The 115,343-nt window shown below is 72.4% G+C and carries 100 protein-coding genes, 3 tRNA genes and 3 pseudogenes (2 of these 106 only partly in view); 49 read left to right on the top strand and 57 right to left on the bottom strand.

Translation table 11 applies throughout. The annotated features are described in order from the left end of the window. The 4 genes from AC1VM9_RS12340 to AC1VM9_RS12325 all read left to right on the top strand — a co-directional run. Positions 1-219, top strand: partial view of an aspartate aminotransferase type Ic gene (locus tag AC1VM9_RS12340; RefSeq protein WP_483122867.1) — the final stretch only. Its footprint begins 1,128 nt before the window's first position; only the last 219 of its 1,347 coding nucleotides appear in the window; the start codon falls outside the window, past its left edge; its stop codon occupies positions 217-219. Next, positions 216-737 carry a DUF5709 domain-containing protein gene (locus AC1VM9_RS12335; protein ID WP_481347423.1) on the top strand — a complete coding sequence of 174 codons (522 nt, stop codon included), beginning with the start codon at positions 216-218 and terminating at the stop codon, positions 735-737. The genes AC1VM9_RS12340 and AC1VM9_RS12335 overlap by 4 nt, the downstream gene beginning before the upstream one ends. A 229-nt stretch (positions 738-966) precedes the next feature. Then, positions 967-1,995, top strand: coding sequence for an adenosine deaminase (locus AC1VM9_RS12330; protein WP_483122865.1), 1,029 nt, complete (start codon positions 967-969; stop codon positions 1,993-1,995). 200 nt (positions 1,996-2,195) lie between these two features. Further along, entirely contained in the window at positions 2,196-2,876 is a 681-nt protein-coding gene (locus tag AC1VM9_RS12325) for a hypothetical protein (RefSeq protein ID WP_483122864.1), read from the top strand. 75 nt (positions 2,877-2,951) lie between these two features. Here AC1VM9_RS12325 and AC1VM9_RS12320 read toward each other — a convergent pair whose 3' ends face one another. The 7 genes from AC1VM9_RS12320 to AC1VM9_RS12290 form a co-directional block, all read right to left on the bottom strand. Beyond that, positions 2,952-4,025: a UDP-N-acetylmuramate dehydrogenase gene (locus tag AC1VM9_RS12320; protein ID WP_483122863.1), complete on the bottom strand. Its 1,074-nt coding sequence runs from the start codon at positions 4,023-4,025 to the stop codon at positions 2,952-2,954. A 5-nt stretch (positions 4,026-4,030) separates the two neighbouring features. Next, positions 4,031-4,474 carry a MaoC/PaaZ C-terminal domain-containing protein gene (locus AC1VM9_RS12315; protein WP_481341431.1) on the bottom strand — a complete coding sequence of 148 codons (444 nt, stop codon included), beginning with the start codon at positions 4,472-4,474 and terminating at the stop codon, positions 4,031-4,033. Further along, complete coding sequence (locus AC1VM9_RS12310) at positions 4,474-4,920, bottom strand: FAS1-like dehydratase domain-containing protein (protein WP_481341430.1); 447 nt, start codon at positions 4,918-4,920, stop codon at positions 4,474-4,476. The genes AC1VM9_RS12315 and AC1VM9_RS12310 overlap by 1 nt, the downstream gene beginning before the upstream one ends. A gap of 93 nt (positions 4,921-5,013) precedes the next feature. Then, positions 5,014-5,184 (bottom strand): 50S ribosomal protein L33, encoded by a 171-nt coding sequence (gene rpmG, locus AC1VM9_RS12305; RefSeq protein WP_076262121.1) that lies wholly within the window; start codon positions 5,182-5,184, stop codon positions 5,014-5,016. Positions 5,185-5,348: 164 nt separating this feature from the next. After that, positions 5,349-5,425 (bottom strand) — tRNA-Met (locus AC1VM9_RS12300). Positions 5,426-5,481: 56 nt separating this feature from the next. Beyond that, positions 5,482-5,554 (bottom strand) — tRNA-Thr (locus AC1VM9_RS12295). 137 nt (positions 5,555-5,691) lie between these two features. Beyond that, complete coding sequence (locus AC1VM9_RS12290; RefSeq protein ID WP_483122861.1) at positions 5,692-6,582, bottom strand: hypothetical protein; 891 nt, start codon at positions 6,580-6,582, stop codon at positions 5,692-5,694. 59 nt (positions 6,583-6,641) lie between these two features. On the opposite strand from AC1VM9_RS12290, the gene AC1VM9_RS12285 reads away from it, so the two are divergent. The 3 genes from AC1VM9_RS12285 to AC1VM9_RS12275 all read left to right on the top strand — a co-directional run bounded on the left by AC1VM9_RS12285 (position 6,642) and on the right by AC1VM9_RS12275 (position 9,101). Further along, positions 6,642-7,463 carry an MBL fold metallo-hydrolase gene (locus AC1VM9_RS12285; protein ID WP_483122860.1) on the top strand — a complete coding sequence of 274 codons (822 nt, stop codon included), beginning with the start codon at positions 6,642-6,644 and terminating at the stop codon, positions 7,461-7,463. A gap of 131 nt (positions 7,464-7,594) precedes the next feature. Further along, on the top strand, positions 7,595-7,828 hold the full coding sequence (locus tag AC1VM9_RS12280; protein WP_481341427.1) for a BatC protein: 234 nt from the start codon (positions 7,595-7,597) through the stop codon (positions 7,826-7,828). 28 nt (positions 7,829-7,856) lie between these two features. Beyond that, a complete protein-coding gene (locus tag AC1VM9_RS12275; protein WP_483122859.1) occupies positions 7,857-9,101 on the top strand; it encodes a cupin domain-containing protein in 1,245 nt (414 codons plus the stop codon). A 20-nt stretch (positions 9,102-9,121) separates the two neighbouring features. On the opposite strand, the gene AC1VM9_RS12270 is transcribed toward AC1VM9_RS12275, so the two are convergent. Together AC1VM9_RS12270 and icmF are read right to left on the bottom strand one after the other, a co-directional pair. Then, positions 9,122-9,883 (bottom strand): helical backbone metal receptor, encoded by a 762-nt coding sequence (locus AC1VM9_RS12270; RefSeq protein ID WP_483124008.1) that lies wholly within the window; start codon positions 9,881-9,883, stop codon positions 9,122-9,124. Positions 9,884-9,905: 22 nt separating this feature from the next. After that, positions 9,906-13,169 (bottom strand): fused isobutyryl-CoA mutase/GTPase IcmF, encoded by a 3,264-nt coding sequence (icmF, locus tag AC1VM9_RS12265; protein ID WP_483122857.1) that lies wholly within the window; start codon positions 13,167-13,169, stop codon positions 9,906-9,908. Between the two features lie 88 nt (positions 13,170-13,257). Here icmF and AC1VM9_RS12260 point away from each other — a divergent pair, with 88 nt between their 5' ends. Further along, positions 13,258-13,803: a MarR family winged helix-turn-helix transcriptional regulator gene (locus AC1VM9_RS12260; RefSeq protein WP_481341423.1), complete on the top strand. Its 546-nt coding sequence runs from the start codon at positions 13,258-13,260 to the stop codon at positions 13,801-13,803. 34 nt (positions 13,804-13,837) lie between these two features. Here the strand turns inward: AC1VM9_RS12260 and AC1VM9_RS12255 are convergent, their stop codons facing one another. The 12 genes from AC1VM9_RS12255 to AC1VM9_RS12200 all read right to left on the bottom strand — a co-directional run bounded on the left by AC1VM9_RS12255 (position 13,838) and on the right by AC1VM9_RS12200 (position 29,486). Beyond that, positions 13,838-15,088 carry a D-arabinono-1,4-lactone oxidase gene (locus tag AC1VM9_RS12255; RefSeq protein WP_483122856.1) on the bottom strand — a complete coding sequence of 417 codons (1,251 nt, stop codon included), beginning with the start codon at positions 15,086-15,088 and terminating at the stop codon, positions 13,838-13,840. A 4-nt stretch (positions 15,089-15,092) separates the two neighbouring features. Further along, positions 15,093-16,598, bottom strand: coding sequence for a multiple monosaccharide ABC transporter permease (mmsB, locus tag AC1VM9_RS12250; protein ID WP_483122854.1), 1,506 nt, complete (start codon positions 16,596-16,598; stop codon positions 15,093-15,095). A gap of 1 nt (position 16,599) precedes the next feature. Beyond that, complete coding sequence (gene mmsA, locus AC1VM9_RS12245; protein WP_483124007.1) at positions 16,600-18,135, bottom strand: multiple monosaccharide ABC transporter ATP-binding protein; 1,536 nt, start codon at positions 18,133-18,135, stop codon at positions 16,600-16,602. Between the two features lie 86 nt (positions 18,136-18,221). Further along, complete coding sequence (gene chvE / locus AC1VM9_RS12240) at positions 18,222-19,187, bottom strand: multiple monosaccharide ABC transporter substrate-binding protein (protein ID WP_481341420.1); 966 nt, start codon at positions 19,185-19,187, stop codon at positions 18,222-18,224. Positions 19,188-19,468: 281 nt separating this feature from the next. Continuing rightward, positions 19,469-21,007 (bottom strand): L-arabinose isomerase, encoded by a 1,539-nt coding sequence (gene araA / locus AC1VM9_RS12235; protein ID WP_481346610.1) that lies wholly within the window; start codon positions 21,005-21,007, stop codon positions 19,469-19,471. Positions 21,008-21,075: 68 nt separating this feature from the next. Beyond that, entirely contained in the window at positions 21,076-21,735 is a 660-nt protein-coding gene (locus tag AC1VM9_RS12230) for an L-ribulose-5-phosphate 4-epimerase (protein ID WP_483122853.1), read from the bottom strand. Between the two features lie 14 nt (positions 21,736-21,749). Further along, positions 21,750-23,504, bottom strand: a complete 1,755-nt coding sequence (araB, locus tag AC1VM9_RS12225; RefSeq protein WP_483122851.1) for a ribulokinase — start codon at positions 23,502-23,504, stop codon at positions 21,750-21,752. Then, positions 23,501-24,541 carry a LacI family DNA-binding transcriptional regulator gene (locus AC1VM9_RS12220; protein WP_483122850.1) on the bottom strand — a complete coding sequence of 347 codons (1,041 nt, stop codon included), beginning with the start codon at positions 24,539-24,541 and terminating at the stop codon, positions 23,501-23,503. The genes araB and AC1VM9_RS12220 overlap by 4 nt, the downstream gene beginning before the upstream one ends. Beyond that, the gene (gene yjfF / locus AC1VM9_RS12215; RefSeq protein ID WP_483122849.1) at positions 24,538-25,542 is read right to left on the bottom strand and encodes a galactofuranose ABC transporter, permease protein YjfF; all 1,005 of its coding nucleotides are present in this window, start codon (positions 25,540-25,542) and stop codon (positions 24,538-24,540) included. Before yjfF ends, AC1VM9_RS12220 begins: the two co-directional genes overlap by 4 nt. Beyond that, positions 25,539-26,717, bottom strand: a complete 1,179-nt coding sequence (locus AC1VM9_RS12210; RefSeq protein ID WP_481341414.1) for an ABC transporter permease — start codon at positions 26,715-26,717, stop codon at positions 25,539-25,541. Before AC1VM9_RS12210 ends, yjfF begins: the two co-directional genes overlap by 4 nt. Beyond that, positions 26,714-28,312: a sugar ABC transporter ATP-binding protein gene (locus tag AC1VM9_RS12205; protein ID WP_481341413.1), complete on the bottom strand. Its 1,599-nt coding sequence runs from the start codon at positions 28,310-28,312 to the stop codon at positions 26,714-26,716. The genes AC1VM9_RS12210 and AC1VM9_RS12205 overlap by 4 nt, the downstream gene beginning before the upstream one ends. 181 nt (positions 28,313-28,493) lie before the next feature. Beyond that, on the bottom strand, positions 28,494-29,486 hold the full coding sequence (locus AC1VM9_RS12200; protein WP_481341412.1) for an ABC transporter substrate-binding protein: 993 nt from the start codon (positions 29,484-29,486) through the stop codon (positions 28,494-28,496). Between the two features lie 282 nt (positions 29,487-29,768). On the opposite strand from AC1VM9_RS12200, the gene AC1VM9_RS12195 reads away from it, so the two are divergent. The 3 genes from AC1VM9_RS12195 (at position 29,769) to AC1VM9_RS12185 (ending at position 34,887) form a co-directional block, all read left to right on the top strand. Then, positions 29,769-32,312, top strand: coding sequence for an alpha-L-arabinofuranosidase C-terminal domain-containing protein (locus AC1VM9_RS12195; protein WP_483122847.1), 2,544 nt, complete (start codon positions 29,769-29,771; stop codon positions 32,310-32,312). 8 nt (positions 32,313-32,320) lie between these two features. After that, positions 32,321-33,820, top strand: a complete 1,500-nt coding sequence (locus AC1VM9_RS12190) for a family 43 glycosylhydrolase (protein ID WP_483122846.1) — start codon at positions 32,321-32,323, stop codon at positions 33,818-33,820. Between the two features lie 68 nt (positions 33,821-33,888). Beyond that, the gene (locus tag AC1VM9_RS12185) at positions 33,889-34,887 is read left to right on the top strand and encodes an aldose epimerase family protein (protein ID WP_483122845.1); all 999 of its coding nucleotides are present in this window, start codon (positions 33,889-33,891) and stop codon (positions 34,885-34,887) included. A gap of 105 nt (positions 34,888-34,992) precedes the next feature. On the opposite strand, the gene AC1VM9_RS12180 is transcribed toward AC1VM9_RS12185, so the two are convergent. The 4 genes from AC1VM9_RS12180 to AC1VM9_RS12165 form a co-directional block, all read right to left on the bottom strand. Further along, on the bottom strand, positions 34,993-35,307 hold the full coding sequence (locus tag AC1VM9_RS12180) for a hypothetical protein (RefSeq protein ID WP_481343968.1): 315 nt from the start codon (positions 35,305-35,307) through the stop codon (positions 34,993-34,995). 151 nt (positions 35,308-35,458) lie between these two features. Continuing rightward, positions 35,459-35,962: an NADPH-dependent FMN reductase gene (locus AC1VM9_RS12175; RefSeq protein WP_483122844.1), complete on the bottom strand. Its 504-nt coding sequence runs from the start codon at positions 35,960-35,962 to the stop codon at positions 35,459-35,461. Between the two features lie 578 nt (positions 35,963-36,540). After that, positions 36,541-36,831, bottom strand: a complete 291-nt coding sequence (locus AC1VM9_RS12170; protein ID WP_481344831.1) for an ANTAR domain-containing protein — start codon at positions 36,829-36,831, stop codon at positions 36,541-36,543. A gap of 587 nt (positions 36,832-37,418) precedes the next feature. Next, a complete protein-coding gene (locus AC1VM9_RS12165; RefSeq protein WP_483122842.1) occupies positions 37,419-37,982 on the bottom strand; it encodes a histidine phosphatase family protein in 564 nt (187 codons plus the stop codon). Between the two features lie 420 nt (positions 37,983-38,402). On the opposite strand from AC1VM9_RS12165, the gene AC1VM9_RS12160 reads away from it, so the two are divergent. Then, positions 38,403-39,155, top strand: a complete 753-nt coding sequence (locus AC1VM9_RS12160) for a class I SAM-dependent methyltransferase (RefSeq protein WP_483122841.1) — start codon at positions 38,403-38,405, stop codon at positions 39,153-39,155. A 212-nt stretch (positions 39,156-39,367) separates the two neighbouring features. On the opposite strand, the gene AC1VM9_RS12155 is transcribed toward AC1VM9_RS12160, so the two are convergent. Beyond that, on the bottom strand, positions 39,368-40,084 hold the full coding sequence (locus AC1VM9_RS12155; protein ID WP_483122839.1) for a histidine phosphatase family protein: 717 nt from the start codon (positions 40,082-40,084) through the stop codon (positions 39,368-39,370). Between the two features lie 60 nt (positions 40,085-40,144). Here AC1VM9_RS12155 and AC1VM9_RS12150 point away from each other — a divergent pair, with 60 nt between their 5' ends. From AC1VM9_RS12150 to AC1VM9_RS12130, 5 genes are all read left to right on the top strand, one after another. Then, the gene (locus AC1VM9_RS12150) at positions 40,145-40,651 is read left to right on the top strand and encodes an AAA family ATPase (RefSeq protein ID WP_483122838.1); all 507 of its coding nucleotides are present in this window, start codon (positions 40,145-40,147) and stop codon (positions 40,649-40,651) included. A 225-nt stretch (positions 40,652-40,876) separates the two neighbouring features. Next, positions 40,877-41,233: a GNAT family N-acetyltransferase gene (locus tag AC1VM9_RS12145; RefSeq protein WP_483122837.1), complete on the top strand. Its 357-nt coding sequence runs from the start codon at positions 40,877-40,879 to the stop codon at positions 41,231-41,233. Between the two features lie 146 nt (positions 41,234-41,379). Beyond that, the gene (locus AC1VM9_RS12140; RefSeq protein WP_483122835.1) at positions 41,380-42,072 is read left to right on the top strand and encodes a class I SAM-dependent methyltransferase; all 693 of its coding nucleotides are present in this window, start codon (positions 41,380-41,382) and stop codon (positions 42,070-42,072) included. A 206-nt stretch (positions 42,073-42,278) separates the two neighbouring features. After that, positions 42,279-42,815 carry an AAA family ATPase gene (locus AC1VM9_RS12135; protein WP_483122834.1) on the top strand — a complete coding sequence of 179 codons (537 nt, stop codon included), beginning with the start codon at positions 42,279-42,281 and terminating at the stop codon, positions 42,813-42,815. Positions 42,816-44,716: 1,901 nt separating this feature from the next. Continuing rightward, on the top strand, positions 44,717-45,049 hold the full coding sequence (locus tag AC1VM9_RS12130; protein ID WP_483122833.1) for a hypothetical protein: 333 nt from the start codon (positions 44,717-44,719) through the stop codon (positions 45,047-45,049). Positions 45,050-45,306: 257 nt separating this feature from the next. Here AC1VM9_RS12130 and AC1VM9_RS12125 read toward each other — a convergent pair whose 3' ends face one another. Beyond that, positions 45,307-46,350 carry a phosphotransferase enzyme family protein gene (locus AC1VM9_RS12125; protein WP_483122832.1) on the bottom strand — a complete coding sequence of 348 codons (1,044 nt, stop codon included), beginning with the start codon at positions 46,348-46,350 and terminating at the stop codon, positions 45,307-45,309. 198 nt (positions 46,351-46,548) lie between these two features. Here AC1VM9_RS12125 and AC1VM9_RS12120 point away from each other — a divergent pair, with 198 nt between their 5' ends. Next, complete coding sequence (locus tag AC1VM9_RS12120; protein WP_483122830.1) at positions 46,549-46,989, top strand: SDR family oxidoreductase; 441 nt, start codon at positions 46,549-46,551, stop codon at positions 46,987-46,989. Next, positions 46,911-47,297 carry an SDR family oxidoreductase gene (locus tag AC1VM9_RS12115; protein ID WP_483122829.1) on the top strand — a complete coding sequence of 129 codons (387 nt, stop codon included), beginning with the start codon at positions 46,911-46,913 and terminating at the stop codon, positions 47,295-47,297. Before AC1VM9_RS12120 ends, AC1VM9_RS12115 begins: the two co-directional genes overlap by 79 nt. A 279-nt stretch (positions 47,298-47,576) precedes the next feature. On the opposite strand, the gene AC1VM9_RS12110 is transcribed toward AC1VM9_RS12115, so the two are convergent. From AC1VM9_RS12110 to AC1VM9_RS12075, 8 genes and pseudogenes are all read right to left on the bottom strand, one after another. Continuing rightward, positions 47,577-47,653, bottom strand: a tRNA-Thr gene (locus AC1VM9_RS12110). 109 nt (positions 47,654-47,762) lie between these two features. After that, positions 47,763-49,412 carry an alpha/beta hydrolase gene (locus AC1VM9_RS12105; RefSeq protein WP_483122828.1) on the bottom strand — a complete coding sequence of 550 codons (1,650 nt, stop codon included), beginning with the start codon at positions 49,410-49,412 and terminating at the stop codon, positions 47,763-47,765. Positions 49,413-49,456: 44 nt separating this feature from the next. Next, positions 49,457-51,292, bottom strand: coding sequence for an alpha/beta hydrolase (locus AC1VM9_RS12100; RefSeq protein ID WP_483122826.1), 1,836 nt, complete (start codon positions 51,290-51,292; stop codon positions 49,457-49,459). Beyond that, the gene (locus AC1VM9_RS12095) at positions 51,286-52,842 is read right to left on the bottom strand and encodes an alpha/beta hydrolase (protein WP_483122825.1); all 1,557 of its coding nucleotides are present in this window, start codon (positions 52,840-52,842) and stop codon (positions 51,286-51,288) included. Before AC1VM9_RS12095 ends, AC1VM9_RS12100 begins: the two co-directional genes overlap by 7 nt. Positions 52,843-52,929: 87 nt before the next feature. Beyond that, a complete protein-coding gene (locus AC1VM9_RS12090) occupies positions 52,930-54,090 on the bottom strand; it encodes a DNA polymerase III subunit delta' (RefSeq protein WP_481341552.1) in 1,161 nt (386 codons plus the stop codon). Beyond that, on the bottom strand, positions 54,087-54,773 hold the full coding sequence (gene tmk, locus AC1VM9_RS12085; protein WP_481341553.1) for a dTMP kinase: 687 nt from the start codon (positions 54,771-54,773) through the stop codon (positions 54,087-54,089). Before tmk ends, AC1VM9_RS12090 begins: the two co-directional genes overlap by 4 nt. A gap of 62 nt (positions 54,774-54,835) precedes the next feature. Further along, positions 54,836-55,829 (bottom strand): annotated as a pseudogene (locus AC1VM9_RS12080) (aspartate-semialdehyde dehydrogenase). Between the two features lie 98 nt (positions 55,830-55,927). After that, a complete protein-coding gene (locus AC1VM9_RS12075; protein WP_483122823.1) occupies positions 55,928-56,710 on the bottom strand; it encodes a MerR family transcriptional regulator in 783 nt (260 codons plus the stop codon). An 83-nt stretch (positions 56,711-56,793) separates the two neighbouring features. Between AC1VM9_RS12075 and AC1VM9_RS12070 the strand changes: the two genes are divergently transcribed. The 3 genes from AC1VM9_RS12070 to AC1VM9_RS12060 all read left to right on the top strand — a co-directional run bounded on the left by AC1VM9_RS12070 (position 56,794) and on the right by AC1VM9_RS12060 (position 59,952). Then, entirely contained in the window at positions 56,794-57,762 is a 969-nt protein-coding gene (locus AC1VM9_RS12070; RefSeq protein ID WP_481341556.1) for a LysR substrate-binding domain-containing protein, read from the top strand. Positions 57,763-57,771: 9 nt separating this feature from the next. Then, complete coding sequence (ddaH, locus tag AC1VM9_RS12065) at positions 57,772-58,542, top strand: dimethylargininase (RefSeq protein WP_481341557.1); 771 nt, start codon at positions 57,772-57,774, stop codon at positions 58,540-58,542. Between the two features lie 159 nt (positions 58,543-58,701). Next, on the top strand, positions 58,702-59,952 hold the full coding sequence (locus AC1VM9_RS12060) for an NAD(P)/FAD-dependent oxidoreductase (RefSeq protein WP_483122822.1): 1,251 nt from the start codon (positions 58,702-58,704) through the stop codon (positions 59,950-59,952). 51 nt (positions 59,953-60,003) lie between these two features. On the opposite strand, the gene AC1VM9_RS12055 is transcribed toward AC1VM9_RS12060, so the two are convergent. Further along, positions 60,004-60,528, bottom strand: coding sequence for a MarR family winged helix-turn-helix transcriptional regulator (locus tag AC1VM9_RS12055; RefSeq protein WP_483122821.1), 525 nt, complete (start codon positions 60,526-60,528; stop codon positions 60,004-60,006). 57 nt (positions 60,529-60,585) lie between these two features. Here AC1VM9_RS12055 and AC1VM9_RS12050 point away from each other — a divergent pair, with 57 nt between their 5' ends. Continuing rightward, entirely contained in the window at positions 60,586-62,667 is a 2,082-nt protein-coding gene (locus AC1VM9_RS12050) for an MMPL family transporter (RefSeq protein WP_483122819.1), read from the top strand. A gap of 37 nt (positions 62,668-62,704) precedes the next feature. Beyond that, positions 62,705-63,010 (top strand): hypothetical protein, encoded by a 306-nt coding sequence (locus AC1VM9_RS12045; protein WP_483122818.1) that lies wholly within the window; start codon positions 62,705-62,707, stop codon positions 63,008-63,010. Between the two features lie 165 nt (positions 63,011-63,175). Here AC1VM9_RS12045 and AC1VM9_RS12040 read toward each other — a convergent pair whose 3' ends face one another. Continuing rightward, a complete protein-coding gene (locus AC1VM9_RS12040) occupies positions 63,176-63,943 on the bottom strand; it encodes a TetR/AcrR family transcriptional regulator (protein WP_481344849.1) in 768 nt (255 codons plus the stop codon). Positions 63,944-64,078: 135 nt separating this feature from the next. Here AC1VM9_RS12040 and AC1VM9_RS12035 point away from each other — a divergent pair, with 135 nt between their 5' ends. Beyond that, positions 64,079-65,572 (top strand): MFS transporter, encoded by a 1,494-nt coding sequence (locus tag AC1VM9_RS12035; protein ID WP_483122817.1) that lies wholly within the window; start codon positions 64,079-64,081, stop codon positions 65,570-65,572. A gap of 69 nt (positions 65,573-65,641) precedes the next feature. Here AC1VM9_RS12035 and AC1VM9_RS12030 read toward each other — a convergent pair whose 3' ends face one another. Continuing rightward, entirely contained in the window at positions 65,642-66,307 is a 666-nt protein-coding gene (locus AC1VM9_RS12030; RefSeq protein ID WP_483122815.1) for a GNAT family N-acetyltransferase, read from the bottom strand. Further along, on the bottom strand, positions 66,307-67,701 hold the full coding sequence (locus AC1VM9_RS12025; RefSeq protein WP_483122814.1) for a serine hydrolase domain-containing protein: 1,395 nt from the start codon (positions 67,699-67,701) through the stop codon (positions 66,307-66,309). The genes AC1VM9_RS12030 and AC1VM9_RS12025 overlap by 1 nt, the downstream gene beginning before the upstream one ends. 394 nt (positions 67,702-68,095) lie before the next feature. Between AC1VM9_RS12025 and AC1VM9_RS12020 the strand changes: the two genes are divergently transcribed. Next, the gene (locus AC1VM9_RS12020; RefSeq protein WP_483122813.1) at positions 68,096-70,330 is read left to right on the top strand and encodes an NADP-dependent isocitrate dehydrogenase; all 2,235 of its coding nucleotides are present in this window, start codon (positions 68,096-68,098) and stop codon (positions 70,328-70,330) included. A gap of 86 nt (positions 70,331-70,416) precedes the next feature. Here AC1VM9_RS12020 and AC1VM9_RS12015 read toward each other — a convergent pair whose 3' ends face one another. Continuing rightward, entirely contained in the window at positions 70,417-71,121 is a 705-nt protein-coding gene (locus AC1VM9_RS12015; protein ID WP_483122811.1) for a FadR/GntR family transcriptional regulator, read from the bottom strand. Positions 71,122-71,278: 157 nt separating this feature from the next. Here AC1VM9_RS12015 and AC1VM9_RS12010 point away from each other — a divergent pair, with 157 nt between their 5' ends. Continuing rightward, the gene (locus tag AC1VM9_RS12010; RefSeq protein ID WP_483122810.1) at positions 71,279-71,809 is read left to right on the top strand and encodes a gluconokinase; all 531 of its coding nucleotides are present in this window, start codon (positions 71,279-71,281) and stop codon (positions 71,807-71,809) included. Beyond that, a complete protein-coding gene (locus tag AC1VM9_RS12005) occupies positions 71,806-73,200 on the top strand; it encodes a GntP family permease (RefSeq protein ID WP_483122809.1) in 1,395 nt (464 codons plus the stop codon). The genes AC1VM9_RS12010 and AC1VM9_RS12005 overlap by 4 nt, the downstream gene beginning before the upstream one ends. A gap of 72 nt (positions 73,201-73,272) precedes the next feature. On the opposite strand, the gene AC1VM9_RS12000 is transcribed toward AC1VM9_RS12005, so the two are convergent. From AC1VM9_RS12000 to topA, 4 genes are read right to left on the bottom strand one after another with little or no spacing between them, the layout of a single operon-like run. Then, positions 73,273-73,740: an SCP2 sterol-binding domain-containing protein gene (locus AC1VM9_RS12000; protein ID WP_481346990.1), complete on the bottom strand. Its 468-nt coding sequence runs from the start codon at positions 73,738-73,740 to the stop codon at positions 73,273-73,275. Positions 73,741-73,785: 45 nt separating this feature from the next. Further along, positions 73,786-74,589 (bottom strand): PIG-L deacetylase family protein, encoded by an 804-nt coding sequence (locus AC1VM9_RS11995; protein ID WP_481346991.1) that lies wholly within the window; start codon positions 74,587-74,589, stop codon positions 73,786-73,788. A 12-nt stretch (positions 74,590-74,601) separates the two neighbouring features. Then, complete coding sequence (locus AC1VM9_RS11990; RefSeq protein ID WP_481341572.1) at positions 74,602-75,066, bottom strand: N-acetyltransferase family protein; 465 nt, start codon at positions 75,064-75,066, stop codon at positions 74,602-74,604. Positions 75,067-75,097: 31 nt separating this feature from the next. Next, positions 75,098-77,857 (bottom strand): type I DNA topoisomerase, encoded by a 2,760-nt coding sequence (gene topA, locus AC1VM9_RS11985; protein WP_483122807.1) that lies wholly within the window; start codon positions 77,855-77,857, stop codon positions 75,098-75,100. A gap of 207 nt (positions 77,858-78,064) precedes the next feature. Here topA and AC1VM9_RS11980 point away from each other — a divergent pair. The 13 genes and pseudogenes from AC1VM9_RS11980 to soxR all read left to right on the top strand — a co-directional run bounded on the left by AC1VM9_RS11980 (position 78,065) and on the right by soxR (position 93,659). Further along, a pseudogene (locus AC1VM9_RS11980) lies at positions 78,065-78,845 on the top strand (dioxygenase family protein). A gap of 432 nt (positions 78,846-79,277) precedes the next feature. Then, a complete protein-coding gene (locus tag AC1VM9_RS11975) occupies positions 79,278-80,555 on the top strand; it encodes a toxic anion resistance protein (protein ID WP_483122806.1) in 1,278 nt (425 codons plus the stop codon). 80 nt (positions 80,556-80,635) lie between these two features. After that, on the top strand, positions 80,636-81,253 hold the full coding sequence (locus AC1VM9_RS11970) for a hypothetical protein (RefSeq protein ID WP_483122805.1): 618 nt from the start codon (positions 80,636-80,638) through the stop codon (positions 81,251-81,253). Between the two features lie 3 nt (positions 81,254-81,256). Then, positions 81,257-82,915, top strand: a complete 1,659-nt coding sequence (locus AC1VM9_RS11965; protein ID WP_483122803.1) for an AAA family ATPase — start codon at positions 81,257-81,259, stop codon at positions 82,913-82,915. Then, on the top strand, positions 82,912-84,261 hold the full coding sequence (locus AC1VM9_RS11960) for a hypothetical protein (protein WP_483122802.1): 1,350 nt from the start codon (positions 82,912-82,914) through the stop codon (positions 84,259-84,261). Before AC1VM9_RS11965 ends, AC1VM9_RS11960 begins: the two co-directional genes overlap by 4 nt. Further along, positions 84,258-85,238 carry a glutamate ABC transporter substrate-binding protein gene (locus AC1VM9_RS11955; protein WP_483122801.1) on the top strand — a complete coding sequence of 327 codons (981 nt, stop codon included), beginning with the start codon at positions 84,258-84,260 and terminating at the stop codon, positions 85,236-85,238. The genes AC1VM9_RS11960 and AC1VM9_RS11955 overlap by 4 nt, the downstream gene beginning before the upstream one ends. Then, entirely contained in the window at positions 85,235-86,539 is a 1,305-nt protein-coding gene (locus AC1VM9_RS11950; protein WP_483122799.1) for a hypothetical protein, read from the top strand. Before AC1VM9_RS11955 ends, AC1VM9_RS11950 begins: the two co-directional genes overlap by 4 nt. Next, entirely contained in the window at positions 86,536-89,025 is a 2,490-nt protein-coding gene (locus tag AC1VM9_RS11945) for a serine/threonine-protein kinase (RefSeq protein ID WP_481346797.1), read from the top strand. Before AC1VM9_RS11950 ends, AC1VM9_RS11945 begins: the two co-directional genes overlap by 4 nt. Continuing rightward, complete coding sequence (locus AC1VM9_RS11940; protein WP_483122798.1) at positions 89,022-90,356, top strand: protein phosphatase 2C domain-containing protein; 1,335 nt, start codon at positions 89,022-89,024, stop codon at positions 90,354-90,356. Before AC1VM9_RS11945 ends, AC1VM9_RS11940 begins: the two co-directional genes overlap by 4 nt. Next, positions 90,349-91,635: a VWA domain-containing protein gene (locus AC1VM9_RS11935; RefSeq protein ID WP_483122797.1), complete on the top strand. Its 1,287-nt coding sequence runs from the start codon at positions 90,349-90,351 to the stop codon at positions 91,633-91,635. Before AC1VM9_RS11940 ends, AC1VM9_RS11935 begins: the two co-directional genes overlap by 8 nt. Next, positions 91,632-92,537 carry an FHA domain-containing protein gene (locus AC1VM9_RS11930; protein ID WP_483122795.1) on the top strand — a complete coding sequence of 302 codons (906 nt, stop codon included), beginning with the start codon at positions 91,632-91,634 and terminating at the stop codon, positions 92,535-92,537. The genes AC1VM9_RS11935 and AC1VM9_RS11930 overlap by 4 nt, the downstream gene beginning before the upstream one ends. A gap of 122 nt (positions 92,538-92,659) precedes the next feature. Then, positions 92,660-93,226, top strand: a complete 567-nt coding sequence (locus AC1VM9_RS11925; RefSeq protein ID WP_483122794.1) for an AAA family ATPase — start codon at positions 92,660-92,662, stop codon at positions 93,224-93,226. 1 nt (position 93,227) lies between these two features. Further along, positions 93,228-93,659: a redox-sensitive transcriptional activator SoxR gene (gene soxR / locus AC1VM9_RS11920; RefSeq protein ID WP_481342156.1), complete on the top strand. Its 432-nt coding sequence runs from the start codon at positions 93,228-93,230 to the stop codon at positions 93,657-93,659. Between the two features lie 136 nt (positions 93,660-93,795). Here soxR and AC1VM9_RS11915 read toward each other — a convergent pair whose 3' ends face one another. From AC1VM9_RS11915 to AC1VM9_RS11895, 5 genes are all read right to left on the bottom strand, one after another. Further along, on the bottom strand, positions 93,796-95,919 hold the full coding sequence (locus AC1VM9_RS11915) for an ABC transporter ATP-binding protein (protein WP_483122792.1): 2,124 nt from the start codon (positions 95,917-95,919) through the stop codon (positions 93,796-93,798). Beyond that, positions 95,919-97,652: an ABC transporter ATP-binding protein gene (locus tag AC1VM9_RS11910; RefSeq protein WP_481345150.1), complete on the bottom strand. Its 1,734-nt coding sequence runs from the start codon at positions 97,650-97,652 to the stop codon at positions 95,919-95,921. The genes AC1VM9_RS11915 and AC1VM9_RS11910 overlap by 1 nt, the downstream gene beginning before the upstream one ends. Positions 97,653-97,845: 193 nt before the next feature. Next, entirely contained in the window at positions 97,846-98,583 is a 738-nt protein-coding gene (locus tag AC1VM9_RS11905) for a TetR/AcrR family transcriptional regulator (protein ID WP_481345149.1), read from the bottom strand. 293 nt (positions 98,584-98,876) lie between these two features. After that, positions 98,877-100,544 (bottom strand): DUF7059 domain-containing protein, encoded by a 1,668-nt coding sequence (locus tag AC1VM9_RS11900; protein WP_481345148.1) that lies wholly within the window; start codon positions 100,542-100,544, stop codon positions 98,877-98,879. A 17-nt stretch (positions 100,545-100,561) separates the two neighbouring features. Further along, entirely contained in the window at positions 100,562-100,927 is a 366-nt protein-coding gene (locus tag AC1VM9_RS11895) for an anti-sigma factor antagonist (RefSeq protein WP_481342161.1), read from the bottom strand. Between the two features lie 219 nt (positions 100,928-101,146). Between AC1VM9_RS11895 and AC1VM9_RS11890 the strand changes: the two are divergent. From AC1VM9_RS11890 to AC1VM9_RS11860, 7 genes and pseudogenes are all read left to right on the top strand, one after another. Then, positions 101,147-103,418: pseudogene (locus tag AC1VM9_RS11890) on the top strand (DEAD/DEAH box helicase). Between the two features lie 104 nt (positions 103,419-103,522). Next, on the top strand, positions 103,523-103,831 hold the full coding sequence (locus tag AC1VM9_RS11885; RefSeq protein ID WP_483122790.1) for a hypothetical protein: 309 nt from the start codon (positions 103,523-103,525) through the stop codon (positions 103,829-103,831). Positions 103,832-104,024: 193 nt separating this feature from the next. Then, entirely contained in the window at positions 104,025-105,059 is a 1,035-nt protein-coding gene (locus AC1VM9_RS11880; protein ID WP_481345145.1) for a sulfate ABC transporter substrate-binding protein, read from the top strand. Beyond that, on the top strand, positions 105,056-105,970 hold the full coding sequence (gene cysT / locus AC1VM9_RS11875; RefSeq protein WP_483122789.1) for a sulfate ABC transporter permease subunit CysT: 915 nt from the start codon (positions 105,056-105,058) through the stop codon (positions 105,968-105,970). The genes AC1VM9_RS11880 and cysT overlap by 4 nt, the downstream gene beginning before the upstream one ends. Further along, the gene (gene cysW, locus AC1VM9_RS11870; protein WP_481342375.1) at positions 105,967-106,773 is read left to right on the top strand and encodes a sulfate ABC transporter permease subunit CysW; all 807 of its coding nucleotides are present in this window, start codon (positions 105,967-105,969) and stop codon (positions 106,771-106,773) included. The genes cysT and cysW overlap by 4 nt, the downstream gene beginning before the upstream one ends. Then, positions 106,770-107,780 (top strand): sulfate/molybdate ABC transporter ATP-binding protein, encoded by a 1,011-nt coding sequence (locus AC1VM9_RS11865; RefSeq protein ID WP_481342374.1) that lies wholly within the window; start codon positions 106,770-106,772, stop codon positions 107,778-107,780. Before cysW ends, AC1VM9_RS11865 begins: the two co-directional genes overlap by 4 nt. A 157-nt stretch (positions 107,781-107,937) precedes the next feature. Then, the gene (locus AC1VM9_RS11860; protein ID WP_483122787.1) at positions 107,938-108,402 is read left to right on the top strand and encodes an RrF2 family transcriptional regulator; all 465 of its coding nucleotides are present in this window, start codon (positions 107,938-107,940) and stop codon (positions 108,400-108,402) included. A 103-nt stretch (positions 108,403-108,505) separates the two neighbouring features. Here the strand turns inward: AC1VM9_RS11860 and AC1VM9_RS11855 are convergent, their stop codons facing one another. The 8 genes from AC1VM9_RS11855 to AC1VM9_RS11820 form a co-directional block, all read right to left on the bottom strand. Further along, positions 108,506-108,916: an Rv3654c family TadE-like protein gene (locus AC1VM9_RS11855; protein WP_483122786.1), complete on the bottom strand. Its 411-nt coding sequence runs from the start codon at positions 108,914-108,916 to the stop codon at positions 108,506-108,508. After that, positions 108,913-109,248 carry a TadE family type IV pilus minor pilin gene (locus tag AC1VM9_RS11850; protein WP_483122785.1) on the bottom strand — a complete coding sequence of 112 codons (336 nt, stop codon included), beginning with the start codon at positions 109,246-109,248 and terminating at the stop codon, positions 108,913-108,915. Before AC1VM9_RS11850 ends, AC1VM9_RS11855 begins: the two co-directional genes overlap by 4 nt. A 95-nt stretch (positions 109,249-109,343) precedes the next feature. Next, on the bottom strand, positions 109,344-109,553 hold the full coding sequence (locus tag AC1VM9_RS11845) for a DUF4244 domain-containing protein (protein WP_481342369.1): 210 nt from the start codon (positions 109,551-109,553) through the stop codon (positions 109,344-109,346). A gap of 49 nt (positions 109,554-109,602) precedes the next feature. After that, positions 109,603-110,313, bottom strand: coding sequence for a type II secretion system F family protein (locus tag AC1VM9_RS11840; protein WP_483122784.1), 711 nt, complete (start codon positions 110,311-110,313; stop codon positions 109,603-109,605). Further along, positions 110,310-111,284 (bottom strand): type II secretion system F family protein, encoded by a 975-nt coding sequence (locus tag AC1VM9_RS11835; protein ID WP_483122782.1) that lies wholly within the window; start codon positions 111,282-111,284, stop codon positions 110,310-110,312. The genes AC1VM9_RS11840 and AC1VM9_RS11835 overlap by 4 nt, the downstream gene beginning before the upstream one ends. Then, positions 111,281-112,546, bottom strand: a complete 1,266-nt coding sequence (locus AC1VM9_RS11830; RefSeq protein WP_483122781.1) for a TadA family conjugal transfer-associated ATPase — start codon at positions 112,544-112,546, stop codon at positions 111,281-111,283. Before AC1VM9_RS11830 ends, AC1VM9_RS11835 begins: the two co-directional genes overlap by 4 nt. Beyond that, positions 112,543-113,319: a CpaE-like family protein gene (locus AC1VM9_RS11825; protein ID WP_483122780.1), complete on the bottom strand. Its 777-nt coding sequence runs from the start codon at positions 113,317-113,319 to the stop codon at positions 112,543-112,545. The genes AC1VM9_RS11830 and AC1VM9_RS11825 overlap by 4 nt, the downstream gene beginning before the upstream one ends. A 735-nt stretch (positions 113,320-114,054) precedes the next feature. After that, positions 114,055-114,936, bottom strand: coding sequence for a Fic family protein (locus tag AC1VM9_RS11820; RefSeq protein ID WP_483122778.1), 882 nt, complete (start codon positions 114,934-114,936; stop codon positions 114,055-114,057). A gap of 135 nt (positions 114,937-115,071) precedes the next feature. Here AC1VM9_RS11820 and AC1VM9_RS11815 point away from each other — a divergent pair, with 135 nt between their 5' ends. Then, positions 115,072-115,343 carry the beginning of an acyltransferase family protein gene (locus AC1VM9_RS11815; protein ID WP_483122777.1) on the top strand. It continues 841 nt past the right edge of the window, so the window shows 272 of its 1,113 coding nt (coding positions 1-272); the start codon lies at positions 115,072-115,074; its stop codon lies off the right edge, out of view.

Here is a 115,343-nt window from a genome sequence, read left to right as displayed (position 1 = left end):
ACCCCGGCGGGGGCCTCGTTCCCGCACGGTCAGGACCCGCGCGACCGCAACATCCGCCTCGCCCCGACCTTCCCGACCCTCGAGGAGGTCCGCACCGCCATGGCGGGCGTCGCGACGTGCGTGGCCCTCGCCGCCGCCGAGAAGGTGACACGGGAGCGTGCAGCCGGGGTAGGGACCTCGCAGAGCACCGCCCCCGCCGCGGAAGGAGCGACACGGTGAGCGACACCGGGCCCGACGAGAGCATCAGCGACGACCTGACGACCTACAGCGTCGACGACGAGGACCAGCCCTCGAACATCGAGGACCTGGACGACGAGGACGTCGACGACCCGCTGGACCGGGGCTACTCCCCGCCCGAGACCGAGCGAGGCACCGACGCGTTCGGGACGACCGCCTACGAGCAGTCCCTCGACGAGACGATCGACCAGCGCATCCTGCAGGAGGAGCCCGACCCCGCCTCGGCGTACGGGCGGCCCGAGAACGAGAGCGGCCTCGACGAGGACCGCCTCGGCGGTGACGACCCCGACTCCATCGCGGCCGAGGACGACTGGCTCGGTGACAACGAGGTCGGCGACCAGCGCGCCGGTCGCCTCGTCGCCGACGACGAGGGGGCGCACGAGGACGCCGAGAAGCAGGTGTGGGCCACCGACGTCGGGATCGACGGGGCTGCCGCGTCCGCCGAGGAGGCCGCGGTGCACGTCGTCGACGAGATCGCGGACGAGCCCGAGGACCGCTGACCCCGGACGCAACGCACGACGCGGCCGCGTCGGCGCGCGAATCCAGGTTCCGGCGCGCGACATTTCCCGCGCTCCGACCACGTTTCGCGCGCTCCGTCCAGAAGCGCGCGAATCCAGGTTCGGGCGCGCGACATTTCCCGCGCACCGACCGGCTTTCGCGCGCTCCGTTCAGAAGCGCGCGAAACGCCGGTCCTCGGGCTGCGGCCGGCGCGGTGCCATGCTGTCGGCCATGACGCGCGACGTGCGGGCCCTGCCCAAGGCCCACCTGCACCTGCACTTCACCGGGTCGATGCGCGTCGCGACGGTGCGCGAGCTCGCCGAGACGCACGGGATGCGGCTGCCGGACGCGCTCCTCGGTGCGTGGCCGCCCCGCCTGGCGCGGGCCACCGACGAGCGGGGCTGGTTCCGCTTCCAGCGCCTCTACGACGCCGCCCGCAGCTGCGTGCGCGGTGAGGCGGACATGCGCCGCATCGTGCGGGAGGCCGCCGAGGACGACGCCGCCGAGGGGTCGCGCTGGCTCGAGATCCAGGTCGACCCGACGTCGTACGCGCCGTTCGTCGGCGGCCTGACGCCCGCGCTCGAGGTCGTCCTCGACGAGGCACGGTCCGTCTCGGCATCGGGCCGCATCGGCGTCGGCGTCGTCGTGGCGGCCAGCCGCATGCGCCATCCCCTCGAGGCCCGCACGCTCGCGAGGCTCGCGGCGAGGTATGCCGGCGACGAGCCGGGCCACGTCGTCGGGTTCGGCCTGAGCAACGACGAACGGCGCGGGAGCACCGCCGAGTTCGCGCACGCCTTCGAGATCGCCCGACGGGCGGGCCTCGTGCTCGTGCCGCACGGCGGCGAGCTGCTCGGCGCCCAGGCCGTCATGGAGACGCTGGAGGCACTCTCCCCGAACCGCATCGGCCACGGGGTGCGCTGTGTCGAGGACCCGCAGGTGCTCGACGCCGTCGCCGAGGCGGGCGTCACCCTCGAGGTGTGCCCGGGCAGCAACGTCGCGCTCGGCGTGTACGCCGATCCGGCCGACGTGCCGCTGCGGCAGATCGTCGACGCCGGGGTGCGGGTCGCCCTCGGGGCCGACGACCCCCTGCTGTTCGGGTCGCGGCTCGCCGCCCAGTACGCCGCGGCCCGCGACCTCGGGTTCGACGACGCGGGCCTGGCCGCGCTGGCCAGGGGCTCGCTGGAGGCCAGCCTCGCACCGGAACGGGTGCGCAAGCAGGCGCTCGAGGACGTGGCCGCCTGGCTCGACGCCGGGGCGTGAGCCCGTCGGCCCCACCCATCCGCACGACCCGCCACCGACCCGCCACGGACGCGCCACGGACCCGCCCCACACCCGCCCCGGACACGGACAGACCGGGACGCTCCGGACCGTCCGCGGGCCGGCCCGGCGACGGCCGGACGGGTCCGCGGGGCGGCGCGAGTTTGCCCGAGGCTGGGGCGCGCGGTCATGCTGTCGGGAAGATGAAGACGCAGACCCCCATCCCCGCACGTCCCCCGACCGCCCTGCGTGCCCGGCTGCGACGCCTCGCCGTCGTCGGTCTGGCCGCTCCCCTCCTCGCCCTCGCCGCGTGCAGCGGCGAGGCCCCCGTGACGTCCGAGCCCACCCAGGGCGCACCCGCCGGCACGTCGGCCCCGAGCACGTCCACGACGACGCCCGAGGCGACGACCTCGACGACGAGCGCAGCGCCGACGACCCCTCCGGCCTTCTCCACCAAGGACCTCAAGGCCGTCATCAAGGACCCCGACCTCGGCCACACCATCACCGCGCTCAAGATCTCGCGCAACCTGCCGTTCCCGGCCAACCAGCCGGTCGGGGCCGAGGCCTTCGAGATCGTCGGGGTCAAGGTGCAGCTCGACGCGGGCTCGCGGTACTCCGCGACGCTCAGCCCGACGATGATCTCGCTCGTGGCCACGAGCCCCCCTCAGACCGTGGCCGCGACGGCCGAGTTCGGCAAGGCCTACCACGCGATCCCCCTGGGCGCCGCGAAGCGCGGCCAGACCGAGCGCGGCTGGCTCTTCTTCAAGGTCGACCGCGGCACGTCGACGTCGCTGCGGCTCCAGTACAACCGTCCGCCGTACAAGGTCAGCACGACCGACAAGACCATCAAGGCGCGGATGTTCTGGGTGCAGCTGACCCGCTGACCCGGTGCTGGGCTCGTCCGCGGCCCCGGACTCCTACGGGAGCCGGGCCGCCCGCGTCCCCGGGTGGCGCGCGGTCTAGAGACGCTCACCCACGAGCACCGGCTCGTTGACGAGCGTCACGCCGAAGGCCTCGTGGACGCCGTCGCGCACCCGTCGCGCGAGGGCGAGCACGTCGGCGGCCCTCGCCCCGCCGCGGTTGGTCACCGCGAGCGTGTGCTTCGTGGACAACGACGCCGGTCCGGGGAGCCCGTAGCCCTTGCCGAACCCGGCCTGGTCGATGAGCCAGGCGGCGCTGGTCTTGACGCGCCCGTCGGGCTCGGGGAACCGCGGCGGCGTCGGGCCCTCGTAGCCGAGCCGTTCACCGACGCGCTCGACGAGGTCGTCGAACTCGCGCCGGCTCAGGACCGGGTTGGTGAAGAACGAGCCGCACGACCACGTGTCGGGGTCGTCGCCGTCGAGGACCATGCCGCGGCGGCGGCGTTGCTCCAGGACCGCGGCACGGGCGTCGGCGAGCGGCACGCGGGTGCCCAGCTCGACGCCGAGGCCCTCGGCGAGCGCCGCGTAGGCGACGGGCCGCGAGAGGTCGGCCACCTCGAGCTGGAAGACGACGTCGAGGACGACGTAGCGGCTCGTGCCCTTGAAGAGGGAGTGCCGGTAGGTGAAGGCGCAGTCGGCGTTGGCGAAGGTGCGCACGACCTGGTCACGCCGGTCCCACGTGCGCACCTGGTAGACGGTCTGCGACACGTCCTGGCCGTAGGCGCCGACGTTCTGGACCGGGGTCGCGCCCGTGAGCCCGGGGATCCCGCTCAGCGCCTCGACGCCCGCCCAGCCCTCACCGACGAACCGGTCGACGACGCCGTCCCAGTCCTCACCCGCGGCCACGCGCACGACGGCCCCGCCGCACCAGTCGGCCGACTCCGGAGCGATGCCGGAGGTCGCGACGCGCACGACGGTGCCGGCGAAGCCGTCGTCGGCCACGACGAGGTTGGAGCCGCCCGACAGCAGCAGCAGCGGCTCGTCGGCGTCGTCGACCTCGCGGACGGCGTCGACGAGCTCGTCGGTGGTCGTCACGGTGACGAGACGCGCGGCAGGGCCGCCGACCCGCATCGTCGTCAGCCCGGCGAGCGGGACGCCGTGTTGCTCGCGCACGAGGCTCAGTCGAGGCGGGCGACGGCGAGCGCGCGGCCGAGCACCTTCTCGCCGCCGCACGTCGCGGTCAGCTCGACGGTGACGCGGCCCGTCTCGGCGTCGACGGCCTTGACGACGCCCGAGACGTCGATGTCGGCACCGGTGTCGTAGGGCACGACGACGGGCTTGGTGAACCGGACGCCGTACTCGACGACGCGGCCGGCGTCGCCGACCCAGTCGGTGACGACGGTGACCGCCGAGCCCATGGTGAACATCCCGTGAGCGATGACGTCGGGCAGCCCGACCTCCTTGGCGAACCGCTCGTCCCAGTGGATCCGGTTGCGGTCGAGGGACGCGCCGGCGTACTGCACGAGGCGAGGGCGGTCGACGTGCACCGTGCGCGGCGGCAGGGCGTCGCCGACCGACACGGAGGCCAGGGCGCGCACGCCGGTGGTGGTGTCGCTGCTCATCACTCGCCTCCTCGGATGACGATGGTGGACGTGGCCGTGCACACGGCCTCGCCGTCCTCGGTGGCCAGCTCGGTGCGCGTCGTGACCATGGCGTGGCCACCGGCCTCGCGGACCGTGTCGACGTGCAGGGTGCCGACGACGGCGTCGCCGGCGGTCAGCGGCCGGTGGTGGGTGAAGCGCTGCTCGCCGTGGACGACCCGGGAGAAGTCGATGCCGGCCTCCGGGTCGCGGATCAGCTGGGCGTCGCACTGCTGGGCGATGAGGACCGCGAAGGTCGGCGGCGCGATGACGTCGGCGTAGCCGCGGGCCCGCGCGACGTCGACGTCGACGTGGACCGGGTCGGTGGATCCGACGGCCTCGGCGAACTCGCGGATCTTGGCCGCACTGACGCGGTAGGTGTCGGTGGGCGGGTACACCCGGCCCTGGAAGTCTTCGTTCACCGGCATGCGGGCAGCCTATCGACCGGTGGACGACGACCGCTCCCCCGGCCGGGTGGCCGAGGGAGCGGTCGTGTGGTGACGCGTGAAGAGCAGTCCGCGTCAGCGGGTCTCGCGGTGCTCCGTGTGCTTGCCGCACTTCGGGCAGAACTTGTTGAAGGAGAGACGGTCGGGGTTGTTCCGACGGTTCTTCTTCGTGATGTAGTTGCGGTCCTTGCAGTCCACACACGCCATCGTGATCTTCGGACGGACGTCGCTGCTCTTGCTGGCCACGGCAACCTGCTCTTTCGGGAACGTGCTGGGATGTATCGGGTCGTCCTGCGACGGGCTGTCGCGCGCGTGCCCGGGGGTGACCCCACGCCTCGGCACGAGGACGCGACGTACAAGGTTACGTGACGGCCCGGCGAATCGAGAAATCCGTGGACCGTCGCGCTCCGTGGTAGCGGGAGCGGGGCTCGATCCCGCGACCTCACGATTATGAGTCGTGCGCTCTAACCAGCTGAGCTACCCCGCCATGGGCTGCCGGCACCGGACCCGCTCGCGCGGGCTGCCCGGGGACCGACCGACCAGAGCCCCAATAGGGAATCGAACCCTAGACCTTTTCCTTACCATGGAAACGCTCTGCCGACTGAGCTATTGGGGCACGGCCGAACGATCGGAACCCGCGGCGCGGGGCCCAGTTCGACCTGCTGTGCGTCGGTGAGACTACACGGTCCGAGGCGCGGATACGAAATCGGCGGGGCGGCCACGGGAGGGGTGCCCACCCGGCCCGTGGGAGGCTCAGCCGGCGGCGTCGTGGTCCTCGAGCGCCCGGCGGGCCGCGGCCTCGGCGGTCTCGCGGGCGTCCCGCTCGGCCGTCGCCTCGGCGAGCTCCGCGCCGACCTTGGCCAGCCGCTCGCGTGCCGTCGCGAGACGGCGCTCGAGGTCGGCGATGCCCTCGGTGACCTCCTCCTCGCGAGCCGTCAGGACGGCGACGTGCCGGTCGGCGGAGCGCAGCGCCTCACGAGCCGACTCCAGCGCGGACGACAGACGCTCGCGTTCGGCGGTGCGCCGGGCCCGACGGCGCTCCTCGAGGTCGACGGCGTCACCGCCACCGCCGTCGAGGACGGACAGGCTCGGGCGCCCGGCGGCTCCGGCGGCCCCGGCGGCGTCGGCCGACAGGTCGTCGAGGGCCACGGCGTCCGCGAGGTCGACGGAGCCGAAGCCCGAGTAGCTGAGCGCCTTGACGAGGGCCCCGGTGAGCACCGTGGCCTCGGCGTCCTCGTCGGCGATGAGTGCGGTGAGGGTGTCGCGCACCTCGGCCGCCACGCTCGCGCCCATCCGCTGGCCGGCGGCCGCGGCCTCCTGCGCGACGCGTTCGGCGACGGCGTCGACGCGCCGGGACCGCTCGCGGCCCAGCAGGCGCAGCTGGTCGGCGTCGAGGGTGCGCTGGGCCTCGCGGAGCAGCTCGGCGAACGAACGCAGCTCGTCGAGCTCGTCGCGGCACGTGCGGACGAAGTGGTTGACCGCCCATGCGGCGACCGTCGGTTTGCGCAGTGCGGTGACCGCTGCGGCGAGGTCCTTGTCACCGGCCTCCTTGGCCTGCGCCGCCAGCTCGGACCGGCGCGCCGTGAACCGCGCGGGGCTCTCGGCGTACAGCTCCTCGACGGCGGCGCGCAGGTGCAGGATCACCCGTGCATCCTCCCGCAAACCGGGTGGTGCGGCGCGGCAGCGACGGGCAGGCTGGGCCGGTGACCTGGATCTGTGTGACGTGCGCCGTCGAGACCGACGACCTGCCCGAACCGCCCGAGACGTGCGCCATCTGCGAGGACGAGCGCCAGTGGGTGCCCTCCGACGGCCAGCGGTGGACGACCCTGGACCAGCTGTGCCGGGCCGGCACCCGCATCAGCGTCGCCGAGGTCGAGCCCGGCCTCTGGGGCCTGCGTGCCGAGCCGGAGGTGGGGATCGGGCAGCAGACCATGGTCGTGCGGGTCCCCGAGGGCGTGCTCCTGTTCGACTGCGTCGGCTACGTCGACGACGCGGCGCTGGAGCAGGTCCGCGCCATCGGCCCGGTGCTCGCGGTCGCCGCGAGCCACCCGCACATGTACGGCGTGCAGACCGAGTGGGCCAGGCGGCTCGGCGGCGTGCCGGTGCTCGTCAACGAGCGCGACGCCGAGTGGGTCCGACGCCGCGACCCGCTCCTCGAGCTGTGGGGCGAGAGCCGCCAGGTGGCCCCCGGGCTGACGCTGCACCGCGTCGGTGGGCACTTCCGCGGCCAGGCCGTCGTGCAATGGTCCACGGGCAACGACGGCCGCGGCGTCCTGCTCGCCGGTGACGCCGTCTTCCCCAACCCGGACGGGCGGACGGTCAGCTTCATGCGCAGCTACCCGAACCGGATCCCCTTGTCCGGCGCCGTGGTCCAGCGCATCGCCGCTCAGCTCGAGGGCCTGCACTTCGACCGGCTGTACAACAACTTCGGCGCCGTCGTCGGCGCCCACGCCAAGGAGGTGCTGCGCGTCTCGGCCGACCGGCACGCGGCCTGGACGCGTGGGGACTTCGACCACCTGACCTGACACCTGACCTCACGCGCCGGGCCCGCGTTCGGCCGCGTTCGGCCGCGTTCGGCCGCGTGCGGTCGGGCCCTGGAACGGGTAGGTGGCTCGTGACGGCGTCGTCCGGCGCCGCACCAGTGGAGGAGGACGCCATGACCGACATGCCACTCTCGTCCGAGGACCCCACCACGGAGGGCCCCGCTGACGGTGGCGCCGACGTGACCAGCCAGGACGGCGGTGCCGACGGCGGCGCCGAGGGTCCCGCTGACGGCGGCGCCGACACCGGGACGCAGGACGGCGGTGCCGACGGCGGCGCCGAGGGTCCGGCCGACGGTGGCGCCGACACCGGCACGAGCGACGGCGGGGCCGACGGCAGCGCCGAGTGACCGCGTCACCACGGGCGGCCGGGTCGCGATGACCCTCGACACCACCAGCCGGGTGCCCCTGCAGTCGCGCGGGCACTCGGCTCTCGCCTGCCTGGTCCCCCTCTCCCGGGCTGCGTTCGCCCGCGAGCACTGGGCCCGGCGACCCCTCGTGTCGCGCGCCGAGCAGCTTCCCGACGGGGCGGCGGACCTGCTCCGCCTCGGCGACGTCGACGAGCTGGTGTCCCGGCGTGGGCTGCGTACGCCGTTCGTCCGGGTCGCGCGCGAGGGCCGCACCCTCGGTGACCGCGAGTTCACCGCCGGAGGCGGCGTCGGGGCAGGCATCGCCGACCAGGTCAGCGACGACAGGCTGCTCGGCCTCTTCGCCTCGGGGGCCACCATCGTCCTGCAGGGCCTGCACCGCACGTGGGGGCCCGTCATCGACTTCTCCCAGCAGCTGGCCGACGACCTGGGGCACCCGGTACAGGCCAACGCCTACGTCACCCCCCGCCAGAGCCGCGGCTTCGACGACCACTACGACGTGCACGACGTGTTCGTCATCCAGACCTCGGGCGAGAAGCGGTGGCGGCTGCGCCCGCCCGTGCGACCCGCTCCCCTGCGCGACGACCCCTGGACCGACCACCGCGCCGACGTCGAGGAGGCGGCCCGGCACGAGCCGCTGCACGAGACCACCCTGCGGCCCGGCGACGTGCTCTACCTCCCGCGCGGGTGGATCCACTCGGCCACCGCCCTCGGTGGGGTGAGCGCGCACCTCACCCTGGGCATCCACGTGTGGACGCGACGGCACCTCGCCGACGAGCTGCTGACCCTCGCGCTCGAGCGGGCGAGCGACGCCGAGCGGGTCCGGGCCAGCCTCCCGCCGTCACCGGGCGGACCGGACGCGGCAGCCCTCACAGACGACATCGAGGTGGCCCGCGAAGCGCTCGTCGACGCGCTCCGAGCCGTCCCGGCCGGGGAGGTCGTCACCGCCCTGCAGCGCCGCTCGTGCCAGGCCCAGCGCGCGGCACCGCTGGGGCCGCTCGCGCAGGTCGCGGCCGCCGAGTCGCTCCACGGCGGGTCGGCCCTGCGGCTGCGACCGCACCTCGGGGCCCGGCTGCACGCCGAGCCGGACGGTGGGGCGCGCCTGACCAGCCGGCTGCCTGACCTCAGCGTCGGCCGGCACGACGTGGGAACGCTCGTCGCACTCCTCGACGACGGCGTGCTGCGGGCCGACATGGTGGGGCTGGACCTGGCCCGCCGCCTGCTCCTGGCCGGTGTCGTCGTCCTCGACGACTGAACCGGTCTCGGCGTCCTGGCTCAGGAGGCGCGGGCCACCGCGTCGAGGAGGGGGCGGCGGGCGCCGACGAGGGACGGGCCGTACCACGTGAGCAACCGGCCGCTCACGAGCGCCGTGCGGGTGCGCCGGAACGCCTCGGGGCCGTCCGCGTCCGTGAACACGTACGGCTCGTCCGGCAGCAGGACGACGTCCACGCCTTCGCGGTCGAGGTCCTCGAGGTCCACGTGCGGGTACCGGTCCTCGTGCTCGGACAGGACGTTGTGCCAGCCGAGCCGGGCCACGACGTCGCCGGTGAAGGTGTCGCGTCCGACGGCCATCCACGGGTCCCGCCAGACCGCCACCGCCACCTCGAGCGCCGGCTCGGGCACGGGACCGCACCACTCGTCCCGAGCCGCGCGCAGCCAGCCGGGTGCGGGGACGCCGAGAGCCTCGGCGAACAGCCGCTCGAGCGAGTCGAGCGCGCCCGGGACCGTCTCGACGTCGGTGACCCACACCGTGAGCCCGGCCTCGCGCATCCGCTGGACGTCCAGCCGCCGGTTCTCCTCCTTGTTGGCCACGACGAGGTCGGGGCCCAGCGCCGAGACGGCACGCAGGTCGGGGTTCTTGGTCCCCCGGACCCGCTGCACCGCAAGGCCCGCCGGGTGCGTGCACCAGTCGGTGGCACCGACGAGCACGTGCGGGAGCGTCGCCGCGAGGGCCTCGGTGATCGAGGGGACGAGCGACACGACGCGGCGGGCGGGAGCCGCGAGCGGCACCGGCGCCCCGAGGTCGTCGACGAGCATCACGGCTTGGCCTCCGCTGGGGTCAGACGTTGCGGCGGTACTGGCCGCCGACCTCGAAGAACGCCTCGGTCACCTGCTGCAGGGAGCACACCCGCGCCGCGCGCATCAGGACGTCGAAGACGTTGCCGCCCTCGATGGCGACGCGGCGCAGCTCGTCGAGGGCCACGCGCGCCTCCTCCTCGTGGTCGGCCCGGAACGCGCGGACCCGCGCGAGCTGGCCCTGCTTCTCCTCCTCGGTGCCGCGGGCGAGGACCACCTTGCGCGGCACCTCGCCCTCGTGCGGGTTGCGGAAGGTGTTGACGCCGATGATCGGCAGGCTGCCGTCGTGCTTGCGGTGCTCGTAGAGCATCGACTCGTCCTGGATGCGACCGCGCTGGTATCCGGTCTCCATCGCCCCGAGGACGCCACCGCGCTCGGTGATGCGGTCGAACTCCTTGAGCACCGCCTCCTCCACGAGGTCGGTCAGCTCGTCGATGACGTACGAGCCCTGGAGCGGGTTCTCGTTCATCGCCAGGCCCCACTCGCGGTTGATGATGAGCTGGATCGCGAGCGCCCGGCGGACCGACTCCTCCGACGGCGTCGTGACGGCCTCGTCGTAGGCGTTGGTGTGCAGGCTGTTGGCGTTGTCGTAGATGGCGATGAGCGCCTGGAGCGTCGTCCGGATGTCGTTGAAGTCCATCTCCTGCGCGTGCAGGCTGCGGCCGGACGTCTGCACGTGGTACTTCAGCTTCTGGCTGCGCTCCCCCGCTCCGTACCTCTCCTTCATCGCCACGGCCCAGACGCGTCGGGCGACCCGGCCCAGCACCGAGTACTCGGGGTCCATGCCGTTGCTGAAGAAGAAGGACAGGTTCGGGGCGAAGTCGTCGATCGCCATGCCACGCGCGAGGTAGCTCTCCACGTAGGTGAACCCGTTGGCGAGGGTGAACGCGAGCTGGCTGATGGGGTTGGCCCCCGCCTCGGCGATGTGGTAGCCGGAGATGCTCACCGAGTAGAAGTTGCGCACCTGGTGCTCGATGAACCACTCCTGGATGTCGGCCATCATCCGCAGGGAGAACTCGGTGCTGAAGATGCAGGTGTTCTGACCCTGGTCCTCCTTGAGGATGTCGGCCTGCACCGTGCCGCGGACGTTGGCGAGGGCGTAGGCGGCCAGCTGCTCGCGCTCGTCGTCGGAGGGCTCCCGGCCCTCGCGGTCGCGGAACGCGTCGACCTGCTGGTCGATGGCGGTGTTGAGGAAGAACGCGAGGATCGTCGGCGCCGGACCGTTGATCGTCATCGACACCGACGTCGTCGGCGAGACGAGGTCGAAGCCGCTGTAGAGCACCTTCATGTCCTCGAGGGTGGCGACGGAGACGCCCGACGTGCCGACCTTGCCGTAGACGTCGGGACGCGGGTCGGGGTCGCGGCCGTAGAGGGTCACCGAGTCGAACGCCGTGGACAGGCGGGTGGCCGGCTGACCCTCCGACAGCAGCTTGAACCGCCGGTTGGTGCGGAACGGGTCGCCCTCGCCCGCGAACATGCGGGCCGGGTCCTCGTTGTCGCGCTTGAACGGGAACACCCCCGCGGTGAAGGGGAAGAAGCCGGGCAGGTTCTCGCGACGCAGGAACGACACGAGCTCACCGTGGTCGGTGTAGCGCGGCAGCACCACGCGCCGGATCTTGTTGCCGGACAAGGACTCCCGCATCAGCTTGGTGACGATCTCGCGGTCACGCACCTTGACGACCTGTTCGTCGCCCGAGTAGGCCTCGACGACCGAGGGCCAGGCTGTGAGCGCGTCGGCGACCGCTTGCGGCACGTCGGTGCGCGCAGCCCCGAGCAGAGCGTCGACCCCCGAGGCGTCGGACCCGGCGTCGACGAGCTCGCCCCGGACGAGGTCGAGGCGCTGCACCCGGGCCGCGGCGGCAGCGAACCGCGCGGTGTCGGCGTGGTAGCGGCGGACGGTCTCGCTGATCTCGGCGAGGTAGCGGACGCGGGAGGCCGGCACGACGGTGGAGATGCGCGTGGACTGCTTCGTCGAGACGTGCGGCAGGATGCCCTCCTGGACCGGCATCCCCTTGTCGGACAGGAGCGTTCGCAGCTCCTGGTAGAGCGCGGTGACGCCGTCGTCGTTGAAGGTGGCCGCGCTCGTGCCGTACACCGGCATGTCGGCCGGGCTCTTGCCGAACGCCTCGCGGTTGCGGACCATCTGGCGGCCGACGTCGCGCAGGGCGTCCTCGGCGCCGCGGCGCTCGAACTTGTTGATGGCGACGACGTCGGCCATGTCGAGCATGTCGATCTTCTCGAGCTGGCTGCTCGCACCGAACTCGGGCGTCATGACGTAGAGCGAGACGTCGGAGTGCTCGACGATCGCGGCGTCGCCCTGGCCGATGCCGGGGGTCTCGAGGACGACGAGGTCGAAGCCCGCGGCCTTGACGACGGCGAGGATGTCGTCGAGACGCCCGGGCACCTGGCTCTTGCCGCGCGTGGCGAGGCTGCGGAAGAAGACGCGGTCGCCGTCGAGCGAGCTCATCCGGATGCGGTCGCCGAGGAGGGCGCCGCCTCCGCGGCTGCGCGTGGGGTCGACGGCGAGGACGGCGACGCGCAGCTTGTCCTGCTGGTCGAGGCGCAGCCGGCGGACGAGCTCGTCGGTGAGGCTGGACTTGCCGGAGCCGCCAGTGCCGGTGATGCCGAGGACGGGGACGTGCCGCCGGGTGGCGGCCTCGCGGACGCCGGCGAGCAGGGCGTCGTCCAGCTGGCCCTCCTGCGCGCCGGTGACGGCGCGCGCGACCGCGGCACGGTCACCGGCGAGGACGGCCTCGAGGGTGGGAACGCCGACCTCCCACGGGTCGAAGTCGCAGTCGGCGACGACGCCGTTGACCATGCCGACGAGCCCGAGCCGCTGGCCGTCCTCGGGACTGAAGATCGTGACCCCGGACTCGCGCAGCCGGGCGATCTCCTCCGGCACGATGACGCCGCCGCCGCCGCCGACGACGCGGACGTGACCGGCGCCGTTCTCGCGCAGCAGCTGCACGAGGTACTCGAAGTACTCGACGTGCCCGCCCTGGTAGGAGCTGACCGCGACGCCCTGCGCGTCCTCCTCGATCGCGGCGTCGACGACCTCCTGGACGGAGCGGTTGTGGCCGAGGTGGATGACCTCGGCCCCCTGGCTCTGCATGATCCGCCGCATGATGTTGATCGACGCGTCGTGCCCGTCGAAGAGGCTGCTCGCCGTGACGATCCGGACGTGGTGGCTCGGGTGGTGCAGGGCGGGCTGGGCGGGCTGGTGCTGCTGGGACGACTGCGCGGTCACGACTGGCCTCCGGGGTGCGACGCTGACCCAAAAATACTAGGACTTCCTACTAATGGACGTCAACGCGTCCTCGTCCTACGATGGCGCCATGAGCGCGGAGACCAACGGCACCGCTGTCACGGGCGCACTCGCCGCCGGGTCGGGCCTCGGCTTCGACCCGATCGCCCGCGCTCGCGAGCAGTGGGTCGAGCAGGGCTGGGAGACGGCGGCCGACGGGATGGCGGCGATCACCTCCCTCATGCGCGCGCACCAGATCGTCCTCGCGCGCGTCGAGGCCACCCTGCGCCCGCTGGGCGTGACGTTCGCCCGCTATGAGGTGCTCATGCTGCTGTGGTTCAGCAAGCGCGGCTCGCTGCCGATGAAGGTCATCGGCTCCCGTCTGCAGGTGCACCCGACGAGCGTGACGAATGCCGTGGACCGCCTGCAGGACGCCGGCCTCGTCACGCGCTCCACCCATCCCGAGGACCGGCGGGCGATGCTCGTGGCCCTCACCCCTGCCGGTCGTGAGCTGGCCGAGCGGGCCACCAAGGCGCTCAACACCGAGGTCTTCGAGCAGCCGGTCCTCTCCCAGCGCGACGTGCGCACGCTGCTCGACATCCTCACCCGGCTGCGCCGCTCCTCGGGCGACTTCTGACGGTCGCGTCCTGACGGACGCCGCGTGGTGCAGGTCAGCCGATGACGCGGTCGAGGAAGGCGTTGCCGAACGTGCGCCCGGGGTCGACCCGGTCGCGCAGGGCACGGAAGTCGGCGAGGCGGGGGTAGAGGGGCGCGAGCTCGGCGGCCCGCGCGACGAAGCACTTGCCCCAGTGCGGCCGGGCCCCGAGGGGAAGCAGCGCCTGCTCGATGGCAGGCAGGAGGGCATACACGCGCTCGACGTCGCGCAGCCACGTGAAGTGCACCCCGAGGACGTCGTGGCCGAACGCGCTGCTGAGCCAGTGCTGGTCGGCCGCGACGGTGCGCAGCTCGCACACCTGCAGCACGGGCGCCATCCGCTGCCCCAGGGAGCGCAGCCGCTCGATGGCGGCCGGTGCGTGCTCGCGCGGCAGGAGGTACTCGCTCTGCAGCTCCTCCCCGCGGCTGGGTGTGAACTCCATGCGGAAGTGCGGCAGCCGGTCCAGCCACGGGCCGGGCACACCGCCCTGCTGGGTCACCGACTCGGTCACCCCGCCCTCGAGCATGTGCATCGTCGTCGTGGCCGCCAGGGCACCGAAGAGCTCGGTGGGCGCCGTGTCGGCACGGCTCTTGAGCCAGACCTGCTCCACCCCCGCGTCGGTCCAGCGGGTGAAGAGGCTGACGCTGTAGGCGCTGCTCGTGATCGTCTCGAGCTCGGCCGCCAGGGCCTCCCACGTCAAGCCGGTGTAGACGTCCTGGCGCACGTCGTAGGTGGGCTCGACGTCGAGCGTCAGGGCGGTGACGACCCCGAGCGCGCCGAGCGCGACGACGCTGCCCTCGAAGTCCGCGTCCCCACGGCTGGTGGTGCGCAGCTCCCCGTCGGGCCCGACGATGTCCAACGACGCGACCGCCGTTGCGAGCGAACCGTTCTCGACGCCGGAGCCGTGCGTCCCGGTCGCGACGGCACCGGCGACCGAGATGTGCGGCAGCGACGCGAGGTTGCCCAGCGCCCACCCGGCGGCGTGCAGCCGGGTCGCCACCTCGCCGTAGGCCGCTCGGCCGGTCACGCGGGCCGTGCGGGTCCGCTCGTCGACCTCCACGGTGGTCGGCAGGTCGACGAGCGAGACGAGCACGCCGGCGTCGGTGTCGGTGATGTCGGTGAGGTCGGTGAATGAGTGCCGGGAGCCGAGCGCGCGCACGCGCGGGGCGCGCGCGACGACCTCCTGGAGCTCGTCGACCGACCGGGGCCGTTCGATGCGAGCCCGGTAGGCGTGGTTGCCGGCCCAGTTCGTCTCCACCGTCTGCATCGCCCTACTCTGGCGCACCCGCGGTGGAGCCCGCCGTCGAGCCCGCCGTCGAGCCGGCCGTCGAGCCGGCCGTCGAGTCCGCCGTCGAGTCCGCCGTCCCGCCTGTCGTCGCCGTCGGGACCGCTGCTCGCTCGAGCCCCTCGGGCAGGTCGTCGCGGTGCGTGCGGGCGACGTGGACGACCCCGCCCGGGGTCGTGGCCTCGTCGGCCCGCACCGGCGTCGGGTCGGCCGGGCCGGCGGGCGCGGCACGTCCGCGTGTCAGGCCGGCGATGATCATGCCGATGAAGCTGGGCCGCCCCTGGCTCTTGGACAGGACGTCGAGCGCGACGGCCCCGAGCAGGACGAGACCCTTGATGATCTGGACGTAGTTGGAGTCGACGCTGAGGTTGGCGAGCCCGAGGTTGAGCACGCCCATGACGAGGCCACCGATCATCGACCCGGTCACGGTGCCGACGCCGCCGGCGACGGCGGCTCCGCCGATGAACACGGCCGCGATCGCGTCGAGCTCGAAGCCCACGCCGTCCTTGGGGTTGGCCGCGTTGAGGTAGGCGGTGAACACCATGCCGGCGACGCCGGCGAGGAAGCCCATGTTGACCATGGCGAACAGGTCGATGCGCCGGGTGTCGACACCGGAGAGGCGGGCGGCGTTGGCGTTGCCGCCCACCGCGTAGATCTGCCGCCCGAGCACGGTTCGCTGGGTGACGTAGGTGTAGATGACGACGAGGGCGCCGAGGATGAGGCCGACGACCGGGACCCCCTTGTACGAGGCGAGCAGCAGGCCGAGCACGAGCATGAGCCCGCAGACGACGGTGAGCTTGAGGACGGTCAGGGCCATCCGGGGCACCGGCATCCCGTAGCTGCGCAGGTCGGCGCGCCGGCGCAGGTCGAGGTAGACGATGACGGCGATCGCGAGGAGCGTCAGCACGAGCGTCGGGTTGTGGTACCCGGTCACCGGTCCCATCTCGGGGAGGTAGCCGTTGGCGATCTTCTGGAAGCTCTCGGGCACCGGGATCGACTCGGCGTTGAGGATGATGAGGTCGAGGCCGCGGAACAGCAGCATGCCGGCCAGCGTGACGATGAAGGCCGGGATGCCGACGTAGGCGACCCAGAAGCCCTGCCAGATGCCGACGAGGATCCCGAGCGCCAGCCCCAGCAGGATGGCCGCCGGCCACGGCAGGTCGAACTTCGCCATCGCCAGTGCGACGGTCGCACCGACGAAGGCACACACCGAGCCGACCGACAGGTCGATGTGGCCGGCGATGATCACCATGACCATGCCGATCGCGAGGATGAGGACGTAGCCGTTCTGCACGAGCAGCGACGTGACGTTGCGCGGCTCGAGGAAGAGCCCGTCGGTGAGGATCTGGAACATCGCCACGAGCAGCAGCAGGGCGATCATCATGCCGTACTGGCGGATGTTGCCACCGAGCGCCTTGCGGATGTCGCGGACGAGGGACGTGCCGGCGCGGGCGGCGTCGCTGGTCGGGGCGGGTGCGGTGTCGATGGCCATCTCAGTCGGCCTTTCGCTGGGTCATGTGTCGCATGAGCACTTCCTGGTTTGCCTGTTCCCGCGGAACCTCCGCGGTGATGACCCCTGCACTGAGGGTGTAGATGCGGTCGCAGAGCCCGAGCAGCTCGGGCAGCTCCGAGGAGATGACGAGGACGCCGCGTCCGCTGTCGGCGAGACGGTTGACGATCTCGTAGATCTCGTACTTCGCGCCGACGTCGATGCCGCGCGTCGGCTCGTCGAGGATGAGCAGGTCGGGCTCGGTGAACATCCACTTGCCGAGGACGACCTTCTGCTGGTTGCCCCCGGAGAGCTTGGCGACCCCCGTCTCGATGGAGGGCGTCTTGATGTTCATGTCGCGGCGGTAGCGCTCGGCCGCGAGCACCTCCTGCCGCTGGTCGACGGCACCGGCGCGGCCGCGGATGTTCCGGAGGCCGGCCGCAGTGATGGAGACCCGGATGGAGTCGAGCAGGTTGAGCCCGAGGCTCTTCCGGTCCTCGGTGACGTAGGCCAGCCCGGCGTCGATGGCGCGCCGGACGGTGTTGGCGCGGAGCACCTTCCCGTCCTTGACCAGCTCGCCGCTGATCTTGTGCCCGTAGGACTCACCGAAGACGCTGCGGGCCAGCTCCGTGCGACCGGCGCCCATGAGGCCCGCGAGCCCGACGATCTCGCCGCGGCGGATCCTCATGCTGGCGCCCTTGACGACGAGCCGTGACGAGTCCTGCGGGTGGGCCACGGTCCAGTCACGGATCTCGAGCAGCAGCTCGCCGACCGTCGGTTCGTGCGGGGGGAACCGGTGGTCGAGGTCACGGCCCACCATCCCGCGGATGATCCGGTCCTCGTTGACCTCGCCGCGCCGCACGTCGAGGGTCTCGATGGTGCGCCCGTCGCGGATGATGGTGATCGAGTCGGACACCTCCTCGATCTCGGCGAGCTTGTGGCTGATCATGATCGAGGTGATGCCCTTGGCCTTGAGGCCGAGGAGCAGGTCGAGCAGGTGGCGGGAGTCCGTGTCGTTGAGGGCCGAGGTCGGCTCGTCGAGGATGAGGAGCTTGACGTCCTTGGCCAGGGCCTTGGCGATCTCGACGAGCTGCTGCTTGCCGATGCCGATGTTCTTGATCTGCGTGTCGGGGTCCTCGTCCAGTCCCACCCGTGCGAAGAGCTCGAGCGCGCGCTGCCGCGCGGCGAGCCAGTTGATCCGCCCCGCGGAGGCCTGCTCGTTGCCGAGGAAGAGGTTCTCCAGGATCGACAGCTCCGGGACGAGCGCCAGCTCCTGGTGGATGATGACGATGCCCGCCGCTTCGCTCTCGCGGATTCCCTTGAACTCGCACAGCCGCCCGTCGAAATGGATCTCGCCGGTGTACGTCCCGTGGGGATAGACCCCCGAGAGCACCTTCATCAGGGTGGACTTGCCGGCGCCGTTCTCGCCGCAGATGGAATGGATCTCGCCGCGCTGCACCTCGAGGTTGACGTCGGACAGCGCCTTCACCCCCGGGAACTCCTTGGTGATGGAGCGCATCGACAGCATCGTCGTGTTCATGGTCACTCGCGTCTCTCTCTCGACCCGAGCCGGGCCCCTGGTGCGGCGGGGTGCGCCGCCAGCCGCACCAAGGGCCCACGGCTCGGCTACTTCAGCTGGTCGGCGGTGTAGTACTTCGCGCTGATCAGCACGTCCGTGGCGTTGCTCTTGTCGACGGCGACCGGCTGCAGCAGCATCGTCGGGACGTTCTTGATGCCGTTGTTGTACGACGTCGTGTCGTTGACGGTGACCGTCTTCTTCGTGTCGATCTCCTGGATCATCTTCACCGTGGCCTGCGCGAGGTCGCGGGTGTTCTTGAAGACCGTCGAGTACTGCTCGCCGGCGAGGATCGACTTGACCGACTCGAGCTCGGCGTCCTGTCCGGTCACGACCGGGAGCTGCTTGCCCCCGCTGCCGTACCCACTGCCCTTGAGCGCGGCGATGATGCCGCGCGACAGGCCGTCGTAGGGCGAGAGCACGCCGTTGACGTCCTTCGTCGAGTACGCCTTGGTCAGCAGGTTCTCCATCCGCTTCTTCGCGACGGCGGCGTCCCAGCGCAGGGTCGCGACGGTCTTGAAGTCGGTCTCCCCCGAGCCGATGACGATGTCGCCGGAGTTGATCTTCGGCTTGAGGACCTCCATGGCGCCGTTGAAGAAGAAGGTGGCGTTGTTGTCGTCGGGCGACCCGGCGAACAGCTCGACGTTCCACGGCTTCGGGGCGCCGCTCGCCTCGAGGCCCTTGAGGAGCGACTCGGCCTGCAGCTTGCCGACCTTGAGGTTGTCGAAGGTCGTGTAGTAGTCGACCGCGTTCGTGTCGCGCAGGAGCCGGTCGTAGGCGATGACGGGGATGCCGGCGTCCTTGGCCTCCTGGAGCGCACCCTTGAGGGCGGTGCCGTCGATCGAGGCCACGACGAGGATCTTGTTGTTCTTGGTCACCATGTCGTTGACCTGGCTGACCTGGGTCGGGATGTCGTCGTTGGCGTACTGGAGGTTGACCTTGTACCCCGCGGCCTCGAGCTGCTGCTTGATGTAGTCGCCGTCCTTGATCCACCGCTCGGAGGTCTTGGTCGGCATCGCGACGCCGATCGTCCCCTTCCCCGCGGGGGCGGCGCCGGCCCCCGCCGACTCGGTCTGCCGACCACAGGCGCTGAGGCTCACGGCCACGGCACCAACGGCGATCGCCGCAACAGTCCTGCGAATCACTGTGTGCTCCATTCTTCGGGTGTCAGCCGGCACTGGCCGGCCGGCTGGGTCATGCTGTCGGTGCACTGCTCGGAACTGCCGTTCGGCGCAGGTGCGGTGACCTGGTGGCGGCGAGGACGCTGCGCTCCCCACCACCAGGGGTCTGGGTGTCGTCAGAGCCGGGCGGCGAGGCGGTGGTAGGCCGCGCTCCAGCGCAGCTGCTGGCGCAGGCTCTCGGGGGTCGTGTCGGCGTCGATGACGACGAGCTCGGTCGAGACCATCTCGGCGAGGTCGCGGAACTCCTCGGTGCCGACGGCGGTCGACAGGACGGTGTGGTGCGGCGCGCCCGCCAGCAACCACGACTCGGCCGACGTCGACAGGTTCGGGCGCGGCTCCCACACCGCGCACGCCACCGGCAGCCGCGGCAGGTCCTCGTCCGGCTCGACGACGTCGATCTCGTTGAGGGTGAGGCGGAACCGGCCGCCGAGGTCACTCATGCCCACGACGACACCGGCACCGGGGGCGGCCGTGAACTTCAGGCGCACCGGGTCCTCCCGACCACCGATGCCCAACGGGTGGATCTCCAGGCTCGGCTGCCGGCCCGCGATGCTCGGGCACACCTCCAGCATGTGCGCCCCGAGGATCTTCTCCTCGCCGGGGACCAGGTGGTACGTGTAGTCCTCCATGAAGGACGTGCCGCCCGGCAGTCCCTGCGCCATGGCCTTCGTCGTGCGCAGCAGCACCGAGGTCTTCCAGTCGCCCTCGCCACCGAACCCGTACCCGTCGGCCATGAGCCGCTGCACCGCCAGACCGGGCAGCTGGCGCAGACCGCCGAGGTCCTCGAAGTTCGTCGTGAACGCGGTGAACCCGCCGTCGGTCAGGAACGCGCGCAGACCCGCCTCGATCCGCGCGCCGTAGCGCAGCGACTCGTGCCGCGCCCCGCCCCGCCGCAGCTCGGGCACGACGGCGTACGTCTGCTCGTACTCCGCGACGAGCGCGTCGACCTCGGCGTCGGCCACCGCGTCGACGACCTGCACGAGGTCGTTGACGCCGTAGGTGTTGACCGAGACGCCGAACCGCAGCTGCGCCTCGACCTTGTCACCCTCGGTCACCGCCACGTCGCGCATGTTGTCGCCGAACCGGGCCAGCCGCATCGAACGCAGCTCGGCCACGCCGGCCGCCGCCCGACCCCACGCGCCGATCCGCTCCAGGACGGCCGGGTTGCTGACGTGGCCGGCGACGACCTTGCGGGCCACCCCGAGCCGGGCCCCGACGAAGCCGAACTCGCGGTCACCGTGCGCGGCCTGGTTGAGGTTCATGAAGTCCATGTCGATGCTCGACCACGGCAGCTCCGCCCCCGCCTGCGTGTGCAGGTGCAGCATCGGCTTGCGCAGCGCGTCCAGGCCGGTGATCCACATCTTCGCCGGCGAGAACGTGTGCATCCAGGTGATCACCCCGATGCAGCCCGGCGCCGCGTTGGCCTCGAGCACCGCGGTGTGGATCGCGGCCGAGTCGGCCAGGATCGGCTTCCACACGACCCGCGCCGGCAGCACCCCGCCGGCGTCGATCTCCTTCGCGATCGCCTGCGACTGCTCGGCCACCTGTCGCAAGGTCTCCTCGCCGTAGAGGTGCTGGCTGCCGGTGAGGAACCAGACCTCGCGCGCAGGGGCGGCGGAGCCGGCCGACGCGGCGGGAGTGGTGGTGGCGGTCATGGTGGGTCTCCTTCGTGGGATCCGTCGTGGTGCGACGGGCGTGCACCGGGGCGCACCCCGGGCGCCGGTCAGCGCTGGCCGTAGACGTTCTGGTAGCGGTCGTACAGGGAGTCGACGTCGGCCTGGTCGATGGCGATCGGGGTGCCGAGCTGGCGGGCGATGTGGACGGTGCGCGCGACGTCCTCGCACATCACGGCCGCCTTGACGGCCGAGCGGGCGTCCTTGCCGATGGTGAAGACACCGTGGTTGCGCATGAGCACCGCCGCCGACCGGCTGCTCGTCAGGGTCTCGACGATGCCCCGCCCGATCGAGTCGTCCCCGATGAGGGCGAACGGGCCCACCGGGATCTCGCCGCCGAACTCGTCGGCCATCATCGTCAGCGCGCACGGGATCGACTCGCCCCGTGAGGCCCAGGCCGTCGCGTACGTCGAGTGCGTGTGCACGACGCCGCCGACGTGTGGCATCTCGCGGTAGACGTAGGCCTGAGCGTCGGTGTCGCTGGACGGGGCGAGGTCGCCGTCGACGACACGGCCGTGCAGGTCGCAGACGACCATGTTCTCCGGCGTGAGGTCGTCGTAGGAGACACCGCTCGGCTTGATGACCATGAGGTCGCGCCCGGGGACCCGGGCGGAGACGTTGCCGGCGGTCCAGATGACGAGCTGGTAGCGCGTCAGCTCGGCGTGCAGGGCACACACCTCGCGACGGAGCGACGCGATGGTTGCGTTCACATCCGTGGCCACGCTCACGCAGCCTCACCTCCTGCGCTGGCCTCCTGGGCTGAGGCGGCGGGCGCGGCGCCGGCCGGTGCGCCCGCGCGCGCGGCGATCGCGGTGCGCCGCAAGGCCTTGAGGCGCTTCATGACGTCGTTGCCGCCGCGGCCGAAGTGGTCGTGCAGCGCCACGTACTCGGCGAAGAGCGCGTCGTACGCGTCGGCGGCCGTGTCGTCGGGCACGTAGACGGAGCGGCGCACCTTGCCCATCGCCTCGGCCGCCGCGGCGACGTCCGGGTGGACGCCCGCGGCGACGGCCGCGTGGATCGCCGAGCCCAGTGCCGGCCCCTGCTCCGAGCCGATGACCGACAGCGGCAGCCGCGTGACGTCGGCGTACACCTGCATGAGGAGCGGGTTCTTCGCCAGCCCGCCGGCGATGACGAGCTCGGACACCGGGACGCCGCTGTCGCGGAAGGCCTCGAGGATGACCCGCGTGCCAAAGGCGGTGGCCTCGATGAGCGCCCGGTAGACGTCCTCGGGCCGGGTCGCGAGGGTCTGGCCGACGAGGAGCCCGGACAGCTCGTGGTCGACGAGGACGGAGCGGTTGCCGCTGTGCCAGTCGAGAGCGATCAGCCCGTGCTCGCCGACCGCCTGACGTGCCGCCAGCCTGGTCAGGTACTCGTGCACCGACTCACCGGACTCCGCTGCGGCGGAGACGTACTCGGCCGGGACGCTGGTGCGCGTGAACCAGCCGAAGATGTCGCCGACGCCGGACTGCCCGGCCTCGTAGCCGTAGAGGCCCTCGATGATGCCGCCGTCGACGACACCGCACATGCCGGGCACGTCCCTGAGGACGTCGCTGCTCATCACGTGGCACGTCGAGGTGCCCATGATGGCGACCATCTGCCCCGGCGCGGTGGCCCGGGCCGCCGGGGCGCTCACGTGGGCGTCGACGTTGCCGACCGCCACGGCGATGCCCTCGGGCAGGCCGGTCCACGCCGCAGCCTGGGCGGTGAGCCCGCCTGCGCGGGAACCGAGCTCGCCGATCGGCTGGTCGAGCTTGTCCGCGACGAAGGTGCGGAAGTCGGGGTTGAGGGCCGCGCAGAAGTCCTCCGACGGGTAGCTGCCGTCCTGGCGGATGCCCTTGTAGCCGGCCGTGCAGGCGTTGCGGACGTAGGTGCCGGCCAGCTGCCACACGATCCAGTCCGCGGCCTCGACCCAGCGGTCGGTCGCGGCGTAGACCTCGGGGTCCTCCTCGAGGACCTGCAGCGCCTTGGCGAACTCCCACTCGGAGCTGATGAGGCCGCCGTAGCGGGACAGCCAGGCCTCTCCGCGCTCCTCCGCGAGGCTGTTGATGCGGTCGGCCTGGGCCTGTGCTGCATGGTGCTTCCACAGCTTCGTGTACGCGTGCGGGCGGTCGGCCCACTGCGCCAGCTCGGACAGCGGTGTGCCGTCCGCCGTCGTCGGCAGCACCGTGCACGCGGTGAAGTCGGTGGCGATGCCCACCACGTCGGTCGGGTCGATCCCGGCCGCCGCGACCGCCGCGGGAACGGCGTGGCGGAGCACGTCACGGTAGTCGTCGGGCACCTGCAGCGCCCACTCGGGCGGAAGGGGCGCGTCACCGACCGGCAGCCGGTCCGTCACGACCCCGTGGCCGTACTCGTGGACGGCCGAGGCGAGCTCGGCGCCGTCGTCGACGCGGACGACGAGCGCTCGGCCCGACAGGGTGCCGAAGTCGACGCCGACGACGTACCACCGGCGGTCGGCGGGCGGGGCGGGGGTGGTCATGTGTCTGTGCTCCTGGGGCTGCGGGACTGGCGGGACGGCGCGGTGCTCGCCCGGACGACGAGCTCGGGGTCGATGAGGCTGGGGACCTGGTCGGTCTCGCCGGCGATGACGGCGGTGAGCATCGAGATCGCCTCGTGGCCGATGGCCGTGAAGTCCTGGCGGACGGTGGTCAGCGGTGGGATGAGGTACGCGGCCTCCGGCACGTCGTCGAAGCCGACGACGCTGACGTCGTGCGGCACCGACCGGCCCGCCTCGTGCAGGGCCCGCAGGACACCGATGGCCATCTGGTCGTTGGCGGCGAAGACCGCTGTCACGTCGGGGTTCTCGGCCAGCTCCAGACCCGCGTGGTAGCCGCTCTCGGCGGACCAGTCTCCCGCGACCGGCTCCATCGGACGGTGGCCGGCAGCGACCATCTCCGCGCGCCAGCCCTCGGCCCGCGCCCGGGCCTCCGCCCAGTCGAGCGGGCCGGTGACGTGGGCGATCTCGACGTGGCCGAGGTCGACGAGGTGCCGGGTGACCATCCGGGCACCGGCCACGTTGTCGACGCCGACGGTACGCCTGGCCCGGGTGAGGTCGCCCTCGACGATGACGAAGGGCAGCCGCGCGCTGCGGGACCGGGCCACCTCGAGCGCCTCGTCGTGCCCGGCGATGACGACGATGCCCTCGACGGCGAGCCGGTCGAGGTGGTCGACCGCGGCGTCGAAGCCCTCACGGGTCATCTCGGACAGCGAGACCGAGGAGGCGAAGAACCCGGCCTTGCGCGCCGCGGTGTTGACGGTGCGGTGCACGCTCGTCGGGCCGAACAGCGTCGAGGCGGTGGCGATGATGCCGATCGTCCCGGACCGGCCGCTGACGAGCGCGCGGGCGGCCGTGTTGGGCCGGTACCCGAGCTGCTCGATCGCCTGCAGGACGCGCTCGCGGGTCTCGGGCCGGATGCTCGTGGCGCCGTTGATGACGCGCGAGACCGTCTGGTGCGAGACGCCGGCGAGCCGCGCGACGTCCTGCATGACCGGTGCCCGGGCCGCGGTGTCGGTCATGTCGCCCTCCTCGTGAAGAGGCGCTGCATGACGATGAACAGCAGGAGCAGGGTTCCGATCGCGATCTTGGTCCACCATGAGCTCAGCGTGCCTTGGAACGAGATCAGTGTCTGGATGACACCCAGGACGAGGACCCCGAGAAGGGACCCCAGGACGAGCCCGACGCCACCGGAGAGCAAGGTGCCGCCGATGACGACCGAGGCGATGGCGTCGAGCTCCATGCCCACGGCGTGCAGGCCGTAGCCGGAGAGCATGTAGACGCTGAAGAGGAGCCCGGCGATCGACGCGCAGAGCCCGCTGATCCCGTACACCGCCACCTTGACGCGTCCGACGGGCAGGCCCATGAGGGCAGCCGAGGACTCGCTGCCGCCCACCGCGTACACGGTGCGGCCGAAGCGGGTGCGGTGCAGCACCCAGGCGGCCACGGCGACGATGACGAGGGCGATGACGACGCTCCACGTGATGACGACGCCGCCACCGAGCTCGATGGTGCCGGTGGCGAGGGCGCGGAAGAACGGGTCCTTGATGGAGATCGACTCGACGCCGATGACGAAGCACATGCCGCGGGCGAGGAACATGCCGGCGAGCGTGACGATGAACGGCTGGATCTCGAAGTGGTGGATGACGAGGCCCATGACGACGCCGAGGCCGGTGCCGATGCCGAGCACGAGGAGGATGACGACGGGCGCCGGCAGACCGGCGCGCAGGGTCGCGGCCGCGACCATCGTCGACAGGGCCACGACCGCCCCGACCGACAGGTCGATGCCGCCCGTGAGGATGACGAACGTCATGCCGACGGCCAGGACGATGAGGAACGCGTTGTCGATGAAGAGGTTCGCGAACACCTGGCCCGACGTGAAGCCCTCGTAGCGCACCGAGCCGGCGCCGAAGAGCAGCACGAACAGGACGAAGGTCGCGACGACGGGGAGCACCCGGCCCGGCACCCTGGGCACGCGCGACGGACCGGGGACGGTGCGGCGCGTGGGCGTGGTGGTCGTCATGGCTGGGCCACCTTCTGCTGGGTGACGGGTGTGGGGTCGGGGCGCTCCACGGAGGGGGCTGGCTGGGCGCCGGGAGCCGAGGACGTCTGACCGGCGAGGGAGTCCGACGTCGTGGTCCCCGCCGTGCCCGTGGTGGACGGACGCCGGCTGCGCCGGAACCGCTCGCGGATGCGGGGCGCCTGCAGGAGGCAGACGGCGAGCACGACGACCGCCTTGAACACGAGCGTCACCTCGGGGGCGATGCCCATCGAGTACACGGTCGTCGTCAGCGTCTGGATGATGAGCGCACCGACGAGCGTCCCTGCCAGCGAGTAGCGGCCGCCGGCGAGCGAGGTGCCGCCGATGACGACGGCGAGGATGGCGTCCATCTCGATCCACAGGCCGGCGCTGTTGGCGTCGGCGGCGCTGACGTTCGAGCTGATCATCAGGCCGGCGACCCCGGCGCACAGGGCCGCGAAGACGTAGACGGTCCAGATGATGGTGCGCGAGCGGATGCCCGCCAGGCGGCTCGCCTCGGGGTTGATGCCGACGGACTCGATGAGCAGCCCGAGGGCGGTGCGACGCGTGACGAGCGCGACGCCGACGAGGACCGCGAGCGCCACGAGGATGGCGATCGGCAGCACGAGGAAGCCGGCCCCGATCTCGCCGAAGGGGTCGTTGCGGACCGTGATGATCTGGCCGTCGGTGACGAGCATCGCGATGCCTCGTCCGGCCGTCATGAGCACGAGCGTCGCGATGATCGGCTGGATGCCGAGGGCGGAGACGAGCAGGCCGTTCCACAGCCCGAGCACGACGCACAGCGCGAGCGCGAGGAGGACCCCCCGGACCGCCGCTCCCGCGCCCGTCGGGTCGGACGAGCCGACGATCGTCGTGCACGCGACGGCGGCGGCGATGGCGGCGACCGCGCCGACCGACAGGTCGATGCCGCGGGTCGCGATGACGAGCGTCATGCCGAGGGCGATGAGCAGGGTCGGCGCACCGTTCTTGAGGATGTCGACGAGGCTGCCGTAGAGGTGGCCGTCCTGCAGGCGCACGGCGAGGAACTCGGGGTTGCTGACGGCGTTGGCCGCGAGGAGGGCCACGAGCGCGACGAGGGGCCAGAGGAGCCGGCTCCCGCGGAGGCGCTGGGCCGCTCCCCCGCGCCTGGCGCCGCCGGCGGCGGGGGTCGTCGTCATGAGGCCACCTGCTCGGTCAGGGCGACCCCGTCGCCGGAGCCGGTCCCGGTGGCGGGGCCGGCCTCGGCGATGAGCCGCAGGATGTCGTCGACGGTCGCCGATGCGTCGAGCTCGGCCACCTTCGTGCGGTCCTTGAGGACGACGACGCGGTGCGAGAGGCGCGCCACCTCCTCGAGCTCGGCGGAGATGTAGACGACGGCCATGCCGTCGGCCGCGAGCTGGGCGACGAGCTTCTGGATCTGCGCCTTGGCACCGATGTCGATGCCTCGGGTCGGCTCGTCGAGGATGAGCAGCCGGGGTCGGGTCACGAGCCAGCGCGCGAGAAGGACCTTCTGCTGGTTGCCGCCCGACAGGCGCCCGACGATGGCGTCGGGGTCGGCGGGACGGATGTCGAGCGTCTCGATCCAGCGGGCGACGAGCTCGTCCTTGGTCCGGCGAGGGATGGGCCGGGCCCAGCCGCGCGCGGCCTGCATCGCGAGGACGAGGTTGTCGCGGATGGACAGGTCGGCGAGGATGCCCTCGCCCTTGCGGTCCTCGCTGCAGAAGGCGATGCCGGAGGCGATGGCGGCGCGCGGGGTGCGCAGCGAGATCCCCTTGCCGCCGACCCGCAGGGACCCGGAGTCGGCGCGGTCGGCGCCGAAGAGCAGGCGCGCCAGCTCGGTGCGGCCGCTGCCGAGCAGGCCGGCGAGCCCGACGACCTCGCCGGCGCGGATGGTCAGGTCGAACGGGGCGATCGAGCCGCGTCGACCCAGGCCCGTGGCCTCGAGGACAGGCGGCGCGTCGGACGCCCCCGAGCCGGCGTCCTCGGCGAGCCGCTCGACCTCCTCCAGGACGCCGAGCTCGCGGCCGATCATCGCCGACACGAGCTGGATCCGGCTCAGGTCGCGGGTCAGGTACTCGCCGACGAGGCGGCCGTTGCGCAGGACCGTCATCCGGTCGGCGATCTCGTAGACCTGCTCGAGGAAGTGCGAGACGAAGAGGATGGCGACGCCCTGGTCGCGGAGGTGGCGCATGATCCGGAACAGCTCGGCTACCTCGTCCTGGTCCAGGCTCGAGGTGGGCTCGTCGAGGATGAGCACCCGCGCGTCGACGGCGACGGCGCGGGCGATGGCGACGAGCTGCTGCACCGCGATGGGGTGCTCGGCGAGGACCGAACCGGGGTCGATGCGCAGGCCCATCTGGGCCAGCAGCTCGGCGGCCCGGGCCCGCGTCGCGCCCATGTCGATGGCACCGAACCGATGCGGCTCGCGGCCGAGCAGGATGTTCTCGGCGACGGTGAGGTTCGCGCAGAGGTTGACCTCCTGGTAGACCGTGGCCACACCGGCCGCCTGGGCCTCGCCCGGTCCCGAGAAGCGCACGCCCGACCCGTCGAGCTCGGTCGTGCCCCTGGTCGCGGAGTACACGCCGGTCAGCACCTTGATGAGCGTGGACTTGCCGGCGCCGTTCTCGCCCATGAGCGCGTGGACCTCGCCCGGCAGGAGGCGGAAGTCGACGTCCTGGAGGGCGACGACGCCGGGGAACTCCATCGTGATGCCGCTCATCGCGACGACGGGGCGGGCTTCGTCCGGTGGCCGCGTGCTCGGCGTGACCGTCATGGCGTGTCCTTCGGTTCCGGATGCGGGTGGGTGGTGGTGGGTGCTGGGGTGGGTGGCGCCTCGGGCGTGCCGGGCGGTCGCCGTGGGCCCCGCGCCGGTGGTGGTGGACGGCCCCCGCCACCACACCCGGAGGGTGACGGGGGCCGCCGTCTGGGAAGGTCGGCGCGTGCGCCGCGCGACCTCAGTACTTGCGCGAGGGCAGGGCCGCCTTGGCCTGCTCCTGCGTGAAGGTGGTCTCCTGGGTGACGACGCGCTCGGGCACCGACTGGCCGGCGACGACCTTCTTGGCGAGGTCCATCAGCTGGTCGCCGAGGAGCGGGCTGCACTCGACGATGTAGCTGATCTTGCCGTCGGCGAGCGCCTGCATGCCGTCGTGGACCGCGTCGACCGAGATGATCTTGATGTCCTTGCCCGGGACCTTGCCCGCGGCCTCGATGGCCTCGATGGCCCCGAGCGCCATGTCGTCGTTGTGCGCGTAGACGACGTCGATCTTGGGCACCGACTTGAGGAAGGCCTCCATGACCTGCTTGCCGCCGGAGCGGGTGAAGTCGCCGGTCTGCGAGGCGACGACCTTGATCTGCGGGGCGGCCTTGATGGCGTCGGCGAAGCCCTGCTTGCGGTCGATCGCCGGTGCGGCACCCGTCGTCCCCTGCAGCTCGACGACGTCGACCTCGCTCTTGCCCTGGCTGTCCTTGACGAGCCAGTCTCCCGCCTTCTTGCCCTCGGCGACGAAGTCCGAGCCGAGGAAGGTCTTGTAGAGGGTCTTGTCCTCGGAGTCGACCGCGCGGTCGGTGAGGATGACGGGGATGTTGGCGCGCTTGGCCTCGAGCAGGACGGTGTCCCAGCCGGTCTCGACGACGGGGCTGAAGGCGATGACGTCGACCTTCTGCTGGATGAAGCTGCGGATCGCCTTGATCTGGTTCTCCTGCTTCTGCTGCGCGTCGGAGAACTTCAGCTCGATGCCGGCCGCCTTGGCCGACTCCTGGATGTTCTTCGTGTTGGCCGTGCGCCAGCCGCTCTCGGCGCCGACCTGGGCGAAGCCCATGACGATCTTGCCGCTCTTGGCACCGGCGCCGGCACCCGCGCCGGTCGCCGCGGTGCTGCCGCCGCCACAGGCCGAGAGGGCGACGAGCGCCACGGCTCCGACGGCCACCGGAAGGATCTTCTTCAGCACTGAACTTCCTCCAAACTTCGGGCGCCCTCATTGGCGCCTGGGTGCGGCCGACCTCCTCGTCCGCCGTGGCCGCCAGGCCACTTGGAGCAAGAGTGTGAGCGTTAACATTCACCGCCGTCAAGTCCTTCCTCGAACTTTTTCAGCCCGCTTGACGGCTTCTCTGAGCCTGCTATGTTAGCGCTCACTTTCGTGAGCAGGGCAGCTCCCGACCGGTGCTGCCCCGTGCGCGGAGGACACCCGGACGCATCACCGCCCTTGCCCTCGACCACGAAAGGTCCCCCAATGAGCCACGCACGCGTCGTGGCGGGTCTCGCGACCGGCGTCCTCGGCGTCGGTCTGCTCGCAGGCCTGCCGAGCGCCCGGGCAGCCACGCCCGAGCCCCTCGACTACCGCGTCACCGTCGACCCGTCCCGGTCCGGACCCGCCATCGACCGCTCGATGTACGGCGTCTTCTTCGAGGACATCAACCGCGCCGCCGACGGCGGTCTCTACGCCGAGCTCGTCCAGAACCGCTCGTTCGAGTACTCCCCCACCGACAACCGCGGCTACACCGGCCTCACCGCGTGGAGCACGTCGGCGAGCTCCGGCGGAAGCGGCACGGCCACCACGGTCGACGACATCGACCGGATGAACGAGCGCAACCGCACCTACCTGCGCCTCACGCTCACCAACCCCTCCGGCGGGCGCTACGGCCTGGCCAACGCCGGCTACAACACCGGCGTCCGGCTGGAGGCGGGCAAGACGTACGACTTCAGCGTCTGGGCCCGCACCGACGCCGCGTCGGGCACTCCGCTGACGGTGACGCTCCGTGACGGCGCCCGGACGACGACGTACGCCACCCCGCTGGACGTCCAGGTCGACGGCGACACGTGGCGCCAGTACCGCGGGAGCTTCGTGGCCACCGCCTCGACGACGAGCGGACGTCTCGCCGTGGAGGCCGGCGGAACCGGGACGCTGCGGCTCGACATGGTCTCGCTCTTCCCGCGGGACACCTACAAGGGCCGCGTCAACGGTCTGCGCAAGGACCTCGCCGAGAAGGTCGCCGCGCTGCACCCCGGCTTCGTGCGCTTCCCGGGCGGGTGCCTCGTCAACACCGGCAGCATGTACTCCTACGACGCCGAGCACGGCTACCCCCGGGCCCGCAGCTACCAGTGGAAGGACACCATCGGCCCGGTCGAGCAGCGCGCGACGAACGCCAACTTCTGGGGCTACAACCAGTCCTACGGGCTCGGCTACTACGAGTACTTCCAGTTCGCCGAGGACATCGGTGCGATGCCGGTGCCGGTCGTCCCAGCCCTCGTCACCGGGTGCGGGCAGAACCGTGCCACCGTCGACGACGCGCTGCTGCAGCGGCACATCCAGGACACCCTCGACCTCATCGAGTTCGCCAACGGACCCGTCACGAGCGAGTGGGGCGCCAAGCGCGCCGCCATGGGCCACCCGGCACCCTTCGGCCTGAGCCGGATCGCCATCGGCAACGAGGAGAACCTGCCTGACGCCTACTTCGCCAACTTCGTGAAGTTCGAGGCCGCCATCAAGGCGCGGTACCCCGACGTCACCGTGCTGTCGAACTCCGGCCCCGACGACACCGGCACGACCTTCGACCGGCTGTGGTCCCTCAACAAGGACCACGGCACGGCGATGCTCGACGAGCACTACTACAACAGCCCGGACTGGTTCCTGCAGAACAACGCCCGCTACGACGGCTACGACCGCCAGGGCCCGAAGGTCTTCCTCGGCGAGTACGCCTCGCTCGACAACAAGCTGCGCAACGCGCTCTCCGAAGCCGCCTTCATGACCGGCCTCGAGCGCAACGCCGACGTCGTCAAGATGGCCTCGTACGCGCCACTGCTGTCGAACATCGACTACGTCCAGTGGAAGCCGGACATGATCTGGTTCGACAACAACGCCTCGTGGGGCTCGACGAGCTACGAGCTGCAGAAGCTGTTCATGAACAACGTCGGTGACGCCGTGGTGCCGAGCACGGCGAGCGGGGCCCTCGCCCAGGCCAGGCCGATCACCGGCGCGATCGGCCTGTCGACGTGGGCCACCGCGGCCAGGTACGACGACGTCACGGTCACCGGCGCGGACGGCTCGCCGCTGTTTCGCGACGACTTCTCCGGCGACGCGTCCGCGTGGAGGCCACTGGCGAACCGCGGGACGTGGTCGGTGCAGGACGGCGCCTACGTCCAGTCCGACACCGCCGCCCAGGACACCCTCGTCACGGCGGGCGACCCCGCGTGGCACGACTACGACCTGAGCCTCAAGGCGACGAAGACGGCCGGGGCCGAGGGCTTCCTCATCGGCTTCGGCGTCAAGGACTCCGGCAACTTCTACTGGTGGAACCTCGGCGGCTGGAACAACACCCAGGGCGCGGTCGAGAAGGCCACGAACGGAGCCAAGCAGACCCTGCTCGCCAAGCCGAACACGGTCGAGACCGGCCGCACCTACGACGTGCACGTCAAGATCCGCGGCGGCCAGGTCGAGCTCTACCTCGACGGGGCGCTCTGGGGCAGCTTCCGCGACGACGCCGTGACCGAGCCCTTCGCGCAGGTCGTGACCCGGGACACCGCCCGGAACCAGCTCGTCGTCAAGGTGGTCAACGCCCAGGCAGCCCCGGCCCGCACCACGATCGACCTCGGTGCCGGCACGCGGGTCGTGGGCAAGGCCGAGATGACCGTCATCTCCGGCGATCCCGAGGCCCAGAACACGCGCAGCGCCCAGCCCGTCCAGCCGGTGACGACGACGATCAAGGGCGTCGCGCCCACCTTCACCCGCACCTTCGACCCGAACTCGGTGACCTTCATCCGGGTCCAGCTCAAGTGAGGCCGACCATGAACGACGCACGCATCCAGCTGCACCGGGCCATCGCACGGCGCACGCTCCTGCAGGGCGGGCTCGCCCTCGCCGCGGCGGGACTCGCCGCCCCGGCCCTGTCCGGAGACGCGCTCGGTGCCCCGACCCCACCGCGCACCGACGCCGAGGTGTACGGCGCGCCGACCGTCAGTCCACTCGTCTGGCAGCGGGCCGACCCCTTCGTCACCCCGCCGGTCGACGGCACGTACTGGTTCACCGGCTCGGTCCCCGAGTACGACCGGCTCGTCGTCAGGGGCGCCCCGACGATCGCGGGCCTCGGCTCGGCTGCCGAGTCGGTCATCTGGCGTCGGCCCACCAGCGGCCAGATGGGGGGCCACATCTGGGCTCCCGAGCTGCACCGGATCGACGGGCGCTGGTACGTCTACTTCGCCGCCGGTGACGCCGGCAACGTCTTCAACATCCGCATGTACGTCATGGAGTCGAGCCTCGCCGACCCGCGCGAGCCGGCCGGCTGGGGTGCACCTCGACAGATCATGACGCCGTGGCTGTCCTTCGCGCTCGACTCCACGACGTTCGAGCTCGCGGGCCGCCGCTACCTCGTGTGGGCCCAGAGCGAGCCGGAGATCGCCGTCAACACGAGCCTGTACATCGCCGAGATGGCCTCGCCCTTCGCCCTCGCCACGGACCCGGTGCGCATCGCGACGCCGACCCTCCCGTGGGAGGTGCAGGGGTTCAAGGTCAACGAGGGCCCGGCCGTCCTCGTGCGCAACGGGAAGGTGTTCGTCACGTTCTCGGCCAGCGCCACCGACGCGCGGTACTGCATAGGCCTGCTCACGGCCGACGCGTCCGCGAACCTGCTCGACCACCGGTCGTGGACCAAGAGCCCCGACCCGGTGTTCACGACGAACGAACAGACGCGCCAGTACGGCCCGGGCCACAACAGCTTCACCGTGGCCGAGGACGGCGTCACCGACGTGCTCGTCTACCACGCCCGCGACTACCGCGACATCGTCGGCGACCCGCTCTACGACCCGAACCGGCACGCCCGGGCGCAGCGCCTCTACTGGCACCCGGACGGGTCCCCCCTGTTCGGGGTGCCGGTGGGCGTCGGGGGGCCGATCGTGCGGCTCTCGCCGGGCGACGCGTCGACGTCGTTCGTCCGGCACGCCGAGTACGGGCTGCGCGTCGACGCGGACGTGCGCGAGCTGGCCGACAGCCAGTTCCGCTTCGTCGCGGGGCTGGCCGGCGGCGACACGGTGTCGCTGCAGTCGGTCAACTTCCCGGACCGCTACGTGCGGGTCAGCGGGACGAGCCTGCGCATCGACCCCGTCGACGCCGTCGACACGGCGGGCTCGTTCGCCGCCGAGGCGAGCTTCGTGCGGCTGCCGGGCCTCGCCTCGTCGAAGGGCGTGTCGCTGCGGTCGGTCGCCGACCCCTCGGCCTACGTCCGCCACGACAAGGGCCGCCTGACGGTCGGTCCCGCGTCGGGTTCGAAGACGACCTTCCTGCTCAGCTGACCCACCGGTGCCGGGCGGCCCCGACAGGCCGCCCGGCACCACACCCCCACCTACGCGCAGGAGGACCCGTGTCGACCCCCCACCACCCCACGTCCGTCGAGCTCTGGACCGACGGCCTCACACTCGAGGTCATGACCGCCGGCGCGGCCGTGCGTCGACTGGTCGTCGAGGACGCGCACTCCCCCGACCCCGTCGACGTCGTCCTCGGCCACGCGGACCCCGGTGCGTACGCGTCCGACGGGGGCTACCTCGGTGCGACCATCGGCCGCTACGCCAACCGGATCGCCGGTGGAAGGTTCACCCTCGACGGCACGACGTGCGTGCTGCCGGCCAACGAGGGGACCACGACCCTGCACGGCGGCCCGGCCGGCTTCGACCGCCGGGTCTGGACCGTGACGGACGCCGGCCCCGTGCACGTGCGCCTCCACCTGAGCAGTGCCGACGGAGACCAGGGTTTCCCGGGCCGGCTCGAGGTCGACGTCACCTACCGCATCGCTCCCGGCACCGTGCACCTGGACTACGCGGCCTCGACCGACCGGCCGACGGTCGTCAACCTCACCAACCACGCCTACTTCAACCTCGACGGCGAGGGCAGCGGCGGCGTCGAGGACCACGAGCTGCGCCTCGACGCCGACGCCTTCACCGCGGTCGGCGCCGACCTGCTGCCCACGGGCGTCGAGGCCGTCGACGGCACCGCGCTGGACTGGCGGTCTCCGCGTCGCATCGGAGACGGTCTCGCCCTCGACGACGAGCAGCTGCGCCACGCTCGGGGCCTGGACCACAACGTCGTCCTGCGGGGCTCGGGGATGCGGACGGCGGCGGTCCTCACCGGTCGCGGCGGGCGCACGCTCACCGTCGAGACGGACCAGCCGGGGATGCAGGTGTACACCGGCACGCACTTCGACGGCAGCATCGTCGGCCTGTCCGGTCGCGCGTACGGGCCGCGGGCCGGCATCGCCTTGGAGACGCAGGCTTTCCCCGACGCCCCCAACCGCCCGGAGTTCCCCTCGACCGTGCTGCGCCCCGGCGAGACCCTGCGCACGACGACGGTCTGGCACCTGGCCTGACGGCGACGGCCGCACCCCGCGAAGGGGTGCGGCCGTCGGTCTCGTGGTCGCGGGTGGCAAATCGGTCGAGCGTCGTGGTGGAGGTCGAGCTCGCCGGTGCGCCGGTCAGTGCCGGCGGCGGTGGTGCGGGTCCTCGTGGTACTCGGGGTGGACGTCCTCCGGCAGCTCCTCGGGCATCGCGCCCTCGCCGGCCTGGGCCACGCCCCAGCCCTGGGTCGTGATGGTGTCGATCGGCGGGTTGCCGACGAGGTGGGAGCGCTCTGCCCCCTCGGGGTGGTGGTCGCGCTCGACGACGGTCTCGTCGCCGTGGCGGTTCAGCGTGTCGTTGGTCCCTCCGCGCCGGCTCTGCAGCATGGCAGCCCCCGCGACGAGCACGACGACGATGGCGAGCAGCACCCAGAGTCCGATGTTGTCACCCATGGCACCTCCTGGTCCGTTGGTCACGGGTGACGACCCCCCCGACCCTCCCGACCGGGTCGGGAGGCGTCGTGCGGAGTGCGTCGGGGCGGCGTCGCCCGGGCGTTCGTGCGCCGTCTCGAGTGTACGCCGCAGGGGTCGGCGGCCCGGCCCGTCAGGCGGCGACCGACGTGTCCGCGGCCACGAGCGTCGCGAGTGCGTCGGTGAGCCGGCCGAAGACCTCGGGGTCGCCGAGGACGTCGGTGTCGATCGTCGTCTGGGACACCTCGACGTCGGTGACGACGTGGGCGCCGGCGATCCTCGCGGAGCGGCGGGTGTCCTCGTGGGCCCACTTGCCGCCGTAGGGTGTCGGCGTCGCGCCGACGACGGCGAAGGGCTTGCCCTTGATGGCGCCCTGGCCGAACGGGCGCGACAGCCAGTCGATGGCGTTGTTGAGCACGGCCGGCATGGTGCCGTTGTACTCGGGGGTGACGGCGAGGACGCGGTCGGCGGAGCCCACCGCGCGACGCAGGTCGGTGACGACCGACGGGGCGTCGGCGCCGTCGATGTCCTCGTTGTAGAAGGGCAGCGCCCCGAGACCGTCCGAAGCCCCGGGCGACGGCGGCGCGTTCGGGGGCGCGCCGCCGTCTCCTGTGAGACGACCGGGCTCGGCATTCATGACACGTTTTCTGCGCGAGATCGACAACTTCTTCGGCATCCCGATCCGAGACGAGCACCGCCGGCCGGTCCGGTCCGCGGGTCGGGCCGGTGGTATCGGTCATACGACCCGGGGTTTGCCGATTTCCCCACGCGACGACACCACGGTTTGACACCATGGGCGCCAACGGAGGGTCGCGCCGGGAACCCCTGCCCGGCGACGGCCCTCCGCCCTGCGCACCTCCCAGGCGCGCTCGGGGCTCCCGCCGCCTCCCACGTGCGGGAGCCCCGTCCATCTGCCCGGCCGACGCCGCGTGGCCGTCGCGTGGAGTGACGAGTCCCCGCCGCGCTGCCCGGGCGGCGGGGACCCATCGGCTCGGGAGACCTGCAGCCGATGCGCGCAGGCCCCTTGCCCTCCGGCGTCCGTAGGGCGGTCGATCCGAGGCCCGGCGGCGGGCGCTGGATGCTCAACACACCGCCGCCGCGGACTCGACCGGTCGATAGAACCGCATCCCACGCTGGCAGGCGTCGACGCCGGTGTCCTCGGAATCGGCCAACTCCACAGGTCGGCGGACACCGGTGTCGCTGCTCCCGACGGGTTCAGCCGTGCTCGGGGATCACCCCGGTGGCGACGACCTCCGCGGCGACCAGGTGGAGCTTGCGGTTCTCGTGCTGGCTGATCCGGCGCAGGATGGCGAAGGCGCAGTCGGGAGTGCACTTCTCGCGCTCGATGACGATGCCCATGGCCATGCCGATCGTCCGGCTGTTCCGGAGGGCCAGGCGCAGGTTCTCGGACTCCCTGCGTTCCGCCGCGAGCTGGGCCGCGAGGCCGGCCGGATCTGGTCCGGCCTCTCCCCAGATGTGGCTCGGTACGACGGCGTTGTCGCCCACTGTGGTCCTTTGGAGCCGAAAGGTCGTGGCGGCGTGTGGCTGCACCGCTTCCATCTCCTTGACTGTACGCGGCTGCACGCGCTTGCACACGGGTAAGAAGGGCGGTCCCACCGCATCGCTCGACCGAGCGCACGTCGGGTGGACAGAGAACAGGGCTCCGAGCGGTGCGCCCTCCTCGCGATCGCCCGGAGCCCAGGCGCTGCGACCCCTTACAGGCGCACCAACCATGTAACCCCGCCACGCGCGAGGGGACAAGCGCGGGCTGCGAGGGGTCCGGGGGTTGCGGGACCTCACCGGGTGGCAGCAGCGTGTGCGTCCAGCCAACTCACGCTGCCGACTCTTCCACTCCGCGCGAGACCGGTGCATCCGATTCCATCTGTGCTACGGCGACGGTTGATTGGTCGGCGTCATCAGCTGGGGTCCGTCTGGCCAAACTCGTCGGGAGCGCGTGAACTCCCGGCTCAGCAACTCTCCCGTTCCTACCAGTCGTCCAGAGGTGGAGCTGTATCCGCACGTCGGACGATCCGGCCTACTCACGCTCCTATGGCTCGTCTCAGACGAGTCCCTTCCGGCGGGTCGCAGGCCGCTCACATCGGACCTGTGCCGGCGTCTCGTCGGCGGAGAGTGATGCCTGTGAACGCCGAGCCATCGGCAACAAGGGTGGCGCCCTCGAGCTGGTGGAACGCCCCACCCCACGACGCATGATCGGCGTCAGGAAAGGCGGCGACGAGCACCGGTTCGATGGATCCGCCCGAGGACACGATCAGGCCAGACCCACCCTCGGGGACGTGATCGAGGATCCGCCGCCAGTGCGTCAAGTGGGCCTCTGCTACTCGTGCAAGCCGGGACTCACGCCCCAGGAGCTCGCCGTAGCGAACGAAGGGTTCAGGCCACGTCCACTGGTCGTGATGCTTGACCGCTCCGTCGACATATCCGGAGGGCCATGACGTCTGCTCGTCGACGGCGAACCCCATGGCGATCGCTGTCTCCAGATGCCGGGGCTGGTCTCCCACCGCCACGTACGACGGCTCAGCAAGACGGGCGCCCAACCGCCGAGCCATGCGCACGCCCTCGGGGGACAGCTGCGACGCCTTGCTCTTGTCCGCACCCTTGCGTGTGAGCGAATGCCGAACGACTTCGAGGGTGCGCACCGGCTCAGCCTAGACACCGCCGTACACCCGCTCGAGCGACCGCTCCAGAGACGCCACCTGCCACACCTGATCACACTGGTGATCACTCGGAAGCACTCGTCGAGCGAGTTCCCAAACCCTCACCAGAACGCAGCAGTGCCGTGTGGGAGTGACTCGAGCCGTCTGAGCGCACGGACCATCCGTGTGTGCCCGGACTCGATGCGCCCGTTGTTCGCCTGTCCGAGCGCGATCGGATGAGGGCTGCACGTTGGCTGGCGCTAGCGTTGGTCTGGTGATCGTGGCAGTCGAGGGACAGGGCACCGCGGCCAGAACCACGTGGTGCCGACAGTTCGGCCGATCCTCCTCGCTGATGGCCTCTCGGAGCACGGTCCAGAGCCGCCGCCATACCCTGCTGAATCGTCAGCACAGGAGACTGAGCCGATGAGCGCCGCCGATCGATCGAGGGTCGACCGCGACCGATGGGATGCGGCGGCCGCGTCGTACGCCGCCCTCGTCGGGGGCCCGACAGACTCGTTCTTTCGGCGCGTCGCGCCCTTCCTCGACGAGGAACTCGGTGACCCCGCCGGGATGGACGTCTGGGACCTCGGGTGCGGGCACGGGTGGCTGTCCGGGCTGCTTGCCGCCGGCGGTGCGCGTGTCACAGGCGTCGATGGCAGCCTGGAACTGATCAGCACCGCGCGTCGCACCTACCCGGAGATCCGATTCGAGGTCCGCGACCTTGCGGTCGACATCCCGGTTAAGCGCGACTCCTACGACGCCGTCGTCTGCCACATGGTCTTGATGGATCTCCCAGCCCTTGAGCCAGTGGTGGCGGCAGTCGCACGAGCACTTCGACCAGGCGGTCGGTTCGTCTTCACGATCCTGCACCCCGCGTTCTTCCGCCAGGAACCTTCGCGCCCGGACAGTCCGTCGCCGTGGTCGCGCAGGGTCACCGGATACCTGGAGCCGGAAGAGTGGTGGATCGAGTCGTTCGGCGGTCACCGCCACTACCACCGCCCGCTCGAGCAGTACGTCGAGGCGCTCTTCAGGCACGGGCTGCTCCTGCGACGCCTCGTTGAACCGCCCACGCTCCCGCACCACGACCGGTCCGAGGAGCAATGGAGCGACTATGAGCGGTGGTTCGCCAGCATCCCCACCATGGTGGCCGTCTCGGCCGTGAAACCGATCGCGTGAGCGGCCTCGCAGAGCCTCGACGACGACTGAGCCGCCAGCTGGCCCATGCGCCCCGAGGAAGCTGCGGTCACGCCGATGGGAACTGTCGTCATGGTTCTCGGCATTGCCCTCATGTTCGTTGGTTCGGTGCGTCCGAGAGGGAGAAGCGGGGCCGGTGATCTCATGTTGAGGCTCGAGTCAGCCGGTGCTCGTCGCCGGGGCTGTCATTTTTGTCATCGGTTCAGCGGGTGAGTGTCATTCAGCGCACGACACGCGCACTTCCTGCGTCCGGGCGCACGGCTGTCGCGTCTGAACACGAGGTCAGCCTCGCAGCAGGTGGTTGACGTCGTTGAGCTGCGCCAGCTGGTGGCTGAAGTTGCGCGGGTCTTTGCGCAGCCAGGTGATGCTGCCGGAGTCGACGGGGAACTGGACGCGGCCGGACGCCTCAATCGGCATCCGATCCAGGCCGCAATCAGCAGCGTGATCGGACCGCCGAGCGTCACCACAACCTGGTTCTCCTCCGGGGACTGCAGGATGCGGCCCATGGCGCGGTAGGACCGCTCGGCCAGGCCCCACCGGGTCTCGGCGCCCGGGATGCCCTCGTCGTGACGAAGGCGCTCACCGTCGTCGGGCAGCGGGATGCTGCGCACCCGGAGCCAGTTCTGGGGCTTGCCCTCCGCCACGCCGAAGGACTTCTCGCGCAGGTCGGGGTCGGTGGTCACGCCGGTCGCCAGGGCGCCCGCGATGACGTGGGCCGTCTGCCGGGCGCGCAGCAGGTCGGAGGAGAAGATCTCCGCGCTCCTGCCGTCCAGCCGGCTGCTCAACGCTCGCGCGATGCTCTGGGCATCGCGTGCGCCCCGCTCGGTGACGTGGGAGTCGAACCACCCGCCGACGACACCGTCGGTGTGATGGCTCGCCTCCGGATGGGCGACGATGACGATGTTCCTCATGTGGGTTCCGTTCAGCGGCCTCAGATTCTCGTGCGGTTGCTTCGCAAGTACCATCCTCCGATGCGGACGGTGATGCTTGGTGGAGCTCCTGGTGTCGGCAAGTCGAGCGTGGCCAGACACCTACTGACTCTCGCGGAGAGCGGGCCAAATCTTGTCCAGTGGGTCGACGTCGACGACCTCTGGCTTCACCAGCCGTGGCGTGTTGACGAGCGAATGAAGAAGATGGTGCAGGCGAACCTGCGTGCCGTCGCCAGCCACGCCGCTCAGGCGGACGTCGACATCCTGCTGATCACCTGGGTTTTCCAGTCCACAGAAATGCATCACCTCGTCGCCGCCCTACTCCCGTCCGGGGCGACGACGATATCCGTCCAACTGCGCGCACGTGACGACACGTGGCGCCAACGCTTCGCGACGGCTCGGCCGGAGCCGACCGAGTTCTACCGGGCTCGATACAGGGAAGCTCAATCAACCCCGGCCGATCATGTGATCGACACCGATGGCCTTGACCCCATCGAGGCAGCTCACCGGGTGGCCGCCCTCGTCCAACTCACTCAGAAAATGACATGAATCGGAGCCGGCGCGCATTTGGGCCTCAAGCCGCAACCTGGTGAGGAGACACGGTCAGCCGCGCGTCCGGGCACGACCGGCGGCCCCGGTAGGCCTGTCATGCTGAGCCGTTGCTCTTCGGGCGCTAGTGTCGCGCGCGTGCTTCCCCCGGTTCGCAGGGCCACAGCGCAGGACGTCCCGGCCTGGCTAGTACTGGCTCGCGAGGTCGAGCCGCTTTTCGGCCCGATGCCCGGCATCGAGCAGGCGATCACACGAGGTATTCAGCGCGGAACTGCGCTCGTGACCGGACCGCCGGGCGCGATCACCGGCGGGATGCTGCTGAGCCGCGACGACGAACCGCACCGTATCCACTGGCTGGCCGTAGCCGAGGTCGCACGCGGCCGCGGGCTCGGCGCCGCACTCGTGCGTGCCGCGATCGAGCGGTGGCCGGAAGGCGACATCGACGTGGTCACCTTCACCGCCGCCACCCCGGGCGGAGAGGCCGCCCGACGCCTGTACCAACGGTGCGGCATGGAACCGGCCGGGCCCGCGGAGCCAGCCCCTGATGGTGCCCTCCGGGACCACTACCTCTTGCGCCAGTAGCCGCAGCCGCGGACGTTGCGACAGGCACATCGCGCCGGAGGGCTCGCGCAGGTCGGGATGGTGCTCTCGGCGTGACTGCCACGGCGACGTCCAACGCCGGATCTTGCTGCAACCAAAGATGTTGACGGGGATCCTAGGATCGCTCGATGAGCACAGTTGATCATTCGTACCATGGTCGTGCCGGAGAGGTCTTCGCAGACCGAGCAGCCAAGCCCGGTCTGAACTCGCTCCACGATCGACCGGCTGTCCTCGAGCTGGTTGGTGACGTGGCGGGCCAGCGGGTCGCTGACCTCGGCTGCGGCGCTGGAGATTACATCGTCGAGCTGGTACGGCGGGGCGCGGACGTCATCGGTGTCGAGGGCAGTGACTCGTTGGCCGAGCGCGCGAGGACGGCCGTCGGCTCCCGAGCCCGGATCGTGCAACACAACCTCGAAGAGCCGTTGTCGTTCCTGCCCGACCACAGCCAAGATGGGGTGTTGTCGGCGCTGGTTCTGCACCACCTCAGCAACCGTCGCGGGTTCCTCCGCGAGTGCCGGCGGATCCTGCGGCCGGGTGGCTGGCTCGTCGTCTCAACCACGCACCCGACGGCGGACTGGGGCCGGTTCGGCTGCTCGTACTTCGACCAGAGTTGGATCACCCGCTCCCTGGGCGACGATCATTCGTTCGAGTACCAGTTGATGCCGATGAGCGTTCTGGTGAACGAGCTCCTCGAGGAGGGCTTCATCCTGGACCGGATGGTCGAGCCCCAGCCCCTCCCAGCGCTTCGTGAGGTCGAGCCTGACCGCTACGACGCCCTGCGCTCCGCGCCGATCTTTCTGGCCCTCAAGTTGCACGCGTAACTCCCACCTCGTGCCCTCTTGGCCGAAGTCCGTCGAAGACCCAGCCGCGAAGAGCGCTCATCGGCCGGACCGAGCTTTGCCCGTCCTCGGCACGAGCGTGCTCGGGTAAGGCAGTTGTTCACGTGGCCCTAGCATCTGGTTCCGTGGCAATCGAGACGAGCTGAGCGCGGCCTGCGATCTCTCGTACGGAACATTCAGGAGTATCTGTGCATCGGGCTCTGCTTCTCACCGGGGTCGCCGGGGTCGGGAAATCCACGGTGGCCAACGCGGCGGGGCGTGTTCTCAGTGCTGCGGGCCACGTCACCGCCGTCGTCGACACAGACATGCTTGCCCAGTTCGGACCGGCCCCGGGAACCCATCCTGCGGGTGGTGGGTTCTATGACCAGCTCAAGTGCGCGAACCTGGCAGCGCTATGGGCCAACTTCAAGGTCGCCGGCGCCCGGTTCGTTGTGGTCGCTGCGGTCATCGACAGCTTGCCCGTGCGCGAGCTGTATGCCGAGAGCCTCGCGGACTGCGAGGTCCGACTCGTCAGGTTGACCGCAGACGAGGACACGCTACGCACGCGCCTGCGTCAACGAGACACGGGACACCAGCTGAAGCAGCACCTCGCCGGGTTGAATGAGCACAAGCGTCTGTCGACCACGACCGCTGCTGAGGATTTCACGGTGACCAATGACCGCGCCGCTGCCGACGTCGCTACAGAGATCCTTGTGCGAGTGGGTTGGGCAGACGAGGTCTACTAACGCTTCGCCGGTACCGCCGCCACGATCGGCTGCCTGTCTTTCCACCGTTCGCGGACAACGGGGCGTGCTGACCCGGATGCGAGCACATCGGCACGGTCTAGCGGTCGGCGGCATGAGGGCGCGTCGCGCACGGAACCGCACCACAGGCCGGTTCATCAGGGTGCTGGGCTGACGGCGTAGTCGATAAGCCGGTCGGGTGAATCACCTCGCGAGTGCACCAACAGACGTTCGCTGGCTCGTTCCTGACCGGGTAGTTCGTACGTCACCTCGACCTCCCACCACACGGCTGAGACGGTCATGTCCATCGTGACGCCGGTGACCGTGCTCGGCTTTCCTGCGTGACGCTCGAGGAGCGAATCTCGTCCAGGACCCTCAGCGATGATTGCTTCGAGAGCAGAGCGCTCACCGGACTCCACGGCGGAGCCGTATGCGTCGACAGCGGAGTAGACCGTAGGTTGGCGGTCCGTCCAGACGTTCCATCCGAACAGGACTGCCGCGATCAGGACCGCTGACGCGAGGGCAACCCAGATCTTGAACAGCCGCCTCCGCGGCGACATTGCTGTCTGTTCAGCGGATTCGGCAGGAGTCGTGGGCACAGGCGAGTGTGGCACGGCGTCTCCCACCGGACGGGCAGGCGCGGCGGCATGAGCGTGGAGACCCAGCGACACTCACGACACGGGGCGTCGCGCGTCCCTGTCCGCGGACACGCACGGGCAGCTCCTTGTGTGAACGTCCCAATGTAGGTTCGCCGCCATGCGCGACGTCAGGTGGTTGACCGATAGGGACGATCCGCGGACCGTACTGGCGGTCTGCGCGGGGATCCTCGTGTTCTTTGCGGTCTTCGCAAAGACGTGGCTAAACCACGGGGCACCAGTGCTGTGGGTGGTCGTGCTGCTCGCTGTTGCTGTGGGTCAGGTCGTCTGGGCCATCATTCGCTATCGGCGTTGGCGAACAGACCGGGAGCGTGACCCGCCGGCGTCAGGAGGTTCGTGTGTCGGCCGGTGGCACGCCTAGAGGGCGCCTAATCCGGACGTAATTGGCGGACCCGAACAGGACTGCCAGTCGGTACGGGCGACATGCTCAACCCGGGCATGGTCGGCGATCGTAGCCGCCCTCAGAGCGGCAGAAGCGGACGTTCTAGAGCTGGTCTGGCACCTCAGGAAGCGCCGTGTGATCCCGTTTGAATTTCTCGGGTCAAGGGTCCGCCGAGTTGTGCCACCGACCGTCCCCGAGTGAAGGAGTTGGGGCTGAGGTCGATTCAAGGAGGTGGAAGAACGGGCCAGGGCAGTGGTTTCAGTTCGAAGCGATCTGGCGTCGCTAGCGGGGACCGAAGCCGTTGGCAGGCTCGATGCGCCACTCAGTCGAAGAGCAGCGCCGGGCCTCGCAGAAGTGCTTCGACACCGCCGCCAGCAGTGCCTACCGTGCAACCATGCCGTCCGAGCCGCCCCCGTTGAGCGTCCTGCGCGCCTTCGGTGTCGAAGATTCGCCGCGGCCCTTGTCCGGGGGTCAGGGCACCTCGTGGGTGGCCGGGGACCTCGTGTTCAAGCCCGGTGGCGGGCCAGTGCACGCGTGGCTCGGCGAAGCCCTGGTCGACGTGATGCCAGACAGGGTGCGCATAGCGCCGCCGGTGCGCACGCTCCACGGGTCCTGGGCCTGCGCGGGGTGGTCGGCCACTCGGTGGGTCGACGGCCGCCACCCCGACCTGTCGGCGACATCAACGTGGGTCCGGATCCTCGAAGCCGGTCGGGAGTTCCACCGCGCGGTCGCCCATCTGCCTCGCCCCGCCTGTGTTGATGCACGCCAGGACTGGTGGGCGATCGCCGACCGGGCCGTCTGGGGCGAACAAGCATTCCGGTTCCGACCGGAAGCTCGCGGCAACTGCCCGCCGGGTCACTGCGGCGTTGGAGCCGCTGGGCTCCCCGCAGGTCGTTCACGGGGACCTGACCGGCAATGTCCTGTTCCATCCCACGCTGGCACCGGCCGTCATCGACATCTCGCCGTACTGGCGCCCGCTCGCGTACGCCGAGGGCGTTGTCGTTGCCGATGCCCTCTGCTGGCACGGCGCGAACGCCGGCCTGCTGGTCCAGGCGGGCGTGTCGGTTCCAGCGGTGGCGCGCGCCCTGCTCTTCCGGATGGCCACGACGAACGAGCGTGTCGGCTCCGGTCCACCCACTGCCGACCTGCTGCTCGAGGCCGAGCGGTATGCGTTTGCGGCTGCGGCGATCGGACTGTAGTCCGGCAGTCGTTGCGTCGTCCCAGCCCGGTGCGCGCTCAGCGGCATGTGGCGGATGTCTTGTCGGGCATCATCAGCAACATGAGCATGCGGTCGGTGGTCGAGACGGTCGAGGTGGCCGTGGGCGCCGCTCTGGTCGGCACTACATCGGAAAGCGATCCCGCAGTTCGGGTCCGGGAGGTTGACGATGCACTTGAGCTTGTCCGTCAAGACATCGCGTCCGCTGAACTCGCGGTCGTCGACATGGCACCCGCTGGTCTACCTGAGGCTCGCACGGTCCTCCGAGAGGCAGGGCGGAGTTGCGGAGTCGGGAGCGCTCCCGCGCAGCTTGGCTAGTTGGCGGAGTGCTGATGCGCGCCAGCCTGTCGGGTCGTCGCCGGGTGGCACTTGGGCGAACGTGTGCCAGAGCAGGAGGACGTCCCACCAGCTCACCTCAACGGGCGTCAGCTGCCGGATGGACTGGTAGCCGGATAGGAACGTGGCGCGGACCTCAGCAGATACAGGTCCCCAGCCCCGGAAGCGTGTCCCGAGCATGACCGCCGAGCGAGCGATCTCGTTGATGCAGTGGTCGACCCGTGCGGACTCGAAGTCGATGACCGCCGTGACCTTGGGCCCGGCGCACAGCACGTTCGATGAACGGAAGTCGCCGTGGACGAGTTGCGTGGGCAGCGCGTCATCTGGCGCGTCGGCGACGAGCCGCATCAAGGAGTCCCGGGCCGCCTTCGGGACACGCTGGCCAGCGGTGTCCATCCACTCGGTGACACGAGCCGCCAATGGTTGCGGTCGCGGCTCGCGCGGGGCCACCCGATCGGCGTCCGGATACCCATGGAGCGCTTGGTGAAGCTGGGCGAGTGTTGCGCCAGCGGCTCGCACCTGATCATCGTCGTCAACGTCAAGGAGATCGCCCGGGATGACACGCTGGAGGCACATCGAAACCTGGTCAACCTCCACCTGAAGTTGCCCGGCTAGCGACGGAATCGGCGCTGACACCGGCAACCCTTTCCCGTCAAGCCACTGGGTGAGTCGGGCGGTCTGCGATAGGCGGGTGAACCGCTCTGGGGCGACCGACCACTTGGCAAGTAGCCGACCGGCGGGGGTGGTGATCCAAGCCAACGCGTTGCGGTCGCTCATCACGATGCGTTCGCAGGACTCGATCCGAACACCCCACTGCTCCTCCAAGGTCGCGGCGACCCAGCTGTCGGCCGATGCGGGGTCTGTGAAGCCGAACCGCTCCACGAGGACGCCGTGGGGATCATGTGCCTCCCACAGCATCTCCAACCTGGGCGCTTGCGAATGGACCATGCGTGCATCCCAGCACGCAAGGCGACCTACCGCTGGCCCGACAGGCCGTGTGCGCCTCGGCCTCCCGGCCAGCAGCATTAGAGCGCACTGACGCATCGGAAAACTCGGTTGCAGGGATGGGCTGCGGAGGCTGAGGTTGTCCGTGGCAGCACCGGCGAGAGATTGGGGCCTGCTGTGTCGGAAGGACGAGGGACCGTTTTGCTGACCGGCGTCGGGCGCCGGCGGTCGATCGGTGCCGGAATCGCGCTGGCCCTGGCCGAGGATGGATGGGATCTGGCGATCAGCTACTGGGCGCCCTACGACGAGCGCGTCGGCCTCGAACGCCGGGAGGGCGACCCCGAAGCGGTCGCCGACGAGTGCCGGGCATTGGGGCGGCGCGTCGACCTCTACCCAGGGGACCTGGCAGCAATCGAGGAACCGGGCCGGCTGGTCCAGGCAGCGGCAGCACGCGGTGACCTCGCGGGCTTGGTGATGTCCCACTGTGAGAGCGTCAACAGCTCCATCCTGGACACCAGCGTCGAGAGCTGGGAACGACACTTCGCCGTGAACGCCCGTGCTGCGTGGTTGCTCATCAAGGCCTTCGCGGAGCGGCTCCCCGTGGGCAGACCACCGACGCGACCGGGCGGATCGTCGCGCTGACCAGCGACCACACGGCCCACAACCTCCCGTACGGCGCCAGCAAGGGCGCCCTCGACCGCCTGGTGATCGCCGCTGCGGTCGAGTTAGGCCCTCGCGGGATCCGCGCCAACGTAGTCAATCCCGGGCCCATCGACACCGGCTGGATGACACCACAGATCCGTGACCGTGGAACGAAGCAGACTCCGGCCGGCCGGCTCGGCACAGCGCGGGACACGGGCGACCTGGTCCGCTTTCTCCTATCCGATGCCGGGTCCTGGATCACAGGTCAGATCTTGTACAGCAACGGCGGCTTCAAGACCGGCTGCTGACGATCGAAACGCACGTCCGCACATCGGCGGATCCGGACGCTCACGAATGCTGGCGGCCTCCCCCAGTCCGCCAGCCCGGGTCAGACTTCACGTCGTCTCGGAGACCTGGCCCGGCTGGTGGTGCGCGGCGGCGGGAGTGCGCCAAGCGACATAGATGGTCTCCCGGAGGCAATCCGCCACCGAGGGGACCCCCGCGCCGGGCTGGGAGCACCCTGCTCAATGAGGCGTTTCAAGCCTCTGACCTGCAGAAACGCCCCCGGCAAAAGCCGGGGGCGTTGCTGGAGCCGCTTGTCGGAATCGAACCGACGACCTATTCATTACGAGTGAATCGCTCTGGCCGACTGAGCTAAAGCGGCAGGTCGCGTCGCGCCACACGAGGTGGCCCGGCACGGTGCTTGAGTATACGCATCGCCCGGGTCCGGGAGAAATCGGCCGCCGACCTGGCAGCAGTCGCGCGCGGGGTCGTCACGACGCGGTGCAGTAGTAGTCGTCCTCGGGCGCCTTGGCCTCGGTGAGGTACTCGTCCACGACGCGCGCCGCGCACTCGTTGCCCGAGTCGTAGGCGCCGTGGCCCTCGGCCTCGACGCGGACGAAGCGCGACCGCACGATCTCACCCGCGAGCGCCTCGGTGTCCTCGATGGGGGTCGTGCGGTCGACGTCGTTGCCGATGACGAGCACCGGCGTCGCCACCTCGGCCCCGACGAGGATCGTCTCCCGCTTCTGGCCGGTCCAGCCCGCGCACCGGGCGGGGCTGGCCGGCTCGACCCGCGCCCACAGCGGGTGGTTCGCCAGGACGCTGCGGCTCGGCAGCACCGAGTCCCACGGCGTCACGGGCCAGTCGGCGCACCAGACGAGCAGGTGTGAGCGGCTGATGGACGCGGAGGGGTACGAGCCGTCCTCGTCACGCTCGACCTCGTCCATGGCGAGCCACGCGAGGTCGGTGCCGTCGTGGTCGTTGAGGGCGCTGTCGAGCGCGTCGACGAGCTCGGGCCAGGAGTCCTTGTCGCGCAGCCCGAACTCGAGTGCCGTCACCGCCCAGCCCTCCGTCAGGTGCGGCAGCGAGTCGATGTCGGTGGGCAGCGGCGCGCGGTCGAGCCGGTCGAGGAACCGGACCAGGCGGGCGGAGACGGCTTCCCGGTCGGCGCCCAGGGGGCACGCGATGCTCGAGCCGCAGTCCGTGACGAAGTCGTCGACCAGCTGGTCGAAGTCGTGCGCCCAGGACCGGGCGGCGTCGTCGACCTGATCCTGCGTCGGGGCCTCCTCGGCCAGCGCGTCGGGCAGCACCGCCGAGTCGAGGACCATGTAGCCGACACGGCTCGTGAAGAAGTCGGCGTACATCGCGCCGATCATCGTGCCGTAGCTGACGCCGTAGTAGTTGAGCCGCTCGTCGCCGACCGCCGACCGCAGCACGTCGAGGTCGCGCGCGACCGCCTCGGTGCCCATGTTCGCGGCGAGGGCGCCACCGCGGGCGAGGCATCGCGCGTTCCGCTCGGCCGGCGCACGCCGCCACGCCCGGCGCTCGGCCTTCGTGTCGGGCGTCGGGTCGGAGCCGTACATGGCGTCGAGGCCGGCGTCGGACAGGCAGTCCACGGCATCGGACTCCCCCATCCCCCGCGGGTCGAACCCGACGACGTCATAGCGGTCGCGCACTGCGCCACCGAAGACGTCCGGCGCGGCGCGGACGAAGTCGATGCCCGAGCCTCCCGGCCCGCCCGGGTTGATGAACAGCGAGCCGATGCGCCGGGCGGGGTCACCCGCGGGCAGGCGGCGCAGGGCGATCGTCGTCGTCGCCCCGGCGGGCTTGCGGTAGTCGACCGGGACGCGCACGGCGCCGCAGTCGAACTGCTCGTCGTCCGGGCACGGCCGCCAGGACACCGCCTTGCCGTAGAACGCCGCCAGCTCGGCGGGGTCGGGGTCGACCGGACCGGAGAAGGAGATGGGGGTGCTCGTCGGGTGCGTCCCGACGCCGAGGGACACGTCCGAGCCGGCGGCCGGCCCCGGACCGTCGGCACCGGCGGGGCGGCTCGTCGACGATGCTGACGTTGCCGGGTGCGCCTGGCTCGGGGCCTTCGGGGCTGGCTTCGGCGGCTGGGGGCCGGTGGCCGACCAGAACATCGCCCCCAGCACCGCGGCCGCGGTGAGGGGGGCGACGAGTCGGCTCAGCAGGTCGTGCCGTCCCTGGGCACCGTCCCCTGCACGAGATAGCCGTCCACGGCCCGGTCCACGCACGAGTTGCCAGCGTAGTAGGTGCCGTGTCCGTCGTGGTCGGAAGTGAGAAGAACGCCCGAGTCGAGGTCCTTGGCGAGCTGCTTCGTGCCGCCGATCGGGGTGGCGGGGTCGCGCTCGTTGCCGATGACGAGGATGGGCGCGGCGCCGACCGCGAGCGTCGTCCCCTTCGGCGTCCGGCCCGGTGTGGGCCAGGCGGCGCAGCTGTCGTAGATCGCGCCGGTCATCTTCGCCCAGAGCGGATGGGCCTTCTTCAGCCGGGTCTGCTCGGCGAGCGACGCGGGCGTGTCCTTGGAGCGGGGCCAGTCGGCGCAACGCACCGGCAGCATCGCCTGCAGGTAGCTGCTCGTCGCGTACCTGCCCGTGGCGCTGCGCTCGACGACCGACATGCCCTTGGCGAGCAGGATGTCGCCACGCCCCGAGAACGCCTGCGCCAGACCCCGGTTCAGCGTCGGCCACGACGAGTCGCTGTAGAGGCACATGAAGATGGAGAAGCCGACCCAACCCTCGCCGATGCGGGTCAGGCCCGGCTTGCTCGTGGCCAGGCCGCGCCGCTCCACCGCGTCGAGCAGGTCGGCGATCCGGCCGCGGGCCGCCGCCCTGTCCGAGCCGAGGGCACAGTCGGGACGGGCGACGCACCAGTCGATGAAGGCGTCGATCGAGGCCTCGAAGCCCTGGATGTCGTAGGTCATCTCCTCGGCGTCGGTCTGGTTGGGCGACACCGCCGAGTCCAGCACCATGCGTCCGACCTTGTCCGGGAACGTGTCGGCGTAGATGGCACCGAGGAACGTCCCGTAGGACCCGCCGAAGAAGTTGAGCTTCGCGTCGCCGAAGACGACGCGCATGACGTCCATGTCACGGGCCACCTCGGTGCTGCTCATGTGCAGCGCGTGCTCGCCACCACGGGCCACGCAGCTGCGCGCCACCGAGTCGGCCGTGGTCCGTATGGCCTTCTGCTCCGCCGGGGTGTCGGGCGTGGGGTCGGTGCTGAAGAGCCGGTCCATGTCGGCGTCGGTCAGGCATGACACGGCGTCGGACTGGCCGATGCCGCGCGGGTCGAACCCGACGATGTCGTAGACGGCCCGGACCTTCGGGGAGAAGACGAACGACGCGTACTGGGCGTACTCGACGCCGGAGCCCCCGGGGCCGCCCGGGTTAATGAGCAGGGACCCGACGCGTCGGCTCGGGTCGGTCGCCGGGGCCTTGCGCAGCGCGAGCGTGAAGCGGTCACCCTGCGGCTTGGCGTAGTCGACCGGCACCTCGATCGTCCCGCACAGCTGACGCGGGTTGTCGCTGCAGCCCTTCCACGCGACCTGCTGGGTGTAGAACGCGGCGAGCCGGGCGGGGTAGCTGCCCGGAGCCGGTCGGGTCGCGCCGGGCGGCGCTCCCGACGTCGGCGAGGCCGACCCCGCAGCGACGGGCGGGGTGACCTGCTGCGCGCTCGGTGCCACGGGGTTGGCGACGCGCCAGGCGACGAGGCCGACGACGGCGACGAGGGCGGCCACGGCCACCGCTGCCACCGCGACGCGGGCTCGCGAGCGGCCCACGGCAGGCGGCCCCACGAGCGGGGGCGCGCCCGCCTCACCGGGGCCACCGGGTGCGTCCGCGGGCGGCGGTGCGTCCGAGGGTTGCGGTGCCGCATAGGCCGCCGGCAGCGCCGCAAAGGGCCGCGACGGAGCCTCCGGCAGGTCCTCGGGGACCGGGGCACCGGCCGCGTCGGGCCCGACCGGCTCGGGCCGGTCGGGCCCGCCGGGGGTGTCGCTCAGCATCTCAGTCCGTCCTCGGGAACGCGTCCCTGCACGTAGTACGCGTCGACGGCCGTGTCGACGCACGCGTTGCTCCGACCGTAGGCCGTGTGGCCGTCGCCGTCGAAGGTGATGAGCGACGCGTTCTCCAGCTGGTCGGCCAGGCGCTTGCTCCACTCGTAGATCGTGGCGGGGTCGCGTGTCGTGCCGATGACGACGATGGGGTCGGCGCCCGGAGCCCGCACCTCGTGCGGCTGGTCGGCCGACCTCGCCGGCCAGATGCCGCACGGCAGAGCGCCCCAGGCCAGCGACGCGCCCCACGTCGGGGCCGTCTTCTCGAACTCCCTGGCGTAGCCCTCGTAGGTCGACAGGTCGGGGCTGTCGGGCCGGTCGAGGCAGTTGACGGCGTTGATGGCCTCGAGCAGGTTGCCATCGTAGCCGCCGCCCGGGTGCCTGCTCGCGTATCCGTCGGCCAGCTGCATCAGGGTCTGCCCCGAGCCCGACCTTGCCTCCTGCAGCGCCTGGGTGAGGATGCCCCAGGCTCCCTGGTCGTAGAGGGCGTATGCCACGCCGAGCCGGGCCCACGCCTCGTTGAGGTGCGGGACCGTGGCGTCGCCGGTCGGCAGGGGGTCGCGGTCGAGCCGGGCGAAGAGCGCGTCGAGGGCCTTGGCGGCGGCCGGCACGGTGTCGCCGAGGGGGCAGTCACCCTCCGAGACGCAGCTGGCGAGGTAGGCGTTCGTCGCGATCTGGAAGCCCTTGGCCTGGCCGGCCGCCAGCTCCTTGTCCGTGAGGTCTGGCGGCACGACGCCGTCGAGGACGACGCGGCCGACGCGCTGCGGGAACAGGTCGGCGTACGTGGAGCCGATGAAGGTGCCGTATGACTTGCCGAGGTAGTTCAGCTGCCGGTCGCCGACGGCCGCGCGGAGCACGTCCATGTCGCGGGCCACCTCGCCGGTCGACATGTGCTTGACGAGCTGCGGCTTGTCCTTGACGCACCCGGCGGCGAGCGCCTTGTTCTGCTCGAGCAGGGCCTGCTCCTCCGCCGCGTCGTCCGGCGTCGTGTCGGTGCCGAGGTAGGCGTCCATGGCACTGTCGCTGAGGCAGTCGATGGGCTCTGACCGGGCGACCCCGCGCGGGTCGAAGCCGACGAGGTCGAAGTACTTGCGCACCTCGGGGCCGACGATGGTGTCGGCGCCCTGCTGCACGTAGTCGACGCCGGAGGCGCCGGGGCCGCCGGGGTTGGCCAGCAGCGAGCCGATGCGGTGCTGCTGGTCACGCGCCCGGACCCGGACGACCTTGATCTGCAGGTCGGTCGACGGGTCGGGCGCCGTGTAGTCGAGAGGGACGGTCAGGTCGGCGCACTGGGCCGAGCCGCACGTGGTCCAGTCGAGTTTCTGCGTGTAGTAGCGCGAGAGCTGCGGCGACGGGGCGGCGGTCGCCTCGGCCAGCCCGGACCGGGTCGACCCCGGCACCGGCGGCTCGGACCGGTCGCACGCCGCCGAGGTGAGGACGAGCGCCGCGGTCACCGTCGTCGCGAGGAGGGCTCGGGCGATGGCGGCAGGGCGTGTCGTCATGCCCGAAACGGTAACCGGTCCCGCGGGAGCGACCGGCGGTCGCGTCCGGCTCGTGGGCGTGGGCCGGACGCGCCGTCGTGGCAGGGCTCACATGCCGAGGTCGCGCGGCAGCCGCAGCCGCAGCGCCATCGCCTCGAGGGCCAGCAGCGGTTGGACGTTGGCGTTGATGCGCTCGCGCGCCTCGCTGATCGCGTCCATCGCCCCGAGCAGCTGCTCAGCCGTGAAGACGGAGGCCAGACCCCGGACCCGGTCGGCTGCGTCGGGGTTGACCAGACCGACGTCCGAGCCGAGCCGCGTCACGAGCGCGTCGCGGTACACCGACGCGAGGTCGACGAGCGCGCGGTCGATGACATCGCGCCCGTGCCGCGTGGCGCGGGTCTTCTGCTCTCGCTCGAGGGCGGCCAGCTGCGCGCGGATGTGCGGCGGCTGGACGCGGGCGCCGGGGTCGGCGCCGAGGGTCTCCATGAGCCGCGCGCGCTCGGCGGCGTCACGCTCGGTGCTCGAGGCCGACGACTCCTCCTCGGCGATCTGCGCGAGGTCGGCGGCGGCGCCGATGGCATCACCCACGCCGACGATCCTGGTGGCCATGCCGATGACGTCGCGACGCCGGATGCGGGCCTGCTCGTCGCGGGCGAGGCGGCGGGCCAGGCCGATGTGGCTCTGCGCCGCACGCGCCGCGTAGAGGGCCATGGCCGGCTCGACGCCGTCACGCCGCTCGAGCAGCTCGGCGACGGCCTCGACGGGCGGGGTTCGCAGACGCACGTGTCGCGAGCGCGAGCGGATCGTGACGATGACGTCCTCGAGGCTCGGGGCGCACAGCATCCAGACCGTGCGCGGCGTCGGCTCCTCGAGGGCCTTGAGCAGGGCGTCCGCCGGGGCGTCGGTGTACGCGGTGAGCCGGTCGGCGTCCTCGATGATGATGATGCGCCACCGCCCGACCGACGGGCGCAGGGCCGCCTCCTGGACGAGGGCGCGCGCCTCGGCCACCTTGATCGACAGACCCTCGGTGGCGACGACCTTGACGTCGGCGTGGGTGCCGTCGAGGGACGTGCGGCACTCGACGCACTCACCGCAGCCGCCCTGCGGGCACTGGAGCGCGGCCGCGAACGCCCTTGCGGCCGTTGACCGCCCGGACCCTGGCGGCCCGGTGAAGAGCCACGCGTGCGTCATGGCCGACTCGTCGCGGACCGCCCTCGAGAGCGTCTCGATGGTCGGCTCCTGGCCGACGAGGTCGCGCCAGACGGTCATGAGCGGCTCTCGAGCAGGACGTCGACGCGGGCCATCACGGCCGCGTGCAGGGACTCGACCGGGTCGGACGCGTCGAGGACGAGGTACCGGGCCGGGTCGGCCGCGGCGAGGTCGAGGTAGCCCTGGCGGACGGCCGCGTGGAAGGCGTCGGCCTCGGACTCGAGCCGGTCGTGGACGTCGCCGCGTCGGGCACGCCCGACCTCGGGCGCGACGTCGAGGACGATGGTGACGTCGGGCAGGACACCACCGACCGCCCAGTGCTGCAGGTCGCGGATCTCACCGGCACCGAGCTCGCGGCCGGCACCCTGGTAGCTGACCGAGCTGTCGACGTAGCGGTCGGTGATGACGACCGCGCCCTCGGCGAGCGCCGGGCGGATGAGCGTCTCGACGTGCTGCGCCTTGTCGGCGGCGAAGAGCAGCGCCTCGGCCCGCGCCGACATGTGGTCGCCGTGCAGGACGAGGTCGCGGATCTGCTGCCCGAGCGGCGTCCCGCCGGGCTGTCGCGTCACGACGACCCGGCGTCCGCGTCGCTCGAGCGCCTCGGTGAGCAGCCGGACCTGGGTCGACTTGCCGGCCCCGTCACCACCCTCGAAACAGACGAAGAGCCCGGCATCCGTGCCGTCCGGACGAGCGTGCGGGCCGTCCGGGCCGACCGGGGTCGCGGCCGCGAGGTTCTCCGTCACGGCCCCGAGCCTATGCGAGGCCGGGGACACCCGGCCGGTCGGTGCCCCGCGGCTCGCAGGCCTCAGCTGCGGCGCGCGAGGAGCTCCTCGGCGATCTGGACCGCGTTGAGGGCCGCGCCCTTGCGCAGGTTGTCGCCGACGACGAACAGGACCAGCCCCTTGCCCTCGGGCGCGGCCTGGTCGGCGCGCACGCGGCCGACGAGGACCTCGTCCCGGCCGGCCGCCTCCAGCGGGTTCGGCACGTCGGTGACGACGACGCCGGGCGCGTTCTTGAGCAGGTCGAGGGCCTCGTCGGGGGTGATGTCGCGCTCGAACTCGGCGTGGATCGCCAGGCTGTGGCCGGTGAAGACGGGAACCCGGACGCAGGTGCCGGACACGCGGAAGCTCCGGGGCGTGGAGGATCTTGCGCGACTCGTTGCGCAGCTTCTGCTCTTCGTCCGTCTCCAGCGACCCGTCGTCGACGACCGACCCGGCGAGCGGCACGACGTTGAAGCCCACCGGCACGGCGTAGACCTGCGCCTCGGGAACCTCGACGGCACGGCCGTCGAGCGCGAGGCCGGCCGGGTCGCCGGCGGCGTAGGCGCCCCGCAGCTGGCGGTCGAGCTCCTGGACGCCCTTGCCGCCGGAGCCGCTGACGGCCTGGTAGCTGCTCACGTGCAGGCGCACGAGGCCGGCCGCGTCGTGCAGCGGCTTGAGGGCCGGCATCGCGGCCATCGTCGTGCAGTTGGGGTTGGCGACGATGCCCTTCGGGATGGTGTCGAGGTCGGACGCGTTGACCTCGGACACGACGAGGGGGACCTCGGGGTCCTTGCGCCACGCGCTCGAGTTGTCGACGACGACCGCGCCGGCCGCCGCCACCTTCGGCGCGAGCTCCCTGCTCGCCGCGCCACCGTTGGAGAACAGCGCGATGTCGATGCCGGAGAAGTCGGCCGTGGCGGAGTCCTCGACGGTGACGTCGCGGCCCTTGAACGGCAGCGTCGTGCCGGCCGAACGCGCCGAGGCGAAGAACCGCACGTCGTCGAGGGGGAAGTCACGCTCCTCGAGGAGCGTGCGCATGACCCCGCCGACCTGACCAGTTGCACCGAAGACACCGACTCGCATGTCACAAGGCTACGGCCCGGGCCCACGGGGCCCGGGCCGCGTTCACTCCTCGGTCACGCGTGCCGGTCGGCGTTGGCGTGGATCGCGTCGTGGACGTACTGCGCGAGGCCGGGCGCGACGTCCTCGTACGTCCTCGTGAACCGCGCGTCGGCCACGTACATGTCGGCCAGGCCGCGGTGGACGTCGTGGTCGAGGTCGTAGAAGCGATCGGCGATGTGCCGACGGTGCTGCTCGGCGGCGTCCATCGCCGCCTCGCTCGTCGCCGGCTCCCCGGCGGCCATGGCCGCGACGAAGGCCGCGTTGACGGCGTCCATCTCGGCCTTGACCTGCTGCCAGTCGGTCTTGGTGTAGCCCCTGGTCCGGGCCGCCGACTGCTTCCAGGCGTCGGTCTCGCCCCAGCGCTCCTGCGCCTCCTGCTGGTACTCGTCCCTGAAGCCGTCGCCGAAGAGCTCCTTCATCTCCTCGGGCGTGGCAGGCTGGTTGCTCATCTCTCTCTCCAGTGCTCGGTCGATGGCCGCGACGATGCCGGACAGCTCGTCGAGCCGGGACATGACCGCGTCGCGCTGACGACGCAGGTGGGTGACCGCGTCCTCGCCGCCGTCGAGCAGCGCGGCGATCTCCTCGAGCGGCAGCTCCAGGCGTCGGTAGACGACGACCTGCTGCAGGCGCGTCAGGTCCGCGTCGGTGTAGAGCCGGTAGCCGGCCGCCGACCGCTCGCTCGGCACGAGCAGGCCGATCTCGTCGTAGTGGTGCAGGGTGCGCACCGTCACGCCGAAGACGTCGGCGACCCGGCCCACGGTCCAGGTGGTCATCTCCTGCCTCGTCCTCGTGGTCATGGGTCGAGCGTGGTGCCTCACGTGACGTGAGGGTCAACTCCATTGAAGACCACGAGGTCGGCGCGCGCCCTACCCTCGGGGGCGTGGAGCTCGAGGTCCGTCACCTGCGCGTCGTCGCGACAGTCGCCCGGCACGGCAGCGTGCCCGCAGCGGCGGCGTCTCTCGGGGTCGCCGAGTCGGTGCTCGGCTCGGAGGTGCTGCGCATCGAGCGGCTCCTCGGCTGCACCGTCTTCCGGGCGACCGGGTCGGGCGTCGAGTGCACGGCGGTCGGCGAGCGCGTGGTCGCACGGGCCCGGGCCGTCCTCGACGAGCTGGCCGGGCTGCGCGAGGACATCCGCTCCAGCGCGTCGGCCCGGGGACCGCTGCGCATCTCCTCGGACTCGATGCGCTTCTTCAGCTCCTTCGTCGGCCAGGCCTACGCCACCGACATCCAGCGCCCCCTCATGCCCGTGCCGCCGCTGCCCGGCACGACGACCACCGAGGCCCTCGTCGACGGCCGCGTCGACGTCGCCGTCGTCGTCGTGCTGGCGGCCGCGCCGCCGTCGGACCTGCCGATGCTCGGCCAGCGTGCCGTCGTCGAGCGGGAGCCGCTGCTCGTCGCACTGTCCGCCTCGCACCCCCTCGCCGGTCGACGGTGCGTCGACATCACCGACCTCGCCGACGAGGACTGGATCCTGCCGCCCTCGGAGATCGACCCGGGCAGCGCGGCGACGGCGGCCGTCGTCGCGCGCCTCGGCATGAGGCTGCGCTCGACGTACGGTCCCCACGACCTCGGCCCGTTGTGGCCGGCCGTCGTCGCCGGCCGGGCCGTCTCGTTCGCGGTGCCGACGGCGTCGGCACCTCCGGGTGGCGTGCTGCGTCCCCTCACCGGGCAGCCGATCACCGCCCGGCGGGTGCTGCGGTGGCGTCGGGGAGCCCTCGACGAACCCGACGTCGAGCGCTGTGCACGCGCCGCCGGGTCGGCCTACCGCGAGCAGCTGACCCACACGGCCCAGACGCAGGAGTGGTGGCGCAGCGCCCTGTCCGAGGAGAAGCCGACGCTCGCCCCCTAGGGTGAGCGCGTGCATCGTCGCCTCGCGCTCGTCCGCCGTCCCTCGCCCCGACTCGCGGACGGCCTCGTGACGCACATCGAGCGCGCACCACGCGTCGATGCCGGGCTCGCGCTGCTCCAGTGGCAGGAGTACTGCGACGTGCTGCGGCGGCGCGGCTGGCGCCTCGAGGAGGTGGCACCCGTCGACGATGCACCGGACGGCGTCTTCGTCGAGGACCAGGTGGTCGTCCACGGTGACGTCGCGGTGCTGTGCCGCTCGGGCGCCGTCGAGCGACGCGCCGAGCGCCTCGGGGTCCGCGAGGCCGTCGAGGTGCACGGCTACCGGGTCGTCGAGGTCACGGCGCCGGGCACGCTCGACGGCGGCGACGTCCTCAAGCACGGGCGGTACGTGTGGGTCGGGGTGGGCGGACGGACGAACCACGAGGGTGTCCGGCAGCTCGCGGCGGCGCTGGCCGGCAACCGCGTCGAGGTGGTGCCGGTACCGGTGACGCGCGTCCTGCACCTGAAGTCGGCCGTCACCGCCCTGCCGGACGGCAGCGTCATCGGCTATCCCCCGCTCGTCGACGACCCCTCGGTCTGGGACGCGTTCGTGCCCGTCCGCGAGGAGGCCGGCGCCCACGTCGTGCTGCTCGGTGGCCAGTCGGTGCTCATGTCGGCGGCCGCTCCGCGCACCGCCCACGAGCTCGAGGAGCGGGGGCTCGACGTCACCGTCGTCGACATCTCCGAGTTCGAGAAGCTCGAGGGCTGCGTCACCTGCCTGTCGGTCCGCCTCCGCGGCTGACCGCGGCCGACCGTGGCTGACCGTGGCTGACCGGGCCGACCGGGCTGACCGCGGCTGACCGCGGCCGACCGGCGGAGCGGGTCCGGCCTCGGCTCGCCCGTCGTGCAGGTCTAGGCTGCCGAGCGGGGAACCGGACTCGAGCAGTGGGGTGATCCTTCCGTGGACGCAGACGTCGTCGTCGTGGGTGCTGGACTCGCAGGCCTCAGGTGCGCACGGCGGCTGACCGAGCTCGGTCGCGACGTCATCGTCCTCGAGTCGAGCGACGCCGTGGGCGGTCGCGTCCGCACCGACGTCGTCGACGGGTTCCGTTGCGACCGTGGCTTCCAGGTGCTCAACCCTGCCTACCCGGCGGTGCGCCGCTGGGTCGACGTCGCCGCCCTCGACCTCAAGCCGTTCGGCTCCGGCGTCCTCGTGCGCCGCACCGACGGCCTGCAGGTCGTCGCCGACCCCGTCCGCGAGCCGAGGCTCCTCGCGCGCACCATCCGCTCGGGCTACCTGCACCCGCGCGAGCTCGCCGGCGCGACCCGGTGGGCGGCCCGCGTCATGGCCGACCCGAAGACCGTCCTGCGCCAGCCCGACACCACACTGGCCCAGTCCTTCGACGACGCCGGCCTCACCGGACGCCTGCGCCACGAGGTCATCGACCCGTTCCTCGCCGGGGTCCTCGTCGACAGCCACGGCATCAGCTCGGCCAACTTCACCAAGCTCCTGGTGCGCATGTTCGCGCTCGGGCGTCCGGCGGTCCCGGCGACGGGGATGGAGGAACTGCCCAGGCAGCTCGCGAGCCCGCTCGGTGACCGCGTCCGGCTGCACAGCCACGTCGAGTCGATCGACGCGGCCGGCGGCGGCGTCGACGTGCGCGTCGACGGCACGCGGCTGGCGTCACGGGCGGTCGTCGTCGCGACCGACCCGGGTGGCGCGGCGCACCTGACCCCGCTGCCCGAGCCGGCGACCCGGGGGCTGGTCACCTGGTGGTTCGAGGCGCCCGAGCCGCCCACGGACCTTCCGCTCGTCGCGCTCGACGGCCGCCGGAAGGACAACACGTCGCCGGGGCCCGTGTGGAACACCGCCGTCCTGTCGGCCACGGCCCCGAGCTACGCGCCACCGACGCACCACCTCGTCCAGGCCACGTGCCTGCTCGACCGGCCCGACGGCGACGCGTCCGAGGCCGAGGTGCTGCGCCATGTCGGCGAGATCTACGGTCGCGGCACGAGCGGGTGGCGCACCGTGACCCGGCACCGCGTCGACGCCGCACTCCCGCTCACGGCTCCCCCGCTCGAGGTGCGCTCCCCCGTCCAGCTCGGCGACGGCCTGTTCGTCTGCGGCGACCACCGGGACACCGCCTCCATCCAGGGCGCGCTCGTGTCGGGCCAGCGGGCCGCCGAGGCCGTCGACGCGCACCTGTCCTGACGTCGCTCGGGTCGGACGGTCGGCGAGTCGGCGGGTCAGCGGGTCAGCGGGTCAGCGGGTCAGCGCCGTCATGGCGTCGATGGCGCCGCGGAGGTAGCGCTCGACGACGACGCGCTCGTCGTCGGCGAGCGAGGCGTCGAGCGCGGCGAGCGACTCGAACATGGGCCGCATCCGGGCCAGCACCTCGGCGCGCCCGCTGTCGGTGATGACGACCTCGGTGCGCCGGCCGTCGCCCGGGTGCGAGCGTCGCTCGGCGTGCCCGCGTGAGACGAGCCGGTCGACGACGCCCGAGGACGCCGCCGACGTGACCCCGAGCAGACGCGAGAGCTCCACCGGCCCCAAGGGTCCGCGCATGAGGTGGCGCAGGGAGTGCAGCTCCGAGGTCGACAGGCCCGCCTGACGCGCGACGACGCCGGGCACGGTCTCGGACACCTCGACGAGCTCCTGCAGGGCCGCGAGGGTCGGCGTCGTGCGCCACTGCGGCACGCCGGGCACGAGTCCCACTTCGGGTACGTCGGGGTTCCCCGCGGCGGGGGTCGACGGGGCGACGCGTCGCTTCGTGCTAATGTCACTCACCAACTTAGTAATCTTCTGAGTAACCAGGTTACTCATCCTTGGTCAGGAGGGTGTGCGGTGCAGAGTCTCACCGACACGATCACTCGGCGATGGTGGGCCGTCGCCATCGTCATTCTCGCGCTTGCCGGGGCCGCGGGCGTCGTCGCCGCCGTCGGCGAGGCGACCCGGACCGCGTCGACGTCCGACGCGCTGGCCACCGGCTCCGACAGCGCGGCGGCCGCTGCGCTGCGGGAGCGGCTGCCCGAGGTCCGGGGCTCGAGCGCCGTCGTCGTGTTCTCCCGCGACGACGGCCGTCTCGACGACGCCGACCTCGTCGCGGTCTCGCACCGCGCGGCCGCCCTGCCCGGAGGCGGACGCGTCCCGGTGCAGCGCAGCGACGACGGCACGGCGGCGCTCGTGGTCGTGCCCGTCTCCGCCACCGACGCCGCGGCCACGGGCCGGGCCGTCGCGGCCATCCGCACCACGGCCCGCGCCGACCTGCCGCCGGGCCTCACCGCCCAGGTCACCGGGCCGGCCGCCGTCGAGGCGGACCTCGCACAGGTCTTCGACGGCGCCGACACACGGCTGCTCGTCGCGACGGCGTCGGTCGTGGCGCTGCTCCTCGTGCTGACCTACCGCAGCCCGGTGCTGTGGCTCGTGCCGCTCGTCGTCGTCGGGGTCGCCGACCGCGTCGCCACCGTGCTCGCGACGCACGTGCTCTCCGCCTTCGGGCTGGCCTGGGACGCGTCGACCACCGGCATCCTGTCGGTCCTCGTCTTCGGCGCGGGCACCGACTACGCGCTCCTGCTGATCTCTCGGTACCGCGACGAGCTGCGTCACCACGAGGACCGCCGCGATGCCATGTCGCTCGCCCTACGGCGCACCGCGGAGGCCGTGGTGTCGAGCGCGGTCACCGTCGTCGTCGGCCTCCTGACCCTCCTGCTCTCGCTCTTCCCCGCGACTCGGGGGCTCGGGCTGGCCTGCGCCGTGGGCGTCGTCGTCGCGGCGGCGTTCGTCCTGCTGGTCCTGCCGGCCGCCCTGGTCTGTCTCGGCCGCTGGGTCTTCTGGCCCCGCGTCCCGCGCGTCGGGCAGCAGTCCCTCGCCGACGGGCGCTCGCTGTGGCGGCGCGTGGGCGACCGCGTCGCCGCGCACCCGCGTCGGATCATCGCCGTGACGCTCGTCGTCCTCGCCGCGATGGCGAGCGGCCTGCTCGCGGTCGACACCGGGCTCGAGCAGTCCGACCAGTTCCTCACCAAGCCCGAGGCCATCGCGGCCGGCGAGCGCCTCGCGCGGTCGTTCCCGGCCGGCAGCGCCGACCCGGCGGTGGTCGTCACCACCGGCGACGGCGAGCGCGTGCGGGCTGCCGTAGCCGGCGTGGAGGGCGTCTCCAGCGCGCGTGTCACAGCGCGCGGCGACGGCGTCACCGAGGTCGACGCCGTCATCGCGGCGGCACCGGGCACGCCCGATGCTGCCGAGACGGTGCGAGCGCTCCGAGCCGCGGTCGCCCCCATCGCCGAGACCCACGTGGGCGGCACCGAGGCGGTGGCCCTCGACCAGGCCGAGGCGTCAGCGCGCGACCGGTTCGTCATCTTGCCGATCGTCCTCGCGCTCGTGCTCGTGGCCCTCGGGCTGCTGCTTCGCTCGGTCGTGGCACCGCTCGTGCTCGTGTCGACCGTCGTCGCGACCTACCTGGCCGCCGTCGGCGCGTCATGGTGGCTGTTCACGACGCTGTTCGGGTTCGAGGCGCTCGATGACAGCGCACCGCTCTACGCGTTCGTCTTCCTCGTCGCCCTGGGCGTCGACTACAACATCTTCCTCGTGACCCGGGCCAGGGAGGAGACGCGGCAGCACGGGGCGAGGCTCGGCATGCTCCGCGGTCTCGCGGCGACGGGAGGCGTCATCACCAGCGCGGGCATCCTGCTGGCGGCCGTCTTCGCCGTGCTGGGCGTGCTGCCTCTCGTGGTGCTCGCCCAGATCGGCGTCATCATCTGCCTCGGGGTGCTCCTCGACACGCTCGTCGTCCGGACCCTGCTCGTGCCGGCGATCGCGGTCGCGCTCGGCGACCGGTTCTGGTGGCCGCGGCGCGGTGGCGCGACAAACCCTGTACAAACCATTGACACGCTACCGACACGGGTCGACAGTGGTGCGGTCAACCTTTGACAAACCATGGACGCTCGGGGAGACACAGGAGTCACCGATGAGAATCGCCACCGCCACCGCCACCCTCGCCCTGGTCGCCGCTGCGGCCCTCACGAGCGCCGGGTCGGCCGCCGCCGCCGAGGACACCGGCTGCATGCGAGCCGGGCTCGGCACGCTGAGGTCGCTCGGCGTCCTCCCCCAGGTCGCCCGGGAGGGGCTACCGGTCTCCACGGCCCTCGCGGTCGGCGTCTCGCCCCGCCCGGGCGCCGACCTCAGCGGCGTGCCGGACCCCATCCCGCTGCGCCTCCTGCTCGCCGACCACCGCGCGGGCAGCGCCAGCCTGTTCGTCTACCCCTGGTGCTGACCGCGCCGTCCTGAGCGCCGGTCGGCGCCACGCCGCCGCCCTCGCCACCGGCTCCGTCGGGCGTCCTGCGCTCCCGCCCGACGGGAACCCGCGTGGGCCACGAGCCACCCCGGCCCGTGGCCCACGCGGCACTCGCTCGGAGGAGCTCACACGTCCGGGTGGACCTCAGGGCTGCCTGCCCCCCGCCCGAGGGCTCGCGCCGGGCGGCACCGTGCTCGCGATGCCGGCGATGAACATGTCGATCCCGAACCTGAACCGCTCCTCCCCGTCGCCGTCCATCATCTCGTCCACGTGCGTCGTCATCACGGGGAAGCGGTCGCGCGGCAGCGCCGCGAAGAACTGCCCCACCTGGTCGAAGTAGGCCCGCCCGCGCCTCTCGGACTCCTCCGGTGTCGCACCGCCGAACCGGCGCTGCATGAGCCAGCCCTCGTAGGCGTCGGCACCGATGTAGAGCGAGAGCCGGTCCAAGGACCAGGCCGCCACGCGCATCGGCACGCCGCCCTCGAGCATGGCCGCCAGGAGGTCCTCGGCCCCGCGCAGCGCCGGCTCGGTCGTCGGGACGTCGGCGAAGCTGAGCAGTGCGATGTCGGCGTGACGGCGGTAGACGTCGTGGATGCTCGTGGCGAACCCGCGCATCGCCTCCTGCCAGCCGAGCGCCCGCCAGTCGGGGAAGTCGACCTCCTCGATGACGCGCTCGTGGACCCGCACGAGCAGCTCCTCGCGGGAACCGACATAGGCGTAGAGCGAGGCCGGGCCGGTGCCGAGCTCGGTGGCCACGCGCCGCATCGTCACGCCGTCGGTGCCCTCGGCGTCGACGATGCGCAGCGCGGTGTCGACGATGCGCGCCAGCGAGATGGGGGTGCGCGCCCGCGTCGTCCGCGGGCGAGGCCGCCACGGCGCCTCGGGCAGGTCGGCCGCTCCGGGATTCCTCATGCAGCTCCCTCGTCTCGCACCCGGCCCGGGGTCCCGAGCCCTGACGAACATCGTACTTGACGCGAACATCGTTCGTTAGTAGAACGGTGTTCGTCACGAACAGCGTTCGTCTTCTTCGGACCCAAGGAGGGCCCCATGAGCACCCCCACCACGACCTCTCCGCCCGCGAGCGGCGTCAGCCCGACGTCCGGCGCCGTCCCCGCTCTCGCAGCGCACCCGTTCCGCTGGGCCGCGCTCTTCGTCGTCCTCGCCGCCGAGGTGATGGACCTGCTCGACGCCCTCGTCACGGTCATCGCCGGGCCCTCGGTCGTGCGCGACCTCGGCGGCTCGGCCACCCTCGTCCAGTGGTTCACGGCGGCCTACACCGTGGCGATGGCCTCGGGCCTGCTGCTCGGTGGACGTCTCGGCGACCTGTTCGGCCGGCGGCGGCTGTTCCTCGTCGGGATGGCCGGCTTCACGCTCGCCTCACTCGCGTGCGCAGCCGCCGTCTCTCCCGAGATGCTCGTCGTGACCCGGGTCGTCCAGGGGTTCTTCGGGGCCGCGATGATCCCGCAGGGCCTCGGGCTCATCAAGGAGATGTTCCCGCCCGCCGAGATGGGTCGGGCGTTCGGAGCCTTCGGGCCGGTCATGGGCCTGTCGTCGGTGGGCGGCCCGGTGCTGGCCGGCTGGCTCGTGGACGCGGACCTCCTCGGCCTGGGCTGGCGAGCCATCTTCGCGATCAACGTGCCGATCGGGCTGGCCGGGTTCGGGGCGGGCCTGCGCTACCTGCCCGCCTCCCGGCCCGACCGGTCGCTGCGCATCGACGTGCCGGGCGCGCTGCTCGCGACCACGGGCATGGTGGCCCTCGTCGTCCCCCTCATCCAGGGCCGCGAGCAGCACTGGCCCGCGTGGTGCTTCGGCCTCCTCGCCCTGTCGCTCGGGGCCTTCGTCACCTTCGCCGTGCTCGAGCGGCGACGCGACCGGGTCGGACGCGCGACGCTCGTCGTGCCCTCGCTCTTCGGCAAGCGGGCCTTCACCTCGGGGCTGCTGACCGGGCTCGCCCTCTTCGGCTCCCTCATGGGCAGCTCACTCGTGCTCACCCTCTTCGTCCAGCTCGGCCTCGGCTTCGACCCGCTCCACGCCGGTCTCGCCGGCCTGCCCCAGGCGATCGGCATGACGGTCGGCTTCGGCATCGCCCAGGGGCTCAACGAGCGGCTCGGCCGGCACCTCATGCACCTCGGCGGCATCGTCCTCGCCGGCGGCCTCGTGCTGCTCGTCGCCGTCGTCGGCTCGGCCGGGGCATCGGTGACGATCCTCGCGATGGCGCCCGCGCTCGTCCTCATGGGAACCGGCATGGGCATGCTCATGGCGCCGTTCTTCGACATCGTGCTCGCGGGGGTCTCGCCGGAGGAGTCCGGTTCGGCGTCGGGCACCCTGACGGCGGTGCAGCAGATCGGCGGCGCGCTCGGCATCGCGGTGCTGGGCACGGTCTTCTTCAGCGGCATCGAGGACCCCACGAAGGGCTCGACCTCCGAGCGGTTCACGGCGGCGACGCAGTCCTCGCTGTGGGTCGCGCTCGCGATGGTCGCCGTCGGCTGGCTGCTCGTCTTCCTCCTGCCCCGACGGGCCGAGCACCACGGCGCCCACTGAGATCGCGGCATCGGGGCCTCGCCGCCTCCGCTCCGCCTTCCCGCGTGCCGTCGACCGGCGGACGCCGCGTCAGGGGTCGAGCCCGGGCGCGTTGTTCGTCGGCTCCGGGAGGCCGGGCCACTCCTCTCGGAGGACGGCCCAGAGGTTGTCGTCGAGCCACGTGCCGTCCTTGCCGAGCGACCTGGCCCGGATCGTCGCCTCGTGGCGCATGCCGATCCGGCGAAGCACGCGGTTGGAGGCGACGTTCTCGGCGTACGCGTCGGCGGTGATGCGGCGCAGCCCGAGGTCGACGAACCCGATCCGCAGCAGCTCGGCCGCAGCTTCGGTGGCGAACCCGCGACCGTGGACGTCCGGGTGCAGGGCGTAGCCGATGGTGCCCTCCCAGGCCGGGGAAGGCGTGCGCGAGATGGAGTGGGAGGGCTCGAGGCGGAGCATGACGTCACCGACGACGCGCCCGGTGGCCTGCTCCTCGACGGCGAGGCCCAGCGTCGGTTCGAGGGCGTCGGGGCGCCCGCCGGCCATCCGGGTGAGGACCCGTTCGCGCACCTCGTCCGGGCTGAGGACGTCGTGGCTCAGGTGCACGCCGACCTCGGGCAGGCTGCGGAAGGCGTGGATCGGATCGACGTCCTCCAGACGCAGCGGCCGCAGGACGAGACGCTCGGTGCGCCGGGGCCAGACGAGCCGCGACAGGTCGGGAGGCGACAGGTCGGATGGTGGCACGTCCGGGGGCGACATCAGCGCCAGCCGCCCTCGTCGACACCGCCCGGCACGTCGCCGAAGGGGTCGTACGGCGTCCGGGTGAAGCGGAACGAGGCGAGGTCGAGGTGGGACACCGTGCCGTCGGGTCGACGCACGACGCGCAGCGGCTCGCCCGTGTAGTAGCCGTCGAGGCCCACCCACGCGTCGGGCCCGTCGGCCGCCGCGCGGGCGAAGCGTGAGCCGCGCGCCTGACCCGGCTCGCCGAGGACGAGGTGCTCCCCGTCGAGCCGGGCCGTCGCGACGGCCGGGCCCCAGTGCCAGAGGCCCCCGAGCTCGGCGTGGCGCGCGTGCTCCGAGGCGGGCCCTGCCGGGTCGGCGTGCCACGGCTGTACCGGCTTCGGCTCGCGCTCGACGAACGCGTCGAGGAGCGCGGGTCCCAACGGCCCGAGGCCGGTGGTGGCGTTCGCCGTGACGACGACCCCGTCGCCGGAGTCGAGGCGCACCCGCAGGCCGGCGAGGAAGCCGGGCATCGAACCGCCGTGGCCGGCGTACCGGACGCCGTGGACGTTCCAGACCTGCCAGCCGAGGCCGTGGGCCGCCGTCCACGCCTGGCCGGGCAGGTCGTTGAGCGTCCGCGGCTCGCACATCTCGGCCAGGGTGTCACCGGACAGGACGTCCCCGGTGTCACCGGCGAGGAAGGCGGCCCAGCGCGCCAGGTCGCGCGTCGTCGACCACAGCTGCCCGGCGGGAGCCATGGCGCCGGCGTCGTGCTCGGGCTCGGGCAGCAGGACGTCGGCGAACGGGTGCACCGCCAGTCCCTGCGCCGCCTTTCCGGTCGGGCGGCTGGTCGTGCGGTCCATCCCGAGCGGCTCGAGCAGGTCGCGCCGGACCACCTCGAACCAGGGGGTGCCGTGGGCGCGGGCCACGAGCTCGCCGAGGGCCGCATAGCCGACGTTCGTGTAGTGGAAGCGCCGCCCCTGCGGGAACCGCTGCCGTACGGGGGAGGCGACGAGCTCCTCCCAGCTGCCGCCGGGGGTCCGCTCCCACCAGGGACCGTTCGTCTCGGCCTGCAGCCCGGCCCCGTGCGAGAGCAGCTGGGCGATCGTCACGTGGCCGAACGCCGTGCCGGGCACGTGGTCCTCGAACCGGTCCTCGAGCCCGAGGCGGCCGGCGTCGCGCAGACGCAGAACGGCGACCGCGACGAACGTCTTGGTGATCGAGCCCATCCGGTACTGGGTGTCGGCGTCGGCGGGACTGCCACCGGGCCGTCCGTCGAGCGTGCCCACGGCCCGGGACCACACGAGCTCGCCGTCACGGACGATGCCGGCCGCCACCGAGGGCAGGCGCTTGGTCCGCTGCTCGGTCGCCAGGAGGTGGGTCAGGTGGCGGTCGGTGGCAGGGTCGACCGGGTAGGGGCGGTTCGCGCTCACCCGCCCGAGCCTAGGTGTCGCCCACGGACGCCGCGATGCGGCTTCGCCCGAGGAGTGCTCGGTTCCTCCAGAGGTGGGGCCTGCAGGCCGCACCGCTGGGGGAACCGCGCACTCCTGAGGCAACCGCGCGTCGTCAGCGGACGGTGTCCCCGACGGACGCCGCCCGGCAGGAGGGTCGGGCGGGGCGGGCGTCTGGCGTGGCGCAGGCCACCCCGGCAGGATGGGACGGCGGCCCCACGGCCGCGCCGCATCGGATATCTTGATGTCAAGATTTCTTGCCGGTGGGTGGTCGCGGTCCACGCCGAGGCCCCAGCGCCTCAGCCGGACCGGCTCAGGTTTCCATGGACGGACGGCCCACCGGCACGACCAGAGCACACCGAACGGAGCACCCGCGTTGGACTCGACCATCATCTACACGCACACCGACGAGGCCCCCGCGCTCGCCACGGCCTCGCTGCTGCCCATCGTCTCGGCCTTCGCCAAGCAGGCCGGTGTCGACGTCGAGACGCGCGACATCTCCCTGTCGGGCCGCATCCTGGCCTCCTTCCCGGACGTGCTGACGCTCGAGCAGGCCGCGACCGGCGTCGGGCACGACGCGCTGGCCGAGCTCGGCGCGCTCGCCCGGACCCCCGAGGCCAACATCATCAAGCTGCCGAACATCTCGGCATCGATCCCGCAGCTCAAGGCGGCGGTCGCCGAGCTGCAGGCGCAGGGTTACGCCCTGCCCGACTACCCGGACAACCCCACCACGGACGCCGAGAAGGCCGCCCGCGCCGCCTACGACAAGGTCAAGGGATCGGCCGTGAACCCCGTTCTGCGCGAGGGTAACTCGGACCGTCGCGCTCCGGCGTCGGTCAAGAGTTACGCGCGCAGGCACCCGCACTCGATGGGCGCCTGGAGCGCCGACTCGAAGACGAACGTCGCGACGATGGACGCCGGCGACTTCCGCCACAACGAGAAGTCCGTCGTCGTCGACGCCGACGGCACCATCCGCATCGAGCACGTCGCCGCCGACGGGACCGTCACCGTCCTCAAGCCGGACTTCCCGGTGCTGGCCGGCGAGGTCGTCGACGCCACGTACATGGACGTCGCCGCGCTCGAGCGCTTCCTCGCCGCCCAGGTCGCACGCGCCAAGGAGGAGGGCGTCCTCTTCTCGGTGCACCTCAAGGCGACGATGATGAAGGTCTCCGACCCGATCATCTTCGGCCACGTCATCCGTGCCTTCTTCCCGAGCCTGTTCTCCGAGCACACCGCCGAGCTCGCGGCCGCCGGCGCCTCGCCGAACGACGGCCTCGGGGCGATGCTCAAGTCGATCGAGTCCCTCCCGGCCGACCAGCGCGCCGCCGTCCAGGACGCCGTCCGGGCCGGTCTCGCGCAGGGCCCCGACCTCGCGATGGTCGACAGCAACCGCGGCATCACCAACCTCCACGTGCCGAGCGACGTCATCGTCGACGCGTCGATGCCGGCGATGATCCGCACCTCCGGTCACATGTGGAACGCCGAGGGCAACGAGCAGGACACCCTGGCCGTCCTCCCGGACAGCTCCTACGCGCCGATCTACCAGGTCGTCCTCGACGACTGCCGCGCCAACGGCGCCTTCGACCCGGCGACGATGGGCTCGGTCCCCAACGTCGGCCTCATGGCGCAGAAGGCCGAGGAGTACGGCAGCCACGACAAGACGTTCGAGATCGCCGAGGCCGGCACCGTGCGCGTCGTCGACGGCTCGGGCGCGACCCTGCTCGAGCACAGCGTCTCGGCCGGTGACATCTGGCGCGCCTGCCAGACCAAGGACGTGCCGATCCGTGACTGGGTCAAGCTCGCGGTCAACCGCGCCCGCGCGACCGGCACGCCCGCCGTGTTCTGGCTCGACGCCGACCGCGCGCACGACGCCAACCTCATCACCAAGGTCAAGGAGTACCTCGGCGAGCACGACACCGAGGGCCTGACCATCGAGATCATGGCGCCGGCCGAGGCCATCGCCTACTCGCTCGAGCGCATCCGCAAGGGCCAGGACACCATCTCGGTCACCGGCAACGTCCTGCGCGACTACCTGACCGACCTCTTCCCGATCCTCGAGCTCGGCACGTCGGCCAAGATGCTCTCGGTCGTCCCCCTCATCGACGGCGGCGGCCTGTTCGAGACGGGCGCCGGTGGCTCGGCGCCCAAGCACGTGCAGCAGCTCGTCCAGGAGAACTACCTTCGCTGGGACAGCCTCGGCGAGTTCCTCGCCATCGCCGTCAGCCTCGAGCACTTCGCCGAGGCCACCGGCAACGCCCGCGCCAAGGTTCTCGGCCAGACCCTCGACCGGGCGACGGGGCGCCTCCTCGACGAGAACAAGTCGCCGGCACGCAAGGTCGGCCAGATCGACAACCGCGGCAGCCACTTCTACCTCGCCCTCTACTGGGCGCAGGAGCTGGCACAGCAGGCCGACGACCCCGAGCTGGCCGCTGCGTTCGCGGACACCGCCAAGGCACTCGCGGAGAACGCCGCCGCCATCGACGCCGAGCTCATCGGCGCCCAGGGCCACCCGGTCGACATCGGCGGCTACTACCGGCCCGACCCGGCCAAGGTCGCCGAGGTCATGCGCCCGTCCGCAACGCTCAACCAGATCATCGACGCACTCGCCTGACGCGCCCCCGCCCGTCCGACGTGCCCACCCGACCATCGCGGTCGGGTGGGCACGTCCCTTTTCGACCGGCTCCGGCCTAGGGGGCGTCAGGACTCGGCGTCGCGCAGGGCCTCGCTGGCCTCGGCGATGATGGCCTGCATCGCGGCGGACGCCGCCGCACCGTCGCCGGACTGCACGGCCTCGGCGACGTCGCCGTGCAGTCGGACCGCAACCGGGTTGGGCGTCGAGGGCATGAGGTCGTGGTGCGTGCGGCCGGCGAGAACCTCGCCGACGACGCCCGACAGCGCGGCGAGCATCTCGTTGCCGGATGCCGACAGCAGCGTGGCGTGGAAGAGCTGGTCGGCCTCCAGGTAGGCCTCGAGGTCGCCCGACTTGGCGTACACGGCCATCGCCATCACTGCGCCGACCAGGACGCCGCACTGGTCGGGGCTGGCGTGGGCGGCGGCGAGCTCGGCGGCGACGGGCTCGACACCGCGGCGCAGCTCGCCGAGCGAGAGCAGCTGCTCCTCGCGGCCCGGGCCGTCGAGCCGCCAGCGGATCACGCGGGGGTCGAAGACGTTCCACGACGTGCTCGGCAGGACCCGGACGCCGATGCGCTTGCGAGCCTCGACGAGACCCATGGAGTCGAGGACCCGGACGGCTTCGCGCACGACCGAGCGGGACACGCCGTAGCGCTCGTCGAGCTGGTCGATGCGCAGCACCGTGCCGGACGGCAGCTCCCCGGAGACGACCTGACGTCCCAACGCGTCGAGCACGCTGGCGTGGAGCGCGGGACGTCGGTCGACCGTCATGGCGCCAGCCTGTCACACGACAGATGCACCGTGGCCATGGCGCGTTTAAATCAGTCTTATTTCCGCTTACCTCTTGTTAAGACCTCTTTCTTGCTCCACCCTAGGTCCAGCGACTCGACGAAGAGATCGATCGAGCCGGACGAAGGAGTCACGGAGCATGCAGCACCACCCACCACCCCTCGTCGTCGTCATGGGGGTGTCCGGCTCGGGCAAGACCACGGTCGGCGCCGCCCTGGCCCAGCGCCTGCGCGTCCCGTTCGCGGACGCCGACGACTTCCACCCCCCGGCGAACGTCGCCAAGATGTCGGCCGGCGTCCCGCTCACCGACGGTGACCGGGCACCGTGGCTGGCCACGATCGCGGCCTGGCTCGCCGACCACGCCCGGACCGGCGGCGTCACGAGCTGCTCGGCGCTCCGGGGCGCCTACCGCGACGTCCTCACGGCCGCGGCCCCTGAGGCGTACTTCGTCCACCTCCACGGCGACCGGGAGGTCATCGCCGCCCGCGTCGCCGGCCGGCCGGGGCACTTCATGCCCGCCGCCCTCGTCGAGTCGCAGTTCGCGACCCTCGAGCCGCTCGGCGCCGACGAGCGCGGCGCCGTCCTCGAGGTCGACCAGCCCGTCGACGACCTCGTCACCCAGTCCCTCGACCTCCTGCACCACCCAGACCCGGAAGCGACCCTGTCATGACCACCGCCCTGCTCCACCTGCTGCCCGCATCGGCCGTGTCCGCCGATGCCGCGCCCGTCGTCCCCGCCGGACGCCTCGTGCCGGCCGCGCTGCTCGGCATCGCCGTCCTCGTCGTGCTCATCGTGCGGTTCAAGCTGCACCCGTTCCTCGCGCTGACGCTCGGCTCGCTGACCGTCGGCGGCATCGCCGGCGTGGCGATGTCCGACGTCATGGACAGCTACACCAAGGGCTTCGGCAGCACCGCCGCCGGCGTCGGCATCCTCATCGCCCTCGGCGCGATGTTCGGCAAGCTGCTCGCCGACTCCGGCGGCGCCGACGAGATCGTCGACACGATCGTCGGCCGCAGCTCGACCCGGGCCCTGCCCTGGGCCATGGCCGGTGTCGGCGCCGTCATCGGCCTGCCGATGTTCTTCGAGATCGGCCTCGTGCTGCTCATGCCGGTGATCTTCCTCGTCGCCCGGCGCTCGGGCCTGTCCCTCGTGCGCGTCGGCATCCCAGCCCTCGCCGGGCTGTCCGCGATGCACGGCCTCGTGCCGCCGCACCCGGGTCCCCTGGTGGCCATCGACGCGCTCAAGGCCGACCTCGGCATCACGCTCGGCCTCGGCATCCTCGTCGCCATCCCGACGGTCGCGGTGGCCGGCCCGTGGTTCGCGCGTCTGGCCTCCCGCTGGGTCGACGTGCCCGCTCCCGAGCTCTTCGAGGCCCGGCCGGAAGCGGCCACCCGGCGCCCGTCGTTCGGCACGACGCTGTTCACCGTGCTGACGCCGGTCGCCCTCATGATGGGCAGGGCCCTCGCCGACGTCCTCGCCGGCAAGGACACGCCTGCCCGCGCCGTCCTCGACTTCCTCGGCACGCCCCTGGTCGCACTGCTCATCGCCGTCATCCTCGCCATGTTCACCCTCGGCCGCGGCGCGGGCATGGGCGTCAAGGAGGTCGGGTCGTCGCTCGAGGCCTCGCTCGGCCCGATCGCCGGCATCGTCCTCATCGTCGCCGCCGGCGGTGGCTTCAAGCAGACGCTCGTCGACACCGGCATCGGCCGCCTCGTCGCGGACTGGATCGCCCAGAGCGGGCTGTCGGTGCTCCTGCTCGCCTGGCTCGTCGCGGTGCTCATCCGACTCGCTACCGGCTCGGCGACGGTCGCGACGGTCACCGCCTCCGGCATCCTCGCCCCGCTCGCGTCGGGCATGTCGACGACCGAGGTCTCCCTCATGGTCCTGGCCATCGGCGCCGGTTCGGTGTTCTTCTCGCACGTCAACGACGCCGGCTTCTGGCTCGTCAAGGAGTACTTCGGCATGAAGGTCGGCCAGACGGTCAAGACGTGGTCGCTCATGGAGACCGTCCTGTCGGTGACCGGCCTCGGCCTCGTGCTCCTGCTGAACCTCGTCGTCTAGGTCCACGAGACGACTGGGTGCACGAGACGCCCACCCGACCGCCGCGGCCGGGTGGGCGTCTCGCGGCGTGCCTCAGACCCTTGGGACGTCGAAGAAGCTCGCGAGGTTGGCGGCGAGGCCGAGGTCGCCCTTGGCCTTGATCCTGCCGGTCATGAACATCATGACCGGGTTGCCGCTCTTGCTGATCAGCTTGAGGAACTCGACCGGGCCCATCGTCAGGGCCAGGGTCGCGGCGCCGTCGAGGCCGCGGGTCGTGGTGCACGTGCCGTCCTGGACCCGCACGGTCCACTCGTCCGCGCCCCCCTCGGGCCGGCCGGTGACCGTCCAGTGCGTCGTGGCGGTCGTGGACCCGGCACGGTCGGCCCGGAACAGCTCGGGCATCCGCTCGAAGACCGAGCGCAGGACCACCTCGCGGTTCGGCGAGGCCATGAGCGCGGCGACGTCCTTGTCGGACATCGTCTTCACGGTCTGGATGAAGGCGGCCGGCTCGACGGCGGCCAGCTGCTCGGGGGTGGCGGTCGCGAAGTCGATGTCGGACATGGAGGCCCCTTTCGGGCGACGACGAGGACGGTTACCGGCGGTAACCTATCGGACGGTGGCGCTCTCGAGGAACCAGCCCGCGACCATCCCCTCGGGGCGGCCGGGCTCGATGAAGTGCTCCCACCCGAAGGCCACCGCGAACATCTGCTCGGGGATCTCGAGCATCCCCTGGGCATCGGACTGGCTCGCATGCGCCTTGAGCGCCGAGCGCTTGACCTCGAGGAAGTCGCTGACGTCGCAGGCCCAGTGCAGCTCCTCCTCGAGGCTGCCGAGCGGGTTGCCGTCGTCCATCGGCGCACGCGGGTCCCACTCGCCCACGTCGTGCCCGGCGGCGACGGCGGCCTCGTGGGAGCGGATCATCGCGGTCCGGTTCATCGACGACTCGAGGTAGCGCGGCGTCCCGGCGAGCTCGGCGGCCCGACGGGTCACGGCGTGCACCTTGACGTGGTCGGGGTGCCCGTAGCCGCCGTGCCAGTCGTAGCCGACGACGACGTCGGCGTGCTCCTCGCGCAGCACCGCGGCGACGCGCTGCGCCGCCTCCTCGGTGTCGACCCGCATGAAGCTGCCCTCGTGCTCGTTCTGCGCCCACCCCGTCATGCCCGAGTCGGCGTAGCCGAGGAAGACGACGCGGTGCGTGCCGATGACGGCGTTCGACGCCTCGGCCTCGACGCGCCGGCGGTGCACGACGGTCTCGCCCTCGGCGAGGTCACCGGGGACGTCGCCGTGGTCGCCGTTGGTGGCGACGACGAGGACGACGCGGTGCCCCTCGGAGACCGCACGGGCCATGGAGCCGGAGGTCTGCGACGCCTCGTCGTCGGGATGGGCGTGGACGAACACGACGGTTGCCATGGCGTCAGCCTCTCACTGCCCACCGACGGGCGCTGCAGGATCCCCGGCGGAGACGGTGTAGACGATGAACCCGTCGTAGCTCGCCACCTCGTCGTAGAGCCGGCGGGCGACCGCGTTGGTCTCGTGCGTCTGCCAGTAGACGCTCCCGCAGCCCTGCCCGCGCGCCCACTCGCGCACCGCGGCGATGAGCGCCCGCGCGACCCCTCGCCCGCGCACGCCCGGGTCGGTGAAGAGGTCCTCGAGGTAGCAGAGGTCGGGCTCGCTGGAGCTCGGGTGAACCAGGAAGTGCGTGATGCCGACGAGCTCGCCCCCGAGCCAGGCGCCCAGACCGTGCAGCCTTGCGTCCGAACCGATCTCGCGCCAGGCCCTGTCGTAGGCGGACTGGTCCAGCTCGCGCCCGTAGAAGGCGATGTAGGCCCGGAAGAGCGACTCCCACCGGTCCCGGTCGGCCGGCCCGAGGCGTCGGATCTCGATCACACGGCGACGCTAGCGCGAGGCGCAGAGGCGGTCAGGACTTCTTGGATGCCGCCTTCTTCGTCGTGGTCTTCCTGGCCGTCTTGCGGGTCGACTTCGTCGCGGCGCGCTTGCGCGTCGTCGGGCCCTTGGCGCGCTTCTCGGCGAGCAGCTCGTAGCCGCGCTCGGGCGAGATCGAGGCCGGGTCGTCGTCCTTGCGCAGCGTCGCGTTCGTCTCGCCGTCGGTGACGTACGGGCCGAAGCGGCCGTCCTTGACGACGACCGGCTTGCCGCTCACCGGGTCGGTGCCGAGCTCCTTGAGCGGCGCCGACGCGGCACGCCCGCGTTGCTTGGGCTGGGCGTAGATCGCCAGCGCCTCCTCGAGCGTGATGTCGAACAGCTGCTGCTCGGTCTGCAGCGAGCGCGAGTCCGTGCCCTTCTTGAGGTACGGGCCGTAGCGGCCGTTCTGCGCGGTGATCTCCACGCCCTCGGCGTCGACGCCGACGAGGCGCGGGAGGCTGAGCAGCTTCAGCGCGGTCTCGAGGTCGATGGTGGCGAGGTCCATGTCCTTGAACAACGAGGCCGTGCGCGGCTTGACCTTGGCCACCCTGCGGCCCTTGGGCTTCTCTCCACCGGACGCGTCCTCGTCGTCGATGACCTCCGTGACGTACGGGCCGTAGCGTCCGGCGCGGGCGACGACGTCGCGCCCGGTCTCGGGGTCCTGCCCGAGGACCCGGCCGTCGTCGGCGGCGACCTCGAGCAGCTCGCGGGCCTTCTCGGGCGTCATCTCGTCCGGGGCGACGTCGTCGGTGATCGTCGCCCGGCGCGGTGTGGCGGACCCGTCTGCCCCCTCGGCGACCTCGCCGGTCTCGAGGTCGACGCCGCGGGGCCCGACCTCCTCCACGTAGGGGCCGTAGCGACCGACGCGCACGACCATGCCGTCACCGAGGGGGATGGTGCTGATCTCCCTGGCGTCGATCTCGCCGAGGTCGTCGACGAGCTGCTTGAGCCCCGCGCCGGAGGTGGCCTCGGTGCCGAAGTAGAACCGCTTGAGCCAGTCGGCGCGGCCCTCCTCGCCACCGGCGATGCGGTCGAGGTCCTCCTCCATGGACGCGGTGAACTCGTAGTCGACGAGCTCTCCGAAGTGCTCCTCGAGCAGGCGGGTCACGGCGAACGCGAGCCACGTCGGCACGAGGGCCTGGCCCTTGGTGAAGACGTAGCCGCGGTCCTGGATCGTGCCGATGGTCGCGGCGTACGTGGACGGGCGGCCGATGCCGCGCTCCTCCATCGCCTTGACGAGCGTGGCCTCGGTGTAGCGGGCGGGCGGGCTCGTCTCGTGCCCGTCGGCCTCGGCACGCACGACCTCGATGGCCACGCCCGGGGACAGCCGGGGCAGGCGGCGCTCCTCGGCGGCCGCGTCGGCGCGCGCCACGGCCTCGTCGTCGCGGCCCTCCTCGTACGCGGCGAGGAAGCCCTTGAAGGTGATGACGGTGCCGCTCGCGCTGAACTCGACCTGGCGGGCGCCCTCGACGGCGGTGTCGACGGACAGCCGCACGGTGGCCGTCGAGCCGCGGGCGTCGGCCATCTGGGAGGCGACGGTGCGCTTCCAGATCAGCTCGTAGAGGGCGAACTCCTCGCCGCGCAGCTCGCCGGCCACCTGGGCCGGGCTGCGGAACCGGTCGCCGGCGGGCCGGATGGCCTCGTGGGCCTCCTGCGCGTTCTTGACCTTCTTCTCGTAGCGGCGCGGCGACTCGGGCACGTACTCGGCGCCGTACATGTCGCGGGCCTGGCTGCGGGCGGCGGTGAGGGCCGCGTCCGACAGCGTCGTGCTGTCGGTACGCATGTAGGTGATGTAGCCGTTCTCGTAGAGACGCTGGGCCACGCGCATCGCGTTCTTGCTGCTCAGGCGCAGCTTGCGCGAGGCCTCCTGCTGCAGCGTCGACGTGGTGAACGGGGCCGACGGACGGCGGGTGTACGGCTTCTCCTGCACGTCGGTGACGCGCGCGTCGGCGCCGGTGCACGCCTCGGCGATGCGTCGCGCCAGGGCCTCGTCGAGGTGGACGACGCCCCTGCCGGTCAGCTCGCCGGCGTCGGAGAAGTCGCGGCCGGTGGCGACGCGGGCACCGTCGACGGAGGCCAGGCGCGCGGCGAAGCGCTGCTGCTCGCCCCCGGGCGTGAACTCGCCCTCGACGTCCCAGTAGGACGCCTTGACGAAGGCCATCCGCTCGCGCTCGCGCTCGACGACCATCCGGGTCGCGACGGACTGGACGCGTCCGGCCGACAGCCCCTGGCGCACCTTGCGCCACAGGACCGGGCTGACCTCGTAGCCGTAGAGGCGGTCGAGGATGCGGCGGGTCTCCTGGGCGTCGACGAGTCGGGTGTCGAGCTCACGGGTGTCGTTGACGGCGCGCTGGATGGCCTCGCGGGTGATCTCGTGGAAGACCATGCGCTTGACCGGGACCCGCGGCTTGAGGGCCTCGAGCAGGTGCCAGGCGATGGCCTCGCCCTCGCGGTCCTCATCGGTGGCGAGGTAGAGCTCGCTCGCGTCCTTGAGGAGGCGCTTGAGGTCGGCGACCTTCTTCTTCTTGTCCGGGTCGACGACGTAGTACGGCTCGAAGCCGTTGTCGACGTCGACGGCGAACTTGCCGAACGGGCCCTTCTTCATGTCGGCCGGCAGCTCGGACGGGTTCGGCAGGTCGCGGATGTGACCCACCGACGCCTCGACCTCGAAGTCCCCGCCGAGGTACCCGGCGATCGTCTTCGCCTTCGCGGGCGACTCGACGATGACGAGCTTGCGGCCCTTGCCTGCAGCCATGACACACCTACGACTTCCCGGTCTCACGTGCAGCGGATTCGTCGCTGCTCCGACGTGGACGCGCCCTGACCGTAACAGCCCGCGGCACGTGGCATCGGCAGGGCCCACGCGCGCCGGTGCACCGGGCAGCCCGTCGGCGGGGAAGAAAGCCCGCCCGGACGGCGTTCCCGTGGTAGTTTAGAGTTCAACTTGTTGGGAGGAGCCCTCATGTCCGCCGCACCCGTCCTCTACCTCAGCCACGGCGCCCCGCCGCTCGCCGACGACCGGCGCTGGACGGCCGAGCTGTCCGCGTGGTCGGCCGACCTGCCGAAGCCGAAGGACGTCCTCATCGTCTCGGCGCACTGGGAGGACGCCCCGACGACGCTCGGTTCGACGACCGGCGCACCGCTGACCTACGACTTCTGGGGCTTCCCGCAGAAGTACTACGAGGTCACCTACGACGCGCCCGCCGCCCCGCAGCTGGCCGACGAGGTGACGCGCCTGCTGCTCGCCCGGCCACGAGGTGCACCGCGACGAGGCCCGTGGCCTCGACCACGGCGCGTACGTCCCGCTGAAGGAGATGTTCCCGGACGCCGACGTGCCGGTCCTGCAGATGTCGATGCCGACGCTCGACCCGCGCGGCCTCTTCGAGATCGGCCGGCGCCTGGCGCCGCTGCGCGAGCAGGGCACCCTCATCGTCGGCTCCGGCTTCACGACCCACAACCTGCGCTGGTTCAACCCGGCCGGCGGTGCCGACGGCACTCCCCCGCGGGCGAGCGCCGAGTTCGACCACTGGGCCCGGGAGGCCATGGCCGCCCAGGACGTCGACGCGTTGCTCGACTTCGCCGCCAAGGCCCCGGCCGCGCACGAGGCGCACCCGCGGACCGAGCACTTCGCACCGCTGTTCGTGACGCTCGGAGCCGCCTCCGCGTCGGGGAACCTGGGCTCCGAGAGCGTCATCGACGGCTTCTGGTTCGGCCTGAGCAAGCGCTCCTGGCAGCTCGGCTGACGCGCGCGGGGACGCCCCGGGGCGCCTCGGGGACGCCGCGGAGAGGCGCGGGGACGCCCCGGGCGCATCCGTCCGGAGAACCGGCCGGGCCCCGCGGAACTCCCGCGGGGCCCGTGTCGTTCCAGGAGCGTGGGGCGCCCCACGAAACGCGACCGCGGCTCGGTGTTTCCCCTGGCACCGAACCGTGGTCGCCCCCGTCGGCCGCGTTCCCGGGTCTCTCGACACCTCCCTCGCGGGGGCTCCCGGGACGCGGCCTCCGGGCGTCGTGGAACCCCGCAGATCGCCGTCCCGTCGCAGGCGCGCGGCACGTAGAGTGGCCGTACGCCCGAGACGGGTCACGGGCCCGGCGCGCAGCCGGGGCCGACCCGCGGGCGAGGGACTTCGGTCGCGTCGCCGACGCGGCCGGCACCGAGGGGAAGGACCCGTCGCACGATGACCGACCAGCCCGCCGCCCAGGCCGCAGCAGCTCCGGCAGCCCCCGCTCAGCAGGTGACGCCTCTCGCCCCGCCGCCGAGCGAGGCCTTCGTCCTCACCGCCCCGGCACCGGCCCAGCCGGTCGCCGAGACCGCGGCGCCGAAGATGGCCCCGGCCGTGCCCGAGGCCGCGCTGCCCGGACTCGACTCGAAGGTCGACACCTACCTCGACGGCCTCATGCGCACCACCGCGAAGTCCCCCGAGTGGGAGTCCAGGGCGGCCGACGTGCGCAGCATGGGCACCGACGAGATCCGGTTCGCCGCCGAGAGCAGCAACCGGATGCTCCAGATGCCGGTCAAGGCCCTCAACGAGGGCGGCCTGTCCGGCAGCTCGAAGGTCGGCAAGACGCTGCTCGACCTCCGGCGCACGGTCGAGGACCTCGACCCCGCCCAGGCCCAGGGCGCCAAGAAGCTCCTCGGCATGATCCCGTTCGGCGACCGGGTCACCGACTACTTCCGCAAGTACCAGTCGGCCCAGAGCCACCTCAACGGCATCCTGCACTCGCTCCAGTCCGGCCAGGACGAGCTGACCAAGGACAACGTCGCGCTCAACCTCGAGAAGAAGAACCTCTGGGAGTCGATGGGCCGGCTCAACCAGTACGTCTACGTCGCCGAGCGGCTCGACGCCAAGCTCGCCGCGCAGGTCGCGACCCTCGAGGTCACCGACCCGGAGAAGGCCAAGGCGCTGCGCGAGGACGTCCTGTTCTACGTCCGGCAGAAGCACCAGGACCTGCTGACGCAGCTGGCCGTGTCGATCCAGAACTACCTGGCCATCGACATCATCATCAAGAACAACATCGAGCTCATCAAGGGCGTCGACCGCGCGACGACGACCACCGTGTCGGCGCTGCGCACCGCCGTCATCGTGGCCCAGGCGCTGAACAACCAGCAGCTCGTCCTCGACCAGATCACGGCGCTCAACACCACGACGTCCGGGCTCATCGAGCGCACCTCCGAGGCCCTCAAGCAGAACTCGGCTCGCATCCAGGAGCAGGCCGCCGGCTCGACGCTGTCGATCGAGGCGCTGCAGAAGGCCTTCGCGAACATCTACGAGACGATGGACACCATCGACCAGTTCAAGGTGCGGGCGCTCGACACCATGGCCGCGACGATCGGCACGCTCGAGACCGAGGTCGCCAAGTCGCGCAGCTACCTCGAACGGGTCGCCTCGCACGATGCACGCCAGTCCGCCAACGCCGCGCCCGGCGTCCTCGACCTCCGCGGCCCGACGCGATGACGGGCCGGTGACATCAGCCGGGCTGCCCGGCAAGGACGAGCGGGGCCGGCCGGTGGCCGGCCCCGACGGTGATCGGGACGATGAAGAGGGGTCTCGCAGTGGGTATCCGGTCGTGGTTCGGGTTGGACGGGCCCGAGGTCCCCGAGCCCGCGCGTCCGGGCCCCCCGACCACCGAGCAGCTGCTCGCCGCGCTCGACACCGTCGAGCAGCAGGCCCGCGCCGGACGCGTCCCGGGCGTCGTCCTGTCGCGCCTGCTGCGCGTGACGCGCGTCGTCCGCGAGACGCTGCCGCGCCTCGACCAGCTGGGCCTGGGCAGCGCCCAGGGCTTCAGCGTCATGGCGACGGCCACCGACTACCTGCCGGTCGCCATCGGCAACTACCTGCGCCTGCCGCGCGACTGGGCGGACACGCGTCCGATCGCCGGCGGCAAGAGCTCGGTCATGCTCCTCGTCGACCAGCTCGACCTGCTCGGTACGACGATGGACAAGGTCTACGACGCGGTGTGCCGGGCCGACGCGGAGGCGATCATCGTGCACGGGCAGTTCCTCGAGCAGAAGTTCGGGGGGTCCTCGACCGGCGGTTCGCTCGGTCTCGCCGGGCCCGACCCGACGCCGTCGCCCAGCGCGTCGCGACCGGCGCCGTCGCCGTCCACGCCGGCCTCGCCCCCTGCACCCTCTCCCCTGGCCCCGCCGGAGTGACGCATGCCCGACACCTCACCCGTCCCCCACTCCTCCGCGAGCGGCTCGCGGCTCGCCGAGAGCCTCGAGCAGCTGACCGACGTCGCCGCCGAGGCCGGCCTCGACCCGACCGCGGCGCGTGACGAGGGGCTGCGGGTCGCCGCGGCGCTCGCGGAGTCCGTCCCGGACGCCGCGGCCGGCTGGGCCGAGGTGGCCCACCCGGGCCTGACCGAGCTCGCCGCCGTCAACGCCGCGTTCTTCGACGCCGCGTCGCGGGGACGCCGGTGGCGGGCCGCACCCACAGACCTGCTCGCCTCGCTCGTCGGCTCCGGCCACTCCCTGGCCGACGAGTACGCCGAGGCGCTGACCGAGGTGGCCTCGGCCGCCGTCATGCTCGGCACCGCGCCGATCTGGGTCATCGCGAACGCGTCGGCCACCGCCGGCGTCTACCTCGCCGCGGCCCGGGGCACCGCGCTGCCACCGGCGCCCGCGAGCACTCCCGCGACCGGGCCACCGGTGCCGGCGGCCACGCCACGGGTGGCGGTCGGGGTGCCGGGGTCCGGTACCGCATCGCCGGACCTGCCCGGGACGGGCCCCCGACCCACGGATCCGCCTGGGGCCCAGGCTGGTCCGTCGGGGACCCTGTCCGACGCCGAAGCCCTCACGGGCGCCTCGGCGCCGCAGCCCGAGCCCACCGTCGAGCCACAGAAGACGGTCGAGCAGCTGCTGGCCGAGCTCGACGCGATGATCGGCCTGGACCGGGTCAAGCGCGAGGTGCACCGGCAGGTCGCCCTGCTCACCGTCGAGAAGCTGCGAACCGAAGCCGGGCTCAGGGCCCCGAAGATGAGCCGGCACCTCGTCTTCGTCGGCAACCCGGGCACGGGCAAGACCACGGTCGCCCGGCTCATCGGGGCGATCTACCGCGCGCTCGAGCTGCTGCCGCAGGGCCAGCTCGTCGAGGTCGACCGCAGCGAGCTCGTCGCCGGGTACGTCGGCCAGACCGCCATCAAGACCGCCGAGGTGTGCCAGAAGGCGGACGGCGGCGTGCTCTTCGTCGACGAGGCCTACTCCCTCACCGGCGACCAGTACGCCCAGGAAGCCGTCAACACCCTCGTCAAGGAGATGGAGGACCGGCGCGAGCGGCTCGTCGTCATCGTCGCCGGCTACCCCGACCCGATGGTCACCTTCATCACCCAGAACCCGGGCCTGGCCAGCCGGTTCACGACGACGATCGAGTTCGACGACTACTCCGACCACGAGCTGGTCCGCATCCTCGACGCCATCGCCGAGGGCAGCGACTACGAGCTGACCCCCGAGGCCCACGACCGGGTCCGCGCGATCCTGCGGGCCACGCCCCGCACCACCGCCTTCGGCAACGGACGCTTCTCGCGCAACCTCTTCGAGGCCGCCGTGTCGCGGCACGCGTGGCGGCTGCGGGACGCGACGGAGCCGACCCGCGACGACCTGCGTCTACTCACTGGAGACGACTTCACCGACCAGCCGGACTCCCCCGAGGCCCCCGAGGCCCCCGAGGACCCCGGCGTCCCCGACGCCCCCGACACCGAGGCCCCGTCGGATCCGGACCCGCTCAGGGCGAACCCCGATGGAACCGGAGCCGGCGGCGAGGCAGTCTCGGACGAGCAGCACCACCCGAGCCAGGATCCGAGCGAGGACACCGTATGAGCGCACCGACGACGAACATCCCCGTCGCCGTCCCGGCGGGCGCGCCCGGCGGCTCGGGCGGCTCGGGTGGGCCCTCCGGTGCCGGCGGGCCGCAGCCGCGGACCATCGCCGGCAGCCTGCCGGGGGCCCGTGGCGTCGCCACCAGGCTGCTGCACGGCACGCCGGGTCGGATGCGCCTGTACGGCCTCGTCGGCGTCGTCGCCGCCCTGCTGCTCGGCGCCGTCAGCGCCAACGCGCTGCTCGCGTCGCAGTCGGCCGTCGAGCGCGCCGCGAACAACACCGCCCAGGTGGTCCGGGCCCAGTCGATCCACGTCGACCTCCTGCGCGCCGACGCCCTGGCCACCAACGCTTTCCTCGTCGGCGGCGTCGAGTCGGCGCAGTCGCGCTCCCGGTACGAGCAGGCCATGGGGGACGTCGCCAGGAGCCTGTCCGAGGCGGCTGCCGCCCAGCCCGCCGACGGCGCCGCACTCGGGGTGCTGTCGCAGCAGGTGCAGACCTACGTCGGGCTCGTCGAGCAGGCCCGGGCCAACAACCGGCTCAACCTCCCGGTCGGCGCGCAGTACCTGACCCAGGCCAGCGACGGCCTGCGCTCCGACGCCATCCCGGTCGTCGAGGCCGTCGTGTCGGCCAACGAGCAGCGCGCCCGGGCCGAGTTCGACCGCAGCAACTCCAGCCTGCAGCTGCTGGCGGGGCTGCTGTCGCTCGTGGTGCTCGTCCTCGTGGCGGTGTGGCTGGCCAAGCGCACGCACCGCTACCTCAACCCGTCGCTCGCGGCCGCCATCGTCATCCTCGTCGTCGGCCTCTTCGTCGCGGCGTCGACGATCGGCGGCGTCGCCAGCACGACGCGTCAGGTGGCCGACGGTGACTACCAGACCGCCGTCCGGCTCGCCGGGGTCACGACCGCCGCCAACGACGCGCGGGCCAACGAGAGCCTGACCCTCATCAAGCGCGGCTCCGGCAAGTCCTACGACGACAAGTGGAAGAGCGACGACAGCGCGGTGCGCTCCGCGCTCCAGGGCGTGGACCGCTCCGGGACGCTCGGGGCCCAGTGGACCGCCTACCGGACGGTGCACCTCAAGGTGCGCCAGCTCGACACCAACGGCCAGTGGGACCAGGCGGTCGCGCTGTCGACGAGCACCGGCGCCGACGGCGCGGCCGCGGCCTTCGCCACCTTCGACAGCGCGGCGGCCACGCTCCGGGACAAGGCCAGCACGAGCGCGATCAGTGAGCTCCACGGCCTCGGCGGATCGGCCCCCGTCTATGCCGTCGGGCTCGCCCTCGCCGCGCTCGTCGCCTCGTGGCTCGTCGTCCGTGGCATCGGCCAGCGGATCGAGGAGTACCGATGAACGCCGCACTGCGCCGGGTCCTGACCACGACGGTGGCGGTCGCGACCCTCGGGACGCTCGCCGCCTGCTCAGGAGTCACCTACGAGGCGACGCCCGTGCCGACGAAGACCCGGACCAGCACCACCTCGAAGGCACCGGTCGCCGCTCCGCAGGCGTGCGCCAACCCGACCCAGTCCTACGACCCGCTGCCCAGCCTGCCGAGCCGGTCGCAGGTCACCGACCCCGGCATGCGGCAGATCCTCGACCGCGGGTACCTGCGCGTCGGCGTCTCGGCCGACACCTACCTCTTCGGGGCCAACGACCCGGCGACGGGGCGGATCCAGGGCTTCGACATCGACCTCGCGCGCGCGGTGGCCAAGGCGATCTTCGGCGACCCGAACAAGGTGCAGCTGCGCGTCATCACCGCGGCCGACCGCCTGCCGTTGCTCGAGAGCGGGGACCTCGACATCGTCGCCCGCAACATGTCGATGACGTGCGACCGGTGGCAGAAGATCGCCTTCTCGGCCGAGTACTACCGGTCGGGCCAGAAGGTCCTCGTCGGTCGCAACCTGCCCGGCGCCGCGAACCTGTCGCTGAAGGACCTCGCCGGCAAGCGGGTCTGCGCGCCCGCCGGCACGACGTCGCTGACCAAGCTGCAGCAGGTCCAGGGGCCGCTCGTCGTCACGGCTCCGACGCACACCGCCTGCCTCGTGCTCTTCCAGCAGGGCAAGGCGGACGCCATCACCGGCGACGACACCGTCCTCGCGGGCCTGGCCGCGCAGGACCCGAACACCGTCGTCACCAAGGCGCCGGCCATCACGGGCGAGCCGTACGGCCTGGGCATGAACAAGGGCAACGTGTTCCTGGCCCGGTACGTCAACCGCGTCATCGCCGACCTCGAGTCGAGCGGCGAGTGGACGGCGATGTACGACCGCTGGCTCGCCGGTCCGCTCGGCCCGGCGCCGAAGCCCCCCACCCCCGTGTACGGACGCGCATGACGGCCGTTCCCGCGTCCGTGCCGGCGCCTGGGCCCGAACCGGGCGCCGGCGTCATGGCCCCGACCGCCCCGGGCCGACTCGGCGTGCCCGTCCAGGCGGCCGAGGCGCAGACCTACCTGTTCGCGCTGCGCGACTGGGTGGCCCAGCGGCGCGCCGACCTCGGCGAGGTCGACCGCGCCGTGCTGCGCCTGACGCCGGCCGAGCAGGCCACGATCACCGGCGACCTCACGGTGGCCCTGACGTTCTGGAAGGCCGTCAGCGACCGGCTCGTCCTGCTCGAGACGACCTTCGACGGCGGACGCGTCGGGCCGACCGAGGCCGAGCGCCTGTCGACGCTCATCCACGGGCGGCTCGACTCCAACACCTCCGAGCAGCTGTCGCTGCCCTCGAGCGGGTCGCTGGCGGTGAGCCTGCCCGAGGCGTGCCGCCTCCTCGACTCGCTGACCCGCACCCTGCAGGCCCGCGCGTCCCTCGCCCCGGGAGCCGCCGAGGCGAGCCAGCGCATCACCGTCGCGCGGGCCGGCCTCGAGCGGGTCCGCGACCAGGTGCCGCTCGTGCCCGCCGGGGTCCAGCGCGACGACGCGGCCGAGAGGCTCACGCGTCTCGACCGGCGCATGGCGGACGTCGTCGAGCGGGCCCGCCGCGGCGCCGACACCGGCGGCCTCATCGCGCCGCTCGAGATCGACATCGCCGTGCTCGAGCGCGACCTCATCGTCGCCGCCGCCGAGCGGGCCTCCGCGGCGCGGAGCCGGATCCGGACCCAGCAGCAGGTCGAGGAGCTCGACGCCCGGGCCCAGGCCATCCGGGCCCTCGAGCGAGCCTGCCTCGCGGCCATCACGCCGGCACCGCACCTGGCCATCCCCAACGTCCGCGCGCTCGGACCCGTCCCGCAGGGCGCGAGCGAGCTCGCCGCCTACCGCGACAAGCTCGACCGCGTCGGCCGCGCCCTCGACCTGGCCCACGAGACGTACGCGGCCGGGCTCGCCGAGCGCGACGAGGTCGTCGGTCTCGCCGGCGCCGTCGGGGCCATGGCGGCCTCGGCGGCGTTCGAGCCCGACGTCGCCGCCGACGTCGCCGACCTGCGGTCCCGCCTCGACGCCGTTCTCGGCACGACCCCGCTGCCGGTGGGCCGAGCCCGCGCCCTCGCCGCCGCCTACCAGGCGTACGTCGACGCCGCGACGCGTCCTGGACGCGTCCCGCGCGCGAGCGGCGCCGGCACCGGCGGGAGCACCGGCGCGACCGCGTCCGGCGGCCGCGGCCCCTCCCCGTCCAGCACCCGACCCCAGAGGCAGCGACCATGAAGTGCACGCAGCCCGGATGCCCCGGCACCATCGTCGACGGCTACTGCGACGTCTGCGGCATGGCCGCAGGGTCGACGCCGGCCCCCGCCCTCGCCACGGCCGGCACCGCGTCCGGTGCGACGCGCCAGGTGGGTGCCACGGGTGGCTCGGGTGGCTCGGGTGGCCCGGTGTCCGCCGGCCTCGCTCCGGCCCCCGGGGCCGGGGCGTCGGGAGGGACGACCGTCCCCGACGGCACGCCCTGCCGCCAGCCCGGGTGCACGGGGACGATCGACGCCGGCTACTGCGACGTGTGCGGCACGCCCGCCGAGCAGGCCGAGGTCGCCTCGCTGGCACCGGTCCCGCCGGCGTCCGGCGCGATGTCGGCCACCTCGGGCGGCGAGGGCCCCGCCGGCACCAGCCCGGACATCTCCTCGCGGTCGGCCGCGTCGAGCAACCTCGCCTCGACCGCCCTGGGCTCCAAGCGGGCCCGGCAGGGCGGCAGCATCGCGACCCGGCGCACGAGCAGCTCCCAGCGGCTGCGCTCGGCCCGTCTCGGCGGCGGCATCACGACCGTGCGCCCGGCCCCCACCATCGACGCCGAGAAGGCCCTGCTCACCGACCCCACCGTCCCGGAGAACAAGCGGTTCTGCCCGAAGTGCGGCGAGCCCGTGGGCCGCGGCCGCGACGGCAGGCCGGGACGCACCACCGGGTTCTGCGCCAAGTGCCGGCAGCCGTTCTCCTTCGACCCCAAGCTCAAGGCGGGTGACCTCGTGGCCGGCCAGTACGAGGTGGCCGGCTGCCTCGCGCACGGCGGTCTCGGCTGGATCTACCTGGCCCGCGACAAGAACGTCTCGGACCGCTGGGTCGTGCTCAAGGGCCTGCTCAACTCCGCCGACCCCGATGCGCTCGCGGCGGCCATTGCCGAGCAGCGGTTCCTCGCCCAGGTGTCGCACCCGAGCATCGTCGAGATCTACAACTTCGTCACCCACGACGACGCCGGCTACATCGTCATGGAGTACGTCGGCGGCACGTCGCTCAAGTCGATCCTCAAGCAGCGGATGCAGGCGGCGGGGCGCTACGACCCGCTGCCGGTCGACCAGGCGCTCGCCTACATCCTCGAGATCCTGCCGTCGTTCCAGTACCTGCACGACCTCGGGCTCGTCTACTGCGACTTCAAGCCCGACAACATCATCCAGGTGGGCGACGAGGTCAAGCTCATCGACCTCGGCGGCGTGCGCCGGGCCGACGACGAGGACTCCGCGATCTTCGGCACGGTCGGCTACCAGGCGCCCGAGGTGGCCGAGCTCGGCGTCTCCGTGGCCTCCGACATCTACACCATCGGGCGCACCCTCGTCGTGCTGACGATGGAGTTCCGCGGGTACCAGACGACCTACCTCAACACGCTCCCGCCGCAGGACTCCGTGCCGGTCTTCCAGAGGTACGACGCGTTCTACCGGCTCGTGGCCAAGGCGTGCGCGCCCAACCGCGACGACCGTTTCGTGTCGGCCGACGAGCTCCGCTCCCAGATGGTGGGGGTGCTGCGCGAGGTCGTCGCCCTCGACCAGAACGCCGGGGCCGCGTCGACGACCGTCAGCTCGCTGCTGTTCGAGGTGCCCACGCCCGGCATCGAGCCGGACGACTGGCGCAACCTGCCGGCGCTCCGGCGTGACCCCCACGACCCGCAGACCGGCTGGCTCAGCACCGTCACGGGAGCGCCCGCCGAGCGGCTCACCGCCCTCGAGCGCGCCGCGGCACGCACCACCGAGGTGCTCCTCGACATCGCTCGCACGGCGCTCGACGCCGGCAAGCGCGACGTCGCCGAGGCCACGGCCGGAGAGCTGCTCGCCAACGACCCGTGGGAGTGGCGAGCCGTGTGGATCCAGGGCCTGGCCGCCCTCGAGCGGGGCGACGCCCGTGCCGCCCAGGCCGCGTTCAACGCCGTCTACGGCCAGGTCCCCGGCGAGCTCGCGCCCAAGCTCGCGCTCGCCCACGCCAGCGAGCGCGCCGGCGACGACGTCGTCGCCGAGAACCTCTACACCGCCTGCGCCCGCACCGACTCGACGTACGTGCCGATGGCGGCCTTCGGGCTCGCCCGCATCCGAGCCGCCCGACGCGACGTCGACGGTGCCGTGGCCGCGTACCGCCTCGTCCCGCTGCAGTCGAGCGCGTACCGCACGGCCCGTGCCGGCCTCGCCGAGCTGCTCGCCCGGGCCAACCGCGGCCTGCCCGACCTCGCCGAGGCGCTGCGCACCCTCGACGACACGTCGCTGTCGGCGCGGCGCAAGGCAGAGCTGACGACGCTCATCTACCGTGAGGCGCTCGCCACCGTCGAGAAGACCGGCACCAAGGCCGACCTGCTCATCGGCGAGCACAAGACGACGCCGACCGGACTCCGGCTCGGGCTCGAGGAGTCGCTGCGCGAGCTGGCGCGGCGCACGCCGGACCTCGCCGAGCGCGTGCCGCTCGTCGACGAGGCCAACACGATCCGACCCTGGAGCCTCTGGTGACCGACCTGCCCCCGACCGGCCCCGGCGTGTCCGCGGTGCCGGCCGCCGCCCCCTCCGAGCCCTCCGACACGGCCGTCGCGTCCGAGGCGCCCGGCGGGGAACGGCCCTGCCCCGCGTGCGGGACGGCCAACGCCGCCGACGCGACCTTCTGCGAGGCGTGCGGCACGGAGCTGGCCGCGTCGGTCGTCGGCAGCGGTCTGCCGCAGGCGAGCGCGCCCGAGCCGCCGGCCGGCATGACGGCCGGGATGACGGCCGCGCCGCAGACGGCACCGGCGGGCGAGGAGTCACCCCTCGACGTGGGCTGGACCGGCGCCGTGCCCTCGGCCGGGGTCCCCGGCGCGGGTGCCGGTACGGGTGAAGGTGGGACCGAGCCGGACGACACGTGCCCGACGTGCCACGAGGGGCGCATCGTCGACGGGTGGTGCGACCGGTGCGGCTCGCCGCGACCCGACCCCCGCGACCACTTCGCCGAGGCGCCCGCCGCGTGGGTCGCCGGACTGTGCGACATCGGCCGCCGCCACTCGCGCAACGAGGACGCGATGGCGCTCAGCGCCGGCGAGGCGCCCGGCTCGCGGGCGGTCCTCGTCGTCTGTGACGGCGTCTCGATGGCCACCGACTCGCACATCGCCTCGCTGGCCGCGGCGCAGGCTGCGCGGGCCGTGCTCGACCAGCCGTTCCCGCGCGGAGCCGGCACCCCCGAGGCGTGGTCCGGCACGGCGGCCCGGGCCCTGACCGCCGCCGTCGCGCGGGCCAACGAGGCGGTCGCGGAGGCCGTCGTCGACGACGTGCCGAACCCGCCGTCGTGCACCTTCGCCGCGGCCGTCGTCGAGAACGGCGTCGTCGTGGCCGGCACCGTGGGCGACAGCCGCGTCTACTGGCTGCCGGACGACGACGCCGAGCGGGCCCGCCAGCTCGGGCAGGACGACTCGTTCGCCCAGGAGCAGATCACCTCCGGCGTGCCACGTCGCGAGGCCGAGAACGGTCCGCACGCCCACTCGATCACGCGCTGGCTCGGCCGCGACGCCCCCGACGACCTCACGCCGCACGTGACGACGCTGACGGCCACCCCCGGCTGGCTGCTCGTCTGCTCCGACGGGCTGTGGAACTACTGCTCCGAGGCGGAGGACCTCCGGGCGCTGCTGCGCGAGAGCGTCGCCCGCGTCGGGGACACGCCCGACGCACTGGCCCGCGCGCTCGTCGACTTCGCCAACGGGCAGGGCGGGCGCGACAACATCACGGTTGCCCTCGCCAGACTGGCTGGGCAAGGATCGACAGCGAACGAGGGCACGGCGGGGGCCGCGCCCGAGGAAGGGGACCCGACCGATGGCTGACTTCACCGCAGAGGTGTTCCAGAACGAGTTCCTGCCCGACGGCGGGACCGACGTGCACGCGATCGTGCGCATCACGTCGGCCGGCGCGTCGGCCGGGGCCTCCGCCGGGCTCGCCGACCCGGGGTCGGCGGCCGAGGTCATCCTCATCGACACCTCCGGCTCGATGGGCCGTCGTGGCGTGCAGGCCGCCGGGGAGGCGGCCAAGGCGGCGCTCGCCGAGATCGTCGACGGGACGCTCTTCTCCATCGTCGCCGGCAACGGCACCGCGCAGATCGTCTACCCCTACAGCCACCAGGGTGCCCTCGTGCCGATGTCGGCCCGGACGCGGGCCGAGGCCGGCCGCGCCATCGACGGCCTGCGCGCCAACGGGGGCACGGCGATGGGCACGTGGCTGACGCTCGCGCGGCAGATCTTCGAGACGGTGCCGCACGTCACCAAGCGCCACGCGATCCTGCTCACCGACGGCGTCAACGAGGGTGAGACCCCGGCGTCGCTGCAGGCTGCGGTCCGTGGCTGCATCGGCGTCTTCCAGTGCGACTGCCGCGGCGTCGGCGACCAGTGGCGCGTCGAGGAGGTGCGCGGCATCGCCTCGGCCCTGCTCGGCACCGTCGACCTCATCCCGGCACCCGAGGAGATGGCGGCGGAGTTCGAGGCCATGATGCGGGCCTCGATGTCGCGCGGCGTCGCCAACGCCGAGCTGCGCGTGTGGGTGCCGCAGGGTGCCGAGCTGCTCTTCGTCAAGCAGGTGTCCCCGACGCTCGAGGACCTCACGCCGCGACGCCAGCCGATCAACCCGCTGACCAACGCCTACCCCACCGGCGCGTGGAGCGACGAGAGCCGCGACTACCACGTCGCCGTCCGCCTGCCGGCGCGCACACTGGGGCAGGAGCAGCTCGCCGCGCGCGTGCAGATCTCGCTCGGGTCCGACCCGCTCGCCCAGGGCCTCGTCAAGGCCAAGTGGAGCAACGACGACTCCCTGACCACCCGCATCGACCCCGCCGTCGCCGCCTACACCGGCCAGGCCGAGCTCGCCACGGTCATCCAGGAGGGCCTGGCGGCCAAGGCGGCCGGGCAGGACGACGTCGCGACGGCCAAGCTCGGCCGGGCGGTCCAGCTGGCCGACCAGACCGGGAACGACGAGATGACCTCGCGCCTGCGCAAGGTCGTCGAGATCGACGACGCCGACACCGGGACCGTCCGTCTCAAGAAGGGCGCGAGCAGGATCGACGAGATGTCGCTCGACACCGCGTCGACGAAGACGAGCCGGGTGCGCCGATGAGCGCGGTCTGCCCCAACGGCCACACCTCCGAGGCCGAGGACTACTGCGACACGTGCGGGTCGCCGATCGACGCGTCCGCCCAGCCGGCCGCGTCAGGTGCGTCGGGTGCGTCGGGTGCTTCAGGCGGGTCGGTGGCGTCGGCGCCGGGCCCGGATTCGTCTGCCGTGCAGGCTGGTCCGGCCGCCGGCACGTCCGGCGGGGGCCGCTCGTCCCTCGACCTCGACACGCCGGACGGCGCGACGGCCGGCTCGGCCGCCCCGGAGCAGCCCCAGGGCCCGGCCGTGCCTCCGGCGCCGTCGGTGCTCGAGTGCCCGAACTGCCACACCGAGAACGCCGAGGGCGCCCTCTTCTGCGAGGCCTGCGGCTACGACTTCACGACCGGTGCGATGCCGCGCGACGCCGGGGCCTCCGGCGCGGCGACGTCCCCGGGCGAGGCGTCGCCGTCCCCGGGCGAGGGCGCCGGCACTGGGGTCGGCTCGGCTGCCGAGCCGTTCGAGTGGCTCGCCGAGGTGTGGGTCGACCCCGACTGGTACCAGACGCAGGAGGCCGAGGACCCGTGCCCGTCCCCCGGGCTCCCGGTCATCATGCCGCTGCGCCACCGGAGCGTCCTGCTCGGCCGGGTGTCGACGAGCCGCAACACCAACCCGGAGATCGACCTGTCGTCCGACCCGGGCGTCAGCCGCCGCCACGCGCAGCTGACGACCGATGGCACGCGCTGGTTCGTCGAGGACCTCGGCAGCTCGAACGGCACGTACGTCGGGCCGGCCTCCGGGCCGCTGCCCGAGCAGGCGATCGCGGTCGGCCCCAAGACCGAGCTCGGTGACGACGACCGGCTCTACGTCGGCGCCTGGACGCGGGTCGTCGTGCGCCGAGCCACCCCGGACGAGGCCGAGACGTACTGACGCCGACGTCCTGACGCCGACGGCCGCTCCACGCCGCGTCCCCGCGTCGGGGTGTGCGACGAACTTGAACGTCACCTGAAGTACGACGCCATTTCGGCGCGTCGGCACCCTAAGGTGTGCGTGTGAGCGAACGGGCCTTCCTCCACGGCACCGGCGACACGCCGCAGGTCATCGTCGTGACGGGTGTCATGGCCGCCGGCAAGTCGACCGTGTCGCAGCTGCTCGCCGAGCGGTTCAGCCGCGCGGTGCACCTGCGCGGCGACGAGTTCCGCCGGATGGTCGTGCGCGGCCGCGTCGACCTGTCGCCGCACGGCGACCCCGAGGCGGAGCGACAGCTGGCCCTGCGGCACCGGATCACGGCGCAGACGGCGAACGCGTACGCCGAGGCCGGGTTCACCGTGGTCGTCCAGGACCTCTTCGTCGGCACGAGCCTCATGCCGTTCCTCGAGCAGGTGGGGGCCCGTCCCCTCAGCCTCGTCATGCTCGCCCCCGACGTCGGCACCGTCATGCGGCGCGAGGCCGAGCGCGTCAAGGTCGGCTACGGCGACCTCTGGTCGATCCGCGACTTCGACCACAAGGTGCGCACCGAGACGCCGCACATCGGGCTGTGGCTCGACAGCTCGCAGCAGACCCCGGAGGAGACCGTCGACGAGATCGTGTCCCGGCTGCCCGAGGCGAGGATCGCCTGAGATGGCGGGGCTGACCATCGGGCAGGTCGCCGAGCGCACCGGCGTCGCGACGTCGGCGCTGCGCTACTGGGAGGAGCTCGGCCTCGTCTCCTCGGTGCGCACCAGCGGCAACCAGCGACGCTACGAGCGAGCCACCATCCGACGCGTCTCCTTCATCCGGGCCGCGCAGCGGGTCGGGCTCTCGCTCGAGGAGATCGCCGCCTCGCTGTCGACGCTGCCCGACGGCCGGACGCCGACGGCCAGCGACTGGGCCCGGTTGTCGAGGTCGTGGCGTCCCCGCCTCGACGAGCAGATCCGACGCATCGAGAAGCTGCGTGACCAGCTCGACTCGTGCATCGGGTGCGGGTGCCTGTCGCTGCGCACCTGCGCGCTCAACAACCCCTCGGACGTGCTGGCCGGGCACGGCCCGGGAGCCGTCCTGCTCGAGCCCTGACGCGGAGGAGCTGCTGATCGGCCCCCGGCCGGCACGTCGTGCGCCTGGGCCCGGCACGCCGTGGGCCTCGGCATGCCGTGGGCCCCGGACCGATCCGGTCCGGGGCCCACGCGCCCGTCGGCTACTCGCCCGTCGGCTACTCGCCCGTCGCGTCCGCCGGGACGGCGTCGTCCGGAGCGGGCACACCCGGGCCCCCGCCCGGACCGGGCACCGCGGCTCCCACCCCGGCCAGCTGGGGCACTCCGGCTGCTCCCGCGACACCGTCGAGGTCGAGGTCGGCCGCCGCGCCTGCGAACTGCGCCTGGTAGAGGCGCGCGTACGCGCCGTCGCGGGCGAGCAGCTCGCTGTGCGAACCCTGCTCGACGATGCGCCCCTCCTCCATGACGAGGATGAGGTCGGCATCGCGGATCGTCGAGAGGCGGTGCGCGATGACGAAGCTCGTGCGGTCCGACCGCAGCGCCGCCATCGCCTGCTGCACGAGCAGCTCGGTGCGGGTGTCGACCGAGCTGGTCGCCTCGTCGAGGATGAGCAGCGCCGGGTCGGACAGGAACGCCCGGGCGATGGTGACGAGCTGCTTCTCGCCGGCCGAGATGTTGCTCGCCTCGTCGTCGAGGACCGTGTCGTAGCCGTCCGGCAGGGAGTGCACGAACCGGTCGACGTAGGTGGCCCGAGCGGCCGCGAGGACCTCCTCGTCGGAGGCGCCGGGGCGGCCGTAGGCGATGTTGTCGCGGATCGTGCCACCGAAGAGCCAGGTGTCCTGCAGCACCATGCCGATGCGCGAGCGCAGGTCGTGACGCGTCAGGTCGCGGATGTCGACACCGTCGAGGGTGATGCGGCCACCGTCGAGCTCGTAGAACCGCATGACGAGGTTGACGAGGGTCGTCTTGCCCGCGCCGGTGGGGCCGACGATCGCGACGGTCTGGCCGGGGCGCACCGACAGGTCGAGGTGCTCGATGAGCGGCGCGTCGGGGAGGTACGAGAACGAGACGTCCTCGAAGGCCACCGCACCGTGCGGGTCCGCGATCGTCACCGGGCTGCCGGCGTCGGGCTCCTGCTCCTCGGCGTCGAGCACCTCGAAGACGCGCTCGGCCGACGCGACGCCGGACTGGAGCACGTTGGCCATCGAGGCCACCTGCGTCAGCGGCTGGGTGAACTGGCGGGAGTACTGGATGAATGCCTGGACGTCGCCGAGGCTCATCGAGCCGGAGGCGACCCTCAGGCCACCGACGACGGCGACGAGGACGTAGTTGAGGTTCCCGATGAACATCATCGTCGGCATGATGATGCCGCTGATGAACTGCGCACCGAAGGCGGCCCCGAACAGCTCGTCGTTCTTGGTCGTGAAGGCCTCCCGGGCCTCCTTCTGACGGCCGAAGACCTTGACGACGCCGTGACCGGTGAAGGTCTCCTCGATGATGCCGTTGAGCTCGCCGGTGTTGCGCCACTGCTGGATGAACAGCTTCTGCGAGCGCTTGCCGATGGCGGCCGTGACCATGACCGAGACGGGGATCGTCACGAGCGCGATGAGGGCGAGCAGCCACGAGATCCAGAACATCATCGCGAGCACCGCGACGACCGTCAGCAGCGACGTCAGCAGCTGGGAGAGCGTCTGCTGCAGCGACATCCCGATGTTGTCGATGTCGTTGGTGACGCGCGAGAGGACCTCGCCGCGCGGCTGCCGGTCGAAGTAGGGCAGCGGCAGGCGGTTGAGCTTGGCCTCGACGTCCTGGCGCAGCCGGAACATCGTGCGCTGCAGCAGCCCCTGCAGGATCCAGCCCTGGACCCACATGAGCAGCGAGGCCACCGCGAAGAGCCCGACGACGAGCAGCAGCACGCCCCTGAGTGCCTCGAAGTCGATGCCGACGCCCGGGGTGAAGTCGACGTTGGCCAGCAGGTCGGCCTGGGTCGTGTTGCCCGCCGCCCGGGTGGCCGCGACCGCCTCCTCCTTCGTCGTGCCCGGTGGGAGCTTCGAGCCGATCGTCGAACCGATGAACCCGGCGAAGATGATGTCGGTGGCCCGGCCGAGGATCTTCGGGCCGATCGAGCTGAGCACGACGCTGACGACAGCCAGCGTGATGACGACGACGAGCTTCGCCCGCTCCGGTGCGAGCCGCCCGAGCAGGCGCTTGGCCGACGGGCCGAAGTTCAGCGACTTCTCGGTCGGCTGGCCCACCTGCATGTGCGGGGGCCCACCGCGTCGCACCGGTCCCCGACGCGCCTCGGCGGCCTTCTCCTCGGCACTCTTGACTCCCTCGGCCATCAGGCCGCCTCCTCCGCGCTGCGCTGGGACTCGACGATCTCCTGGTAGGTCTCGCAGGAGGCGACGAGCTGGTCGTGGGTGCCCTGGCCGACGACGCGGCCGTCCTCGAGCACGATGATGTGGTCGGCGTCGACGATCGTCGAGACGCGCTGGGCCACGATGACGACGGCGCTCTCGCGGGTCACCGGCCGCAGCGCCTGCCGCAGCCGCGCGTCCGTGGCGAGGTCGAGGGCCGAGAACGAGTCGTCGAACAGGTAGATGTCCGGCCGCTTGACGACGGCCCGGGCGATGGCCAGACGCTGCCGCTGCCCGCCCGAGACGTTGGTGCCGCCCTGGGCGATCGGCGCGTCGAGGCCGCCCTCCATCCGCTCGACGAAGTCGGCGGCCTGCGCGATGCGCAGCGCATCCCACAGCTGCTCGTCGGTGGCGTCGGGGTTGCCGTAGCGCAGGTTCGTGGCCACCGTGCCGGTGAACAGGTACGGCTTCTGCGGCACGAGGCCGATGCGGGCCCACAGGTCGTCGAGGGCGAGGTCGCGCACGTCGACCCCGCCGACCTTGACGCGCCCGCCGGACACGTCGAACAGACGCGGGACGAGGCCGATGAGGGTCGTCTTGCCGGCACCGGTCGAGCCGATGATCGCCGTGGTGCGGCCCGGTTCGGCGGTGAAGGTCACGTCGTGGAGCACGGCGTTCTCGGCGCCCGGGTAGTGGAAGTCGACACCGACGAGCTCGACGCCGGCCGTCGACGCCTTGATCGGCAGCGGCTGGACCGACTCGCCGACCGAGGAGCTCGTGTCGAGGACCTCCATGATCCGACCGGACGACACCGAGGCGCGCGGGATCATCGTGGCCATGAACGTCGCCATCATGACGCCCATGAGGATCTGGATGAGGTAGGACAGGAACGCCGTCAGGGCCCCGACCTGCATGTCGCCCGAGGCGATCCGGTGCGCGCCGAACCACAGCACGGCCACCGACGAGAGGTTGAAGATGAACATGACGATCGGGAAGACGAGCGCCATCAGACGCCCGACACGCAGGCCGGCCTCCGTCAGCGCCGCGTTGGCTCCGGAGAAGCGCTCCTCCTCGTGGTTCTCGCGGACGAACGCCCGCACGACGCGGATGCCGGTGATCTGCTCACGCAGGACCCGGTTGACCCCGTCGAGCGAGGTCTGCATCCGGCCGAACCACGGCACCATCCGCCAGATGACGAGGCCGACGCACAGGCCGAGCAGCGGCACGGCCACGGCGACGAGCCACGACAGGCCGACGTCCTCGCGCAGCGCCATGATGACGCCCCCGACCATGAGGATCGGCGTCGTGGCGAGCAGGGCGAACGCCATGAACGTCACCATCTGCACCTGCGTCACGTCGTTCGTGTTGCGCGAGATGAGCGTCGGGGCGCCGAACCTGGCGACCTCCTGGGCCGAGTAGTCGACGACCCGGCCGAACACGGTGGCGCGCAGGTCGCGACCCATCCCCATGGCGACCTTCGCCGCGAGGTAGGTCGCCCCGACCGCGGCCGCGATCTGCACGAGGCTGACGCCGAGCATGAGGCTGCCGTGGCGCAGGATGAACCCGGTGTCGCCCTTGGCCACGCCCTCGTCGATGATCTCGCCGTTGAGGCTCGGCAGGTAGAGCGAGGCGAGGGTGCTGACGAGCTGGAGCACCACGATGAGCGTGATCTCGCCCCCGTACGGCCGCAGGTGGGTGCGGAGCAGTCGCATCAGCATGCGTGTGCCTTTCGGTCGGTTCCGTCGGTACGGTCGTTTCGGTCGGTGGGGAGGGGACTCGGGTGGCGGAGGCCGCGGAACCCCGGCTCTCGCTGGTGGCGGGGCGTTCGGGCGTCCTTCGCGGTCGGGCCGGTTGGGCCGGTTGAGCCGGGTGGGCCGGTGGGCGACGCTCTGACCTCACGCCGGGTGAGGGTCAACGGCTTTCGCATGCCGCCTTCTCCCCGGTCAGCGCCGTGGCGTCGCCGCCGAGCTCCTGGTACAGCTCGGCGATGCCGAGGCCGCTGCCGGAGGACGGCGGCCGGCTGAGAACGCCGTAGAGCACGGTGTCGACGATCTCCTCGGGTGACAGGGTCCTGCCGTCAGCGATGCCCGGGTGGCTGCCGGAGAAGCAGAGCAGCCGGATGCGGTGCACGACGTCACGGGGCGGCACGACGAACGCGTCGCTCTCGTCCAGGACGAGCTGGTGGATCGCGTCGAGCAGGGGCTGGTGCGGCTCGCAGTCCTCGGCGCCCGCGTCGGTGGCGCCGCGCAGGTGGCGCCCGGCGGCGTAGCAGGCCAGGTGCGGGCCGCGCGTGGGCGGCTCGGTCAGGCCGAGCGCGCCCATGAGGCCGAAGACCTCGGTGAACCGTCGCTGCATGATGGACGTGAACGCCACGAGCCGGTCCCGGACCGGCAGGTCGGTGCCGATCGCCGCGATGGAACGGCGGACCGGGGCGGGGCAGAACGCCGTCTGGACGGCCTCGTCCTGAAGGGCGTCCTTTGTGGCGAAGACGCGGAAGATCGTGCCCTCCGCGACGCCGGCCTCGCGGGCGATCTCGCTCGTCGTCGGCGCCCGGCCCTCGCGGTGGGCCAGGTCGAGGAAGACGCCGATGAGGGCCTCCCGGCGGTCGTCCGGGTGCATGGGCGCGGCGCGCCCCGTTCGCTGTCGCACCGGACCATTGTGAATGAGTGAGCACTCACTCACAACCCTTTTACGCCCCCAGCGTGTCGCCAGATCCGCTCCGGCCATCACCGCGCCATGGCGCACTTTCGTTCGCGTTTGCCGACCGATCCGACCCACAACCGCGCCATGGCGCACTTGTGGGGGCCAGCGCAGCGGATCCCCACCCGCAAACCGCGCCGTGGCGCACTTTCGGTGGCGTGGACGACCGATCCCGGCCCACAACCGCGCCGTGGCGCAGTTTGGGTGGCGGGAGCGGGGGCGGCTCGTGGGCGGTGCGCCGGTCAGACGAGGAGGCCGTCGGCCACGAGGTCGCGGATGGCGGGGACGACCTCGGCGCGCACGGCGTCCGGGTCGGCATCGAGGAGCGAGGCGATCGCCTCGAGCGCGATTCGCGCGGTCAGCTCGCCGTCCGCCACCCCGAGGTAGGCCGCGAGGAGCGTGCCTGCGCGCACCACCCGGCGCAGGCCACCGCCCTGGCGCACGAGGATGACCGCAGGATCTGCCGCCCCGGGGCGCGCGTGCCGCTCCTCGGTGACGTCCGGCGCGCACGACCAGGCGACGTCGAGCACGTCGTCGTCCGTGTGCTCGGCGAGCCAGGTGCGCGCGCGGAGGCCGGCCTCGACGCTCGGGCCCATCGGCGCGGCGACCGGGCCGGTCGCCTCGTCGAGCGAACGCCACGTCGGCCGGTCGGTCGCGGGACGCTGGAGCGTGACGACGCCGAAGCCCACGGCCGCGACGCGTCGAGCGGCGAAGTCCCGGAGCCAGGCCACGTACATCCGCGAGTGCGCCTCGCTACCGGGCACCGCTCCCCCGTCCCGCGACCAGAGCTCGGCGTACTCGGCCGGGTCCTGCAGCTCGCGCTGCACGACCCAGGCGTCGAGCGGGACGCCGTGGCGGGCCTGGTCGTCGAGCCACTCGGCCCACACGTCGCGCCAGGTGTGCCCCTCGGGCACCTCCCAGTTGCCGAGGAGCTGCGCGACGCCGCCGGGCTCCAGCACGCGGCCGACGTCACGGACGAGGCTGCGGACGACCGCGTCCCCGGCCCGGCCGCCGTCGCGGTACTCGTAGAGCGGCACGTCGTCCGAGCGCGGGGTGATGACGAATGGCGGGTTGCTGACGACGAGCGAGAACGACTGTCCCGCAACCGGATCGAGAAGGTCACCCGCCATTGTGTCGAGCCGTGCGCGGGCGAGGTCGGCGTTGAACCGGGCGTAGCCGAGTGCCCGCTCCGAGATGTCGGTTGCCGTGATCGACGACGCGTGCGAGCTCAGGTGCAGCGACTGGACGCCGCAGCCGGTGCCCAGGTCGAGGGCGCGGTCGACCGGTCGGCGGATGGTCCACGAGGCGAGGGTGGTCGAGGCACCACCGATGCCGAGCACGTGGTTGGGTCGCAGCGGTTGACCGGTCGCGATCTCGGACAGGTCGGAGGCCACCCACCAGTCGTGCGCGTCGTCGCCGTACGGCCGCAGGTCACACGTCGCGCGCGCGGTGCGCCCGTCGGCGTCGACCCGGACCAGACCGAGCCCGACGGCCCCCTCGACGCCGAGCGTCGGCAGGGCGTCGCCGAGCACGTCGACCACGACGGGACACCCGAGGGTGAAGAGGCGCACCAGCGTGCCGCACGGGTCCCCCCTGCCCGGTGGCGCAGCCCGCTCGGCCGAGGAGGACGCGGCGGATGACGAGGCGGCGGCGGCGTGGGACGTGGACGACGGCGGGGCGGTCGCCAGGAGGGCGGGCAGCGGTTGCTCACGGTGCAGCGCCGCGGACGCGACGGGACCGAGGCGCTCGGCGATGCCGTCCACCGTGAAGCCGGCGGCGGCGAGGTCGGCGCGCAGGAGCGGCAGGAGCGCCGAGTCGGGACGTGGGACGTCGCTCGGCGCCTCGGGCCGGGAGTCGCGCGACACGTCAGGCGGCGGGTCAGGCGGCACGCTGCCGGGCTGGTCGGACACGGCGCGCGGGCGGACGGTCAGGACTGCTCGCTCGCGGCCGGCCCCCGGTCCGCAGCGAGCGCGGAGTCGAGATCGGGGTGGATCTCGAAGACCTTGTCCAAGCCGGTGATCGAGAAGACCTTGAGCACGCGGTCGTCCTTGCCGACGAGGCGCATCGACCCGCCGCGCGTGCGCGCGAGCTTGAGCCGCCCGACGAGGACGCCGAGCCCCGTCGAGTCGAGGAACGTCACGTCGGACAGGTCGACGACGAGCCGGGTCCGGCCGCCCTGGATCTGCTCGTCCAGCTTCTCGCGCACGAGCGGCGCGGTGTACACGTCGATCTCGCCGCCGAGGTGCACCACGGTCTGGTCACCGTGGTCGGCGCGGGTGATCGAGAGATCCACCGGTGCCCCTTCCTTAGCCCACACTTGGTCCAACAGGGTCAGCCACGTTGCCCCTGCGTGACCGACCGCGGAGTAACATGCCCCGCTCGTCGGTTACCGTACCCCCACCTCCTACCGTTGCTCCACATGAACCGGGACCTGTCGCCCATCTCGACCGCTCCGGCCGCTGCCGGCCGGCGGGCGAGGCGTGACGCCCCGCCGCCGGAGCCCGAAGAGCTGCTGGCCCGCCTCGTCGGGCAGCAGCCGGAGCGTCTCGTCCACGTCCACGAGGTGCCGGCGCGCGTCGCCCGGACCGCCGAGTGGCCGGCGTGGACCGACCCGACACTCCTCGGCGCCCTGACCGGTGCCGGCCTCGTGGCGCCGTGGTCGCACCAGGTGGAGGTGGCCGAGCACGCCCACGCGGGACGGCACGTCGTCGTCAGCACCGGCACGGCGTCGGGCAAGAGCCTGGGCTACCTCCTGCCGATCCTGTCCGACCTCGTGTCGGGCGCGTCGGCCCCGAACGGGCGTGGGGCCACCGCGATCTACCTGTCGCCGACGAAGGCCCTCGCCGCCGACCAGCTGACGCGGGTCTCCGGTCTGGCGCTGCCCGGGGTGCGGCCCGCGACCTACGACGGCGACACCCCGACCGACGAGCGCCGCTGGATCCGCGACCACGCCAACCTCGTGCTGACCAACCCGGACCTCCTGCACCACTCGCTCCTGCCCGGGCACGAGCGGTGGTCCTCGTTCCTGCGGGCGCTGCGCTACGTCGTCGTCGACGAGTGCCACGTGTACAAGGGTGTCTTCGGGGCGCATCTCGCGGCGGTGCTGCGACGCCTCCGGCGCGTCGCGGCGCGGTACCGGGCCGAGCCGACGTTCGTGCTGGCGTCGGCCACCGTGGCCGACCCGCAGGACCACGCATCCCGCCTGCTCGGCCTACCGGTCGAGGCGGTGACGCAGGACGGATCACCCCGTGCCGCAATGACGTTCGCTCTCTGGGAGCCTCCCGTGGTGATCGCGGCGGACGGCACCGCGCAGCGGGTCAGCACGATCACCGAGACCGGCGAGCTGCTGGCCGGCTGCGTCGCGGCCGACGTCCAGACCGTCGCCTTCGCCCGGTCCCGCGCGGGGGTCGAGGTGGTGGCGCGCATCGCCAAGGAGCGCGTGTCCGGCACCGACGAGCACCGCGTCGCCGCCTACCGCGGCGGCTACCTGCCCGAGGAGCGCCGAGAAGCTCGAGCGGGCGCTGCGTGGCCGCGCGCTGCTCGGCCTCGCGGCGACGAACGCCCTCGAGCTCGGCGTCGACGTGTCCGGCCTCGACGCCGTCCTGCTGGCCGGCTGGCCCGGGACGCTGTCCTCGCTGTGGCAGCAGGCCGGCCGGGCGGGGCGGACCGGACGCCGGTCGCTCGCCGTGCTGGTCGCGGCCGACGACCCGCTCGACACCTACGTCGTGCACCACCCGGAGTCGATCTTCGGCCGTGGTGTCGAGGCCACCGTCGTCGACCCGGACAACCCGCACGTCCTCGGGCCGCACCTCGCCGCCGCCGCGGCGGAGCTGCCGGTCACCGAGGCCGACGTCGAGGTGTTCGGCCCCCTGACGCGTCCGCTGCTCGACGCACTCGTCGACCGCGGCATCCTGCGCAGGCGACCACGCGGCTGGTTCTGGGCGCGGGAGGACCGGCCGGCCGACCACCTGTCGCTGCGCGGCGCGGGCGAGCCGGTGCGCATCATCGAGAGGCGCACCGGCCGGGTCGTCGGGACCGTCGACGAGGCGTCCGCGCACGCGCAGGTGCACACGGGCGCCGTCCACCTGCACCAGGGCCAGACCTGGGTCGTCACCGAGCTCGACCTCGAGGACCGCGCGGCCTTCGTCGTGCGCGGCGACCCGGGCTGGACGACGCACGCGCGCTCGGTGAGCGAGTTCGACATCGAGCACGAGGTCGAGCACGAGCAGTGGGGGCCGGTGCGCTGCTCCTTCGGGCACGTGACGGTCCGCAACCAGGTGGTCTCGTTCCTGCGCCGGCTGCCGGGCGGCGAGGTGATCGGCGAGCACCCCCTCGACCTGCCCCCTCATGCGCTCGCCACCAAGGCCGTCTGGTGGACGATGCCCGTCGACGACCTGGCCGCTGCCGGCGTCGACGAGCCGGCGATCCCCGGCGCGGCGCACGCCGCCGAGCACGCGGCCATCGGCATGCTCCCGCTCTTCGCGACCGCCGACCGCTGGGACATCGGTGGCGTCTCGACCGCGCTGCACCCGGACACCGGTCTGCCGACCATCCTCGTCTACGACGGCCACCCGGGCGGCGCCGGTTTCGCCGAGCGGGGGTACCGACGCGTGCGGGACTGGCTCGCGGCGACGCGGCACGCCGTGGCGGCGTGCGAGTGCCCCTCGGGCTGCCCGTCGTGCGTCCAGTCGCCCAAGTGCGGCAACGGCAACGAGCCGCTCGACAAGGCCGGTGCCATCGCACTGCTCGACCTGACCCTGCGGCACGCGGGGCCGACGCCGTGACGCGCGGACCGGCACGCCGGCGCCCCTCCCCGCGGCGTGGGCGACCGGGAACGCCTGCCGCGCAAGGCGTCCCGGGCTCACCGGAGCCGACGTCAGGACGGCGCGTGTCGGCCGGCGGGGCGTCCACGACCGTGTCGGGCACGATGCGGACGATCGGCGGCGAGACCCGGCACGTCGTGCTCGACGGCGACGACGGGCTGACGTACGCCCTCGTCCTGCCGTCCGGGTGGAGCATCGCGTCCGAGCCGGGGGCGCGCGTCCTCGTGACGGGCGAGATGGCGGACGCGGCGGACGCGTCTGGCGGCTCAGGTGGCTCGGACGCATCGGAGGGCGCCGACGCGTCGGACGCCGCGGACGTGTCGCGCCCGGCGGACGGGCGGACCCTGCGGGTGCGGCGGATCTCGCCCGCGTGACGCGGGGCCACGCGGGAGCGCGTGAGCCTGTCGTGAACCCTCACGGTTCCACACCGTGAGACATAAGTAGACGTTATTTGACCGGTAACGGTTTGCTATTTCAAACTCCCACTCAGCGGATGGGAATCGGCACCGCCCGGCTCGCACCAACCGCGCACCCCTCACCGCCTCTTCAGAGCCCAAGGAGCAACCCGTGCGACGCCCCCAGATCCTCCTCGCCGTCATCGCCGCCAGCGCGACGATCGGCCTGACGGCCTGCGCCGGCGGCGGGGCCAGCGACACGGTCGTGCAGCCGGGTTCCACGGCCGCGGCCGCAACGACGAGCACCATCAGCCTGTACGCCTACGCGGTGCCCAAGGTCGGCTTCGACGCCGTCATCCCGGCGTTCCAGAAGACCGCCGCCGGCAAGGGCGTGCAGTTCCAGCAGAGCTACGGCGCCTCGGGTGACCAGAGCCGCAAGGTCGCCGCCGGCGCGCCCGCCGACTTCGTCAACTTCTCCGTCGAGCCGGACGTCACCAGGCTCGTCGACGCCGGCCTCGTCGACCCGTCGTGGAACGCCGGCGAGCACCACGGCATCCCGTTCGGGTCGGTCGTGACGATCGTCGTGCGCAAGGGCAACCCGAAGCACATCAAGGACTGGGCCGACCTGCTCAAGCCGGGTGTCGAGGTCGTCACGCCGAACCCGTTCTCGTCGGGCTCGGCGAAGTGGAACCTCCTCGCCCCCTACGCCGCCGAGAGCGCCGGCGGGACGAACAAGGCCGCCGGGCTGGCCTACATCCGCAGCCTCGTGACCGACCACGTGAAGATCCAGCCGAAGTCGGGCCGTGAGGCCACCGAGGCGTTCCTGCAGGGCAGCGGTGACGCGCTGCTCAGCTACGAGAACGAGGCGCTCTTCATCGAGAAGAACGGCGAACCCGTCGAGCACGTGACACCGCCGCAGACCTTCAAGATCGAGAACCCGGCCGCCGTGCTGAAGAACAGCCCGAACAAGGCGGCCGCGCAGGCCTTCGACGACTACCTCTACACGCCGGAGGCGCAGAAGCTCCTCGCCGGTGCCGGGTTCCGCCCGGTCGACCCGACCGTCGCGAAGGAGTTCGCCTCGACGTTCCCCGCGCCCGCCAAGCTGTGGACCATCGCCGACCTCGGCGGCTGGAAGAGCGTCGACAGCACCCTGTTCAAGAAGGACGTCGGCGCGATCGCCACCATCTACGACGAGGCGACGAAGTGACGGCCGAGGCGATCGCCCGGTCCGACGGGACCCGCGAGGCGGGAGCCGCTACGGCGGCTCCCGCCCCCGGCGCGTCCGGTGGTCGGTCCCCCGACGCCGGGCCCGCCGCGGGGCTCCGGCGCCGGCTCGGGCGACCGCTCGGCGTCGGCGTCGTGACGCTGTGGCTCAGCCTCATCGTCCTGCTGCCGCTCGCCGCCCTGACCGTCGCCTCCTTCGGTGAGGGCTGGTCCGGTTTCTGGGAGGCCGTGACGGCGCCCGCGGCCCTCGCCTCGCTCTGGGTCACGGTTCTCGTGTCGGCCGGCGTCGCGGTCGTCAACGCCGGGTTCGGCACGCTCGTCGCGTGGGTGCTCGTGCGCGACGAGTTCCCCGGCAAGCGCGTCGTCAACGCCCTCATCGACCTGCCGTTCGCGCTGCCCACCATCGTGGCGAGCATCGTGCTGCTGTCGCTGTACGGCCCGAACAGCCCGGTCGGCATCCACCTCAACGCCACGCGCTGGGGCCTGGCCGTCGCGCTGCTGTTCGTGACGCTCCCCTTCGTCGTCCGGTCGGTGCAGCCGGTGCTCATCGAGGCCGACCGCGAGGTCGAGGAGGCGGCCGCCTCGCTCGGCGCCTCGAGCTGGACGACGTTCCGACGCGTCGTCCTGCCGACCCTGGCACCGGCCGTGCTGAGCGGCGCCGGGCTCGCGTTCGCCCGGTCCATCGGCGAGTACGGCTCGGTGGTGCTCATCGGCGGCGACATCCCGCGGGAGACCCAGGTGGCCTCCCAGTACATCCAGCAGCAGATCGAGGTCGACCGCCCGCTCAACGCGGCCGCGGTCTCGGTGGCGCTGCTCACCATCGCGTTCCTGACGCTGCTCGTCCTGCGGGTGCTCTCGACGCGCGCCCAGCGACGTGAGGAGCGAGCGGCATGAGGCTGTCCACCCGGTCCCGGATCACGCTGCGCGTCGTCGCACTGGCCTACCTGTTCGCGCTGCTCGCCGTGCCGGTCGGCGTCATCCTCTGGCGCACGTTCTCCCCCGGCGTCGCCGCGTTCTGGGCGTCGGTGACGACGCCGGCGGCGATCTCGGCGTTCAACCTCTCGGTCCTCATCGTCGCCATCGTCGTGCCGATGAACGTCGTCTTCGGCGTCGCGACCGCGCTGGCGCTCGTGCGCGGCCGCTTCCGCGGTCGCGGCCTGCTCCAGGCGGTCGTCGACCTGCCGTTCGCCGTGTCGCCGATCGTCGTCGGTGTCGCGCTCATCATGCTGTGGGGCGTCGACGGCTGGTTCGGTGCGCTCGACCGTGCGGGTCTGCGGGTCATCTTCGGCCTGCCCGGCATGGTGCTCGCGACGCTCTTCGTGACGCTGCCGTTCGTCGTGCGCGAGGTCGAGCCGGTGCTCCACGAGATCGGCCAGGACCAGGAGCAGGCGGCGGCCACGCTCGGTGCCAACCGCTGGCAGACGTTCTGGCGCATCACGCTGCCGGCCATCCGCTGGGGCCTGACGTACGGCATCGTCCTCACGGTGGCGCGGGCCCTCGGCGAGTTCGGCGCCGTCATCATGGTGTCCTCCGGCTTCGCCGGCGTCTCGCAGACCCTGACGCTGCTCGTCCACGCGCGCTACATCGACGACCACAACACCTACGGCGCCTACGCCGCCGCGACCCTCCTCATGGGCATGGCGCTCGTCGTGCTCCTGCTCATGACCCTGCTCGACCGCAAGAGGAGCACCCGATGATCACCGTGACCGACGCCCGCAAGAGCTACGGCTCGTTCCTCGCGCTCGACGACGTCAGCATCGAGATCCCGAGCGGGTCGCTGACCGCCCTGCTCGGTCCGAGCGGCTCGGGCAAGTCGACGCTGCTGCGCTCGATCGCCGGCCTCGAGGACCTTGACGGCGGGGTCGTGACGATCGCCGGTCGCGACGTGACGCACCAGCCGCCGCAGCGACGCGGCATCGGGTTCGTCTTCCAGCACTACGCGGCGTTCAAGCACATGACCGTCCGGGACAACGTCGCCTTCGGGCTGTCGATCCGCAAGCGCGCCAAGGCCGACATCGACCGACGGGTCGGCGAGCTGCTCGAGATCGTCGGCCTCGAGGGGTTCCGTGACCGGTACCCGGCCCAGCTGTCCGGAGGGCAGCGCCAGCGGATGGCCCTGGCCCGGGCGCTGGCCGTCGACCCCGAGGTGCTCCTGCTCGACGAGCCGTTCGGCGCCCTCGACGCCAAGGTGCGCGCCGACCTGCGCACGTGGCTGCGGCGGCTGCACGACGAGGTTCACGTGACGACCGTCCTCGTGACGCACGACCAGGAGGAGGCGCTCGACGTCGCCGACCGGATCGCCGTGCTCAACCACGGTCGGATCGAGCAGGTGGGCGACCCGGTGACGCTGTACGAACGTCCGGCCAACGACTTCGTCATGGGGTTCCTCGGCTCCGTCGCCCACCTCGGCGGGCAGCTCGTCCGGCCCCACGACATCGCGCTCGAGCGCGACCGTGCGGTGGCCCTCGCCCTCGACGACGCCGTGAGCGGGTCCCCCGGCATCGTCGCGGCGGTCGTCGAGCGCGTCGTACCGCTCGGGTTCGAGGTGCGCGTCGACCTGCGTGCCGAGTCCGGCGAGCGGTTCGCCGCGCAGCTGACACGACGCGACGCCGGTGAGCTGGCGCTCGAGCCGGGCGAGCGGGTCTTCGCGCGCGCGGCGCAACGCTCCAGCGTCGTCGAGATCGACCCGGCGCTCGCGATCTGAGGCGGTTCGAGAGCCGTCTCGCGGCTCCGCGCGCAGGCGCGCCGGCACGTCGGGACCGCGGACGCGCGGACGCCGACCGCCGGACGCCGCGGGCATCGCGCGGCCCGTCGCCTCGGGCGTCCGGCGGTCGGCAGCGCCGCTGCGGCACACTGTGCCGGTGGACATCTCTGCCCGGGTCGACTACGCCGTCAGGGCGATGCTCATCCTCAGCGACGCGGAGGCCCAGGGCTCCGGGCCGGTCAGCATCGACTCGCTGGCCACCCGCCAGGACCTGCCGCGCAAGTTCCTCGAAGCCATCTTCGCGGACCTGCGACGGGCCGGTCTCGTCCTGAGCCGGCGAGGTGCCCGCGGGGGCTACGTGCTCGGACGCTCCAGCGACGACATCAGCATCGGCGACGTGTTCCGTGCCGTCGACGGGCCGCTCGCCGAGGTGCGTGGCCTGCGACCGCACGAGACGGAGTACCACGGCGTCGCGACGCACCTGCCGAGCCTGTGGGTCGCCGTCCGGGCCAGCCTGCGCGAGGTCCTCGACGGCACGTCGCTCGAGTCGCTGCGGACCGGGGAGCTGCCCGACCCGGTGCAACGACTGCTCAACGCCCCGGACGCCTGGCGCAACCGCTGAGTGCCTTCGCCCGGCCCGCTGTCGGTCGTCACGACGACCGCCTGGGCGGTGGTCTCGGTCGGTGTGTCGCCGCCTCGCGTCACGCTGGGCGCTGACCCGTGGCTCAGGTGGCTCGTGCGGGACCGGCTCGGGATCGCGCGCGGGCGGGATCCGGCCACACCGGCACCGTGACGCTGACGGAGACCTCGACGTCGGGGTCTTCCAGGAGGCACTCGTCGAGCCTCGCCCCGTTCGCGCGCGCGACCGACGTGGCCAGGGCGCACGCCTGAGCGCCGGTGGTGCGCTGTCGGGTTGCGCCGGCGATGGCCGCAAGGTCGGCCGCGAGCCGAGCACGCTGCCCGGCCACCGCGACGGCGGCGAGGACGAGTGCCGCCACGCCGACGGCAAGCAGGACGCCGACCGCGCCGAGCACGAGGACGCTCGAGGAGCCTCGATCGCGCGAGCCGGGACCAGGACCCGAGAGGGCGCGGTGGCCCAGACCGTGCAGCGGGAGGCGGCGTCGCAGGCGGCTCATGGCGAGGTCCCCGTTGGGGACTCCGTCGGCGTCACGGCGACGGCCTGCAGCGTCCAGCTCGGCAGACCCGCCCAGCCGCCGGCATCGGCCCTCACGGTGACGGCGACACCCAGCGGTGCGGCATGGACCGAGACCCTTGCTCCGGCCGGTGCCGCGGAGAGCGCGAGACTCGTGACCCGGTCCACGGGGTCACCACGCGCGGCCGCGCGGGCAGCGATCCGTGCAGCGTCGACGCAGCGCACCTGGTCGACCCCCGCCCGCACCGCCGCCAGGCAGAGCGCCAGGACGAGGACGACGGCAGGAACGGCGACGGCCAGCTCGGCCGTCACCATCCCCGCGTCCCGACGACCGCACCGGCTGGTGGGCGCGGCCGCCGTGGGCTGCGCCGGACGACGCGCAGCTGCCGACGCGCGGCCGTCGGGCGGCGTCACCCGGCGATCCCGAGGGCGTTCTGGACGATGCCCGCGAGCGCCGAGCGCACCGCGTCGGACTTGACGACACCGAGCAGGACCAACGCGAAGGTGCAGGCGGCCATGATGCCGACGGCGTACTCGGCGGTCGTCATCCCGACGTCGTGGCGAGCCGACCTTGCAGTCGCCGTCGCGCGTCGAAAGGCGCGGATCAGGCTGTGGGACATGGACGTTCCTTTCTCTGGGCCGCGCTGCTGCGCGGCTGGTCGGTGGGCCTCAGGACGACACCAGGTCGCGCGCGAGCGCGACGACGAGCGGCACGACGGTGGTGAGGCAGAACGCCGGCAGCAGGACGAGGCCGAGTGGGGCCACCAGGCGGACGCCGACCCGGCCCGCTGCCACCTCGACCCGCTCGAGCTCGGCGTCGCGCAGGTCGTCGGCGGCCGCGAGCAGCAACGGCCCTGGCGGGACCCCGGCGAGGTGGGCCACCTGGACGGCCCGGGCTGCCGGCGCCCACGCGGCCCCGACGGACGCCCAGGCCTCGGCGTCCGTCGCTCCCCACCGCAATGCGTTGGCGACCTGGCGGAGATCCGCCGCAGGCCCCTCCGGCAACCCGGCACCGACGGCCTCGAGGACGTCCCAGGTGGGCAGTCCGGAGCGGTACCCGAGGGCGAGGAGGGCCAGCGACGAGGCGACCTGACCGGGCCCGGGATCGCCGCGGTCCACCGTCACGCCGTGGTCGTCGCCGTCGGTGACTGCGGCCGGGTCCTGTCGGTGCGTGGCCTCGATGCGCGGGCGGGGAGGCAGGACGACCACCGCGAGCGCCACGAGGAGGCCCGCGACCAGGGCGCCCACGCCGGGCCCGCCCACCTGCGGCAGGCCCGACACCGGCAGCACCGACACCGGCAGCACCGACAACGGCAGCACCGACAACGGCAGCTCTGACACCGTCGGCACCGACGCGGCTAGGGCCGGCGCGGCGGTCACGACCGCACCACCGCGCGCACCATGCGGGTGCACCACCACCGGCCGAGCAGCACGAGGCCGGCACCCGCGACGACGACCCCGGTCGACAGCGGCGAGCCGAGATAGAGCGTGCGCGGGTCGACGCCGCAGGCGAGTCCCAGCAGAGGTCCGGCCAGGGGCAGGGCGGTCAGCACGGTGACGGTCGCCCGAGGCCCCGCCACCGCGGCGCTGACCCGACCCTGTCGACGACGCACGTCGCGCAGTCCACGCGCGGCACGCTCCACTGCTGCCGCCAACGGCGCGCCGGTCCGCTCGGACAGCTGCCAGGCCGCGGCGACGAAGGCAAGCTCGTCCGAGCCCGTCCGCGCGGACCAGTCCGCCCACACCGTGGAGGCGGGCCGCACCGTACGACCGGCCCGGACGAGGTCGGCCGCGAGCCCGGCGACCGCCGGGCGGCGGCCGCGGGTCGGCGTGTCGAGCAGCCGGTGGTCGGACGCGGTCGCGGACGCCACCGGGCGCCTCCCCTGCGGTCGGGCGGTCGGGGCCCCGAGTGCGCCGGCCATCTGGTCCGCACCGACAACCGTCATGGCCGCCACCTCGACGGCTCGGGCGGGCGGCAGTCCCGCCTCCAGCCCGGCTCCGATCGCGGACAGCAGGTCGAGCGCCCCGGAGAGCAGGTCGTCGGGACGACGCCGCAGCCGCCAGGCCCGGAGGACCTCGACCGGGTCGGCGCGCCACAGCTGGGCGATTCGAGCCCGCGCCGAAGTCCCCGAGTCCGCCGAGGCCGCCGAGGCCTCCGAGGCCTCCGACGCGGACGAATCCCCGCCGGTCGCCGCCACGACGTGCGCGAGGACCTGGCGCGATCGCGTCACCCGCACCGACCTGCGACGCGGCCACGCGAGGACGGCCGCGGCGCAGAGGAGTCCGGCCGCCACACCCGCGGCACCGGCACCCGCCAGACCCCAGACCTGCTCGCCCTCCGTGATGGTCACGCCGCACCCACCGCGTCATCGGCAGCACCGCTGCGGCCGGTGGCCGAGACGACCTCGGGTGCTCCGGCAAGCACCGATCCCTCCCGCGGAGCGGTCGGGGCAGGCGGCGTCCCGACGGTCGGCCCGGGGTCGGCCAGCCCGAGCCGGGCGGCGAGCTGCGGCCAGGCCACACCGCGCTCGGGCGCGTGGCCCGGCCCGGCCCAGGCGAGGGCGGTCTCGACATGGGCGCCACGGGCGTGGCGTCGCAGCAAGGCCACGGACGCGACGTGCCGCACGCCTCCGGACCGGGTGACGTGGACGACGACGTCGAGGGCGGCGGCCACCTGCGACCGCACAGCCGAGGGCGACAGACCGGCGAGTGCCCCGAGCGCCTCGAACCGGGCAAGGACGTCGGCCGGTTCGTTGGCGTGGACGGTGCCGCAGCCGCCCTCGTGGCCGGTGTTGAGCGCGGTGAGCAGGTCCCTGACCTCCGCGCCTCTCACCTCCCCTACGACGATCCGGTCGGGCCGCATCCGGAGGGCCTGACGCACGAGCGTCGACAGCGTGACCTCGCCGACGCCCTCGACGTTGGCGGGCCGCGCCTCGAGGCGCACGACGTGCGGGTGGTCGACGCGCAGCTCGCGGACGTCCTCGACGAGGAGCAGCCGTTCGATCGGGTCGCACGCGGAGAGCAGGGCCGCGAGCAAGGTGGTCTTGCCGGCGCCGGTGCCGCCGGAGACGACGAAGGCGAGGCGGCGACGGACCAGCGCCCCCAGGACCCGCTCCCAGGCCGGCGGCACCATGCCGCGCGAGGTGAGGGACCGTAGGGACACGGCCCGTGACGGGGGAACCCGGATGGTCACGTGCGCACCACCCTCGACGAGGGGCGGCAGCATCGCGTGCAAGCGCGCACCCGAGGGCAGCTGGCCGTCGACCCACGGACTGGCCTCGTCCAGGCGCCGCCCCGCCAGCCCCGCGAGCCGCACCGCCAGGGTGCGGGCGTCGGCCGGGTCCAGGTGGTCGGTGGTGCGCTCCATCCCGGCGCCGCGGTCGACCCAGACCCACCCGTCGCCGTTGACGGCGACGTCCGTGACCCCGGGCTCGGCCAGCCACGCGTCGAGCGGACCGGCGCCGAGGACGCGGGCGCCCAGCGCGCTGCGCGAGGCCGCCACGCGCGCCGCACCGAGCGCGCCCTGCTCCTGGGCGGCGACGGCCGCGACGGCGTCGGGACCGGGGGCCACGCCGTCTCGGACCCGGTCCCAGACCGCCGGACTGAGGCTCATGCCGCCTCCGAGGCCGACACGAGCCGCAGCAGGATCTCGTCGGCGGCGCGGACGAGCGCGCCGCGGCCCCGGACGCCGGGCGGGAGGCCGTCGGCCACCTCTGCCACGAGCCGCCGGTCGTCGCCGACGGCGGCCACGACCGGCACGTCGAGCTCGTCGGTGACGAGGTCCTCGAGCTCGGGCTCGACACGGGCACCGCGAAGGACCAGCCATGGCTCGAGCGGCGGCACCACCGGCCCGGACCAGTCGTCCGCCGTGCGACGTGCCGCGTCGACCACCCGCCTGACGCCGGGGACGACGAGCGAGGCCGCAGCCAGCTGGACCACCTGCGTGCCGACCACGACGACGACGGCGTCGGCGAGGGGGGCGACGGTCCCCACGACCGCGGCCGCACGAGGGACGTCGAGCACGGTCACGGCGTGCGCGTCGGCGAGGCCGGCCACGACGTCCGGCACCGTGTCGAGCCAGTCCTGGGGGTCCTGGTCGGGAGCCCACGGCGGACCGCCCGACAGCACGGCGACTCCCGCGGTGACGGGCAGTCGGTCGGCGAGACCCGCACCGTCGACCACGCCACGAACATCGGCGAGGTCCGGCCAGCGCCAGCCCGGTTCCTGCTCGACGCCGAGCACGACGTCGAGGCGGCCGGAGTTGCGGTCGAGGTCGACGGCCACGGCCGAGCGACCTGCGGCCGCGGCCCGGACGGCGAGCGCTGCGGCGAGGCACGAGGCCCCGACGCCTCCCGAGGCGGACAGGACGGCGATGACGTTTCCCATGCGTCCACCGTCGTCGGTCGCGGTGGGTGGGCCCAGCCCGAAGGCGGCCGCTGTGGACGAGGCCCAGCCGGCCGGACCGGGTGTGGACAACCGCGGCGGGAGGCGCACGAGCAGCGGCTCAGAACAGCCAGAACAGACAGGTGGCCTCCGTCCGGGGGAAGACGGAGGCCACCATCACGAGACTGGCACCGGGGGGAGGAGCCAGATCGCGCAGCGCTCGACCCCGAAGGGGAGCGCCGCCCACCATCGTGGACCCCGGAACACCCGATTGCAAACCGACTTGTCACGACACGCTGTGATTTCTCGACAATCACGACGGACACGAGCCGACCCCGCATGCTCGCACGTTCTGCGAGTCCGGACAAATCGGGCACGCTGCGGAGGCCGGCACGAGAGGAGGCCCCCGACCGTGACGGTCAGGGGCCTCCGGAGACGTATCGAGCTACCAGGCGTGCAATTTTCCAAGTGTCGCCCCGGTGGTGATCCCGGGGGTGGACGGTTCCAAGCGAACTGCTCTCGCGTGGGTACTCGGTACTTCTCGGAAAAGGGTTCTGCGCGGATCCAGGATCTACGCCTCCCGGCGATGTGGTTCCTGCGTCCGTTCTACCGCACGCTCCCGGCGTGGCGACAGACCCGAGCCGAGGCCGGAGCCCGGAACTGTCCACCATCGTGGACATCACGCACGCACGGGCGTGCGGGCAGCCCCCCGCACGCCCCGATTGCCCCGGTTCACCCTCACAGGTCGGGGCTGAGCCGCCCGATGCGGACCGCGTCGCTGATCCGCTCCCCCTCCGCGGCTCCTGCCATGTAGGCCGTGCCGGCCTGGGCCAGCCACAGGCCGACGCCGCGGACGCCCCCGGAGGCGTAGGCGGCGAGGGAGCCCAGGTAGGCCGGCCCACCCTGGGCGGCGTGGCCGGCCTCGGGCACCGCGACACCGGTCGGGTCGAGGCCGAGCGCCTGGAGGAGCGCGCGTTCCATGGCGCGCGCCACGAGGCCGTTGCCGTGGACGAAGGGGCGGATGGCCGCCACCTCGGCGTGCACGAGGGCGGCGGTGACGGCCGCCGGGATGCGCGTCGACCCTGAGGCCGCGACGATGACGTCGCTCAGGGCGGACAGCCGCGCCGCGACCGCCGACGCCGGGGGGGCCTCGCCGAGGTCGACGAGCTCGGTGCACGACTCGTCACCGACGCGCGGCCGACCCAACGCCTCCGGCGTCACGACCGCCGATGCCGCGGCGACGTGCAGGCGAGCCAGTGCCTGGAGGGGGGCGGTCCTGACGAGCCCGACGACGCGCTCGCTCTCTGCGGTCGCGGCGATCGCGCCCCGGAGCGTCGAGAGGCCCGCGTCCGGGCGCTCCGGCCAGTCGCGCGCACCGCTCATGAACGCGCGCACCACGTCGAGGGGGACGTCGGCGCCGTCGAGCGCGGCGCTGGCCTGTGCGCCCCGGACCCGCGACTCGGCGGCGGCCTCGGGAATGCGTCGACGCAGCGCCTCGTGGAACCGCAGCCGGGTGCTCGCCTCGCGCGCACCCTCGGCGCGCTCCCGCACGTCGGGCAGGTCGACGAGCGCCCCGAGCCGGTCGAGCAGGGCAGCCTGGGCGGGGGTCGGGTCTGGCACCGCCCCAGCCTAGGAGCACGCGTCGCACCGAGCCGGCGACGCGTGAGCGAGCCCACGCCCACGCAATTGCCTTTTCGGCTGGACATTCCGTGCGAAGCGGGGACAGCCGGGCAAACGCCTCGCGACAATCCATTCGTGACGACCGGGAGTGCGACGACACCAGCCGTGCACCGCGAGCGAGTGCTCGACGGACTGCGCGGTCTCGCCGCGCTCGCCGTCGTGCACGTCCACCTCGTCTTCTACAGCGGCCTGTCCGCGCTCGACGGCGGCGGTCACGCCGGGGTCGTCGTCTTCTTCGTGCTGTCCGGCTACCTCGTGACGCGCCGCCTGTGGCGCCGTCCGGCGGACGCGCCCTTGTGGGCGACCTACACCACCTTCGTCCGGCGCCGCGCCGTGCGGCTCTACCC

This window comes from Monashia sp. HAY1-11D, from assembly GCF_056868035.1.
The sequence above is the reverse complement of the archived record's forward strand: the minus strand, read 5'-3'. Positions and strand labels throughout refer to the sequence as shown.

Bases quoted from the DNA above. Each gene is read 5' to 3' on its own strand.
- AC1VM9_RS11950 (WP_483122799.1), top strand. From the start codon at position 85,235: ATGACGGCCGTTCCCGCGTCCGTGCCGGCGCCTGGGCCCGAACCGGGC.
- AC1VM9_RS12140 (WP_483122835.1), top strand. From the start codon at position 41,380: ATGAGCACAGTTGATCATTCGTACCATGGTCGTGCCGGAGAGGTCTTC.
- AC1VM9_RS11965 (WP_483122803.1), top strand. From the start codon at position 81,257: ATGCCCGACACCTCACCCGTCCCCCACTCCTCCGCGAGCGGCTCGCGG.
- AC1VM9_RS12260 (WP_481341423.1), top strand. From the start codon at position 13,258: ATGAGCGCGGAGACCAACGGCACCGCTGTCACGGGCGCACTCGCCGCC.
- AC1VM9_RS12205 (WP_481341413.1), bottom strand. From the start codon at position 28,312: ATGACGGTCACGCCGAGCACGCGGCCACCGGACGAAGCCCGCCCCGTC.
- AC1VM9_RS12150 (WP_483122838.1), top strand. From the start codon at position 40,145: ATGCGGACGGTGATGCTTGGTGGAGCTCCTGGTGTCGGCAAGTCGAGC.
- AC1VM9_RS11975 (WP_483122806.1), top strand. From the start codon at position 79,278: ATGACCGACCAGCCCGCCGCCCAGGCCGCAGCAGCTCCGGCAGCCCCC.
- AC1VM9_RS12160 (WP_483122841.1), top strand. From the start codon at position 38,403: ATGAGCGCCGCCGATCGATCGAGGGTCGACCGCGACCGATGGGATGCG.
- AC1VM9_RS12275 (WP_483122859.1), top strand. From the start codon at position 7,857: ATGACCCTCGACACCACCAGCCGGGTGCCCCTGCAGTCGCGCGGGCAC.
- AC1VM9_RS12015 (WP_483122811.1), bottom strand. From the start codon at position 71,121: ATGACGGTCGACCGACGTCCCGCGCTCCACGCCAGCGTGCTCGACGCG.
- AC1VM9_RS11930 (WP_483122795.1), top strand. From the start codon at position 91,632: ATGAGCGCGGTCTGCCCCAACGGCCACACCTCCGAGGCCGAGGACTAC.
- AC1VM9_RS12100 (WP_483122826.1), bottom strand. From the start codon at position 51,292: ATGCTGAGCGACACCCCCGGCGGGCCCGACCGGCCCGAGCCGGTCGGG.
- cysW (WP_481342375.1), top strand. From the start codon at position 105,967: ATGAGGCTGTCCACCCGGTCCCGGATCACGCTGCGCGTCGTCGCACTG.
- AC1VM9_RS12330 (WP_483122865.1), top strand. From the start codon at position 967: ATGACGCGCGACGTGCGGGCCCTGCCCAAGGCCCACCTGCACCTGCAC.
- AC1VM9_RS12095 (WP_483122825.1), bottom strand. From the start codon at position 52,842: ATGACGACACGCCCTGCCGCCATCGCCCGAGCCCTCCTCGCGACGACG.
- AC1VM9_RS11955 (WP_483122801.1), top strand. From the start codon at position 84,258: ATGAACGCCGCACTGCGCCGGGTCCTGACCACGACGGTGGCGGTCGCG.
- AC1VM9_RS11995 (WP_481346991.1), bottom strand. From the start codon at position 74,589: ATGGCAACCGTCGTGTTCGTCCACGCCCATCCCGACGACGAGGCGTCG.
- araB (WP_483122851.1), bottom strand. From the start codon at position 23,504: ATGACCACCCCCGCCCCGCCCGCCGACCGCCGGTGGTACGTCGTCGGC.
- AC1VM9_RS12255 (WP_483122856.1), bottom strand. From the start codon at position 15,088: ATGCAGACGGTGGAGACGAACTGGGCCGGCAACCACGCCTACCGGGCT.
- AC1VM9_RS11850 (WP_483122785.1), bottom strand. From the start codon at position 109,248: ATGGTGACGGCCGAGCTGGCCGTCGCCGTTCCTGCCGTCGTCCTCGTC.
- AC1VM9_RS11960 (WP_483122802.1), top strand. From the start codon at position 82,912: ATGAGCGCACCGACGACGAACATCCCCGTCGCCGTCCCGGCGGGCGCG.
- AC1VM9_RS12175 (WP_483122844.1), bottom strand. From the start codon at position 35,962: ATGAATGCCGAGCCCGGTCGTCTCACAGGAGACGGCGGCGCGCCCCCG.
- AC1VM9_RS12145 (WP_483122837.1), top strand. From the start codon at position 40,877: ATGCCCGGCATCGAGCAGGCGATCACACGAGGTATTCAGCGCGGAACT.
- AC1VM9_RS12310 (WP_481341430.1), bottom strand. From the start codon at position 4,920: ATGCCGGTGAACGAAGACTTCCAGGGCCGGGTGTACCCGCCCACCGAC.
- AC1VM9_RS12155 (WP_483122839.1), bottom strand. From the start codon at position 40,084: ATGAGGAACATCGTCATCGTCGCCCATCCGGAGGCGAGCCATCACACC.
- yjfF (WP_483122849.1), bottom strand. From the start codon at position 25,542: ATGACGACCACCACGCCCACGCGCCGCACCGTCCCCGGTCCGTCGCGC.
- AC1VM9_RS12190 (WP_483122846.1), top strand. From the start codon at position 32,321: ATGAACGACGCACGCATCCAGCTGCACCGGGCCATCGCACGGCGCACG.
- AC1VM9_RS11935 (WP_483122797.1), top strand. From the start codon at position 90,349: ATGGCTGACTTCACCGCAGAGGTGTTCCAGAACGAGTTCCTGCCCGAC.
- topA (WP_483122807.1), bottom strand. From the start codon at position 77,857: ATGGCTGCAGGCAAGGGCCGCAAGCTCGTCATCGTCGAGTCGCCCGCG.
- AC1VM9_RS12030 (WP_483122815.1), bottom strand. From the start codon at position 66,307: ATGTCGCCCCCGGACGTGCCACCATCCGACCTGTCGCCTCCCGACCTG.
- AC1VM9_RS12045 (WP_483122818.1), top strand. From the start codon at position 62,705: ATGAGAATCGCCACCGCCACCGCCACCCTCGCCCTGGTCGCCGCTGCG.
- AC1VM9_RS12040 (WP_481344849.1), bottom strand. From the start codon at position 63,943: ATGAGGAATCCCGGAGCGGCCGACCTGCCCGAGGCGCCGTGGCGGCCT.
- AC1VM9_RS11910 (WP_481345150.1), bottom strand. From the start codon at position 97,652: ATGCTGATGCGACTGCTCCGCACCCACCTGCGGCCGTACGGGGGCGAG.
- AC1VM9_RS12005 (WP_483122809.1), top strand. From the start codon at position 71,806: ATGACCACCGCCCTGCTCCACCTGCTGCCCGCATCGGCCGTGTCCGCC.
- AC1VM9_RS11945 (WP_481346797.1), top strand. From the start codon at position 86,536: ATGAAGTGCACGCAGCCCGGATGCCCCGGCACCATCGTCGACGGCTAC.
- AC1VM9_RS12210 (WP_481341414.1), bottom strand. From the start codon at position 26,717: ATGACGACGACCCCCGCCGCCGGCGGCGCCAGGCGCGGGGGAGCGGCC.
- AC1VM9_RS12195 (WP_483122847.1), top strand. From the start codon at position 29,769: ATGAGCCACGCACGCGTCGTGGCGGGTCTCGCGACCGGCGTCCTCGGC.
- AC1VM9_RS12075 (WP_483122823.1), bottom strand. From the start codon at position 56,710: ATGACCACGAGGACGAGGCAGGAGATGACCACCTGGACCGTGGGCCGG.
- AC1VM9_RS12105 (WP_483122828.1), bottom strand. From the start codon at position 49,412: ATGTTCTGGTCGGCCACCGGCCCCCAGCCGCCGAAGCCAGCCCCGAAG.
- AC1VM9_RS12280 (WP_481341427.1), top strand. From the start codon at position 7,595: ATGACCGACATGCCACTCTCGTCCGAGGACCCCACCACGGAGGGCCCC.
- AC1VM9_RS11855 (WP_483122786.1), bottom strand. From the start codon at position 108,916: ATGAGCCGCCTGCGACGCCGCCTCCCGCTGCACGGTCTGGGCCACCGC.
- AC1VM9_RS11830 (WP_483122781.1), bottom strand. From the start codon at position 112,546: ATGAGCCTCAGTCCGGCGGTCTGGGACCGGGTCCGAGACGGCGTGGCC.
- AC1VM9_RS12010 (WP_483122810.1), top strand. From the start codon at position 71,279: ATGCAGCACCACCCACCACCCCTCGTCGTCGTCATGGGGGTGTCCGGC.
- AC1VM9_RS11915 (WP_483122792.1), bottom strand. From the start codon at position 95,919: ATGGCCGAGGGAGTCAAGAGTGCCGAGGAGAAGGCCGCCGAGGCGCGT.
- AC1VM9_RS12325 (WP_483122864.1), top strand. From the start codon at position 2,196: ATGAAGACGCAGACCCCCATCCCCGCACGTCCCCCGACCGCCCTGCGT.
- AC1VM9_RS12220 (WP_483122850.1), bottom strand. From the start codon at position 24,541: ATGACCGACACCGCGGCCCGGGCACCGGTCATGCAGGACGTCGCGCGG.
- AC1VM9_RS11970 (WP_483122805.1), top strand. From the start codon at position 80,636: ATGAAGAGGGGTCTCGCAGTGGGTATCCGGTCGTGGTTCGGGTTGGAC.
- AC1VM9_RS12270 (WP_483124008.1), bottom strand. From the start codon at position 9,883: ATGCTCGTCGACGACCTCGGGGCGCCGGTGCCGCTCGCGGCTCCCGCC.
- AC1VM9_RS11845 (WP_481342369.1), bottom strand. From the start codon at position 109,553: ATGTCCCACAGCCTGATCCGCGCCTTTCGACGCGCGACGGCGACTGCA.
- soxR (WP_481342156.1), top strand. From the start codon at position 93,228: ATGGCGGGGCTGACCATCGGGCAGGTCGCCGAGCGCACCGGCGTCGCG.
- AC1VM9_RS12035 (WP_483122817.1), top strand. From the start codon at position 64,079: ATGAGCACCCCCACCACGACCTCTCCGCCCGCGAGCGGCGTCAGCCCG.
- AC1VM9_RS12125 (WP_483122832.1), bottom strand. From the start codon at position 46,350: ATGGTCCATTCGCAAGCGCCCAGGTTGGAGATGCTGTGGGAGGCACAT.
- AC1VM9_RS12315 (WP_481341431.1), bottom strand. From the start codon at position 4,474: ATGAGCAGCGACACCACCACCGGCGTGCGCGCCCTGGCCTCCGTGTCG.
- AC1VM9_RS11865 (WP_481342374.1), top strand. From the start codon at position 106,770: ATGATCACCGTGACCGACGCCCGCAAGAGCTACGGCTCGTTCCTCGCG.
- AC1VM9_RS12090 (WP_481341552.1), bottom strand. From the start codon at position 54,090: ATGACCGTCTGGCGCGACCTCGTCGGCCAGGAGCCGACCATCGAGACG.
- araA (WP_481346610.1), bottom strand. From the start codon at position 21,007: ATGACCGCCACCACCACTCCCGCCGCGTCGGCCGGCTCCGCCGCCCCT.
- AC1VM9_RS12180 (WP_481343968.1), bottom strand. From the start codon at position 35,307: ATGGGTGACAACATCGGACTCTGGGTGCTGCTCGCCATCGTCGTCGTG.
- AC1VM9_RS11825 (WP_483122780.1), bottom strand. From the start codon at position 113,319: ATGGGAAACGTCATCGCCGTCCTGTCCGCCTCGGGAGGCGTCGGGGCC.
- AC1VM9_RS12000 (WP_481346990.1), bottom strand. From the start codon at position 73,740: ATGTCCGACATCGACTTCGCGACCGCCACCCCCGAGCAGCTGGCCGCC.
- chvE (WP_481341420.1), bottom strand. From the start codon at position 19,187: ATGCCGACCAAGACCTCCGAGCGGTGGATCAAGGACGGCGACTACATC.
- mmsB (WP_483122854.1), bottom strand. From the start codon at position 16,598: ATGGCCATCGACACCGCACCCGCCCCGACCAGCGACGCCGCCCGCGCC.
- mmsA (WP_483124007.1), bottom strand. From the start codon at position 18,135: ATGAACACGACGATGCTGTCGATGCGCTCCATCACCAAGGAGTTCCCG.